This window comes from Streptomyces sp. NPDC031049, assembly GCF_055571015.1.
Genome location: NZ_JBVIGC010000005.1, coordinates 317,982 through 431,706 on the forward strand (window position 1 = coordinate 317,982; position 113,725 = coordinate 431,706).

At 73.8% G+C, this 113,725-nt stretch carries 102 protein-coding genes, 2 pseudogenes and 1 riboswitch (1 of these 105 running past the window's edge); of the genes and pseudogenes, 49 read left to right on the top strand and 55 right to left on the bottom strand.

Annotated elements, in window-relative coordinates; genetic code table 11:
* The first annotated feature begins 293 nt into the window (after window positions 1-293).
* On the top strand, window positions 294-1,055 hold the full coding sequence (locus ACZ45Q_RS11330) for an antibiotic biosynthesis monooxygenase (RefSeq protein WP_468258280.1): 762 nt from the start codon (window positions 294-296) through the stop codon (window positions 1,053-1,055).
* On the opposite strand, the gene ACZ45Q_RS11335 is transcribed toward ACZ45Q_RS11330, so the two are convergent.
* On the bottom strand, window positions 1,015-2,841 hold the full coding sequence (locus tag ACZ45Q_RS11335; protein ID WP_468258282.1) for an endonuclease/exonuclease/phosphatase family protein: 1,827 nt from the start codon (window positions 2,839-2,841) through the stop codon (window positions 1,015-1,017). The genes ACZ45Q_RS11330 and ACZ45Q_RS11335 overlap by 41 nt on opposite strands.
* A gap of 309 nt (window positions 2,842-3,150) precedes the next feature.
* On the opposite strand from ACZ45Q_RS11335, the gene ACZ45Q_RS11340 reads away from it, so the two are divergent.
* Complete coding sequence (locus tag ACZ45Q_RS11340) at window positions 3,151-4,581, top strand: hypothetical protein (protein WP_468258285.1); 1,431 nt, start codon at window positions 3,151-3,153, stop codon at window positions 4,579-4,581.
* Window positions 4,582-4,898: 317 nt separating this feature from the next.
* A complete protein-coding gene (locus ACZ45Q_RS11345; protein ID WP_468258288.1) occupies window positions 4,899-6,368 on the top strand; it encodes an alkaline phosphatase PhoX in 1,470 nt (489 codons plus the stop codon).
* Window positions 6,369-6,428: 60 nt separating this feature from the next.
* Here ACZ45Q_RS11345 and ACZ45Q_RS11350 read toward each other — a convergent pair whose 3' ends face one another.
* A complete protein-coding gene (locus ACZ45Q_RS11350; RefSeq protein ID WP_468258598.1) occupies window positions 6,429-7,649 on the bottom strand; it encodes a TerD family protein in 1,221 nt (406 codons plus the stop codon).
* Between the two features lie 133 nt (window positions 7,650-7,782).
* On the opposite strand from ACZ45Q_RS11350, the gene ACZ45Q_RS11355 reads away from it, so the two are divergent.
* On the top strand, window positions 7,783-8,526 hold the full coding sequence (locus ACZ45Q_RS11355) for an alpha/beta fold hydrolase (protein ID WP_468258290.1): 744 nt from the start codon (window positions 7,783-7,785) through the stop codon (window positions 8,524-8,526).
* Window positions 8,527-8,550: 24 nt separating this feature from the next.
* Here the strand turns inward: ACZ45Q_RS11355 and ACZ45Q_RS11360 are convergent, their stop codons facing one another.
* The 6 genes from ACZ45Q_RS11360 to ACZ45Q_RS11385 form a co-directional block, all read right to left on the bottom strand.
* Window positions 8,551-9,540 carry a zinc-dependent alcohol dehydrogenase family protein gene (locus tag ACZ45Q_RS11360; RefSeq protein WP_468258292.1) on the bottom strand — a complete coding sequence of 330 codons (990 nt, stop codon included), beginning with the start codon at window positions 9,538-9,540 and terminating at the stop codon, window positions 8,551-8,553.
* Window positions 9,537-10,382 (bottom strand): carbohydrate ABC transporter permease, encoded by an 846-nt coding sequence (locus tag ACZ45Q_RS11365; RefSeq protein WP_468258295.1) that lies wholly within the window; start codon window positions 10,380-10,382, stop codon window positions 9,537-9,539. The genes ACZ45Q_RS11360 and ACZ45Q_RS11365 overlap by 4 nt, the downstream gene beginning before the upstream one ends.
* Window positions 10,379-11,320 (bottom strand): carbohydrate ABC transporter permease, encoded by a 942-nt coding sequence (locus tag ACZ45Q_RS11370; RefSeq protein WP_468258298.1) that lies wholly within the window; start codon window positions 11,318-11,320, stop codon window positions 10,379-10,381. The genes ACZ45Q_RS11365 and ACZ45Q_RS11370 overlap by 4 nt, the downstream gene beginning before the upstream one ends.
* Window positions 11,317-12,687 carry an ABC transporter substrate-binding protein gene (locus tag ACZ45Q_RS11375; RefSeq protein ID WP_468258300.1) on the bottom strand — a complete coding sequence of 457 codons (1,371 nt, stop codon included), beginning with the start codon at window positions 12,685-12,687 and terminating at the stop codon, window positions 11,317-11,319. Before ACZ45Q_RS11375 ends, ACZ45Q_RS11370 begins: the two co-directional genes overlap by 4 nt.
* 120 nt (window positions 12,688-12,807) lie before the next feature.
* Window positions 12,808-13,578, bottom strand: a complete 771-nt coding sequence (locus ACZ45Q_RS11380) for a DeoR/GlpR family DNA-binding transcription regulator (RefSeq protein WP_468258302.1) — start codon at window positions 13,576-13,578, stop codon at window positions 12,808-12,810.
* Between the two features lie 261 nt (window positions 13,579-13,839).
* Window positions 13,840-14,649, bottom strand: coding sequence for an NAD-dependent epimerase/dehydratase family protein (locus ACZ45Q_RS11385; RefSeq protein ID WP_468258305.1), 810 nt, complete (start codon window positions 14,647-14,649; stop codon window positions 13,840-13,842).
* A 265-nt stretch (window positions 14,650-14,914) separates the two neighbouring features.
* Between ACZ45Q_RS11385 and ACZ45Q_RS11390 the strand changes: the two genes are divergently transcribed.
* Both ACZ45Q_RS11390 and ACZ45Q_RS11395 read left to right on the top strand, forming a co-directional pair.
* Window positions 14,915-15,865 carry a 5-dehydro-4-deoxyglucarate dehydratase gene (locus ACZ45Q_RS11390; protein WP_468258308.1) on the top strand — a complete coding sequence of 317 codons (951 nt, stop codon included), beginning with the start codon at window positions 14,915-14,917 and terminating at the stop codon, window positions 15,863-15,865.
* Window positions 15,862-17,025: a hypothetical protein gene (locus ACZ45Q_RS11395; protein ID WP_468258311.1), complete on the top strand. Its 1,164-nt coding sequence runs from the start codon at window positions 15,862-15,864 to the stop codon at window positions 17,023-17,025. The genes ACZ45Q_RS11390 and ACZ45Q_RS11395 overlap by 4 nt, the downstream gene beginning before the upstream one ends.
* Here ACZ45Q_RS11395 and ACZ45Q_RS11400 read toward each other — a convergent pair.
* Window positions 16,962-18,209: an MFS transporter gene (locus tag ACZ45Q_RS11400; RefSeq protein ID WP_468258313.1), complete on the bottom strand. Its 1,248-nt coding sequence runs from the start codon at window positions 18,207-18,209 to the stop codon at window positions 16,962-16,964. The genes ACZ45Q_RS11395 and ACZ45Q_RS11400 overlap by 64 nt on opposite strands.
* Window positions 18,210-18,419: 210 nt before the next feature.
* On the opposite strand from ACZ45Q_RS11400, the gene ACZ45Q_RS11405 reads away from it, so the two are divergent.
* The 15 genes and pseudogenes from ACZ45Q_RS11405 to ACZ45Q_RS11475 all read left to right on the top strand — a co-directional run bounded on the left by ACZ45Q_RS11405 (window position 18,420) and on the right by ACZ45Q_RS11475 (window position 35,205).
* A complete protein-coding gene (locus ACZ45Q_RS11405; RefSeq protein ID WP_468258316.1) occupies window positions 18,420-19,019 on the top strand; it encodes a TIGR03086 family metal-binding protein in 600 nt (199 codons plus the stop codon).
* 148 nt (window positions 19,020-19,167) lie between these two features.
* Window positions 19,168-19,845, top strand: a complete 678-nt coding sequence (locus ACZ45Q_RS11410; RefSeq protein WP_468258319.1) for a GntR family transcriptional regulator — start codon at window positions 19,168-19,170, stop codon at window positions 19,843-19,845.
* A complete protein-coding gene (locus tag ACZ45Q_RS11415; RefSeq protein ID WP_468258321.1) occupies window positions 19,842-20,750 on the top strand; it encodes a dihydrodipicolinate synthase family protein in 909 nt (302 codons plus the stop codon). The genes ACZ45Q_RS11410 and ACZ45Q_RS11415 overlap by 4 nt, the downstream gene beginning before the upstream one ends.
* Window positions 20,747-22,489 (top strand): L-arabinonate dehydratase, encoded by a 1,743-nt coding sequence (gene araD, locus ACZ45Q_RS11420; protein WP_468258324.1) that lies wholly within the window; start codon window positions 20,747-20,749, stop codon window positions 22,487-22,489. Before ACZ45Q_RS11415 ends, araD begins: the two co-directional genes overlap by 4 nt.
* Window positions 22,490-22,607: 118 nt before the next feature.
* Complete coding sequence (locus ACZ45Q_RS11425; RefSeq protein WP_468258326.1) at window positions 22,608-23,543, top strand: carbohydrate ABC transporter permease; 936 nt, start codon at window positions 22,608-22,610, stop codon at window positions 23,541-23,543.
* On the top strand, window positions 23,540-24,442 hold the full coding sequence (locus ACZ45Q_RS11430) for a carbohydrate ABC transporter permease (protein WP_468258328.1): 903 nt from the start codon (window positions 23,540-23,542) through the stop codon (window positions 24,440-24,442). Before ACZ45Q_RS11425 ends, ACZ45Q_RS11430 begins: the two co-directional genes overlap by 4 nt.
* Window positions 24,443-24,480: 38 nt before the next feature.
* Window positions 24,481-25,638, top strand: coding sequence for a Gfo/Idh/MocA family protein (locus ACZ45Q_RS11435; protein ID WP_468258331.1), 1,158 nt, complete (start codon window positions 24,481-24,483; stop codon window positions 25,636-25,638).
* A complete protein-coding gene (locus tag ACZ45Q_RS11440) occupies window positions 25,635-26,480 on the top strand; it encodes a DUF6807 domain-containing protein (protein WP_468258333.1) in 846 nt (281 codons plus the stop codon). Before ACZ45Q_RS11435 ends, ACZ45Q_RS11440 begins: the two co-directional genes overlap by 4 nt.
* Window positions 26,477-27,985, top strand: coding sequence for a glycoside hydrolase family 43 protein (locus tag ACZ45Q_RS11445; protein ID WP_468258336.1), 1,509 nt, complete (start codon window positions 26,477-26,479; stop codon window positions 27,983-27,985). The genes ACZ45Q_RS11440 and ACZ45Q_RS11445 overlap by 4 nt, the downstream gene beginning before the upstream one ends.
* 41 nt (window positions 27,986-28,026) lie before the next feature.
* A pseudogene (locus ACZ45Q_RS11450) lies at window positions 28,027-29,076 on the top strand (pectate lyase family protein); the annotation flags it as partial.
* 70 nt (window positions 29,077-29,146) lie between these two features.
* Entirely contained in the window at window positions 29,147-30,505 is a 1,359-nt protein-coding gene (locus ACZ45Q_RS11455; protein WP_468258338.1) for an ABC transporter substrate-binding protein, read from the top strand.
* Between the two features lie 97 nt (window positions 30,506-30,602).
* Complete coding sequence (locus ACZ45Q_RS11460) at window positions 30,603-31,412, top strand: rhamnogalacturonan acetylesterase (protein ID WP_468258341.1); 810 nt, start codon at window positions 30,603-30,605, stop codon at window positions 31,410-31,412.
* Window positions 31,413-31,448: 36 nt separating this feature from the next.
* Window positions 31,449-32,774: a pectate lyase family protein gene (locus tag ACZ45Q_RS11465; RefSeq protein ID WP_468258344.1), complete on the top strand. Its 1,326-nt coding sequence runs from the start codon at window positions 31,449-31,451 to the stop codon at window positions 32,772-32,774.
* 126 nt (window positions 32,775-32,900) lie between these two features.
* Window positions 32,901-34,013: a pectinesterase family protein gene (locus ACZ45Q_RS11470; protein WP_468258347.1), complete on the top strand. Its 1,113-nt coding sequence runs from the start codon at window positions 32,901-32,903 to the stop codon at window positions 34,011-34,013.
* Complete coding sequence (locus ACZ45Q_RS11475) at window positions 34,000-35,205, top strand: dienelactone hydrolase family protein (protein WP_468258349.1); 1,206 nt, start codon at window positions 34,000-34,002, stop codon at window positions 35,203-35,205. The genes ACZ45Q_RS11470 and ACZ45Q_RS11475 overlap by 14 nt, the downstream gene beginning before the upstream one ends.
* Window positions 35,206-35,207: 2 nt before the next feature.
* Here ACZ45Q_RS11475 and ACZ45Q_RS11480 read toward each other — a convergent pair.
* The 7 genes and pseudogenes from ACZ45Q_RS11480 to ACZ45Q_RS11510 form a co-directional block, all read right to left on the bottom strand.
* Window positions 35,208-35,714, bottom strand: a pseudogene (locus ACZ45Q_RS11480) (SigE family RNA polymerase sigma factor); the annotation flags it as partial.
* Between the two features lie 174 nt (window positions 35,715-35,888).
* On the bottom strand, window positions 35,889-37,343 hold the full coding sequence (locus ACZ45Q_RS11485; RefSeq protein WP_468258352.1) for a peptidoglycan D,D-transpeptidase FtsI family protein: 1,455 nt from the start codon (window positions 37,341-37,343) through the stop codon (window positions 35,889-35,891).
* A gap of 64 nt (window positions 37,344-37,407) precedes the next feature.
* On the bottom strand, window positions 37,408-38,067 hold the full coding sequence (locus ACZ45Q_RS11490; RefSeq protein ID WP_468258354.1) for a response regulator transcription factor: 660 nt from the start codon (window positions 38,065-38,067) through the stop codon (window positions 37,408-37,410).
* The gene (locus ACZ45Q_RS11495; protein WP_468258600.1) at window positions 38,064-39,449 is read right to left on the bottom strand and encodes a histidine kinase; all 1,386 of its coding nucleotides are present in this window, start codon (window positions 39,447-39,449) and stop codon (window positions 38,064-38,066) included. Before ACZ45Q_RS11495 ends, ACZ45Q_RS11490 begins: the two co-directional genes overlap by 4 nt.
* Complete coding sequence (locus tag ACZ45Q_RS11500) at window positions 39,446-40,501, bottom strand: hypothetical protein (RefSeq protein ID WP_468258357.1); 1,056 nt, start codon at window positions 40,499-40,501, stop codon at window positions 39,446-39,448. The genes ACZ45Q_RS11495 and ACZ45Q_RS11500 overlap by 4 nt, the downstream gene beginning before the upstream one ends.
* 185 nt (window positions 40,502-40,686) lie before the next feature.
* Window positions 40,687-41,157, bottom strand: a complete 471-nt coding sequence (locus ACZ45Q_RS11505) for a GNAT family N-acetyltransferase (protein WP_468258360.1) — start codon at window positions 41,155-41,157, stop codon at window positions 40,687-40,689.
* A gap of 16 nt (window positions 41,158-41,173) precedes the next feature.
* Entirely contained in the window at window positions 41,174-41,947 is a 774-nt protein-coding gene (locus ACZ45Q_RS11510) for an IclR family transcriptional regulator (protein ID WP_468258363.1), read from the bottom strand.
* A 120-nt stretch (window positions 41,948-42,067) separates the two neighbouring features.
* On the opposite strand from ACZ45Q_RS11510, the gene ACZ45Q_RS11515 reads away from it, so the two are divergent.
* Window positions 42,068-43,597, top strand: a complete 1,530-nt coding sequence (locus tag ACZ45Q_RS11515; RefSeq protein WP_468258367.1) for an aldehyde dehydrogenase (NADP(+)) — start codon at window positions 42,068-42,070, stop codon at window positions 43,595-43,597.
* Window positions 43,598-43,745: 148 nt separating this feature from the next.
* Window positions 43,746-44,795 (top strand): aminotransferase class V-fold PLP-dependent enzyme, encoded by a 1,050-nt coding sequence (locus ACZ45Q_RS11520; RefSeq protein ID WP_468258369.1) that lies wholly within the window; start codon window positions 43,746-43,748, stop codon window positions 44,793-44,795.
* Window positions 44,796-44,916: 121 nt separating this feature from the next.
* Here ACZ45Q_RS11520 and thpD read toward each other — a convergent pair whose 3' ends face one another.
* The 5 genes from thpD to ACZ45Q_RS11545 all read right to left on the bottom strand — a co-directional run bounded on the left by thpD (window position 44,917) and on the right by ACZ45Q_RS11545 (window position 49,567).
* Window positions 44,917-45,810, bottom strand: a complete 894-nt coding sequence (thpD, locus tag ACZ45Q_RS11525; protein ID WP_468258371.1) for an ectoine hydroxylase — start codon at window positions 45,808-45,810, stop codon at window positions 44,917-44,919.
* Window positions 45,811-45,816: 6 nt separating this feature from the next.
* Window positions 45,817-46,215 (bottom strand): ectoine synthase, encoded by a 399-nt coding sequence (locus tag ACZ45Q_RS11530; RefSeq protein WP_416527810.1) that lies wholly within the window; start codon window positions 46,213-46,215, stop codon window positions 45,817-45,819.
* A 65-nt stretch (window positions 46,216-46,280) separates the two neighbouring features.
* On the bottom strand, window positions 46,281-47,552 hold the full coding sequence (ectB, locus tag ACZ45Q_RS11535; protein ID WP_468258374.1) for a diaminobutyrate--2-oxoglutarate transaminase: 1,272 nt from the start codon (window positions 47,550-47,552) through the stop codon (window positions 46,281-46,283).
* An 88-nt stretch (window positions 47,553-47,640) separates the two neighbouring features.
* A complete protein-coding gene (ectA, locus tag ACZ45Q_RS11540) occupies window positions 47,641-48,141 on the bottom strand; it encodes a diaminobutyrate acetyltransferase (RefSeq protein ID WP_468258376.1) in 501 nt (166 codons plus the stop codon).
* Window positions 48,142-48,457: 316 nt separating this feature from the next.
* Window positions 48,458-49,567: a pyridoxal-phosphate-dependent aminotransferase family protein gene (locus tag ACZ45Q_RS11545; RefSeq protein WP_468258379.1), complete on the bottom strand. Its 1,110-nt coding sequence runs from the start codon at window positions 49,565-49,567 to the stop codon at window positions 48,458-48,460.
* Between the two features lie 234 nt (window positions 49,568-49,801).
* On the opposite strand from ACZ45Q_RS11545, the gene ACZ45Q_RS11550 reads away from it, so the two are divergent.
* From ACZ45Q_RS11550 to ACZ45Q_RS11560, 3 genes are all read left to right on the top strand, one after another.
* The gene (locus ACZ45Q_RS11550; RefSeq protein WP_468258381.1) at window positions 49,802-50,377 is read left to right on the top strand and encodes a hypothetical protein; all 576 of its coding nucleotides are present in this window, start codon (window positions 49,802-49,804) and stop codon (window positions 50,375-50,377) included.
* Between the two features lie 43 nt (window positions 50,378-50,420).
* Window positions 50,421-51,512, top strand: a complete 1,092-nt coding sequence (locus ACZ45Q_RS11555; RefSeq protein WP_468258383.1) for an amidohydrolase family protein — start codon at window positions 50,421-50,423, stop codon at window positions 51,510-51,512.
* Between the two features lie 186 nt (window positions 51,513-51,698).
* The gene (locus ACZ45Q_RS11560) at window positions 51,699-52,637 is read left to right on the top strand and encodes an SCO1860 family LAETG-anchored protein (RefSeq protein WP_468258386.1); all 939 of its coding nucleotides are present in this window, start codon (window positions 51,699-51,701) and stop codon (window positions 52,635-52,637) included.
* A gap of 494 nt (window positions 52,638-53,131) precedes the next feature.
* Here the strand turns inward: ACZ45Q_RS11560 and cobC are convergent, their stop codons facing one another.
* The 6 genes from cobC to cobM are packed head-to-tail and all read right to left on the bottom strand — an operon-like array spanning window position 53,132 to window position 59,440.
* The gene (gene cobC / locus ACZ45Q_RS11565) at window positions 53,132-54,220 is read right to left on the bottom strand and encodes an Rv2231c family pyridoxal phosphate-dependent protein CobC (protein WP_468258388.1); all 1,089 of its coding nucleotides are present in this window, start codon (window positions 54,218-54,220) and stop codon (window positions 53,132-53,134) included.
* Complete coding sequence (locus ACZ45Q_RS11570; protein ID WP_468258391.1) at window positions 54,198-55,106, bottom strand: sirohydrochlorin chelatase; 909 nt, start codon at window positions 55,104-55,106, stop codon at window positions 54,198-54,200. Before ACZ45Q_RS11570 ends, cobC begins: the two co-directional genes overlap by 23 nt.
* On the bottom strand, window positions 55,103-55,690 hold the full coding sequence (locus ACZ45Q_RS11575; protein WP_468258393.1) for a precorrin-8X methylmutase: 588 nt from the start codon (window positions 55,688-55,690) through the stop codon (window positions 55,103-55,105). Before ACZ45Q_RS11575 ends, ACZ45Q_RS11570 begins: the two co-directional genes overlap by 4 nt.
* Window positions 55,687-57,387: a precorrin-3B C(17)-methyltransferase gene (cobJ, locus tag ACZ45Q_RS11580; protein ID WP_468258395.1), complete on the bottom strand. Its 1,701-nt coding sequence runs from the start codon at window positions 57,385-57,387 to the stop codon at window positions 55,687-55,689. Before cobJ ends, ACZ45Q_RS11575 begins: the two co-directional genes overlap by 4 nt.
* Window positions 57,384-58,625, bottom strand: a complete 1,242-nt coding sequence (cbiE, locus tag ACZ45Q_RS11585) for a precorrin-6y C5,15-methyltransferase (decarboxylating) subunit CbiE (RefSeq protein WP_468258398.1) — start codon at window positions 58,623-58,625, stop codon at window positions 57,384-57,386. Before cbiE ends, cobJ begins: the two co-directional genes overlap by 4 nt.
* Window positions 58,622-59,440, bottom strand: a complete 819-nt coding sequence (gene cobM, locus ACZ45Q_RS11590; protein WP_468258400.1) for a precorrin-4 C(11)-methyltransferase — start codon at window positions 59,438-59,440, stop codon at window positions 58,622-58,624. The genes cbiE and cobM overlap by 4 nt, the downstream gene beginning before the upstream one ends.
* A gap of 110 nt (window positions 59,441-59,550) precedes the next feature.
* Here cobM and ACZ45Q_RS11595 point away from each other — a divergent pair, with 110 nt between their 5' ends.
* Window positions 59,551-60,279 carry a ZIP family metal transporter gene (locus ACZ45Q_RS11595; protein ID WP_468258403.1) on the top strand — a complete coding sequence of 243 codons (729 nt, stop codon included), beginning with the start codon at window positions 59,551-59,553 and terminating at the stop codon, window positions 60,277-60,279.
* Between the two features lie 125 nt (window positions 60,280-60,404).
* Here ACZ45Q_RS11595 and cobI read toward each other — a convergent pair whose 3' ends face one another.
* From cobI to ACZ45Q_RS11640, 9 genes are all read right to left on the bottom strand, one after another.
* Window positions 60,405-61,136 carry a precorrin-2 C(20)-methyltransferase gene (cobI, locus tag ACZ45Q_RS11600; RefSeq protein WP_468258405.1) on the bottom strand — a complete coding sequence of 244 codons (732 nt, stop codon included), beginning with the start codon at window positions 61,134-61,136 and terminating at the stop codon, window positions 60,405-60,407.
* Window positions 61,133-62,650: a cobyrinate a,c-diamide synthase gene (locus tag ACZ45Q_RS11605; protein WP_468258408.1), complete on the bottom strand. Its 1,518-nt coding sequence runs from the start codon at window positions 62,648-62,650 to the stop codon at window positions 61,133-61,135. The genes cobI and ACZ45Q_RS11605 overlap by 4 nt, the downstream gene beginning before the upstream one ends.
* Entirely contained in the window at window positions 62,644-63,243 is a 600-nt protein-coding gene (gene cobO, locus ACZ45Q_RS11610; RefSeq protein WP_468258411.1) for a cob(I)yrinic acid a,c-diamide adenosyltransferase, read from the bottom strand. Before cobO ends, ACZ45Q_RS11605 begins: the two co-directional genes overlap by 7 nt.
* Window positions 63,243-65,237: a putative cobaltochelatase gene (locus tag ACZ45Q_RS11615; protein ID WP_468258414.1), complete on the bottom strand. Its 1,995-nt coding sequence runs from the start codon at window positions 65,235-65,237 to the stop codon at window positions 63,243-63,245. Before ACZ45Q_RS11615 ends, cobO begins: the two co-directional genes overlap by 1 nt.
* Window positions 65,234-68,887, bottom strand: a complete 3,654-nt coding sequence (gene cobN, locus ACZ45Q_RS11620) for a cobaltochelatase subunit CobN (RefSeq protein ID WP_468258417.1) — start codon at window positions 68,885-68,887, stop codon at window positions 65,234-65,236. Before cobN ends, ACZ45Q_RS11615 begins: the two co-directional genes overlap by 4 nt.
* The gene (locus ACZ45Q_RS11625) at window positions 68,884-70,392 is read right to left on the bottom strand and encodes a cobyric acid synthase (protein WP_468258420.1); all 1,509 of its coding nucleotides are present in this window, start codon (window positions 70,390-70,392) and stop codon (window positions 68,884-68,886) included. The genes cobN and ACZ45Q_RS11625 overlap by 4 nt, the downstream gene beginning before the upstream one ends.
* On the bottom strand, window positions 70,389-71,348 hold the full coding sequence (locus tag ACZ45Q_RS11630) for a cobalamin biosynthesis protein (protein WP_468258422.1): 960 nt from the start codon (window positions 71,346-71,348) through the stop codon (window positions 70,389-70,391). The genes ACZ45Q_RS11625 and ACZ45Q_RS11630 overlap by 4 nt, the downstream gene beginning before the upstream one ends.
* A 104-nt stretch (window positions 71,349-71,452) precedes the next feature.
* A riboswitch (cobalamin riboswitch) is annotated at window positions 71,453-71,591 on the bottom strand.
* A 131-nt stretch (window positions 71,592-71,722) separates the two neighbouring features.
* Entirely contained in the window at window positions 71,723-71,944 is a 222-nt protein-coding gene (locus tag ACZ45Q_RS11635; protein WP_468258425.1) for a hypothetical protein, read from the bottom strand.
* A gap of 20 nt (window positions 71,945-71,964) precedes the next feature.
* The gene (locus ACZ45Q_RS11640) at window positions 71,965-73,209 is read right to left on the bottom strand and encodes an inorganic phosphate transporter (protein ID WP_468258428.1); all 1,245 of its coding nucleotides are present in this window, start codon (window positions 73,207-73,209) and stop codon (window positions 71,965-71,967) included.
* A gap of 625 nt (window positions 73,210-73,834) precedes the next feature.
* Between ACZ45Q_RS11640 and ACZ45Q_RS11645 the strand changes: the two genes are divergently transcribed.
* The 3 genes from ACZ45Q_RS11645 (at window position 73,835) to ACZ45Q_RS11655 (ending at window position 77,608) form a co-directional block, all read left to right on the top strand.
* On the top strand, window positions 73,835-74,449 hold the full coding sequence (locus ACZ45Q_RS11645) for a class II aldolase/adducin family protein (protein WP_468258603.1): 615 nt from the start codon (window positions 73,835-73,837) through the stop codon (window positions 74,447-74,449).
* 302 nt (window positions 74,450-74,751) lie between these two features.
* Entirely contained in the window at window positions 74,752-75,876 is a 1,125-nt protein-coding gene (locus ACZ45Q_RS11650; RefSeq protein ID WP_468258431.1) for an alpha/beta hydrolase, read from the top strand.
* Window positions 75,877-76,207: 331 nt separating this feature from the next.
* Window positions 76,208-77,608, top strand: coding sequence for a hypothetical protein (locus ACZ45Q_RS11655; RefSeq protein ID WP_468258434.1), 1,401 nt, complete (start codon window positions 76,208-76,210; stop codon window positions 77,606-77,608).
* Between the two features lie 39 nt (window positions 77,609-77,647).
* Here ACZ45Q_RS11655 and ACZ45Q_RS11660 read toward each other — a convergent pair whose 3' ends face one another.
* Complete coding sequence (locus ACZ45Q_RS11660) at window positions 77,648-78,061, bottom strand: VOC family protein (RefSeq protein ID WP_468258437.1); 414 nt, start codon at window positions 78,059-78,061, stop codon at window positions 77,648-77,650.
* Window positions 78,062-78,302: 241 nt separating this feature from the next.
* Between ACZ45Q_RS11660 and ACZ45Q_RS11665 the strand changes: the two genes are divergently transcribed.
* The 3 genes from ACZ45Q_RS11665 (at window position 78,303) to ACZ45Q_RS11675 (ending at window position 81,423) form a co-directional block, all read left to right on the top strand.
* Window positions 78,303-79,901 carry an ABC-F family ATP-binding cassette domain-containing protein gene (locus tag ACZ45Q_RS11665; RefSeq protein ID WP_468258440.1) on the top strand — a complete coding sequence of 533 codons (1,599 nt, stop codon included), beginning with the start codon at window positions 78,303-78,305 and terminating at the stop codon, window positions 79,899-79,901.
* A gap of 335 nt (window positions 79,902-80,236) precedes the next feature.
* Complete coding sequence (locus ACZ45Q_RS11670) at window positions 80,237-80,458, top strand: helix-turn-helix domain-containing protein (RefSeq protein ID WP_393216116.1); 222 nt, start codon at window positions 80,237-80,239, stop codon at window positions 80,456-80,458.
* 143 nt (window positions 80,459-80,601) lie between these two features.
* Entirely contained in the window at window positions 80,602-81,423 is an 822-nt protein-coding gene (locus tag ACZ45Q_RS11675; protein WP_468258443.1) for an enoyl-CoA hydratase/isomerase family protein, read from the top strand.
* 140 nt (window positions 81,424-81,563) lie between these two features.
* Here ACZ45Q_RS11675 and ACZ45Q_RS11680 read toward each other — a convergent pair whose 3' ends face one another.
* Window positions 81,564-82,346, bottom strand: a complete 783-nt coding sequence (locus ACZ45Q_RS11680; RefSeq protein ID WP_468258446.1) for a nucleopolyhedrovirus P10 family protein — start codon at window positions 82,344-82,346, stop codon at window positions 81,564-81,566.
* Between the two features lie 87 nt (window positions 82,347-82,433).
* Between ACZ45Q_RS11680 and ACZ45Q_RS11685 the strand changes: the two genes are divergently transcribed.
* The 5 genes from ACZ45Q_RS11685 to amaP are packed head-to-tail and all read left to right on the top strand — an operon-like array spanning window position 82,434 to window position 84,782.
* The gene (locus ACZ45Q_RS11685; protein ID WP_468258449.1) at window positions 82,434-82,916 is read left to right on the top strand and encodes an Asp23/Gls24 family envelope stress response protein; all 483 of its coding nucleotides are present in this window, start codon (window positions 82,434-82,436) and stop codon (window positions 82,914-82,916) included.
* 33 nt (window positions 82,917-82,949) lie between these two features.
* A complete protein-coding gene (locus tag ACZ45Q_RS11690) occupies window positions 82,950-83,132 on the top strand; it encodes a hypothetical protein (RefSeq protein ID WP_468258451.1) in 183 nt (60 codons plus the stop codon).
* Window positions 83,129-83,512, top strand: coding sequence for a hypothetical protein (locus ACZ45Q_RS11695; protein WP_468258453.1), 384 nt, complete (start codon window positions 83,129-83,131; stop codon window positions 83,510-83,512). The genes ACZ45Q_RS11690 and ACZ45Q_RS11695 overlap by 4 nt, the downstream gene beginning before the upstream one ends.
* Window positions 83,509-84,198, top strand: coding sequence for a DUF6286 domain-containing protein (locus ACZ45Q_RS11700; RefSeq protein ID WP_468258456.1), 690 nt, complete (start codon window positions 83,509-83,511; stop codon window positions 84,196-84,198). Before ACZ45Q_RS11695 ends, ACZ45Q_RS11700 begins: the two co-directional genes overlap by 4 nt.
* Window positions 84,195-84,782 carry an alkaline shock response membrane anchor protein AmaP gene (amaP, locus tag ACZ45Q_RS11705; RefSeq protein ID WP_468258459.1) on the top strand — a complete coding sequence of 196 codons (588 nt, stop codon included), beginning with the start codon at window positions 84,195-84,197 and terminating at the stop codon, window positions 84,780-84,782. The genes ACZ45Q_RS11700 and amaP overlap by 4 nt, the downstream gene beginning before the upstream one ends.
* Before the next feature lie 43 nt (window positions 84,783-84,825).
* Here the strand turns inward: amaP and ACZ45Q_RS11710 are convergent, their stop codons facing one another.
* The 9 genes from ACZ45Q_RS11710 to ACZ45Q_RS11750 all read right to left on the bottom strand — a co-directional run bounded on the left by ACZ45Q_RS11710 (window position 84,826) and on the right by ACZ45Q_RS11750 (window position 95,752).
* A complete protein-coding gene (locus tag ACZ45Q_RS11710; RefSeq protein WP_468258462.1) occupies window positions 84,826-85,581 on the bottom strand; it encodes an SDR family oxidoreductase in 756 nt (251 codons plus the stop codon).
* Window positions 85,582-85,585: 4 nt separating this feature from the next.
* Window positions 85,586-87,367: a glycoside hydrolase family 15 protein gene (locus ACZ45Q_RS11715; protein ID WP_468258465.1), complete on the bottom strand. Its 1,782-nt coding sequence runs from the start codon at window positions 87,365-87,367 to the stop codon at window positions 85,586-85,588.
* Between the two features lie 51 nt (window positions 87,368-87,418).
* Window positions 87,419-88,261, bottom strand: a complete 843-nt coding sequence (locus tag ACZ45Q_RS11720; protein WP_468258468.1) for an SURF1 family cytochrome oxidase biogenesis protein — start codon at window positions 88,259-88,261, stop codon at window positions 87,419-87,421.
* A gap of 47 nt (window positions 88,262-88,308) precedes the next feature.
* Complete coding sequence (locus ACZ45Q_RS11725) at window positions 88,309-88,542, bottom strand: hypothetical protein (RefSeq protein WP_078957636.1); 234 nt, start codon at window positions 88,540-88,542, stop codon at window positions 88,309-88,311.
* A 157-nt stretch (window positions 88,543-88,699) separates the two neighbouring features.
* A complete protein-coding gene (locus tag ACZ45Q_RS11730; protein ID WP_468258471.1) occupies window positions 88,700-89,686 on the bottom strand; it encodes a DEDDh family exonuclease in 987 nt (328 codons plus the stop codon).
* Window positions 89,687-89,801: 115 nt separating this feature from the next.
* On the bottom strand, window positions 89,802-90,815 hold the full coding sequence (locus ACZ45Q_RS11735; RefSeq protein ID WP_468258474.1) for a CopD family protein: 1,014 nt from the start codon (window positions 90,813-90,815) through the stop codon (window positions 89,802-89,804).
* Window positions 90,816-90,929: 114 nt separating this feature from the next.
* Window positions 90,930-92,561, bottom strand: a complete 1,632-nt coding sequence (locus ACZ45Q_RS11740) for a CoA transferase (RefSeq protein WP_468258477.1) — start codon at window positions 92,559-92,561, stop codon at window positions 90,930-90,932.
* 84 nt (window positions 92,562-92,645) lie between these two features.
* Window positions 92,646-94,163: a S8 family serine peptidase gene (locus ACZ45Q_RS11745; protein WP_468258606.1), complete on the bottom strand. Its 1,518-nt coding sequence runs from the start codon at window positions 94,161-94,163 to the stop codon at window positions 92,646-92,648.
* 59 nt (window positions 94,164-94,222) lie between these two features.
* Window positions 94,223-95,752, bottom strand: coding sequence for a S8 family peptidase (locus tag ACZ45Q_RS11750; protein WP_468258480.1), 1,530 nt, complete (start codon window positions 95,750-95,752; stop codon window positions 94,223-94,225).
* 268 nt (window positions 95,753-96,020) lie between these two features.
* On the opposite strand from ACZ45Q_RS11750, the gene ACZ45Q_RS11755 reads away from it, so the two are divergent.
* From ACZ45Q_RS11755 to moaA, 3 genes are all read left to right on the top strand, one after another.
* Window positions 96,021-96,377 carry a DUF485 domain-containing protein gene (locus ACZ45Q_RS11755; RefSeq protein WP_468258608.1) on the top strand — a complete coding sequence of 119 codons (357 nt, stop codon included), beginning with the start codon at window positions 96,021-96,023 and terminating at the stop codon, window positions 96,375-96,377.
* Entirely contained in the window at window positions 96,374-97,993 is a 1,620-nt protein-coding gene (locus ACZ45Q_RS11760) for a solute symporter family protein (RefSeq protein ID WP_468258483.1), read from the top strand. The genes ACZ45Q_RS11755 and ACZ45Q_RS11760 overlap by 4 nt, the downstream gene beginning before the upstream one ends.
* 200 nt (window positions 97,994-98,193) lie before the next feature.
* Window positions 98,194-99,183 (top strand): GTP 3',8-cyclase MoaA, encoded by a 990-nt coding sequence (gene moaA, locus ACZ45Q_RS11765; RefSeq protein ID WP_468258486.1) that lies wholly within the window; start codon window positions 98,194-98,196, stop codon window positions 99,181-99,183.
* A gap of 26 nt (window positions 99,184-99,209) precedes the next feature.
* Here the strand turns inward: moaA and ACZ45Q_RS11770 are convergent, their stop codons facing one another.
* A complete protein-coding gene (locus tag ACZ45Q_RS11770; protein ID WP_468258611.1) occupies window positions 99,210-99,431 on the bottom strand; it encodes a hypothetical protein in 222 nt (73 codons plus the stop codon).
* A 218-nt stretch (window positions 99,432-99,649) separates the two neighbouring features.
* Window positions 99,650-100,045 carry a DUF3099 domain-containing protein gene (locus tag ACZ45Q_RS11775; RefSeq protein WP_468258489.1) on the bottom strand — a complete coding sequence of 132 codons (396 nt, stop codon included), beginning with the start codon at window positions 100,043-100,045 and terminating at the stop codon, window positions 99,650-99,652.
* A gap of 261 nt (window positions 100,046-100,306) precedes the next feature.
* Here ACZ45Q_RS11775 and ACZ45Q_RS11780 point away from each other — a divergent pair, with 261 nt between their 5' ends.
* Entirely contained in the window at window positions 100,307-100,582 is a 276-nt protein-coding gene (locus ACZ45Q_RS11780; protein WP_468258493.1) for a GlsB/YeaQ/YmgE family stress response membrane protein, read from the top strand.
* Window positions 100,583-100,801: 219 nt separating this feature from the next.
* On the opposite strand, the gene tyrS is transcribed toward ACZ45Q_RS11780, so the two are convergent.
* From tyrS to ACZ45Q_RS11795, 3 genes are read right to left on the bottom strand one after another with little or no spacing between them, the layout of a single operon-like run.
* Entirely contained in the window at window positions 100,802-102,067 is a 1,266-nt protein-coding gene (gene tyrS / locus ACZ45Q_RS11785) for a tyrosine--tRNA ligase (RefSeq protein ID WP_468258496.1), read from the bottom strand.
* Between the two features lie 56 nt (window positions 102,068-102,123).
* A complete protein-coding gene (locus tag ACZ45Q_RS11790; RefSeq protein WP_468258499.1) occupies window positions 102,124-103,527 on the bottom strand; it encodes a metallopeptidase TldD-related protein in 1,404 nt (467 codons plus the stop codon).
* Window positions 103,524-105,047: a TldD/PmbA family protein gene (locus ACZ45Q_RS11795; protein WP_468258502.1), complete on the bottom strand. Its 1,524-nt coding sequence runs from the start codon at window positions 105,045-105,047 to the stop codon at window positions 103,524-103,526. The genes ACZ45Q_RS11790 and ACZ45Q_RS11795 overlap by 4 nt, the downstream gene beginning before the upstream one ends.
* A 259-nt stretch (window positions 105,048-105,306) precedes the next feature.
* On the opposite strand from ACZ45Q_RS11795, the gene fabG reads away from it, so the two are divergent.
* From fabG to ACZ45Q_RS11810, 3 genes are all read left to right on the top strand, one after another.
* Window positions 105,307-106,011: a 3-oxoacyl-[acyl-carrier-protein] reductase gene (gene fabG / locus ACZ45Q_RS11800; RefSeq protein WP_468258504.1), complete on the top strand. Its 705-nt coding sequence runs from the start codon at window positions 105,307-105,309 to the stop codon at window positions 106,009-106,011.
* Window positions 106,012-106,016: 5 nt separating this feature from the next.
* A complete protein-coding gene (gene fabI, locus ACZ45Q_RS11805; RefSeq protein ID WP_468258507.1) occupies window positions 106,017-106,784 on the top strand; it encodes an enoyl-ACP reductase FabI in 768 nt (255 codons plus the stop codon).
* A gap of 157 nt (window positions 106,785-106,941) precedes the next feature.
* Window positions 106,942-107,361: a hypothetical protein gene (locus tag ACZ45Q_RS11810; RefSeq protein ID WP_468258510.1), complete on the top strand. Its 420-nt coding sequence runs from the start codon at window positions 106,942-106,944 to the stop codon at window positions 107,359-107,361.
* On the opposite strand, the gene ACZ45Q_RS11815 is transcribed toward ACZ45Q_RS11810, so the two are convergent.
* Complete coding sequence (locus ACZ45Q_RS11815) at window positions 107,339-108,031, bottom strand: FadR/GntR family transcriptional regulator (protein WP_468258512.1); 693 nt, start codon at window positions 108,029-108,031, stop codon at window positions 107,339-107,341. The genes ACZ45Q_RS11810 and ACZ45Q_RS11815 overlap by 23 nt on opposite strands.
* Window positions 108,032-108,101: 70 nt before the next feature.
* Between ACZ45Q_RS11815 and ACZ45Q_RS11820 the strand changes: the two genes are divergently transcribed.
* The 4 genes from ACZ45Q_RS11820 (at window position 108,102) to ACZ45Q_RS11835 (ending at window position 110,779) form a co-directional block, all read left to right on the top strand.
* Complete coding sequence (locus ACZ45Q_RS11820; RefSeq protein WP_468258515.1) at window positions 108,102-109,514, top strand: CynX/NimT family MFS transporter; 1,413 nt, start codon at window positions 108,102-108,104, stop codon at window positions 109,512-109,514.
* A gap of 34 nt (window positions 109,515-109,548) precedes the next feature.
* Window positions 109,549-109,665, top strand: a complete 117-nt coding sequence (locus tag ACZ45Q_RS11825; RefSeq protein ID WP_468258518.1) for an SGM_5486 family transporter-associated protein — start codon at window positions 109,549-109,551, stop codon at window positions 109,663-109,665.
* Window positions 109,666-109,924: 259 nt separating this feature from the next.
* Window positions 109,925-110,131: a hypothetical protein gene (locus ACZ45Q_RS11830; protein ID WP_468258521.1), complete on the top strand. Its 207-nt coding sequence runs from the start codon at window positions 109,925-109,927 to the stop codon at window positions 110,129-110,131.
* 129 nt (window positions 110,132-110,260) lie between these two features.
* A complete protein-coding gene (locus ACZ45Q_RS11835) occupies window positions 110,261-110,779 on the top strand; it encodes a SixA phosphatase family protein (RefSeq protein WP_468258524.1) in 519 nt (172 codons plus the stop codon).
* A 111-nt stretch (window positions 110,780-110,890) separates the two neighbouring features.
* On the opposite strand, the gene serB is transcribed toward ACZ45Q_RS11835, so the two are convergent.
* Together serB and ACZ45Q_RS11845 are read right to left on the bottom strand one after the other, a co-directional pair.
* On the bottom strand, window positions 110,891-112,126 hold the full coding sequence (gene serB / locus ACZ45Q_RS11840) for a phosphoserine phosphatase SerB (RefSeq protein ID WP_468258527.1): 1,236 nt from the start codon (window positions 112,124-112,126) through the stop codon (window positions 110,891-110,893).
* Window positions 112,127-112,314: 188 nt separating this feature from the next.
* Window positions 112,315-113,725 carry the 3' portion of a streptophobe family protein gene (locus tag ACZ45Q_RS11845; RefSeq protein ID WP_468258530.1) on the bottom strand. It continues 476 nt past the right edge of the window, so only the last 1,411 of its 1,887 coding nucleotides appear in the window; the start codon falls outside the window, past its right edge; the stop codon is at window positions 112,315-112,317.

Sequence of the window (113,725 nt, forward strand, 5' to 3'; positions counted from 1 at the left end):
CCGGTGCGCGGTCCGTCGGCGGGAGCGCCGGCCGGGGGCGGGTCGCCCTGCCCGGGGTCGACGAGTTCGAGGCGGAGCCCGGAGAGCAGGGGTCCCTCCGCCGTGCCGGGCGCGCCCAGGGGGCTTCCGCGGGCCCCTCGGAGGCGGACTCGGTCGGCTGCCTGCCCCCGCGGGCGGCCTTCAGGGGCCCGTGGTCTCGTGGGGGCGATCTCCGCAAACCCCTTGACCTCAACCAAACTTCAGGTCCGAGGGTGGTGCGTGCACACGACGACCACCGACCCGTGGAGGCCGGCATGACCCGCCGTACCGACGCACACCCCGACCTCGTCCGCCCGGACGTCGCGGCGCCCTTCTTCAGCACCTGGGACGTCGGCACCCCCGAGCGCCAGCGGCAGACCGTCGAGGCGATCGCCCGGACCTGGGAGAGCCGCCCGTGGCCGGCCGGCGGACTGAAGAGCTACCACGTCTACACCGGGCACGACGGCAGGACGCTCATGCACCACTCCCAGTGGGCCGACGAGCAGGCCTACGAGGCCTTCGTCAAGACCCACCGCCAGGAGCGCAACGACGAGATCGACACCGCCGTGCCGGGCATCGAACGGCTGGGGCTCGACCGGTACCGGTACCACCGCGGCCACGGGCGGGCGGCCGGTGACGACCGGGCCCCGGGCCTGATCGTCACCGTGCGGATCGACTTCGAGCCGGAGGCGGCCGAGCGGCGCCCCGACTGGATCGACACCGTGCTCGAGGCGCTCGCCGACGACCGGGACAACCACCGCGACCTGATCGCCGCCCACTTCCATCTCAGCACCGACGGCGGTCACGTCCTCAACTACGCCGAATGGACGAGCGCCGAGGCCTACGACCGCGTCCTGAACGCGCCGCCGACCGCGTCCTGGGAGCGGGTCCGGGCGTTCCCCGGCATCAAGGGCACCACGCTCGGCCGTTACGACCACGCCCTCGGCCTGGTGCCCGACCGACCCGCTCCCGGTCACCCGGGACCCGCCGGCCGTGCTACGGGCGGAACCGCAGCACCTGCGGGTCGTGGTCGCTGATCTGGTCGTGGAACTCCGCGTTGATGTGCACGCTGTCGTAGGAGAAGCCCCCGCCGCGCCGGATCGACGGGCTGATCAGGATCTGGTCGAGGACCTGGCTGTTGCCCTGGTACACGTACGAGTACCGCTCGCTCCTCGGCAGTGACTTCACCGCCGACCACAGCGCGCCGCCGTCCTCCAGCAGCCGGGTCGTCGCGGAGAACTCGAAGTCGTTGATGTCGCCGAGGGCGATCACGTCCGCGTTCTTCTCGACGTCGAGTATCTCCTTGACGAAGGAGTTCACCGACTTCGCCTGGAGGTGGCGCTGCTCCTCGGAGCGGCGGGCCGGCGGCTGGTACTGGGAGGTCAGCGACTGGTCGCCGCCCTTGGAGGCGAAGTGGTTGGCGATCACGAAGACCGTCCGGCCGCGGAAGACGAACTCGCCGGCGAGCGGCTTGCGGCTGTCCTCCCACGCGGCGTCGGCCGGGTCCACGCGGCCGGGGGAGGCCGTCAGGGCCGCCTTGCCGTGGACCCGGGTCACCCCGGTGGCCGTGGTCGCGTCGCCGCCCGGACGGTCGGTGAAGGAGACCCGCTCCGGGTTGAACAGGAAGACGTTGCGGATGTTGCCGCCGGGCTGGCCGCCGTCGGTCTTGTCGGCCGGATCGATCCCGCGCCAGTCGTAGCGCGGACCGCCGGCCGCCGCGATCGCGTCGATCAGCTTGCCGACCGTCTCGTCCGCGGCCACCGTGCCGTCGTCCTTGGCGCCGCTGTTGTCCTGGATCTCCTCCAGGGACACGATGTCGGGCGAGGCCAGGTTGTCCACGATCGCGGCGGCGTGCGCGGCGAAGGTGCCGTCGGACGGGTCGAGGTTCTCCACGTTGTACGTGGCCACCGCCAGCTCGTCGCGCCGCTGGGCGCGGGTCGTCTCGCGCTCCAGGCCGCCGTCGCGCAGGGTGCCCAGCTCGTTGGCGACCAGCGTGTAACCGCCGTACTGGTTGAAGTCCAGCGGGCCGGCGGTGGTCCCGGCGAGGGTGTCGCCGACGTGCGCGTCGGGGAAGTCCGCGGCCCGGCCGAGCGACTGGATCTGGAGCCGGCCGGTGTTCTGGGAGTCGTAGGAGCCGTAGACGGTGCCGCCGCGGCGGTTGCGGTGCTCCCACGGCTTCACCGTCACCCACAGCTCGGTGTACGGGTCGGTGGCGCCGACCACGCGGGTGTTCGCGACCGCGACGTTCATGCCCTCCAGGGACTCGTAGTAGTCCAGGGCGTAGCTGCGCGGGCGCAGCGGCAGGTGGTTGATCGAGCCGCTCGCGGCCTCGTCCCCGGCGGGGGTGTAGGCGCGCGGGACCGACCAGGGGCGGATGGGCGTGGCGGCCGGGACCGGGTTGCCGCTGGAGACCACGGTCACCGTCGGGCGGGTGATCTCGGTCAGCGACTGGTTCCCGGAGGACGTGCCGCCCGGGACGTACTCGGTGACGGTGCCGGAGACGGTGACCGCGTCGCCGACGGCCACCCCCTTCGGAGTGGAACCGGTGTAGACGAAGACGCCCTCGCTGGTCGCGGGGTCGGCGTCCGGGGCCGGGTCCTGGATCCAGAAACCTCTGGAGGAGCCGTAGGTGCGCACGCCGGTGACGATTCCGGCCACGTCCGTGACCTGCTTCCCGGCGTACGGGGAGATCCGGGTCGTGCCCTGGATGTCGTGGACGCGCACGGAGTCGGCGTGCGCGGGGGAGGCGAGGACGACGCCGGACGCACAGGTGACGGCGGCGACGGTGAGCGCGGCGAGGCGCGTGGACGACTTGCTCGGCAAGGGAATCCCTCCGGGGACGTGACGAGGCGCCGGGACGAGGGCGGACGTCGACGCGACGTCCTGATGCGTGGGGCGCGAGGGGCCGCCGTGCCGTACGGGAAACTGAGTGAACACTTGTCCCCCCGCTTTCTACGCGCGTCAATCTCCTGTGTGTGCAGGTCCGTTGTCAAGGTTTCGGCCATGTACGGCGGCCGACGGGGAGATGAACCGGGCGGCATGGGTGGAAACCCGTCTAGGCTGAGCGGCTGAAGCCGTACGGCGCCCGGATGGCCGTACGGCGCTCAAGGCGTGTGCGAGGAGAATCAGCCGATGTCAGACAGCTCCACCCTGCCGCCGGTGCGGCTGCGCCCCGAAGCGGAGCTGGCCCGCGACGCCCTGTCCACCCCGCTGCTCGCCCGTGCCGCCCGGCTCGCCCGCTGGGCCGGGCCCGGCACCCGCGTCGACGCCGGCGGCGGCCTCGTGGAGGAGCAGCTGCCCGCGGCGGCCGAGGCGCTCGGCCTGACCGGCGAGGACGCCGCGGCCGGCGCGAGCGAGGCGTGGCGGGTCGCGGTGGACAGCGGCCTGGTGGAGATCGTGGACGAGGAGGAGGGCACCGTCACGGCGGGCGCGGACCTCGCCCTGCTCACCGGCGGCTCCCCGCAGGACGTGCTCGGCGTGTGGCTCGCCGCGCTGGAGACGGTCCTCGCCGACGCGAGCGTCCCCGACCTCGGCGGCCTGGTCGACGCGATCGCCGAGGGCGACGGCGAACTGGACCTGTCCTCCCTCGACTGGGACCCGGAGTCGGAGGCGGAGTTCCTCGACGGGGTGCTCGGCAACCTGTACCTGCTCACCGTCGGCGAGGACGCCCCCGGCGACAGCGCCGTGCCGCTGCCGGCGCTGGCCGCCTCCGTGCTCGTGCCCAGCGACATGGGGGAGCCCACCAACGACGTGCTGGAGCAGGTGTCCGACGCGATGATGCGGCTGGACGACCAGTTCCGGCTGCTGGAGCCGATCGGCCTCGTCGCCTACCAGCCGGTCGACGAGGCCCTGATGGCCGAGGCCGACGAGGAGCCCGGGGCGCCCGTCGACGACACCGACGTCTCCCGCTACGGCATGGTGCGGCTGACCCCGCTCGGCCTGTACGGGCTGCGGGCCCGCCTCCAGGAGGCCGGGTTCACGGCACCGGCGGTCGGCGACCTCGCCGACAAGGGCGCCGACGCGCTGCTCGACGGCACGGCCGGCTACCCGTCGGCGGCGGCCCACGCCGAGACCCGGCACTGGCTGGACGGCCGCGAGCCCCTCGCCGCCGCCCGGGACCTGCTGGCCGCGGCCCGCGGCGCGGACGCCGGTGCGCCGCTGCGGCGGCTGCGCTGTCAGCAGGCGCTGTCCCTGGTCGGCGCCGAGGCCGAGCCCGCGCTGCGGGAGGTCCTGGACGACGCCGAACTGGGCGGACTGGCCCGCGTCTGGCTCACCGAGCACGGCGCCACGGACGTCCCCGCCCCGCCCGAGGCCATGATCTTCTGGCTGACCATCGACACGGTGGCCGCACAGCTCGCCGCCGAGGGCAATTCCGAGGAGCTGCGCGCGCTCGTCGAGGGCCTGGCCCGGCAGCACAGCGGGTTCTTCGACACGGCCTGGCGCGTGGAGCATCCGGCCACCGCGGACGTCCTGGAGGCGATGGGCCGGCTGCACCCCGACAAGAAGATCGCGAAGGAGGCCCGCAAGGCGGCCTTCAAGGCCCGCTCCCAGCAAGGGAGTTGACGACGCCCGGGTGACGGGGCCGGACGGGGCGTCCGGCCGGGGGCGGTGGGATCGACGGCTCGGGGCCGGGGCGCGGTGGGACCGACGGCTGGAGGGGGGGGGCGGCTGGGCTCGTGTCCGGGGCGCGGTCGGGTGGACGGCCGGGGTGGTGACCGTGGTCGCCGGCGGTGGGGTCCGTGTGCGGGCGAGCGGATTCACGCAAGCGGGACCCGGGGCGTCGGCCGTCGTTCAACTGGTGTTCAGCGCGGGGCGGGACGGTGTCGCCGACCCCCGTGTCCGCCACCCTCCACGGCCCGCCCACCGTCACAGGAGAATCCATGTCGCTCACCCGCAGGGACTTCGCCAGACGATCCGCGCTCTCCGGCGCCGGCGTCGCACTGGCGGGCAGCGTCGGCGCCCTCGCCTCCGCGCCCCACGCACTGGCCTCCACGGACACCGAGAGCGTCGGCGAGGAGCGCGGGCACGGCGGCGGACCCGGCCATGACCACGGCGTCGGCTACGGACCCCTGCTCCCCGACCCGGACGGCATCCTCGCCCTTCCCGCCGGGTTCTCGTACCGCGTCCTGACCCACTGCGGCAGGACCCGGCTGGAGTCGGGCGAGTTCACCCCCGCCGAGCACGACGGCACCGCGGCGTTCGCCGGCCCGCGCGGCACCACCCTCCTGGTCAACAACCACGAGATGGACGGCCCCCGCTCCGAGCACGACCACCCCGTCCCGCTCGCCGAAGGCCTCGTCTACGACCCGGCCGCCCCCGGCGGCTGCACCGTCGTCGAGGTGCGCCCCGACGGCCGCGTCGCCGAGTGGGTGGGCATCGCCGGCACCGCCAACAACTGCGCGGGTGGCACGACCCCGTGGGGCACCTGGCTGACCTGCGAGGAGAACGCCGACCGGGCCGGTGAGAACGGCATGACCAAGGACCACGGCTACGTCTTCGAGGTCGACCCCGCCGACCGGCGTGCCAACCGCGACCCGAAACCGCTGAAGTTCTTCGGCCGCTTCGAGCACGAGGCCGTCGTCATCGACCCCCGGCGCGGCCACGCCTACCTCACCGAGGACGCCGACGAGCCCAACGGCCTGTTCTACCGCTGGACCCCGCCCCGCGGCTTCGCCTACGGCCACCGCCGGCTGCGCACCCTCGCCGACGACGCCGGCGTCCTCCAGGCGCCCCGCTGCTTCGACTCCGGCGGCCGGTACGTCGACGACCTCTCGCGGGCCACGCGGACCGGCACCGTCTACGGCGTCGACTGGATCGACGTGCCCGACCGGGACGCCCGGACGGTCGCCGTCCGCGAGCAGTTCGGCCCCGGCGAGGTCACCCGCGCCCGCAAGCTGGAGGGCATGTGGTGGGGCGACGGCGGCGCCTACCTCGTCTCCTCCTACGCCCGCGAGGAGGACAGCCCCGGCCGGCCGCACGACGGCCAGGTCTGGTTCTACGACCCCGGGCGCCGCACCCTCACCCTGAAGGTCCTCCTCGGCGTCAACCCCGACCCCGGCAAGGACGGCGCCTTCGACGGCCCGGACAACATCACCGTCTCCCCGTACGGCGGCCTGGTCATCGCCGAGGACGGCGACGGCGTCCAGCACCTGTTCGGCGCGACGGACTCCGGCCGCACCTACCCCATCGCCCGCAACGAACTGAACATCGGCACCGAGGAGGAGCCGGAGTACAGCGAGTTCACCGGCGTCACCTTCTCGCCCGACGGCCGCACCCTCTACGCCAACATCCAGGAACCCGGCATCCTGCTGGCCATCACCGGGCCCTGGAAGCGGCAGAAGCGGCGCTGACCGCGAGCGGCGTGCGGGGGCGCCCGGTCCCGTCCCGGCGCGCCCCCGGCCGGCCGTCCGCTACAGCGCCTGGGCGGCCGGCTTCACCATGCCGCGGACCGTGCGGGACTTGACGAAGTCGCCCATCGCGGTCATCTCCCACTCGCCGGAGAACTGGCGGATCAGCTTCGCCATCATCACTCCGGTCTGCGGCTCGGCGCTGGTGAGGTCGAAGCGGACCAGTTCCTCGCCGGTGGTGCCGTCCAGCAGGCGGCAGTAGGCCTTGGCGACCTCGGTGAACTTCTGGCCCGAGAAGGAGTTGACCGTGAAGACCAGGCCCGTGACCTCCTGCGGGAGCCGGCCCAGGTCGACCGTGATCACCTCGTCGTCGCCGCCGCCCTCACCGGTGAGGTTGTCACCGGAGTGGCGGATGGCGCCGCCGACGATCTGGAGCTTGCCGAAGTAGCAGCTGTCGATGTGGTTGCGCTGCGGGCCGTAGGCGATGACCGAGGCGTCCAGGTCGATGTCCTTGCCGCGGTAGGCAGGCTCCCAGCCGAGGCCCATCTTGACCGAGGACAGGACCGGGCGGCCGCCCTTGACCAGGGAGACCGTCTGGTTCTTCTGGAGGCTGACCCGGCCCTTGTCCAGGTTGATCTTTCCGGCGCCCGGGGCGGGGGCCGGCGGGGCGGCGGGGGGTGCCGCCTGGGAGGCGGGGGCCGTGACCGGCGGGGCCGGCTGCGGGGGAGCGGCCGGCGGCGGAGGGGCCACCGGCTGGGCTGCGGCGGCCGGCTGGGCCGGGGCGGCCGGTTCCTCCTCCACCGAGACGCCGAAGTCCGTGGCGATGCCGGCCAGGCCGTTGGCGTAGCCCTGGCCTACCGCGCGGGCCTTCCAGGCGCCGTTGCGGAGGTAGATCTCCACGATCACCAGGGCGGTCTCGGTGCCGAGCTGCGGGGGCGTGAAGGTGGACAGGACGGTGTCGTCGTCCGCGTTGCGGATGGTGGCGGTGGGTTCGATGCCCTGGAAGGTCTGGCCGGCGGCGTCCGGGCTGGCGGTGACGACGATCTTCTCGATGCCGGGCGGGACGGCGGTGGTGTCGACCGTGATCGCGTCCGGGGCCGTGCCGCCGCCCGAGCGGTAGGTCACGCCTGGGCCCGTGGGCTGGTTGTAGAAGATGAAGTCGTCGTCGGAGCGCACCTTGCCGTCGGCGGTGAGCAGCAGGCCCGATACGTCTAGCCGCACAGGGGCGGTGACGTCCACCGTCACGCGGGCGGCGGAGAGAGGGATGTTCGAGCCGGGGGTCATAGCTGTCATGCCCGATGAACGAGCGAGGGCGTTTTACCGTTCCCTTACCCGGGGGCCATTCGGGCGGCTGCGGGTCCGCGCTCGCCGGACGGGCCCGGCACGACCGCGCCGGGCGGGGGTCTATGCTCGCCGCGTGGGCGACATCGTGGTGCGGCGCGACGGCTGCGGGCCCGAGGTTCTGCTGGTGCACGGCGGGGCCGGCCCCCGGACGACCTGGGGCGCCCTGGCCCCGCTGGCGGACCGGTGGACGCTGGCCCGTGTCCACCGCCGTGGCTACCCGCCGAGCCCGCCGCCGCGGAAGGGCCAGGACTTCGAGGTGGACGCCCGGGACCTGGTCCCGCTGCTGCGCGGCCGCCCGCACGTCGTCGCCCACTCCTACGGCGCCCTCGGCGCGTTGCTCGCGGCAACCGCCGCGCCGGGCGGCGTCCGCTCGCTCACGCTGGTCGAGCCGCCGCTCCACCACCTTGTCCGCGACGATCCCGAGGTGGCGCGGCTGGGGCGCATCAGCGACGCGGTGCTCACCCACGGGCTGGACACCGACCCGGCCGAGCTGCGCGAGTTCCTCCGGCTGGCGGGCGCGCCGGTCGGCGACGGCCCGCTCCCCGCGAGCGTGGTCGCCGGCGTACGGCGCGCCCACGGTGGCCGGCCGACGGCTCAGGCGCGCCCGCGGCTCGACGCCGTCCGCGCGGCCGGGGTCCCGGTGCTCGTCGCGTCCGGGGGCCACTCGCCGGCGCTCGAGCGGATCTGCGACGCGGTGGCGGCCGCGCTCGGCGCCGAGCGGCGCGTGCGACCGGGCGCCGGCCACTTCGTGGCGGCGGCACCGGGCTTCGCCGAGGACCTGGAAGCCTTCCTCCTGGGCGCGCAGGCCGCACCCTGAGCCCGGTCCAGAGCGCTCCCCGCCCTACGGCGCCACCACGATCTTCCTGCCCACCCCCGCCGCGAACTGGGCCAGGGCCTTCGGGTAGCGGTCCAGGGGGATGCGGTCGCTGATGAAGACGTCCGGGTCCAGGACGCCCCCGGCGAAGAGTTCCGCAGCGCGCTCGTAGCTGTGCAGGACCGCCATCGAACCCGTGATGGTGATCTCCTGGTTGTAGATGCGATAGGGATCGACGGTCACGCGCGTCGCGTAGTCGGCGACCCCGAACTGGAGGAACGTGCCGGCCTTGGCGACGCGGTCCAGGCCGTCCTGGATCGCCGCGGCGTTCCCCGTCGCGTCGATGACCACGTCCCAGCCCTGCGGTCGGTCCAGTTCGTCGGCGTTCGCCGCCGCCGCGGAGACGCCGAGCGTGCGGGCCGTCTCCAGACGGGCCGGGTTGACGTCGACCACGTCCACGGTCGAGGCGCCGGTGCGCTTGGCGAGCTCCAGCATCATCAGGCCCATGGTGCCGGAGCCGTAGATCAGGACGTGGGCGCCGAGGCGGGAGCGCAGGACGTCGTAGCCGCGGACGGCGCAGGACAGGGGCTCGATCAGGGCCGCGTCCTGGGTACGGACGTGCTCGGGCAGCTTGACGCAGTTGGCCACCGGGGCGAGCGCGTACCGTGCCGCGCCGCCGGCCGTCGTCACGCCGATCGCCGCCCAGCGCTCGCACAGGTTGTTGTGGCCGGTGCGGCAGTAGCGGCATTCGTAGCAGTACAGGGAGGGGTCCACCGCCACCTGGTCGCCGACCGCGACCTCGGTGACCTGCGCGCCGACGCCGACGACCTCGCCCGCGAACTCGTGGCCCGGGACGATGGGCAGCTTCGGGGCGAACTCGCCCTGGAGGATGTGCAGGTCGGTGCCGCACAGGCCGCAGGCGGCGACCTCCACGACGACCTCGCGCGGCCCTGGCGTCGGGTCCGGGACCTCGGTGACGACGGCGCGGCCCACGGACTCGATGACGGCGGCCTTCATTTCACGGCTCCCAACGACAGGCCCTGGACCAGTTTGTCCTGGGCGGCGAACCCCGCGGCGAGCACCGGCAGGGAGATGACGAGCGACGCGGCGCACACCTTGGCCAGGAACAGACCCTGGCTGGTGATGAAGCCGGTCAGGAAGACGGGTGCGGTCTCGGCCACCACTCCCGTGAGCACCCGGGCGAACAGCAGCTCGTTCCAGCTGAAGATGAAGCAGATCAACGACGTCGCCGCGATGCCCGGCAGGGCGATCGGGGCGACCACCCGCCACAGCACGGTCGGCAGGCGGGCGCCGTCCACGCGGGCCGCCTCGATCACCGCCACCGGGACCTCGGCCAGGAAGGACTGCATCATCCAGACGGCGATCGGCAGGTTCATCGAGGTGTAGAGCAGGACCAGGAGCCAGATGTTGTCCAGCAGGTCCGTGTTCCGGGCGAACAGGTAGATCGGCAGCAGACCCGCCACGACCGGCAGCATCTTCGTCGACAGGAAGAAGAACAGGACGTCCGTCCACCGCTTCACCGGCCGGATCGACAGCGCGTACGCCGCCGGGAGGGCCAGGACGAGCACGAGTGCCGTCGACGCGGTCGAGGCCACCGCCGAGTTGATCAGGGACGGCCAGGGGCTGGCGCCGCCGTCCGCGCCGAAGAACTCGCGGTAGCCGTCCAGTGTCAGGGAGGCGGCGAAGGCCGGCGGGTTGGTCGCCGCGTCCTCCTCCGAGTGGAAGGAGGTCAGCGCCATCCAGGCGATGGGCAGGAAGAACGCGACGCCGAGCAGCCAGGCCAGCAGACCCAGGCCCACACCTCGCTTGCGGCGCACTCGTACGGCCACGGTGCTCATGCGCGGGACACCTCCTCGCGGAACAGGGACGACACCACGCGCAGCGCGAAGGTCGCGATGACGATCGAGCCGATGACGACCAGCACGCCCGCGGCCGAGGCGAGGCCGTTCTCATGGGCCTGGTAGAAGGTCTGGTACACGGTGTAGGGGAGGTTGGCGGTGCCGAGGCCGCCGGACGTGATCGTGAAGACCGCGTCGAAGTTCTGCACGATGTAGATCGAGCCCAGCAGGGCGCCGAGTTCGAGATAGCGGCGCAGGTGCGGCAGGGTGAGGTGGACGAAGATCTGCCAGTCGCTCGCGCCGTCCACCCGCGCCGCCTCGATCTGCTGCTGGTCCCGGCTCTGCAGCCCGGCCAGCAGGATGAGCATCATGAACGGCGTCCACTGCCACACCAGGGCGGCCTCGACCGCCAGCAGTGGGGTGCCCGAGATCCAGTCGGGCTGGGGGCCGCCCACGTAGTGCAGCAGACCGTTGAAGAGCCCGTACTCGGGGTTGTAGAGCACGTGCTTCCACAGCAGGGCCGCCGCCACCGGCACCACCAGGAACGGGGCGATCAGCAGGGTGCGGACCACGCCCCGGCCCTTGAACCGCCGGTCCAGCAGCAGCGCCAGCAGCAGGCCGAGGACCAGGCTGGCCAGGACCACCGCCACCGTCAGCAGGATCGTCGTCCACACCGACCGGCGCAGGTCGGGGTCGGAGAGGACCTCGCCGTAGTTGGCGAAGCCGGCGAAGCGGCGGGCGTCGGGGTAGAGCGAGTTCCAGTCGAAGAAGGAGATCACCAGCGTGGCCACGAACGGCAGCTGGGTGATCACGATCATGAAGATCAGGGCGGGCAGCAGCGGGGCGCGCGTGGCCCAGCCGCGCAGGCGGCGGGAGGCCGGGCGGGCCGGCGGGCGGACGTCGGGTGCGGCCACGGGGGCCGTGGTCGTGGCGGTCATCGTCCCTCGTACTCCTCGGAGATCTTCTCGGCGAGCCGCTGGGACTTGGCCAGGGCCGACTCGACGGACTGGCGCCCGGCGACGGCGGCGCTGATCTCCTGGGAGACCTGGGTGCCGAGGTCGGTGAACTCGGGGATGCCGACGAACTGGATGCCGGGCGCGGGGCGCGGCTGGACGCCGGGGTCGTTCGGGCGGGCGCTCTCGATGGCCTCGCGGGTCATCTCCTGGAAGGCGGCGGCCTCCTCGCGGTAGGCCGGGTTCTCGTACGTGGAGGCCCGCTTGCCGGCCGGTACGTTCGACCAGCCGATCTGCTCGCCCACCAGCTCCTCGTACTCCTTGCCCGACGCCCAGGAGACGAACTTCCAGGCCTTGTCGGGGTTGCGGGAGGCCTTCTGGATGCCCCAGGCCCAGGTGTAGAGCCAGCCGGAGGACTCGGTCCGCTCCACGGGGGCGGGGGCGTAGCCGATCTTTCCCTTGACGGGGGAGTTCGCCGACTCCAGGGACCCGGCGGCGGACGTGGCGTCGTACCACATGGCGACCTTGCCCTGGGTCATGTTGTTCAGGCACTCCGCGAAGCCCGACTGGGCGGCGCCGGACTGGCCGTGCTCGCGGACCAGGTCGACATAGAACTTCGTCGCCTTCTTCCACTCGGGGGAGTCGAGCCGGGCGTTCCAGTCCTCGTCGAACCAGGTGCCGCCGAAGGTGTTGACGACCGTCGTCAGCGGAGCCATCAGTTCGCCCCAGCCGGGCAGCCCGCGCAGGCAGATGCCGCTCATGCCGGGCTCGGCGCCGTCGACCCGCTCGGCGAGGCCGGCGACCTCGGTCCAGGTGGGGTGCTCGGGCATGGTGAGGCCCTCGCGCTCGAACACGTCCTTGCGGTACATCAGGAAGGACGACTCGCCGTAGAAGGGCTGGCCGTAGAGCTTGCCGTCGTCGCCGGTGAGGGACTCGCGCATCGGTTTCAGCACGTCCTGCTGGTCGTAGGCCGGGTCCTCGGCGACGTAGGAGTCCATCTCGTGCAGCCAGTCGTTGCGGGCGTAGATGGGTATCTCGTAGTTGGACAGGGTCGCGACGTCGTACTGGCCCGCCTGGTTGGCGAAGTCCTGGCTGATCTTGTCGCGGACGTCGTTCTCGGGCAGGACGGTGAAGTTCACCTCGATGCCGGTCTCCGCCGTGAAGTGCTCGGCGGTGAGCTTCTGCAACTCGGTCATCTGGGGGTTGTTGACCATCAGCACGTTGATGGCGTCGCCGCCGGATCCCGCCCCGCCGGCCCCGACCCAGCAGCCGGAGAGCAGCGGGGCGAGCAGCGTCCCTGCGGCGGCCGCGGCGAGCGTGGCTCGCGGCCTCCGTCGGCTCGGGGTTCGCATGGATCGCTCCTGGAGATGAGGGGGAGGGGAGACAGAGGGAGGGGGAGAGGTCGTGACTTATGGGGAAACAAGGGGTGTTCGCGGGCGTACGGGGCCCCTGGAGGGGCGGGGCCGGGGTTCTCAGACCCGGATGACCTGCGGGCCCAGCAGGGAGTAGCGGTGGGCCTCGGCGGCCGGCAGCCGGGTGCTGGTGACGATCGCCTCGAGGGCGCCGACCTCGGCGAACCGGCAGAAGCTGACGGCGCCGAACTTGGTGTGCACGCCCGCGAACACGGTGCGGCGCGCGGCCCGGATCGCCTGGGCCTTGACCTCGCTGACCGCCGGGTCGGGCGTGGTCAGACCGTGCTCGCGGGAGATGCCGTTGGCGCCGATGTAGGCGAGGTCGACGACGAAGCCGGCCAGCATCTTCGTCGTCCAGTGGTCGACGGTGGCGAGCGTGCCCGAGCGGACCCGGCCGCCGAGCAGCAGGACGCAGACGTCACCGGACTCGGCGAGCGCGCCCGCGACCGGCAGGGAGGCGGTGACCACGGTCAGCTGACGGTCCCGGGGGAGCGCCTCGGCGATGAGCTGGGGGGTGAAGCCCTCGTCGACGAAGACCGTCTCGGCGTCGCCGAGCAGGTCGGCCGCCGCGGCGGCGATCCGGCGCTTGGCGGGCACATGGCTGGTGGCGCGGAAGGCGAGCGTCGTCTCGAACCCGGCGCTCTCCACGGGGTAGGCGCCGCCGTGGGTGCGGCGGACCAGCCCGTGGTCCTCCAGGGCGCGCAGATCACGCCGTACGGTCTCCCGGGCCACGCCCAGATCGGCCGCGAGCGCGGTGACGTCGACCGATCCGGTGGCGCGCGCGAGCCGCACGATCTCCCGCTGGCGATCTTCCGCCGTCCTCGGTCCCATCGCCTGCACCTGCCTTCCGCGTGCGTGCCCGTTCGGGCCCGGCGCGGGCCCTGGGGGAATTTCTACAGCGGGGGTGCGGCACTGACCAGGTCTGTTGCCGGGGTGATGGTGCCCGTTTGGGCCCGTTCCGGTCGGCCGGTGACCGCCGCGGACCTGGGGCGCGGCGGGGCGGGGCGTTCGTTCGGGCACTGCTGGTGCCCGAACAGGGGTGCGGACGGGCCCGTTTGCTGCCCGTCCGCCGTCGTGCGGGACGAGTTTCGGTCAGTACGGCCAGATCGGCGGGTCGGTCACGAAGTGGCCGCCGAGACAGGCCTGTGCCGGGTCGTCCGGGTCCAGCTCGCCCTGTTCGGCGACGAGCTTGGCGGCGAACTCCTCGGAGTCGTCCTGCGGTTCGTAGCCGAGCGCCCGCGCGGAGCCGAGGTCCCACCACAGCCGGGTGTTGGCGGAGGAGCCGTAGACGACGGTGTGGCCGACGTTCCCGGCGGTCAGCGCGGCGTGGAAGAGGCGGGCGCCGTCGCCGGGGCTCATCCAGACCGAGAGCATGCGCACGCTGGTCGGCTCGGGGAAGCAGGAGCCGATGCGGACGGAGACGGTCTCCAGGCCGTGTTTGTCCCAGTAGAACTGGGCGAGGTCCTCGCCGAAGGACTTGGACAGGCCGTAGAAGGTGTCGGGGCGGCGCGGGGTGTCGACCGGGATGAGCGGGCCGCCGTCCCGGGGGCGGGGGGTGTAGCCGACGGCGTGGTTGGAGGAGGCGAAGACGACGCGGCCGACGCCTTCCTCGCGGGCGGCCTCGTAGAGGTGGTAGGTGCCCTCGATGTTCGCCTTGAGGATCTTCTCGAAGGGGGCTTCCAGGGAGATGCCCGCGAGGTGGATGATCGCGTCGACGCCCCGGACCGCCTCGCGCACGGCGGCCCGGTCGGCGAGGTCGGCGGTGATCGCGTCCGGTTCGCCCTCGATCGGGCGCACGTCGAACAGGCGCAGCTCGTAGCCGAAGGCGGGGAGCAGGTTCCGCATCAGGCCACCGAGACCGCCTGCGGCGCCGGTGAGCAGAACGGTGCGGGGAGCGGGCATCCTCGGGGTCTCCTTGACTCGCCGGCCGTGCGACTGTCCGGGCGCACGGCCATGTCGCCGTACCGGGCCGGTACATGTCCACGCACGCCATTCATATGCGTGGACACGCTAAGAGCAGCGTGGTGGTGCGTCAAGTGTCCTGCACGGGCGGGCCATCCGCACGTTCACCGGGGACCGGTGCGCTTGACCGGCCGACGGAGGGCGGCATAGCGTGAGGTCGTTCAGAAATGTGGACACAGATCAAGATACGGAACAGGGAGAGCCTGTGACGCCAGCCCCGTCAGCCCCTCTCGCCGCCCGGCTCACCAGCCCCAGCGGGCCGCTGTTCTTCCCCGTCACGGCCTACGGCCCCGGCGGCGGGATCGACCTCGACGTCTACCGCACCCATGTGCGCCGCGGGGTGGACGCGGGCGCCGCCGCCGTGTTCGCGTGCTGCGGCACGGGCGAGTTCCACGCGCTCGCGCCCGAGGAGTTCCAGGCGTGCGTGCGCGCGGCCGTCACCGAGACGGCCGGCCGGGTGCCCGTCGTCGCGGGCACCGGATACGGCACCGCGCTCGCCGTCCGCTACGCCGGCCTCGCCGCCGAGGCCGGGGCGGACGGGCTGCTCGCCCTGCCGCCGTACCTGGTCGTCGCCGGCCAGGAGGGACTGCTGCGGCACTACCGGCAGATCGCCGCCGCGACCCCCCTGCCGGTGATCGTCTACCAGCGGGACAACGCCGTGTTCACCCCGGAGACGGTGGTGGAACTCGCCCGCACCGACGGAATCGCCGGCCTGAAGGACGGGCTCGGCGACCTCGACCTGCTCCAGCGGATCGTCAGCGCCGTCCGCACCGGGGCACCCGGCGACTTCCTGTACTTCAACGGGCTGCCGACCGCCGAGCAGACCCAGCTCGCCTACCGCGCCCTCGGCGTCCCGCTCTACTCGTCCGCCGCGTTCTGCTTCGCCCCCGAGGTCGCCCTCGCCTTCCACCGCGCGCTGCGCGACGGTGACGACACCACCGTCCGCCGGCTGCTGGACGGCTTCTACCGGCCGTTCGTGGAACTGCGCGCCCAGGGCCGCGGCTACGCCGTCTCCCTGGTCAAGGCCGGCGTGCGGCTGCGGGGACTGGACGTCGGCGAGGTGCGCCCCCCGCTGCACGAACCGGCGGAGGACCACGTCAAGCAGCTGGCGCAGATCATCGAGCGCGGCCACGCCCTGATCGAGGAGGCCGCGTGAAGGCGTCGGCGTTCGTCTACCCCTGGGACGTCAACGGGGACCCGGAGGCGGCCGGGCGCATCGCCGCCACCGGCGTGCGGCAGGCGACGCTCGCCGCCGCCTACCACTCCACCCGGGCGCTCACCCCCCGCCACCCGCGCCACCGCGTCGTCACCGCGGAGTACGCGGCCGTCCTCTACCCGCCCGGCGCCCGCTGGGAGGGCCGGGAACCGCGCCCGTACCCGGCGGGTGACTGGGCGCCCGGCGACGCCTGGGCCGAGGCCGCCGCCGCGCTCGCCGACGCCGGCCTGGAGGTGCACACCTGGGTCGTGCTCGCGCACAACTCCCGCCTGGGTGCCGACCACCCCCGCACCTCGGTCGTCAACGCCTACGGCGACCGCTACCCCTGGGCGCCCTGCATCGCGCAGCCCGCCACGCGCGCGTACCTGGTCGACCTGGCCGCCGAGGCGGCGGTGCGACCCGGGGCGCACGGCACCGAACTGGAGTCCCTCGGCTGGTACGGACTCGCCCACCTGCACGCCCACGACAAGACCGGCGGCGTCGGATTCGGGGACGCCGGGCAGTACCTGATGTCCCTGTGCTTCTGCCCGGACTGCCGCGCGGGCTACGGCGGGCGCGGCGTGGACGCCGAGGAGCTGGCCGCCGGCGTCCGGCAGGCGCTGGAGCCGGTGTGGCGCGGGGCCCCGTCCGACGGGGGCTGGGCGGGCGTGGCGAAGCTCCTCGGCGAGACCTGGGCCGAGGCCACGCGCGCGTGGCGCGACGACACCGCCCGCACGCTCCAGGAGGAAGCCGTCGCCGCGGTCCGCGCCGCCGCGCCGGACGGCTTCCAGGTGCTGCTGCACGCCGACCCGGTGTCCTATCACTGCGGCGCCAACGCCGGTGTCGACCCGGCGCACGTCCTCTCCGTCGCGGACGGCGTCGTCGTGCCCTGCACCGGTGGCGCCGGGCTGCTCACCCCGTTCGCCGAGCAGGGCCGGGCGGGCGCCGTCCTCGCCGCCAACCTCACGATCGTCTCCGGTATGGGCGGCAGCCCCGGCACCCTCGCCGCCGACGCGGCACGCGCGCGCGACCTGGGGGCGACGGAGCTGCGGCTGTATCACGCCGGCCTGGCGTCGGACGGCGACCTGGAGGCGGTGCGGTCGGCGCTCGCCGGGGGCTGAGCCGCCGGTCCGGCGGCCGTGAGAGCGGCCGTCACCAGCAGGGCCAGGCCCGTGGCGGGGAGCAGCACCGGCAGGGCGACCGTCTCCACCAGCGCGGCACCGGCGGCCAGGCCCAGCACGTTCGGTGCGAACACCAGCGTGTGGGCCGTGGCCGTGACCCGGCCGAGGAGCGGCCCCGGCGCCTCCTGCTGGACGGCGGTCAGCGCGGCGATCAGCACCGCGGGGAGCCCCGCACCGATCGCCGCGCAGGCCGCCAGTGCCACGGCCTCCGACGGCACCGCCCGCACCGCCACCGCCACGCCCAGCAGAGCGATCCCGCACGCCGCGAACCGCCGGCCGCCCAGCCGGCGCAGCCCCGGCCCCGCCAGCAGCCCGACCGCCACCGAGCCGGCGCCCTGGACGGCGTACAGCACACCGGCGTAGGCGGGGGAGCGGCCGAGGGCGTCGACGACGGCGTAGGCCGCGGCCCCGTTGACGCCCGCGCAGAGCATCGTCACGCCGCCCGCGAGGACGAGCGGGCGCAGCCGGGGGTGGCCCCACAGGTACCGGGCGCCCTCGGCGGTGCGCGCCCGCCAGTGCGCCGTGGGGCGCTCCGGGCGGTCCTCCCGCACCCGCAGCGCCGCGTACAGTCCCGTGGCCAGCACGAAGGTGGCCGCGTCGAGCAGGGCCACGGCCGCGCCGCCGTACGCCGCGTACAGGCCGGCGCCCGCCAGCGGAGCCAGCAGCTTCATGCCCTCGTTGGCCGTCGTGCGCAGCCCGTTGAAGTCGCCGAGCAGCGCCGGGCCCACGGCGCCGGCGACGAGCGCCGACTCGGCCGCGTCGTGGACGACGCCGGCGAGGCCGTACACGAACAGCACCGCGAACAGCACCCACACGGTGTCCGCGGAGTCGACGGCGAGCAGGGTGGGCAACAGGCCCGCCATCAGCAGGTTCAGGGCGATCATCAGCGGTCTGCGGCGCACCCGGTCGGCGAGCGTGCCCAGCGCCGGTCCGGCCAGGGCCGGCGCCCACAGGGCGAGCATGCACAGCGCGGCGAGGCCGTCCGAGCCGGTGAGGTCCTTCACCCACACGCCCGCCGCCAGCCACAGCGCCGACGTGCCGAAGCCGGAGACCACCACCCCGGCGAGATACAGGCCCGCGTCGCGGTCGCGCAGGACGCGGGCCGGCGTCCATGTCGTCGTCATACCCGGTCATCGTGGTCCTGAGGGGGGTGCCGGGGGATCGGGAAGGTGCCCTAGGAACCGGGCCGTCCCCCGATGACTTCTCCGGCCGCCCTCGGTCTACCTCCCAGGAGGCCGGCGCAGCCCCCGGCCCGCCTCCCGGGAGGGCCGGGTCGCCGCCCGGTTCGGCGGCGGCGATGCCTCCCCGACCGATCCGCCCGACGAGGAGCAGTGATGACCACCGACCAGACCACCGGCACCCTCGACCTCGGACCGCAGGCGCGCGTCGTCGCCCGTCTCGCGGACCGCGTCACCGACGACCGGCTCACCGACCCCACGCCCTGCCCCGGCATGGCCGTGCGCAACCTGCTCGGCCACCTGACCGGCCTGGCCGTCGCCTTCCGCGACGCCGGGCGCAAGGAGCTGGGCGCCACCACCGACACCGACCCGGAGACGGCCGTGCCCGACATCGGGCCCCGATGGCGTGAGGAGCTGCCCGAGGCCCTCGCCGGGCTCGCCGAGGCGTGGCGTGACCCGGCTGCCTGGTCCGGCATGACCCGGGCCGGCGGGATCGACCTGCCCGGCGAGGTCGCCGGGGTCGTCGCGGCCGACGAACTGGTGATCCACGGCTGGGACCTGGCCCGCGCCACGGGTCAGGACTACACCCCCGACCCGGCCGCCCTCGAGGCGGCGTACGGGCTCCTCCTCGCGTCGGCCGCGGAACCGGAGCGGGACGGCGGCATGTTCGGCCCCGTCGTCCCCGTGCCCGACGACGCGCCCCTGCTGGACCGGGCGGTGGGGCTGAGCGGACGGGTCCCCGGCTGGACCCGGTGACTCCGGGCCCGCCGAGCCGCACGGCAGAAAGCCCTTTCAACTTCCTTTGTCAGAACCATTGACGAACCGTCGCGCCGCTCCTACGTTCATCGCGTCGTACTCCGTACGTCATATATGAGACGCGATACGCGATATCCGAGAGGCGCGCATGACCTCTGTGCCCACGCCGATCCCCTCCCGCACGCAGTACGTGCTGGAGGAGATCAAACGCCGCATCCTCACCGGTCAGCTGACGCCCGGTCAGGCTCTGGTCGAGACCGAACTCGCCGCGCAGTTCGGGGTCTCCAAGACCCCGGTGCGCGAGGCGCTCAAGACCCTGGCCGGAACCGGACTGGTCGTGATGAGCCAGTACAAGGGCGCCACGGTGCGCATGGTGGACGCGGACATGGCGCGCGAGGTCTACGACGTCCGGCTGCTCCTGGAGCCCGAGGCGCTGCGGCGCGCGGTGCGCCGCGGCGCCGCCCTGGACGCCGCCCGCGCCGCCCTGACCCGGGCCGAGGACGCCACCGACGCCGCCGAACGGTCCCTGGCCAACCGCGAGTTCCACCGCGCCCTGTACCTGCCGTGCGGCAACCCGCTGCTCGGCCGGATGCTCGACGAGGTCCGCGACCAGGCGGCCCTCGTCTCCGCCGTCGCCTGGGCCGCCGACCCCTCCTGGCAGCGGGAGGCGCACGAGCACCAGGAGATCCTGCGCCTCGCCCTCGCCGGTGACGCGGACGGCGCCGCACGCGCCCTCCACGCCCACATCGCGTCGTTCGTCGAGCGGGCCTTCCCCGAAGCGGACACCGCGGCCGGGGGAGCCGAGGAAGAGGACGGTCAGGCATGACAACGACGTTCGAGTCCCAGCGGGCGGCCCTGGCCGACGTGGTGGCCATCCCGGTGACCCCGTTCGCCGAGGACGGCTCCGTCGACCCCGCCACCTACCGGACCCTGCTGCGCCGCCTGCTCGACGGGGGCGTCACCACCCTCACCCCGAACGGCAACACCGGCGAGTTCTACGCCCTCACCCCGGCCGAGCGCCGCCTCGTCACCGAACTCACCGTCGCCGAGGCCGGGGACCGGGCGGCCGTCCTGGTCGGTGTCGGCCACGACGTGCCGACCGCCGTCGCCTCCGCACGGCATGCCCGGGAGCTGGGCGCGCAGATGGTGATGGTCCACCAGCCCGTCCACCCCTACGTCTCCCAGGAGGGCTGGGTCGACTACCACCGTGCGATCGCCGAGGCCGTCCCCGAGCTGGGCGTCGTGCCCTACCTGCGCAACCCGCGGCTGGCCGGCGCCCGCCTCGCCGAACTCGCCGACGCCTGCCCCAACGTGATCGGGGTGAAGTACGCCGTCCCGGACGCCGCGCGGTTCGCCGCCTTCGCCCGCGACGCCGGCCTGGACCGCTTCGTCTGGGTGGCCGGGCTCGCCGAGCCGTACGCCCCGTCGTACTTCTCGGCCGGCGCCACCGGCTTCACATCCGGCCTGGTCAACGTCGCCCCGGCCGTCTCGCTGAACATGATCGAGGCGCTGCGCTCCGGCGACTACCCGGCCGCCATGAAGGTCTGGGAGCAGATCCGCCGCTTCGAGGAGCTGCGCGCCGAGGACGGCTCCGCGAACAACGTCACCGTCGTCAAGGAGGCCCTGGCCGCGCTCGGGCTGTGCCGCCGGGAGGTCCGCCCGCCGAGCAAGCCGCTGCCCGAGGACGCGCGCGCCGAGGTCGCCGCCATCGCCGCGGGGTGGTCCATATGACCGAGCAGGGAAGGCGCCCCGAGGAGCTGCGCAGCCACCAGTGGTACGGCGCCGGCCTCACGGCGGGCCTGCGCTCCTTCAGCCACCGCGCCCGCACCCGCCAGCTCGGCTATCTGCCCGAGGAGCACCTCGGCAAGCCGGTCGTCGCGATCCTGAACACCTGGTCCGACATCAACCCCTGCCACGTCCACCTCCGCGACCGGGCCCAGGCCGTCAAGCGGGGCGTGTGGCAGGCGGGCGGCTTCCCGCTGGAGTTCCCGGTCTCCACGCTCAGCGAGACCTTCCAGAAGCCGACCCCCATGCTCTACCGCAACATGCTCGCCATGGAGACCGAGGAGCTGCTGCGCTCCTACCCGGTCGACGGCGCCGTGCTGATGGGCGGCTGCGACAAGTCCACGCCCGCCCTGCTGATGGGTGCCGCCTCCGCCGATCTGCCCACCGTGTTCGTGCCCGCCGGGCCCATGCTGCCGGGCCACTGGCGCGGCGAGACCCTCGGCTCCGGCACCGACATGTGGAAGTACTGGGACGACCGGCGGGCCGGCCTGATCGGGGACTGCGAGATGCAGGAGCTGGAGAGCGGCCTGGCCCGCTCGCCCGGCCACTGCATGACGATGGGCACCGCCTCCACCCTGACCGCCGCCGCCGAGGCGCTCGGCGTCACGGTGCCGGGCGCCTCCTCGATCCCGGCGGTCGACTCCGGGCACGACCGGATGGCCGCGAGGGCCGGCATGGCGATCGTCGACCTGATCCGCCGCGACCGGAAGCTGAGCGACATCCTCACCGCCGACGCCTTCGAGGACGCGGTCACCACCGTCCTCGGCCTCGGCGGCTCCACCAACGCCGTCATCCACCTGATCGCCATGGCCGGCCGGGCGGGCGTGACGCTCACCCTGGACGACTTCGACCGCATCGCCCGCACGGTGCCGGTGCTGGCCAACGTGCGGCCGGGCGGACGGACGTACCTGATGGAGGATTTCCACTTCGCCGGCGGACTGCCCGGCTTCCTCTCCCGCATCCCCGACCTGCTCCACCTGGACCGGCCCACCGCCTGCCACGACACCCTGCGCGAGCAGATCGCCGGCGCCCTGGTGCACGACGACGACGTCATCCGGCCCCGCGACAACCCGGTCGCCGCCGAGGGCGGGGTCGCGGTGCTGCGCGGCAACCTCTGCCCGGACGGCGCGGTCATCAAGCACATCGCCGCCGAACCGCACCTGCTGAAGCACACCGGGCGCGCGGTCGTCTTCGACGACTACCGGACGATGCAGCGGACCATCGACGACCCGTCCCTGGGCATCACCGCCGACAGCGTGCTGGTCCTGCGCAACGCCGGCCCCAAGGGCGGCCCGGGGATGCCGGAGTACGGCATGCTGCCCATCCCCGACCACCTCCTCAAGCAGGGCGTGCGGGACATGGTGCGGATCTCCGACGCCCGGATGAGCGGCACCAGCTACGGCACCTGCGTACTGCACGTCGCCCCCGAGTCGTACGTCGGCGGCCCGCTCGCCCTGGTCCGCACCGGGGACAGCATCACCCTCGACGTCGCCGCCCGCTCCCTGCACCTGCACGTGGACGACGCCGAGCTGGAACGCCGCCGCGCCGCCTGGACGCCGCCGCCCGTGCCCTACGGACGCGGCTACGGCGCCCTGTACTTCGACCAGATCACCCAGGCCGACACCGGCTGCGACTTCGAGTTCCTCGCCCGGCCGGGCGCGGTCCCGGACCCCTACGCGGGCTGAGGCCCCCGTCCGCTGTCCCGCGCCCCACGACGCACGTGCAGAAAGCGCTTAACCCCGTACGAGCCGCACCGAGAACGCACGACGTACGAGACACGACGTACGAGAACGGAGAACAGTCATGGCCCCAGCCGCAGCCGTGGCGAAACCGCCCGCGCCCGACCGGCCGCGCCGTGCCTCCGCCACCCCGCGCAGGCTGCCGTATCTGCTGATCGCGCCGGCGGGCCTGCTGATGCTGGGCTTCATCGCCTACCCGGTCATCAGCGTCTTCTACTACAGCCTCCAGGACTACAACCCCACCAAGCCGTGGCGGAACGGATTCGCGGGCCTGGACAACTTCGTCCGCATCTTCACCGAGGACGACCTGTTCTGGGACACGCTGGTCTTCAGCGCCAAGTGGGTCTTCGTCGAGGTGGGCCTGCAACTGCTGTTCGGGCTCGCCCTGGCCCTGATCGTCAACCAGACCTTCGTGGGCCGGGGGCTGGGCCGCGCCCTGGTCTTCTCCCCGTGGGCCGTCTCCGGCGTGCTGACCTCGGCGATCTGGGTGCTGCTCTACAACTCCCAGACCGGCATCACCCGCTACCTCGCCGACCTCGGCATCGGCTCCTACGGCACCAGCTGGCTGTCGGACCCCTCGACGGTGTTCCCGGCGGCGATCGTCGCCGACCTGTGGCGCGGCGTACCCTTCTTCGCGATCCTCATCCTGGCCGACCTCCAGTCCGTCTCCAAGGACCTGTACGAGGCCGCCGAGGTCGACGGGGCCAGCCGCCTCAAGCAGTTCTGGCACATCACGCTGCCCCACCTGAAGGACGCCATCATCCTGTCCACGCTGCTGCGCGCGGTGTGGGAGTTCAACAACGTCGACCTGCTGTACACCCTGACCGGCGGCGGCCCCGCGGGCGAGACCACCACGCTGCCGCTCTACGTCGCCCACACCAGCGTCGACGCCCACGACTTCGGCTACGCGTCCGCACTGACCACGGTCGCGTTCGTGATCCTGCTCTTCTGCTCGATCGTCTACCTGCGGCTGAGCAAGTTCGGAGGCGAGTCCAAGTGATCACCAAGGAGGCCACCAAGGCCGCCCCCGCCCCCGCCGCCGTGCCCGCCACGCCCGGCCCGCCGCCGTCGGCGAAGAAGCGCCCCGCCTGGGACGAGGTCCCCCGCTGGCAGATCTATCTGCCGCTCGGGATCTACCTGGTCTTCACCCTCATCCCCTTCTACTGGATCCTGCTCTTCTCCCTGCGCCCGTCCGGCTCCACCTCGCTGGTGCCGTGGCCGATGACCTTCGACCACTTCGAGAAGGTCTGGACGGAGCGGAGCTTCGGCACCTACTTCGGCAACAGCGTGCTCGTCGGCCTCGCCACCCTGGTGATGACCACGATCGTCGCCCTGGCCGGCGGCTACGCGCTCGCCCGGTTCGACTTCAGGATCAAGCGGGCGTTCATGCTGGCCCTGCTGTGCTCCCAGTTCGTGCCGGGCGCGCTGCTGCTGGTGCCGCTGTTCGAGATCTTCGCCGAACTCCAGCTGATCAACTCGCTGGGCAGCGTCATCCTCGCCGAGACCGTCTTCCAGCTGCCGCTGTCCATGATCCTGATCAGCAACTTCATCAAGAACGTGCCCTACTCCCTGGAGGAGGCCGCCTGGGTCGACGGCTGCGGCCGGTTCCGGGCCTTCCGGATCGTGGTCCTGCCGCTGCTGCGGCCCGGCCTGATCGCCGTCGGCTCCTTCGCCTTCGTGCACTCCTGGAACCACTTCCTGTTCGCCCTGATGTTCCTCAACAACCAGAGCAAGCAGACCATCCCGGTCGGTCTCAACAGCCTGATGAGCGCCGACAGCGTCGACCTCGGCGCGCTGGCCGCCGGCGGCATCATCGCGGCCGTCCCCGTGGTGATCGTCTTCGCCTTCATCCAGAAGTGGCTGATCACGGGCTTCAGCGCGGGGGCGGTCAAGGGATGACCGGCGCGAGGACCCACAGGAAGGAGACCCCGGCCGCCATGAGCGCACCCCTGCCCGTCGTCCTCGCGGGCGCCCGCGGCCACGGCCGCTGGCACCTCGCCAACATCAGCGGGCTCCAGGACCGGGGCCTGGTCCGGCTGGCCGGCATCTGCGAACTCACCCCGCTGACCGAGGAGGAGTACGGCGGCCCCCTCCCGGAGCAGTCCGCCGACTTCGACGCCCTGCTGGACGCCACCGGCGCCCGGATCGCCGTGGTGTGCACACCGATCCCGACCCACACCGACCTGGCGCTCACCGCCGCCCGCCGGGGCGTGCACCTGCTGCTGGAGAAGCCCCCCGCACCGTCCTACGCCGAGTTCCGGCGGATGGCCGACGGGGTCGCCGAGGCCGGCGTCGCCTGCCAGATCGGCTTCCAGTCGCTGGGCTCGCACGCCGTGCCGGCGATCCGCGCACTGGTCGCCGAGGGCGCGATCGGCGAGGTCGTCGGGATCGGCGGGGCCGGAGCCTGGGTGCGCGACGAGGCCTACTTCCGCCGGGCGCCGTGGGCGGGCCGGCGGCGGCTGGACGGCGCCGACGTGGTCGACGGGGCGCTCACCAACCCCCTCGCCCACGCCGTCGCCACCGCGCTCGCCCTCGGCGGCAGCACCCGCGCCGAGGACGTCACCGGCATCGAGACCGAGCTGTGCCACGCCAACGACATCGAGGCCGACGACACCTCCTGCGTCCGCGTCGCCACCGCCCAGGGGCACCGGGTCACCGTCGCCGCGACCCTGTGCGCCGAGCGGCCCGCCGAACCGTACGTCCTGGTGCACGGCACCAGCGGCCGGATCACCTTCTGGTACAAGCAGGACCGCGTCCTGCTCCAGCGCGCCGGCCACGGCCCCGAGGAGTACGACCACGGCCGCACCGACCTGCTGGAGAACCTGGTCGCCCACCTCACCGCCGGCGAGGCGCTGCTCGTCCCGCCCGAGGAGACCGGCGCCTTCATGACCGTCGTGGAGGCGATCCGGCGGGCCCCCGATCCCGAGCCGCTGCCCGCCGCGGCCTGGCACCGGATCGACGCCGAGAACCGGCGCGTGGTGCCCGGCGTCGACGGCCTCGTCGCTGCCGCCGCCGACACCCTGTCCCTCTACTCCGAGCTGGGCGCCCCCTGGGCCCCGGCACCCGCCGCCCGGCGGGAGGTGAGCACCCGATGACCACCACCGACTCCCCGGTGCTGCGCGTGGCGGGCCGCCCCGTCGCCCGCTGCGTCACCCGTCCCGAACTGCCCGCCCGGCTCTCCCCGCGCCCCTACCTGCACCCCGTCACCACCCTGGGCGGCACGGCGGTCACCGAGCTGAGCCCGGCCGACCACGCACACCACCTCGGCGTCGGTGTCGCCGTTCCCGACGTCGAGGGGCACAACTTCTGGGGCGGACGCACCTTCGTCCGCGACCGGGGGCCGACCGAGCTGGACAACCACGGCGCCCAGCGGCACACCGCGTTCGCGCTGCGCGACCCGGACGGCTTCGTCGAGGAACTGCGCTGGGTCGCCGCCGGCACCGAACTGCTGCGCGAGCGCCGCACGGTCGCCGCCACCGGGCTCACCGGCACCGCCTGGGCCCTGGACCTCACCTTCTCCCTCACCAACATCACCGCCGGCCCGCTCACCATCGGCAGTCCCGCCACCAACGGGCGGCCCGGCGCGGCCTACGGCGGCTTCTTCTGGCGGGCCCGCAAGGAGGAGGCGGCCCCGCAGGTCTTCACCGCGGACGGCACCGGCGAGGCGGAGGTCCACGGCCGGGGCGCCGACTGGCTGGCGCTGGTGGGCTCCACCTGGTCGCTGGTGTTCACCGGCGCCACCGAACGGACCCGGCGGGACCCGTGGTTCGTCCGTGCCGAGGAGTACCCGGGCGTCGGTTCCTCCCTCGCCCACGACACGCGGCTGACGGTCGCGCCCGGCGACACCCTCGTCCGCCGGATCGTCACGGTCGTCGCCGACGGCCTCCTGGACCGGGACGGCGCCGCCGCCCTCGCACGCAAGGCGGTGAGCCCGTGAGCACCGGCACCTACCGCAACCCCGTCCTGAACGCCGACTGGTCCGACCCGGACGTCGTCCGCGTCGGCGACGACTTCTACCTGACCGCCTCCAGCTTCGGGCGCGTCCCGGGCCTGCCGCTGCTGCACTCCCGCGACCTGGTCGACTGGACCCTGATCGGGCACGCCCTCCAGCGGCTCGAACCGGCCGAGGCCTTCGCCGTGCCCCGGCACGACTGCGGGGTGTGGGCGCCGTCCCTGCGCCACCACGACGGCCGCTTCTGGATCTTCTGGGGCGACCCCGACCACGGCATCCACCAGGTCAACGCCCCCGATGTGCGGGGCCCCTGGAGCCGCCCGCACCTGCTCAAGGCGGGCAAGGGCCTGATCGACCCCTGCCCCCTGTGGGACGAGGAGACCGGCGAGGCCTACCTGGTGCACGCCTGGGCGAAGTCCCGCTCCGGCGTCAAGAACCGCCTCACCGGCCACCGCATGCACCCCGACGGCACCGCGCTCCTCGACGAGGGCACGGTGATCGTCGACGCCGACCGCATCCCCGGCTGGTTCACCCTGGAGGGCCCCAAGCTCTACCGGCACGACGGCTGGTTCTGGATCCTCGCCCCCGCCGGCGGCGTGGAGACCGGCTGGCAGGGCGCCTTCCGCGCCCGCGACTTCTTCGGGCCCTACGAGGAGAGGGTCGTCCTGGAGCAGAAGGACACCGCCGTCAACGGACCGCACCAGGGCGGCTGGGTGCGCACGGCGTCCGGCGAGGACTGGTTCCTGCACTTCCAGCACCGCGGGCCCTACGGCCGCGTCGTCCACCTCCAGCCCATGACCTGGGACGCCGACGGCTGGCCGGTGCTGGGCGACGACGGCGCGCCCGTGACCGAGCACCGCCGTCCCGCCCTGCCGCCCCAGCCGCCCGCCGCGCCCGCCACCGACGACGACTTCCCCGGCGGACGGTTCGGCCGCCAGTGGCAGTGGACCGCCAACCCCGGCGACGGCTGGGCCGTCCGGCACTCCGGCGACGGACTGCGCCTGGCCTGCGTCCGCTCCGCCGACGCCCACGACCTGCGCCGGGTGCCGAACGTCCTCACCCAGCGGCTGCCCGGCGAGCCGTCGGCCGTCGAGGTGGAACTGCGCCTGGACGCCGAGGAGCCCGGCGCGCGGGCCGGGCTCGCCGTCCTCGGGGACGCCTACCGCTGGATCGGGCTCCAGCGCGGCACGGACGGGACCGTGCACCTGGTGCACCGGTTCGCGGAGACGGTGGCGGAGCGCGAACGGGACGCCGGCCACCCGGTGCCCGCGCCCGGCGGACGGGTCCGGCTGCGGGTCGAGCTGGGGAGCGGGGCGCGCTGCCGCTTCTTCTACGACCTCGGTGACGGGCCGCGCCCGACCGGCCAGGTCTTCGCCGCCACCCCCTGGCGCTGGGTCGGCGCCCTGCTCGGGCTGTTCGCACTGGCGCCGGACGGCGCGGGCGGCGCCGGGACGGCCGGCTTCACCCGCTTCCGGATCACCACCCTCTGACCACCGACCCCCGTACGCCCGTGGGGAGCTTGGGAGCCGCAATGACGCACTTCCGCAGCAAGCGTCTGCCGGGATCCGGCAGAACCCTGGCCGCCGTCCTCGGCCTGGCCGTCGCCCTGGCCCTCGGCACGGTCGGGGAGGCACAGGCCGCCCCGGCCGCCGAGCGGTCCGCCGGGCAGGGGCACCGCCTCGCCGGCCGGCCGCACGGCTTCGCCTCGCTGGCCGGCGGCACCACCGGCGGCGCGGGCGGCCGGGTCGTCACCGTCACCGACCAGGCCTCGCTGGAGAGGTACGCGGCGGCCGAGGAGCCGTACGTCATCCGGGTGGCCGGCTCGATCGCCGTCCAGCCCTTCGGGTCCGAGATCGTGGTGGGCTCCGACAAGACGATCATCGGCGTCGGCGGCACCGGCGAGATCGTCCACGGCGGGCTGCACCTGAAGCCCGGCACGCACAACGTGATCATCCGCAATCTGACGATCCGCGACAGCTACGTCGAGGGCGACCGGGACGGCAAGACCAACGACTTCGACGCGATCCAGATGGACTCCGCGCACCACGTCTGGATCGACCACAACCACTTCACGCGCATGGGCGACGGTCTGCTCGACATCCGCAAGAACAGCCGCTACATCACCGTCTCCTACAACCGGTTCACCGACCACAACAAGGCGCTGGGCATCGGCTGGACGGACGACGTCGAGACCGAGATCACGATCGACCACAACTGGTTCGCCGGCACCAAGCAGCGCAACCCCTCCGCGGACAACTGCGCCCGCGCCCACCTGTACAACAACCTCCTCTCGGCGCAGCCGGCCGACGGCGACCCCGTGTGGACCTACGGCAACTGGGCGCGCGGCGAGACCGAGATGGTCATCGAGAACAGCTATTACGACGGGGTCCAGCACCCCTACCAGGCGGACGCCACCGCCGAACTGGTGCAGCGCGGTTCGGTCCTGAAGGACACGACCGGCCGCCACGACACCTGGGGCACCGCTTTCGACCCGCGGGACTTCTACGACTACCGGCTCGACCCGGCGGCGGCCGTGCCGGCGCTGGTCGACCGCTTCTCCGGGCCGCAGCAGCGCCTCGGACTCCACTGACCCCCCCCACGCGAGCAGCACTCCACCCGTTCCACCGGATCCAGAAGAAGAGAGCCGACCAATGAAGATCAGCATGCGTACCAGAAGGACAGGCGGGCGCCGGACACCGGCCGTCGTCGCCCTGGGGGCCGTGCTCGCGCTGACCGCCACCGCCTGCGGTGACGACGGCAGCGGGGCGGGCGGCGCGGGCGCCGAGGGCAGCGGCACGGGCAAGATCGTCTTCTGGGACAACAACGGCGGTGTCCGCACCGAGATCTGGAAGGAGATCATCGCCGACTTCGAGAAGGCCAACCCGGACATCGACGTCGAGTACGTCGGGATCGCCGCCACCGAGTACCAGTCCAAGGTGGACACCGCCATCCAGGCCGGCGGGCTCCCCGACGTCGGCGGTGTGGGCGCCGCGATGCTGGCCGGGTTCTCCGCGCAGGGCGCGCTGGAGCCGCTGGACGACCGGCTCGCCGGGTCCTCCCTGAACGGCAAGCTCAACAAGGACATGCTCGAGTCCCTGAAGGCCGCGGGCGGCGGCGACGGCACCCTGTACTCGGTGCCGACCTCCGCCAACAACGGTGTCCTGTACTACCGCACCGACCTGTTCGAGAAGGCCGGGCTGGACGCGCCGACGAGCTGGGACACGTTCTACGAGGCCGCCGAGAAGCTCACGAACGCCTCGAAGAACGAGTTCGGCTACACCATCCGCGGCGGTTCGGGCTCCATCGCGCAGGCCCTCGACGCGATGTACGGGCAGTCCGGCATCACCTCCTTCTGGGGCGCCGACGGCAAGAAGACCACCGTCAACGACCCGAAGAACGTCGAGGCACTGGAGAAGTACGCCGGTCTGTACAAGAAGGTCACTCCCGCGGCCGACGTGAACAACGACTTCACCAAGATGGTCGCGCAGTGGGACACCGGCACGATCGGGATGCTCAACCACAACCTGGGTTCCTACCAGGACCACGTGAAGGCGCTCGGCACGGACAAGTTCCGCGGCATACCGCAGCCGGTGGGCCCCGGCGGCAAGCGGGTCCAGGTGTCCAACCCGGTCGACGGACTGGGCATGTTCAAGAGCTCCAAGAACAAGGAGGCGGCCTGGAAGTTCATCGAGTTCGCCACCTCGCACGAGTCCAACTCGAAGTTCAACGAGTCGGCGGGGCAGGTGCCGTCGAACCTGGACGCCGCGAAGGACGACTGGATCGCCGAGGCGGAGCCGACGAAGCTGGCGGCGGACGCGCTGAGCGACGGGTCGACCACGATCGTGCAGCTGCCGTACTACCTGCCGGACTGGAACACCCTGTCCAAGTCGGAGAGCGAGCCGGCGTTCCAGAAGGTGCTGCTCGGGGACATGACCGCGAAGGCGTTCCTCGACGACCTGGCCGAGAAGCTGAACGAGGCGCAGGCCGAGTGGACGGAGCAGATGGGCTAGCCGTGCTCCGGTTCCGCCACGGGGCGGTCCGTGGTCCGCGGACCGTCGGCCGCCCCGGGCCGGTCCTCGTCCGTCCCCAGTCGAAAGGCAGATCGGCGTGACACTCACGCGCAGACAGGTCGCTTCGGCCGCCGTGGCCTCCGTCCCCCTGGCCCTCGCGGCGAACGGCACCGCCCGGGCCGCCGGCCGGCGCACCCGCACCCTCTACCTCGCCGGTGACTCCACCGCCGCCCAGAAGTACGCCGACGCCGCTCCCGAGACCGGGTGGGGCATGGCGTTGCCGTTCTTCCTCCGCAAGGACCTCCCGGTCGCCAACCACGCGGTGAACGGGCGGAGTTCGAAGAGCTTCGTCGACGAAGGACGGCTGGAGGCGATCCTGCGGGAGATCCGGGCCGGCGACCTCCTGATCGTCCAGTTCGCACACAACGACGAGAAGAAGAACGACCCCAGCCGCTACACCGAGCCCTGGACGACGTACCAGGAGCACCTGCGGCTGTACGTCGGGGGAGCCCGGGCCCGGGGCGCCCGGCCGGTGCTCGCCACGCCCGTCGAGCGGCGGCGGTTCGACGCCGGCGGGCAGGCCCTGCCGAGCCACGGGGAGTACCCGGCGGCGATGCGGGCGCTCGCCGCCGAGGAGGGCGTCGCGCTGCTGGACGTGCAGGCCCTGTCCCTCGCGCTGTGGCAGCGGCTCGGCCCGGAGGAGACGAAGGCTTACTTCAACTGGACCGGCACCGAGCAGGACAACACGCACTTCAACCCGCCGGGCGCGATCGAGGTGGCCCGGCTGGTCGCGCGTGAGCTGCTGCGGACGCGGGTGCTGGCGCACCGGGACGTGCGCCGGCTGGACGAGGAGATCCCCGGGTCCTGGATCGGCTGGCCCGCCCCGGGTGCAGCGTCACCCGCGTAACCACCCCACTCGACCTCGCAGAAGGAGAGCCGCACCATGAACAGACCAGTCTGGCATGGGCATGCCATGAAGAGAACGGCCGCCCTGGCCGGCTGCACCGCCCTCGTGCTGTCCCTCACCGGTACCGCCGCCCAGGCCCGCGACCGGCACGGCGACCCCGCCCGGCAGACCCTGCCGGCCGGTGACGGCTGGGCCTCGGCCGGCGCCGGCACCACCGGCGGGGCCGGCGCCGACCGGGAGCACGTGTACACCGTCCGCACCTGGCCCGAGTTCCGGGCCGCCCTCGCCGCCGGGGGCGGCGCGCCCAGGATCATCAAGGTCAAGGGCATGATCGACGCCGTCGCCGACGGCTGCGACGCCTTCGCCGTGCCCGGGTACGACTTCGACGCCTACCTGGAGAAGTACTCCCCGGAGAACTGGGGCCGGGAGACCGACCTGAGCGCCGAGCCCGACGACAGCCCCGAGGGGCTGCGCCGCGCCTCCGCCGCGCGGCAGGACGCGGCCATCAAGGTGAACGTGCCCTCCGACACCACCATCATCGGCGTCGGCCGGGGCGCCGGGCTGAAGGGCGCCAGCCTCCAGATCAAGGGCGTGGACAACGTCATCGTCCGCAACCTGACCTTCGAGAGCCCGGTGGACTGCTTCCCGCAGTGGGACCCGACGGACGGCAGCAAGGGCAACTGGAACTCCGAGTACGACAGCGCCGTGGTGTACGGCTCCACGCACGTCTGGCTCGACCACAACACCTTCACCGACGGCGCCCACCCGGACAGCGCCGCGCCCACCTACTTCGGCATGCTGTACCAGCAGCACGACGGGCAACTGGACATCGTGCGCGGAGCCGACCACGTCACCGCCTCGTGGAACGTCTTCACCGAGCACGACAAGACGATCCTGATCGGCAACAGCGACAGCGAGTCCGCCGCCGCCACCGACCGCGGGCGCCTGAAGGTGACCTTCCACCACAACCTGTTCAAGAACCTCGTCGAACGCGCCCCCCGGGTCCGCTTCGGCCAGGTCGACGTCTACAACAACCACTTCGTGGCCGGCGAGAAGTACTCCTACAGCTTCGGCATCGGCAAGGAGTCCCGGCTCGTCGCCGAGCACAACGCCTTCACGCTGCCCCGGGGGACCAGCCCCGCCAAGGTCCTCAAGCGGTGGAACGACTCGCCGCTCACCGCCGCCCACAACCGGGTCGACGGCCGCGCCGTCGATCTGATCGCCGCGCACAACGCGGAGAACCCGGACACGCCCCTGGCCTCCGGCGCGGGCTGGACGCCCACCCTGCGCACCGCCGTCCACCCGGCCCGGGCCGTCCCGCTGATCGTCGCCCACGGCGCGGGCGCCGGCCGGCTGCGCTGACGCGGCCCTCGAACCGGGCCGGGGCGCCCGCACCGCCCCGGCCCACCCCGCACCCGCGCACCCGCGCACCCGCGCACCCGCGCACCCGCACCCTGCACCCCGCACCCCTCCCCAAGGAGCACCCGCATGCACCGACCCGACCTCACCCGCCGGGGACTCCTCCTGGCGACCGCCGGCGCGGGCGCCGCCCTGGCCCTCACCGCGCCCGCCGCGGCCGCCGGCACCGGCCCGCGCCCGTTCGGCCCCCACGGCTCACCGGCCGCCCGCCGCACCCCGAAGACCCTCTACGTGGACCCGCACGGCCGCGGCGACTTCACCTCCGTCCAGGCCGCCGTCACCGCCGCCGGCAGCGGCTGGACGCTGGTGATCGCGCCGGGCACCTACCGGGAGACGGTCGCCGTCGACACCGGCCGCACGGACATGACCTGGATCGGCGCCGGCGAGGACCCGCGGGACGTCGTCGTCGTGTACGACAACGCGGCCGGCACCCCGAAACCGGGCGGCGGCACCTACGGCACCAGCGGCTCGGCCACCACCACGGTGCGCGCCGACGGCTTCACCGCCCACCGGATCACCTTCGCCAACGACTGGCTGCGCGCCGACCACCCCGGCGTCAGCGGCACCCAGGCCGTCGCGATCAAGGTCATGGGCGACCGCTCCGCCTTCCACCACTGCCGCTTCCTCGGCCACCAGGACACCCTGTACGCCGACAGCCGCGACCGCGGCCTCTTCGCCCGCCAGTACTACGCCCACTGCTACGTCGAGGGCGACGTCGACTTCGTCTTCGGCCGGGCCACGGCCGTCTACGAGCACTGCCACTTCCGCACCCTGACCCGCACCGACCTGTCCGGGCCCCCGTACGGCTTCGTGTTCGCGCCGTCCACCGCCGGCGACAACCCGCGCGGCTACCTCGTCGTCCGGAGCCGCGTCACCAGCGAGGCCCCCGACGGCCACTACAAGCTGGCCCGCCCCTGGGTGCCCAGCTCCGACACCACCGCCCGCCCCATGCTCACCGTGCGCGAGACCCACCTGAGCCGGGGCATCGACGCCGTCGCGCCGTACGCGAACATGCGCGACGCGCACCCGTGGCAGGAGCAGCGCTTCCGGGAGTACCGCAACACCGGGCCCGGCGCCGCCGTCACCGTCCCGGACAACCGCCCCCAGCTGACCCGAGCCGAGGCCGCCGCGCACACCAGGGAGGCCCACCTCGGCGACTGGCGGCCGTATGACCGCCGGTGAGCTGCCCGCGTTCCACCAGGCGCTCAAGGACGAGCTGACCTTCCCACTGGCCTGGGGCACCGCCCCGGTCCGTGACTTCGCCGCCTGGCGGCGGGCGGCCCGCGCCAAGGTCGAGGAACTGCTGCTCGTCGACCGGCAGGACGCCACACCGTACGCGCCCGAGTTCGGCGCCCGCGCGGAGGGGGACGGCTACACCCGGGAGCTGGTGACCGTCTCCCTCACCCGGTACGCGCGGGTCCGCGGCGCCCTGCTCACCCCGCACGGCGCCGGGCCCTTCCCGGCGGTGCTGCTCCTGCACGACCACGGCTCCCGCTTCGACATCGGCAAGGAGAAGCTGGTCCGCCCCTGGTACGACCGCGCCCGGCTGGCCGCCGCCGAGGAGTGGGCGGCGCGCCACTACGGCGGGCGCTTCCTCGGCGACGAACTCGCCCGGCGCGGCCATGCCGTGCTCTGCCTCGACGCCCTCGGCTGGGGCGACCGGGGGCCGCTCGCCTACGCGGACCAGCAGGCCCTGGCGAGCACCCTCTTCCACCTGGGCGTCTCCCTCGCCGGACTGCTGGCCCGCGAGGACGAGCGGGCCGCCGCCTTCCTCGCCGGCCTGGACCGGGTGGACGCCCGGCGGGTCACCGCCCTCGGCTTCTCCCTGGGCGGCTACCGGGCCTGGCAGACCGCCGCCCTCAGCGACCACGTCGCCGCCGCGGCGAGCGTGTGCTGGATGACGGGCCTGAAGGAGCTGCTGGTGCCCGGCAACAACGTGCTGCGCGGGCAGTCGGCGTTCCACATGCTGCACCCCGGGCTCTCCCGCCACCTCGACCTCCCGGACGTGGCGGGCATCGCCGCGCCGCGGCCGATGCTGTTCCTCGGCGGTGACCGGGACCCGCTGTTCACCACCGCGGGCGTGGAAGCCGCCTACGCGAAGCTGCGCGCCGTCTGGCGCTCGGTGGGCGCCGGCGACCGGCTGCGCACGGAGCTGTGGCCGGACACCGGGCACGCGTTCACGGTGCCGATGCAGGAGTCGGTCCTCGGCTGGCTGGAGTCGCCCGGCGGCCGTGCGGAGCCGCCAGGGGAACGCCCTCGCCGGTCGTCACCGGCGGGGGCGTCCGACGGCCGGCCGAGTGGGGGCTCGGACGGCACGCACCGGGACGGGGGGCGGGCCGGCGGACCGGGGTGCCCGGGGCTCACTCGCAGGTGACGCGCCGCCTGTGCGCCGAGCAACCGCTGCAACTCGGCCATCCCCTTGGACGTCTGGCTCTTCACCGTGCCCACCGAGACCCCCAGGGCGAGCGCCGTGTCCTTCTCGGACAGGTCGAAGGCGTGCCGCAGCACCACACAGGCCCGCTTGCGGAACGGCAGCCGGCGCAGCGCCTCCTGCACGTCCACCACGCCCGCGACGTCCGGGTTCTCGGTCCGCTCCTCGCGCTGCGCCCAGAACAGGGCGATCCGTCTGCGCTCGCGCACGGTGGTGCGCACCCGGGTGCGGGCGAGGTTGGCGACGACCCCCCGCGCGTACGCCACCGGATGGTCCGCCGCGCGCACCCGGTCCCAGCGGTGCCACAGGGCGAGCAGGGCGTCCGCCGCGAGGTCGTCGGCCGTGTCCGGCTCGCCCGTCAGCAGCTGGGCGAGCCGGGCCAGTCCGGCGTAGTGGCGCTCGAAGAAGGCGTGGAACTCCGCGGAGGCGGCGTCGTCGACGACTGTGCCCACGGGCGGACTCTCCTCGCAGCGGACTCCCCGGCGTCGAACAGCTATGCGCCGGGCGGGAATCCGGACTGTAGCAGCGTCGGGTGCACTGATCGTGCGGTGTGCCGAACGCCGTATGGCCGGCCGACCCTTCGAACCCTTCGAGCCCTCCGGGACCGTGCGGCCCCGCCGGGGCGTCTACTCCTTGAGCGCCGCCTCCATCATCGCCTTGGCCACCGGCGCCGCCAGGCCGTTGCCGCTGACCTCGGAGCGGGCGGCGTCGGACTGCTCGATGATGACCGCCACGGCCACCTCCCGGTCCGACGAGTCCGACTTGGCGTACGAGGTGAACCAGGCGTACGGCGTCTTGCTGTTGTTCTCGCCGTGCTGCGCGGTGCCCGTCTTGCCGCCCACGGTGGCACCGGCGATCTGCGCGTTCGACCCCGTGCCGTCCTCGACGACCGTCCGCATCGCCGACTGGAGCTGCTCGGCGGTGGAGGAGCTGACGACCCGCTTCTCGTCCGGGTCGGAGTGGTCCTCCAGGACGTCGCCGCCGCTGTCCGTGATCTGCGAGACCATGTGCGGCGAGGCCAGCTTGCCGTCGTTGGCGATCGCCGCGGACACCATCGCCATCTGCAACGGGGTCGCCGTCACGTCGAACTGGCCGATGCCCGTCAGGGCCGTCGACGGCCGGTTCATGTCCTTCGGGTACACGCTGGTGTAGGCCCGCACCGGCACGTCCTGCGTCTCGTCGTTGAACCCGAACTCCTCGGCCATCGCCCGCACCTTGTCCTGGCCGAGGTCGACGGCCATCTTGGCGAAGACGTTGTTGCAGGAGTACTGGAGCGCGGTGCGGATCGTGGCGTTCTCGCAGGGGGCGTTCGGGTTCTCGTTGGGCAGGACCGTCACGGTGTCCGGCAGCGTGTACGGGTCCGGGCTGTCGGTCTTGACGTCCACCGAGTCGTACAGCCCGTCCTCCAGTGCCGCCGCGGCGACGACCAGCTTGAACGTGGAGCCCGGCGGCAGCGGCTGGCGCAGCGCGCGGTTGGTCAGCGGCTTGTCCTCGTCCTTGGTCAGCCGCTGCCAGGCCTCACCGGCGGTGGCGGCGTCCGTCAGCGACCCGGGGTCGTACGACGGGCTCGACACCACCCCGAGGATCCGGCCCGTCCTCGGGTCGATCGCGACGGCCGCGCCCTTGATGTCGCCCAGCGCCTCGAACCCGGCCTTCTGCACCGCCGGGTCGATGGTGGTGACGACGTTGCCCGGGTCGGCCCGCTGGTTGGTGAGGGTGTCCATCACGGTCCTCAGCCGCGGATCGGTGCCGTTGAGCACGTCCTGGTAGATGCCCTCCAGCTGGGTCGGTGCGTAGGCCTGCGAGGCGTAGCCCGTCACCGCCGCGTACAGCTCGCCGTTCTTGTACGTGCGCTTGTACGCCAGGTCACCCCCTTCCGTGCGCGCCGAGCCGGTCACCGACTCACCGGCCACAATGATGTTGCCCAGCGGCTCCGCGTACGTCTCTATCGCGTTGCGCCGGTTGTCCTTGTCGTCCGCCAGCGCCCGGCCCTCGTAGAACTGCACCCAGGTCGCCCTCACCAGGAGGGCGAACACCAGGAGCAGCGTGAAGACCGAGGCTCGCCTGATCGTCTTGTTCATCCCGATGACTGGACGAACGGACGGCGGCGAATCGTTCCCTTCCCTCCGCATCCAGGCGGTTTTCTCATGTTCCGTTCATGAAGCCGGCCTCGTGGGCCCGGATCACCGCCTGGGTGCGGTCCCGGCTGCCGGTCTTCGCCAGCACCGACGCCACATGCGTCTTCACGGTGGCCGGGCCGACCCCCATCCGGCCCGCGATCTCCGCGTTGGTCAGGCCCGTCGCCATCAGCCGCAGCACCTCGCCCTCGCGCCCGGTGAGCCGCGCCACCCACCGCGGCGGCGCCGGGTACGCGCGCGCGTGCTCGGCCGCCAGGTTCCGCACCGCCGACGGGAACAGCAGGGTGTCGGTGCGCGCCACCAGCCGTACGGCCTGGACGAGGGTGTCGGCGTCGGCGCGCTTGAGCAGGAACCCGGCGGCGCCGGCGCGCAGGGCGTCGTAGACGTAGGAGTCGTTCTCGAAGGTGGTCACGACGACGACGCGGGGCGGTTCGGCGAGCGTGGCGAGGATCTGCTCGGTGGCGCGGATGCCGTCGACGCCGGGCATGCGCACGTCCATCAGCACGACGTCGGGGCGGGTCTCGCGGACCACGGACACCGCCTCGGCACCGGTGGCCGCCTCGCCGGCGACCTCCAGGTCGGGTTCGGCGGCGAGGATGGCGCGCAGGGCGGTGCGCACCATGCGCTCGTCGTCGGCGAGGACGACCCTGATCGGCGTGCGGGTCATGCGGGTCCTTTCCTGCGGGGGGCCTCGGCGGTGCCCCGGTCGGGCCGGCCGGCGGGGCGGCCGGCCGGGCCGTCGGCGGGTGGAGCGGCCGTCCCCGCGGCGGGGTGGCCGGCCGGGCCCGGGGCGGGTTCGCGGGCGGGGCCCGCCAGTGGCAGGCGGGCGTGCAGCCGCCAGGTGCCCGCCTCGGGGCCGGCCCGGGCCGCGCCGCCCAGCAGCCGGGCGCGGTCGGCGATGCCGCGCAGTCCGTGGCCGCCGCCGGGCCGGGAACCGGGGGCGGCACCGAGGGGGTTGGCCACGGTGATCTCCAGACGGGTGTCCGTGGCCTCGATCCGCAGGGAGACGGCGACCCGCTCGCCGCCGTGCCGCAGGGCGTTGCTCAGCCCCTCCTGCACGATGCGGTACGCCTCCCGGGAGACCAGCGGCGAAAGCGCCGCGGGGTCGGCGGCGACGGTCGCCGTCACCCGCGCCCCGGCCGCGCGGGTACGGCGCAGCAGGCCGTCGAGGTCGGCGGCGAGGGTGGGCGCCGGCGCCGTCCCCGGGGCGTCGCCGTCCCGCAGCACGCCCAGCACGGCGTCCAGTTCGCCGACCGTGCGCCGGGTGGTGTCCTCGATCGCGGCGAGGGCCTCGCGGACGAACTCCGGGTCGGTGTCGAGCAGCCGCCGAGCCGCGCTCGCCTGGAGCGTGACCGCGCTCAGCGCGTGCCCGACGGAGTCGTGCAGCTCGCGCGCGAGCCCGTTGCGCACGGCCAGGTCGGCGGCGCGCGCCTCGGCCGCCGCCAGCCGGTCCGCGGGGGACGGCCCCAGCAGCACCGGCGCCCAGCGGGCCAGCAGCGCCCCGCACCCGGCGGCGCACCCGGCGAGCGCGAGGAGCATGCCGGCCCCGGCGACCGGGGCCAGCGCGAGCGCCCAGGCCTGGCCGAGGAACTCCGGCAGACCGAGCCGGCCGCCGCCCAGCCCCGCGACGACCGGCAGCACGATCAGCACGACGGCGAACGGCGGCACGGCCAGCGACATCCCCGCGACGATGCCGCCGACGCCCAGGTGCAGCGTGTACCAGGCCGCCGTCCGCCCCCGCTCGCCCGGGGTCCGGGCGGGCCCGTACGCCAGCCGGTCCGCGTCGACGCCGCACAGCCACCGCACGGCCGCCGCCTCCAGGGGGCGGGTCAGCGGGAACAGCGAGGTGAGGGCCGCGAGCGGCAGCCCGGCGGCGAAGGCGGCCAGTTGCAGCGGGAACGAGCCGAAGACGACCCGTTCCTCGGCCAGCGGCCCGATGACGACCTCGCCGACCAGGACGTACGGCATGGCGAGCGCGCCGCCCAGGATCAGATGGACCCAGCGCAGCCGCGCCCGCCGGCCCAGCAGCAGGCGGGCGAGGGCCGTCACGACCGCCCCGCCGCGGCGGCCCGGGCCGACCGCTCCGCCAGCCAGTGCGCGCACACCGATGCGATCAGCGAGCCGACGATCATCTGGCCAGCGTAGGTGAGGTTCATCAGCTGTGTCGGCCGGTCCGCCGGATCGTCCACGGCCGGGACGGAGGCGAGCAGCATCCAGCCGCCCCAGCAGGCCACGGCGGCGGACCCCACCCACATCAGGCCGAGCGGCACGGACGCGGGCAGCCTTCGGCCGCGGCGGAAGACCAGCAGGACCGCGCCGACGGCCGCCATGGCGAGGAAACCGGCGTACAGGGCCTCCAGGACGTGGAAGTCGCTGGTGCGGCCCGCGGCCAGGCCCTCGGCGAGCCCCGCCGTCCCGCCGCAGGCCCAGAACAGACGGACGGTGAGCGGGAACACCGCCAGGAACGCCGCGGCTCCGGCGAGCGCCCGCTGCGCCGGGCCCGTGGCACCGGACGGCAGCTCCCCCGGCCTGCCCCGCCACAGGTGCCCCCAGCGGTCACGGGCGTACAGCGCGAACAGCGCGCCGAGCGCGAGACCCTGCGCGATGAACCCGCCGTACACGAGCCCGAAGACCCACTCCTCGAGGAACGCCTCGCGCCTGGGGTCGGACGCCGTGGCGACGTCACCGGTGACCAGCCGCGCGAGGAGCTGGAGCGGGAACCCGGCCATGATCGGGGCCAGCAGCCCGGTGGCGGCCCACACCGGGAACGCCAGCAGCCAGGCCGGCACCCGCAGTCCCCAGGGCCGGGTCAGCACCAGCGCCAGCACGATCACGCCGCTGTCCAGCAGCACGGACAGCCCGTTGGCGACGGCCATCTCCACCCGGTGGTCCAGCAGCGAACTCCCCTCGGGGATCCCGATGCGGCTCCCGGCGATCCAGGCGGTCTTGAGCCCGAGGTACGGCAGGCAGGCGACGATCGCGATCGCCCGCAGCAGCCGCCGGGCCCGGGAGGGGCGGGCCGGGGCGGCACCGGGAGGAGCGGATGGGGCCGAAGAGGCCGGGGACGCCGGAGAGGCGGGAGAGGTGAGTGGCCGTGTCATGGCTCCACGCTCCCGTGCCGGGCGCCCCGGCCGCCTCCTGCGCCGCGACGATCCGGCTCCGCCGCGCGGGGGAGGCGGGCCTCGGCACACAGGAGGGCACCCGGTGCGGACGGCCGGCGGCCGTGCGCTGCGGGACACCACCGGGTCCGGCGCTCCGGACCGGGCGGCCCGTGTCCGGGCTGCGGTCAGTCCGCCAGCACCAGCACGAACTCCTCGATCTCCCGGCCCCGCGCCTGCGCGTAGCCGCCGGCCCGCGCGGTGACCCGGAAGCCGCACTTCTCCAGCACCCGCAGCGAACCGGCGTTGTCCGTCGCCGCCCGCGCGTACAGCGGGCGCTCCGGCACCTCGGCGAGCAGCGCCCGCAGCGCGGCCGTCGCCACGCCCCGCCCCCAGTAGGCGCGGTCCACCCAGTAGGTGACCTCGCGTTCGCCCGGCTCCCCGTACACGGCCGCACTGCCGACCACGTCGCCGTCGGCGAGGATCGCCCGGACCACGTCGCCCGACGCCCGTATCCGCCGCCAGTGGGCGTCGAAGGCGTCCCGGTCGGCCGGGTCCTTCGGGGTGAAGGCGGCCATGTGCAGGGACTCGGGGTCGTTCATCTGCCGGAAGAACACCGGCAGATCGCTGTCGTGGACCGGGCGCAGGGCGATGTTCATGCCGCGGAGCCTAGGTTCAGAGCCTGCGCGTGGCCAGGGTCAGCCGGTCCCGCGCGTCGAACAGGGCGTCCTTGACCATCTGTTCGTGCGCCGGGGTCAGCCGGGCCACCGGCACCGAGCAGCTGATCGCGTCCCGCGCGGGGGTGCGGTAGGGGATCGCGACGCCGAAGCAGCGCAGGCCCAGCGTGTTCTCCTCCCGGTCCACGGCGAAGCCCTGCTCCCGGACCTGGTGCAGCTCCTCGATGAGCCTCTCCCGGTCGGTGATGGTGTTCTCGGTCAGCGCCGGAAGGGTCTGCGGCAGCATCTTGCGGACCTGCTCGTCGGAGTACGTGCTCAGCAGCGCCTTGCCCAGGGAGGTCGAGTGGGCGGGCAGCCGGCGGCCGACCCGGGTGAACGGCCGCAGGTAGTGCTGGGACTGACGGGTGGCGAGGTAGACGACGTTGGTGCCGTCCAGCCGGGCGAGGTGGATGGTCTCGGTGGTGTCGTCCGACAGCCGGTCCAGCGTCGGCCGGGCCGCGGCGACCACTTCGTCGCCGTCGATGTACGACGTGCCGACCAGCAGCGCCCGTACGCCGATGCCGTACCGGGTGCCGGTCGCGTCCGTCTCCACCCAGCCCAGCTCGACCAGGGTGCGCAGCAGCATGTACAGGCTGGACTTGGGGTAGCCGACGGCCTCCTGGACCGATGCCAGGGAGTGCATGCCGGGGCTGCCGGCGAAGTACTCCAGCAGTTCCACGGTCCGCACCGCGGACTTGACCTGCGCCCCGCCGCCTGCCTCGCCTGCCGACATCGCCCTCGACCCCTTCGTTCGACGGGTAGCTGGAGTTATAGTCTCCACGTTCATCATCAGAAACAGCGTTCAGTATATCGAACGAGCCTGGATGCGCCCCAGATAGTGGAGGGACCCGCGGTGGCAGCAGCACCAGTCTGGAGTGTCGACCCCCGAACCGGGAAGCAGCGGGAACAGGTTGCGGTGGAGGCCACAGCCCAGGAGGTGGACGCCGCCGTCCGGGCCGCGCACGCGGCGCGCGAGGCGCTCGCCGACCGCACCGTACGCGCCGCGTTCCTGCGCACCGCCGCCGACGAGCTCGATCAGGCGAAGGACGGCCTGGTCGAGGTCGCCGACGCCGAGACGGCGCTCGGCCCGGTCCGCCTCACCGGCGAACTCGCCCGCACCTGCTACCAGCTGAGGGCGTTCGCGGACATCGTCGACGAGGGCGCCTTCCTCGACGTCGTCATCGACCACCCCGACGACACCGCGACCCCACCCATCCCGGACCTGCGCCGCTACAAGGTGCCCCTCGGCGTCGTCGCCGTCTACTCCGCCTCCAACTTCCCCTTCGCCTTCTCCGTCCCCGGCGGCGACACCGCCAGCGCCCTCGCGGCCGGCTGCCCGGTGGTGGTCAAGGCCCACCCCGACCACCCGGCGCTGTCCGAGCTGGTCGCGTCGGTGCTGCGGCGGGCCGCCGCCCGCCACGGCATCCCGGACGGCGTCCTCGGACTCGTCCACGGTTTCGAGGCGGGCATCGAGCTGATCGGGCACCCGCTGGTCGCGGCGGCCGGGTTCACCGGTTCGGTGCGCGGCGGCCGGGCGCTGTTCGACGCGGCGGCGGCCCGCGAGGTCCCGATCCCCTTCCACGGCGAGCTGGGGTCCCTCAACCCCGTCGTGGTCACCGAGGCGGCGGCGGACGAGCGGGCGGAGGCCATCGGCACCGGGCTGGCCGGCTCGATGACGCTCGGCGTCGGCCAGTTCTGCGTCAAGCCGGGCCTGGTGCTGGTGCCGTCCGGGACGGCGGGCGACGGCCTGGTCGAATCCCTCACCAAGGCCGTCAGCGACACCGAGGCCGGCGTCCTGCTGGACCACCGCATGCGGGACAACTTCGTCGCCGGGGTGGCCGAGCGTGCGGCGCTGCCCGACGTGGACAGCCCGGTCACGCCGGGCGCGGGCGGCGAGCACACCGTCAGCGCCGGGTTCCTGACGGTGCCGGCCGCGCGGCTGGCCGCGGAGGGCGAGCACGACCTGCTGCTGGAGGAGTGCTTCGGGCCGGTCACCGTCGTCGCCCGCTATCAGGACGAGACCGAGGTGCGGGGCGTGCTGGCACGGCTGCCCGGAAACCTGACGGCGACGGTCCACCTGTCGGCCGAGGAGGCCGCGGGCCGGGGGCGCGGCGCCGAACTGCTGGCCGAGCTGACGCCGCTCGCCGGGCGCGTGCTGGTGAACGGCTGGCCGACCGGGGTGGCCGTGGCGCCGGCCCAGCACCACGGCGGGCCGTACCCGGCGACGACGTCGACGTCCACCTCGGTGGGCGGGACGGCGATCGAGCGGTGGCTGCGGCCGGTGGTGTACCAGGGGACGCCGCAGGCGCTGCTGCCGGCCGAACTGCGGGACGACAACCCGCTGGGACTGCCGCGGCGGGTCGACGGACGCCTGGAGCGGTAGCTCTCCGCGGGCGCGCCGCCCGGGTGCCCGGGGCCGGACACAGGGACGGCCCCGGGCAGCCGAAGGGCGCACATATAAGCGTTCCTTGGAGAAGCCTCGCAGAAATAGGCAATGGACGGGGAGGTCGGTCGGGCCTCACAGTGGGGGCATGGAGAGCTTCGAGAATCTCGTCCGTGCCGAGTTCGACCCGGAGAACACCTACCTGAACACCGCCAGCACCGGCCTGCTGCCCGCCCGTACGGTCGCCGCGATGCGGGACGCGGTGGCGTCCTGCGCGACCGGGCGGCCGGCCGACATGTTCGCCGACGTGGAGGCGTGCCGGGCGGCGTTCGCCCGGATCGCCGGGGTCCCGGCCTCCCGGGTCGCCGCCGGGGCCTCGGTCGCCACCTACAGCGGGCTCGTCGCCGCGTCGCTGCCCCAGGGTGCCGAAGTCCTCACCGCGGAGGGGGACTTCAGCTCGCTCGTCAACCCCTTCCACATGCGCGGCGACCTGAAGGTGCGCAGCGTGCCGCTGGAGCGGCTGGCCGAGTCGGCCGGCCCGGACACGGCGCTCGTCGCCGTCAGCTCCGTGCAGTCCGCCGACGGCCGGATCGCCGACCTGGCCGCGCTGCGGGACGCGGCCCGGGCGCACGGGGCGCGGACGCTGATCGACGTCTCGCAGTCCGCGGGGTGGCTGCCGGTGCCCGCCGACGACGTCGACTACCTCGTGGCCGTCGCCTACAAGTGGACGCTCTGCCCCCGGGGCGTCGCCTTCCTGGTCGTCCCGGCGGACCTGGGCGGTCTGACCCCGCTGTTCGCCGGCTGGGCGGCGGGGGAGCGCCCCTGGGACAGCACATACGGGCGGGTCGAGGAACTCGCCCGCTCCGCGCGGCGGTTCGACGAGAGCCCCGCGGTGCTCTCCTACGCGGGCGGCCGGCACTCGCTGGCGCTGATCGAGGAGCTGGGGGTGGACGCCGTGCGCGCCCACGACCTCGCGCTGGCCGACCGGTTCCGCGCGGGGCTGCGCTCGCTGGGCCACGAGCCGGTGCCCGCGCCGGGTTCCGCCATCGTGTCCGTGGCCGGACTCGGCCACCGGCAGGGCGAGGTGAGCCGGGCGGGCGTCGAGGTCTCCGACCGCGCGGGCAACCTGCGGGCGGCGTTCCACCTCTACAACACCGCCGCCGACGTCGACCGCCTGCTGGACGTGCTGTCCGCCTGACCGCGCTCCGCGGCCGACGGCCGCTCGGCCGGCGCTCCCCGGCCGGCCGGCGGGACGACGCGACCGGGCCGGTGCCTCCCGTCCCACACGACGAGGCACCGGCCCGGTGGTCAGAGCGCGGTCACCTCACCGGGGTGAAGTCCCGCGCGCCGATGAACTCCGGACGCCGGATCGGCGCCGCGAAGGGCTCCACCGCCGTGTTCTCCACGCTGTTGAACACGATGAAGACGTTGCTGCGCGGGAACGGCGTGATGTTGTCACCGGACCCGTGCATGCAGTTGCAGTCGAACCAGGTCGCCGAGCCGGCCTTGCCCGTGAACAGCTTGATGCCGTGCTCGGAGGCCATCTTGGTCAGCGCCTCGTCCGAGGGCGTACCCGCGTCCTGCATCTGCAACGACTTCTTGTAGTTGTCCTTCGGCGTGGCACCGGCGCACCCGAGGAACGTCTTGTGCGACCCCGGCATGATCATCAGACCGCCGTTGGTGTCGTAGTTCTCGGTCAGGGCGATCGAGACGGACACCGTGCGCATCCGGGGCAGGCCGTCCTCGGCGTGCCAGGTCTCGAAGTCCGAGTGCCAGTAGAAGCCGCTGGCGCCGAACCCCGGCTTGACGTTGATCCGCGACTGGTGGACGTAGACGTCCGAGCCGAGGATCTGCCGGGCCCGGCCGACGACCCGCTCGTCGCGCACCAGATTCGCGAAGACCTCGCTGATCTTGTGCACCTCGAAGACGGACCGGATCTCCTTCGACTTCGGCTCGACGATCGAGCGCTCGTCGGCTCGGATCTCCGGATCGGTCACGAGCCGGTTCAGCTCGTCGCGGTAGACGGCGACCTCGTCATCGGTGATCAGCTGATCGATGGCGAGGAAGCCGTCGCGCTCGAAGGACTGGAGGTCGCCGGGCGCGATCGGCCCGGGCGCGTCGGGCGCGCCCCAGACGACCGGGTCCTGCCGGGGAACGGACACCTCGGTGGTGCCACGGCTGGGATAGAGATCGGTGACGGTCGTCGCGGTCACAGTGACTCACACCTCCTCGGTGAGCAGCGGGTAAACGCCGTTCTCGTCGTGGTCCTCCCGTCCGGTCACGGGCGGGTTGAAGACACAGATGCAGCGGAAGTCCTCCTTCACGCGCAGCGTGTGCCTCTCGTGCCCGTCCAGGAGGTACATGGTGCCGGGCGTGATGGTGTACGTCTGCCCGGTTTCGCGGTCGGTCAGCTCGGCCTCGCCCTCCACACAGACGACGGCCTCGATGTGGTTGGCGTACCACATCGACGTCTCCGTACCCGCGTACAGGATCGTCTCGTGCAGGGAGAAGCCGACCTTCTCCTTGGCGAGGACGATCCGCTTGCTCTCCCACGTGCCGGACGCGGATTTCACGTGCCGGTCGGTGCCTTCGATGTCCTTGAACGAACGGACGATCACGGTGTTGCGATGCCTCCTAGGTGGGTGGTGCGTGAGTCCGGCGGACGGGACGCCCGCCGGACGGGTCAGGCGGTCTCGCGTACGGCGCGGGCGAGGGTCTTCATGCCCTCGTCCAGCTCGTCGGGCGTGACGGTGAGCGCCGGGAGCAGCTTGGCGACCTCGCTCTCGGGGCCCGAGGTCTCGACCAGCAGGCCGAGCTCGAAGGCGCGCTTGGCGACCTTGCCCGCGCGCTCCTTGTCGTGGAACTCCATGCCCCAGACCAGGCCGCGGCCGCGGTACTCCTTCACGTCGGCGAGGTTCTCCTCGGTGATGGAGATCAGGTGCTGCTCGACCTGCTCACCGCGCGTGCGGGTCTGCTTCTCCATCGCCGACCCGTCGGCCCAGTAGGCCTCCAGGGCGGCGGTCGCCGTGACGAACGCCGGGTTGTTGCCGCGGAAGGTGCCGTTGTGCTCGCCCGGCTCCCAGACGTCCAGCTCGGGCTTGAACAGGGTCAGCGCCATCGGCAGGCCGTAGCCGCTGATCGACTTGGAGACGGTGACGATGTCCGGTGTGATGCCCGCCTCCTCGAAGGAGAAGAACGCGCCGGTACGGCCGCAGCCCATCTGGATGTCGTCGACGATCAGCAGCATGTCCTGCCGCTCGCACAGGTCGGCCAGGGCGCGCAGCCACTCGGCGCGGGCCACGTTGATGCCGCCCTCGCCCTGCACCGTCTCGACGATCACGGCGGCCGGCTTGTTCAGGCCGGAGCCCTGGTCCTCCAGCAGCCGCTCGAACCAGAGGAAGTCCTCGACCGTGCCGTCGAAGTAGTTGTCGAACGGCATCGGCGTGCCGTGCACCAGCGGGATGCCGGCGCCGGCCCGCTTGAAGGCGTTGCCGGTGACGGCGAGCGAGCCCAGCGACATGCCGTGGAAGGCGTTGGTGAAGGACACGACCGACTCGCGGCCCTTGACCTTGCGGGCCAGCTTCAGCGCGGACTCCACGGCGTTGGTGCCCGTCGGGCCCGGGAACATGACCTTGTAGGGCAGGTCACGCGGGCGCAGGACCAGGTTCTGGAAGGTCTCCAGGAAGCGGCGCTTGGCGGTGGTCGACATGTCGAGCCCGTGCGTGACGCCGTCCCGCTCCAGGTAGTCGATCAGTGCCCGTTTCAGCACGGGGTTGTTGTGCCCGTAGTTGAGTGAGCCCGCTCCGGCGAAGAAGTCGAGGTACTCGTGGCCGTCCTCGTCGTACATGCGGCTGCCGTGCGCACGGTCGAAGACGGTGGGCCAGCCGCGGCAGTAGCTGCGTACCTCGGACTCCAGGGTCTCGAAGACACTCAGGTCGGGCTGGGTGATGGTCACGACGAATCGCTCCTCGATGCGTGAGGTGTGATGACAGGGGAGGTCGGTCGGAAGTCTGGGGCGGCCTGCGCGGCGCCGGCGGAGCCGGCTACAGCGGGCCGATGCGGTAGAGCACCTCGGGGTCGTGCGGTCCGTCGGGGAACACACCGGTGTCGAACAGCACCTCGCGCTCCAGCCGGGCGCCGCGGCGCTCGGCGAACGCGGTGAACAGCCGCTCGGACGCGGTGTTGCCCGGGCTGATGGTGGTCTCGAGGTGGGTCAGCCCGCGGTCCGCCACGGTCCGCACGACCAGGCCCTCCAGCAGCGAGGCGGCGAGTCCCCGTCCGCGGTACGCCTCGTCCACCGCCACCTGCCACACGAGCAGGGTCTCCGGACGGTCCGGCCGTACGTAGCCGGTGATGAAGCCGACCGGCTCCCCGCGCTCGTCGCGGACGACGGCCGACGTGGCGGCGAAGTCACGGCACCACAGCAGATAGCTGTAGGACGAGTTCAGGTCGAGGACCTTGGAATCCCTGGCTATCCGCCACAGCGCGGCGCCGTCCGCCACTCTCGGACGATCGATTTGCAGGTCTGCTTGTGCGGCAGTCATGCAAATTGAATTTACCGAGAGAAATTCAAAATTGCATCGCCGAGAGGGGTTACGGATGAGCGGCCCATGTGTTATCACGCGGGCGCGTGGGTCCGCGCGAGGCGTCGGCGGTATGGGCGTTTTGCCCCGGAAATATGGGGCGAAACGGGCGTGCTGTGGAACGGGTCACAATCATGTAACCCGTGTGAAGCCCGTCCGAAATGACTGGCTTGGGGTCTGCCGAATCTCTGTGTTTAGCTTCGGAGAAAGCGGGCAGAAGAATACGGGAAGCTGCTCCGAATGAATTCCAGGAATGTGCTTGTCGGAGGTTCGGGAATTACTTCGAATTCAGCCAGGCGTTCTCGACGGCCCGACGGGCGGCTTCCGGATCGGCCGGCAGGCCCCTCTCCGTCAGGGCGGCACCGAGCGCCGCCAGACACCCGTGCACGGCCCCGGGGGTCGCCTGCGGCCCGTAGTGGTTCACGCGGATCATCTCCTTGGCCAGCGCGCCGCCGCCCGCGGCCAGCGGCAGCGCGGGGTCGGACGCCAGCGCCCGGGCCACCAGCTCCGAGGCGTCGGTTCCGGCCGGCGCCCGCAGCGTCGTCGCGACCGGCGCGGCCTCCCGGGCGTCGTGCACATACGGCTCCAGGCCCCCGCCCAGCGCGAGCGCCCCGGCCCGGGTTGCCGCGGCGGCCGACGCGTGCCGTGCCGTGACCGCGTCCAGGCCCGCCGCCTCGATCCGCTCGACGCACGCCTCCAGGGCGAGCATCTCCAGCTGCGCCGGGGCGTGCAGCAGCGCCGTCCGCCCGCCGTCGATCCAGCGCTCCTTCCAGTCCAGCAGCGACAGGTAGGACCGGCGGGGCGCGCCCGGGTTCGCCGCCATCCGGGCCCACGCCCGCTCGCTGACCGACACCGCGGACACACCGGCGGGGCCGCCCATCGCCTTCTGGGCCCCGATCACGCACAGGTCCACGCCCCACGCGTCCGGCAGCAGCGGCTCGGCGCCCACGGAGGCGACGGCGTCCAGGTAGAACAGCGCGCCGTGCGCCGCGACCACCTCGCCGATCTCCGCCACCGGATTGGTGTTGCCGGTCGCCGCCTCCGCGTGCACCAGCGACACGAAGTCGGTCTCCGGGTGCTCCTCCAGCGCCTCACGGACCCGCTGGGCCGTCGCGGCGGTGTGGAACGGCACGGACAGGTCGTGCACCGTCGCGCCGCAGTCCCGCAGCCAGTTCCCGAACGTCTGGCCGTACGGCCCGGTGATCACGTTCAGCGCCACGGTGTCCGGCCCGGCCGTCGCCCGGATCGCCGCCTCCAGCGGCAGCAGCGCCTCGCCCTGCATGATCACGACGTCCTGGCGGGTGCCGAGCAGCCGCGCCACCCGGTGCTCGATCGAGGCGAAGCGGTCGGCGCTCAGCGGGGCGAGGTCCAGGAAGGGGTGGGTCACGGCGGAGCTCTTTTCGATCACGGACGGTCGGTCGGGACGGGCGGTGGGCCGGGGAGGGGCGGTCGGGAGTGGTCGGTCGAGGGCCGGTCGGTCAGGACCGGTCGTTCACGGGCAGTCGTTCACGGCGGTCGATCACGGACGGATGTACGGAGCGTATGCAGTCGAGAGTAACCGCGGCTCCTCGCCCCACTCGCGCCGGAGTCCTTCCGTTGCGACACCCCCACGCCCGGAATCGTGGCCTCCGCCGCAGCGGCGGTGATCGCCTGCTGGTGGACTGAGCCCGTGTACGCCCTCCTGGCCCTCGCTCTGGCCGCCGCGGTGACGGCCGTGGTCCTCGCCCGCCGCGGCGCCCCCTACCGCGTGCCCGAGGCTCCCCCGGCCGCACCAGGGCCCGCCCGGGCCTCCGCCCCCCGCCCCGGCGCCCGGCTCCGCACCCTGGCCATCGTCACCGGATCGGCGGCCGTACTCCTCTACGCCTGGGGCGCGCTGTGCCTGGGGCTGGCGGTGCTGGACGCGGAGGACGGCGGTACGGACTCGGTGCCGCTGCGCCCCTGCCGTACGGCGGAGAACCCCGAGCGGGCGCTGCGGGTCGTCGACTACTCGGTCTCCTACCTGCCCCTGCGCTTCGGCTGCGAGACCACCGACGGCGACGACTACGCCTCCTCCTACGTCCCCGGCTACGTCAACCCCGGCGTCACCGCCCTCGGGCTCACCGCCGCCGCGAGCGCGGCGGGGGCCGGGTACGCCACGGCACGGCGGGCCCGGACCGCGGCCCGCTGCGCCGCCGGGCCGGACCGGACCGCGTCCTGAGCCGCCTCCGACGGTGCCCGGGCCACCGTCTAAGGTGCGGAGCATGAGCGATCGCGCGGTGCTGCACGTGAAGGGTCGGGTGCTCGTCGGGCCGGAGGAGATCCGCGACGAGCTGTGGGTCGTCGACGGCCGGATCACCTACGATCGCCCCGCCGGGGCCGGCGACATACGCACGGTGGAGGGCTGGGCGCTGCCCGGTCTGGTCGACGCCCACTGCCATGTGGGTCTCGACCAGCACGGCGCGGTCCCGGCGGACGTCGCCGAGAAGCAGGCACTGACCGACCGGGACGCCGGCACGCTGCTGATCCGCGACGCGGGCTCCCCCTCCGACACCCGCTGGATCGACGACCGCGAGGACCTGCCGAAGATCATCCGGGCCGGCCGGCACATCGCCCGTACCCGCCGCTACATCCGCAACTACGCCTGGGAGATCGAGCCCGGCGACCTCGTCGCCCTCGTCGCCCAGGAGGCCCGGCGCGGCGACGGCTGGGTCAAGCTGGTCGGCGACTGGATCGACCGCGACCTCGGCGACCTGGCGGCCTGCTGGCCCCGCGGCGCGGTCGAGGCCGCCATCGCCGAGGCCCACCGGCTCGGCGCCCGCGTCACCGCGCACTGCTTCGCCGAGGACTCCCTGCGCGACCTGGTCGAGGCCGGCATCGACTGCGTCGAACACGCCACCGGACTCACCGACGACACGATCCCGCTGTTCGCCGAGCGGGGCGTCGCCATCGTCCCCACCCTGGTCAACATCGCGACCTTCCCCAGGCTCGCCGACGGCGGCGAGGCCCGGTTCCCGCGTTGGTCGGAGCACATGCGCCGGCTGCACGCCCGCCGCTACGACACCGTGCGCAACGCCTACGACGCCGGCATCCCGGTTTACGTCGGCACCGACGCGGGCGGTTCCCTGCCGCACGGCCTGGCGGCGGCGGAGGTCGCCGAGCTGGTCACGGCCGGCATCCCGCCCGTGCGGGCGCTGGCCGCGACGACCTGGGCCGCACGGGAGTGGCTCGGCCGGCCCGGCCTGACCGAGGGGGCTCCGGCGGACCTGGTGGTGTACGAGACGGACCCGCGCGCGGACGTGCGCGTGCTCGGTGCTCCGCGCCGGGTGGTGCTCAACGGACGGGTCGTCGGATAGCCGACGCGGGTGACGGCGGGGAACGTCCGTGCCGGGAGATTCGAAAAGCTGGACGGAAACCCCACGATGGAGTGAAGTGACCGCGGATCGCTGACGGTGCGTGGTGGGCGGAGACATCCTTTCGGGGTCCCGAGCACATCGCTCATACGTGTCCCGCACGCATGTCTCCCTGGGGGTCCCACCACCGTGAACGGCAACACCTTCCGCATGCCCGCACACCGCCTGGTCACCGTCGCGGCGGCCACGGCCCTGGCCGCCGGTCCCGCGGCGCTGGCCGGCGCGGGCACCGCGCACGCCACCGAGGAGAAGGGGCGCGCGGGCGCCGTCGTGCTGCGCACCGGACTGGACGTCGGTCTGCTCGACAGGACCGTGCAGGTCCCGCTCGAGGTCTCGCTCAACGAGGTGCAGGCACCCGGCAGCGCCCGGAAGACCGCGCTGACCGCCACCCTCGACGGCGTGGACGGCGGCAAGCCCTTCAGCGTGCTCCGCGCGGACGTCGCGGACGCCAGGGCGACGGTGACCGGCACCAAGGCCGAGGGCAGCACCGAACTGGCCCACGCCAGGGTCCACGTGCCCGGACTGCCGCTGCTGTCCCTCATCGAGGTCGAGAAGGTCACGTCCCGCGCCACCTGCGAGGCCGGGAAGCAGCCGGTCGCCGACGCCGACCTGCCCGGCACGGTCACGGTCCTCGGCAAGAAGGTCACGCTGACCACCGGCGGCCCGACGGAGGTGAAGGTGCCGGGCGTGGGCGAGGTCCGGCTCGACCTGTCGAAGACGCACACCACCTCCCGCACGGCCGCCGCCACCGCCCTCGAACTGACGGTGTCCGTCGACCCGCTGGAACTGAACGTGGCCGAGATCGACGGCACGGTCACACTGGCGGAGGCGACCTGCGAGACCCCGCCGGCCGGGAAGACCCCCGCGCAGCCGCCCGCCGACGCCGGACAGCCGCCCGCCGGCCCCGGGGAGCCGGCGGCCGGTGTCAAGCCCCAGGGCGCGTCCGCCCAGGCCGGCCTGGCCGAGACCGGCGGCAGCTCCGCGACCCCGTACGTGGCCGCCGGCGCGGTCGCCCTGCTCGCGGCGGGCGGCGGCGCCGTCGTCGCGGCCCGCCGCAGGAGGCTCTGACCCCGCCCGCGCCCGCCCGGCACGAACCGGGCGACGGCACCGGGGATCGGGCACCGGGCCCGGGGGCCGGTCCGCCCCGGCGAGCGGTCCCCGGGCCGGGGGAACCGGTCCGCCCCGGCGAGTGGTCCCGGGCCGGGGGACCTGTCCGCCCCGGCGCTTCGCCGGGGGCCGGGCGGTCCGTCCGCGGGCCCTCGCGTCAGGCGCGGCCGGACCGCGTACGGGGGTGGCCGCCCCGGCGGCCGTGCGGGACCGGCGGACCGAGGAGAGCCCCGGTCGGGGGCGGCGGCCGGTGCACCGGGTGGTGGGCCTTGGCCGGGCGGTCCCGGGACCGGCGGGCCGGGGGGAGCCCCGGTCGGGGGCGGCGGCCGGTGCACCGGGTGGTGGGCCTTGGCCGGGCGGACCCGGAAGCCGGCCCACCCGCCAGGGCCCCGGCCGGGTGGGCGGGCCGTCGTGAGGCCGGGGCCGGGGCGCCGGGCCCGGACGGGCCCGTGGTGTCACGCCGGAGGCGCGGGTGCCAGCGCCCGTTCCAGCGCGCGCAGGAAGCCGTCCGTCGTGTCGCGGTCGCGTACCGCCAGCCGCAGCCAGTCCTCGCCCAGCCCGGGGAACGTGTCCCCCCGGCGCACCGCGTACCCGAGGGCGCGCAGGCGCCGGCGTACCGCGGCGGCGTCCGGCAGGCGGATCAGGACGAACGGGCCCTCGGCCGGTTCCGTGACCCGCACCCCGGCCGGGGCCAGCTTCCGCAGGCCCGCGACGAGATGGGCGCGGTCGGCGGCGATGCGGTGGGCGGCGTGCCCGGCCTCCGCGAGCGCCCGCGGGGTCACGCACGCCTCGGCCGCCGTCAGCGCGGGCGTGGACACCGGCCACAGCGGCTGGGCCCGCTCCAGCTCCGCGATCGTCTCCGGCACCGCCAGGACGTAGCCGATGCGCAGCCCGGCCAGGCCCCAGGTCTTGGTCAGGCTGCGCAGCACCACGAGCCCCGGCACGCCGGTGTGCCCGGCCAGGGCCTCCCGCTCACCCGGCACGGCGTCCATGAACGCCTCGTCCACCACCAGCGTCCGTCCGGGCCGGGCCAGGGCGCGCAGCGTGGCCGCCGGGTGCAGCACCGACGTCGGGTTGGTCGGGTTGCCGATCACCACCAGATCGGCGTCCTCGGGCACCGCCGCCGGGTCGAGCCGGAAGCCGTCCTCGGCCCGCAGCAGCACGCGCTCCACGGTGTGCCCCGCGTCCCGCAGCGCCGCCTCCGGCTCGGTGAACTGGGGATGCACGACGACCGGCCGGCTCACCTTCAGCGCCCGCGCCAGCAGCACGAACGCCTCGGCCGCGCCCGCCGTCAGCAGCACCCGGTCCGCCGGCAGCCCGTGCCGCGCCGCCACCGCCGCCCGCGCGGCCCGGCCGTCCGGGTAGGCCGCCAGGGAGCCGAGCGAGCCGGCGATGTGCTCGCGCAGCCACGGCGGCGGCGTGTCCGCGCGGACGTTCACCGCCAGGTCCACCAGCGCCGAGCCGTCGTCCCGGACCTCCACGTCCCCGTGGTGCCGCAGGTCGGGCCCGGCCGCCCGGCCGTCAGTGGGCGTGGGAGTGGACATGACCGTGTCCGTGATGGTGGTGGTGGCCGTCGTCGTCGGGGTGGAAGTGCGGCTGCTGCGGCAGCCCCACCTTGTCCTCGAAGCCCGGCAGCGCGATCCGGTACACACAGGAGTCGCAGTTCATCCGCAGATCACCCTTCACGGCCTCCTCGTACCGCTCCCACACCAGGTCCAGCAGCTCCTGCTCGGGCCCGATGACGTCCGCCGAGCGCACCTCGGCCTCCGGGTGCGCCGCGGCCCACTCCTCGGTCTGCGCGCGCACCCGGTCCGGGAGGATGCCGGTGAACAGGAAGTACGGCAGCAGGACGATGCGCCGCGCGCCCAGCTTCAGACACCTCTCCAGGCCGCCCGGCACGTCCGGCTTGGCCAGCGACACGAACGCCGTCTCCACGCCCGCGTAGCCGCGCCCCTCCCACAGCAGCCGCGCCGCCTTGAACACCTCCGCGTTGGCGTCCGGGTCCGTCGAGCCGCGCCCGACCAGCAGCACCGTCACCTCCGAGCGGTCCCAGGAGGGGTCCACCGCCTCCTCCAGCCGCCGCTGAAGCACGCTCAGCAGCGCCGGGTGCGGGCCCAGCGGACGGCCGTAGGTGTACGAGATGCCGGGGTGGCGTTCCTTCTCGCGGGCCAGCGCCGCCGGGATGTCGCCCTTGGCGTGCCCGGCGGACACCAGCATCAGCGGGACGGCCGCGAACCGGGTGACGCCCCGCTCCACCAGCTCGGTGACCGCCTCGCCCAGCGGCGGCGGGGACAGTTCGATGAAACCGCCGGCGACCGGCAGCTGCGGGTGGCGGCGGCCCAGCTCCCGTACGAAGTCGCGGAACGCCTCGGCTCCGGCGTCGTCCCGGGTGCCGTGTCCGGCGATGAGCAGGGCGGGCGGCGTGGTCACAGGTTCTCCTCGGCAGAAACGGTGTGGTACAGCAGGGCGTTGAGCGCGGCGGCGGCCACCGCCGACCCGCCCTTCTCGGACACGTTGCTCACGGCGGGCAGCCCGCTCGCGCGCAACGCGGCCTTCGACTCGGCCGCCCCGACGAAACCGACGGGCAGCCCGATGACGAGCGCCGGGTCGGCGCCCAGGGTCAGCAGTTCCTCCAGCGCGGTGGGCGCGCAGCCGATCACCCACAGCGCACCCGGGCCGACCTGTTCGTACGCCAGTCGCATCGCGTGCGCCGAACGCGTCAGCCCGGGTCCGGCGACGGCGTCCTTGAGCCGGCACACGGTCTCGCGGCGCGTGATCCCGGCCGCGACCATCTCGACGTCGGCCACGACCGGCGCCCCGGCGTGCAGCGCCGCATGGGCCCGCACCAGGTCGCCCTCGTCCATGACGAGGTCGGTGGCGTACTCCAGGTCGGCGGCGGAGTGGATGACGCGCTCCACCACCGCCCGGGTCAGCGGCGGGAAGTGCGAGGTGTCCAGCCGGGCGCGCAGCCGCCGGAAGGACTCCTGCTCGATGGGGTGGACGACGCGGTTCACTTCGCCTCCTCGGGGTGCGCCTGCCAGCGGTAGCCGCGCGGGGTCACCATCCGGCCCGCGATCTCGCGGGTGGCGGTGTTGCCCACCGTCACGACGGTCATCATGTCGACGGTGGCCGGATCGAGGCCCGCCAGCGTGGTCAGCCGGCTGGACTCGTCGGCGCGCGAGGCGTTGCGGACCACACCGACCGGCGTCGCCGGGTCCCGGTGCCCGGCCAGCACCGCCAGGGCCTTGGGCAACTGCCAGTCGCGGCCCCGGCTGCGCGGGTTGTAGAAGGTCACGACGAGGTCGGCCTCGGCCGCCGCCCGCACCCGCCGCTCGATGACCTCCCACGGGGTGTGCAGGTCGGACAGGCTGATGGAGACGTGGTCGTGGCCGAGCGGCGCCCCCAGGATCGCGCCGGCCGCCAGCGCCGCCGTCACCCCGGGCACCCCGACCACGTCGATGTCGTCGGACGCCTCGGCGAGCGCGGGGGAGGCCATGGCGTACACGCCCGCGTCCCCGCTGCCGATCAGCGCCACGGCGTGCCCGCGCCGGGCCTCCTCGACGGCCGTGCGGGCCCGCTCCTCCTCGGCGCCCAGCCCCGACTCCAGGACCCGGGTGCCGGGCCGCAGCAGGTCGCGGATCTGGTCGACGTACTGGTCGAGCCCGACCAGCACGGACGCCCGGCGCAGCTCCGCCGTCGCGCGCGGGGTGAGCAGGTCGCGGGCGCCGGGCCCGAGCCCGACCACCGCGAGCCGTCCGCGCCCCGGCCGCCGCACGACGGCGCAGGTCGCCATGGCGGGCCGGCCGTCCGCCCGCTCGGACTTCCGCTTGGGCACCAGCAGTTCACCCCCGCCCGCCAGCGCCGCCGCCTCGGCCACGGACGGGGTGCCGACGGCGGCCAGCGGCGCGTCGGAGGGGTTCGGCACGGTGACCGCCGCCAGCCGCTCGGCCGAATACGTCACCACCGGCACGCCGAGCCGCTCGGCCGCCGCGAGCACACCGGGCTCCTCGGCCTTGGCGTCCACGGTGGCCAGCTCGGCGACGCAGGCGGCGGACAGACCGGCGTCCCGCAGCGCCGCCTCGACCAGGCCGAGCACCTCCTCGGCCGGGGCGCCCCGGGAGGCGCCCACCCCCACCACGAGCGAGGGCGGACGCAGCACGACCTCCCGCTCCGCGGGCTCGGCCAGACGGTCCGTCAGCCGGATCGTGTACGGGCCCTCGGCGGCCAGCGGCAGCGGCGGCAGCGGCCAGGACACCTCGGCCGCCAGCGCCACCGGCTCCCCGTCCAGAAGCGCCCGCGACACCCCGGCGACATCGCCCTCGACGGGCAGCCCGAGGGTGTCCAGACCGGGCAGCCCGGCCGCGTCGGTCGCCGTGGTGACCACCGGCTCGGCGCCGAGCACGTCGCCCACCGCGCGGGCCAGGTCGTTGGCCCCGCCGCCGTGCCCGCCGAGCAGCGCCACGGCGAACCGCCCGCCCTCGTCGACGCACACCACACCGGGGTCGGTCCGCTTGTCCGCGAGCAGCGGCGCGACCAGCCGGACCACGGCCCCGGTCGCCAGGAAGCACACGAGCCGGTCGCACTCGGCGAACGCGGTCCGCACCGCGACCGCGACGGGACCGTCGTACACGCGCGTGCGGTCCGGCCACGCCGCGGCCAGCCGGTCCCGCGCCGCCGCCCCCGCCGCGGTGGCGGAAATCAGGCCGATCACAGGGAAACTCCTTCGGTACGGGCGTGAGGCCTCACGCCCCACAGCAGGAACACCGGATTGGTCGCCGCCAGCCGGGTCACGTCCCCGGGCAGCGGCGCCAGCCGGGAGGACTGGAGCAGCACGCCGTCGCACTCCCACCCGGCGCCGAGCAGTGCCTCGCGGGCGGCCGGGACCCGGTCGAGCGCCGCCAGCGCCACGACCACGGCCCGCCGCGCACGCCGGGCGCACGCCGTGACGACCTCGGGCAGCTCGCGCCCCCCGCCGCCGACGAACACGGCGTCGGGCTCGTCGAGTCCGGCCAGCGCGGCGGGCGCCGCGCCGTGCACCACCCGCACGTCCACGCCGTGCGCGGCGGCGTTGGCGCGCACCCGCGCCACACCGTCGGGCGACTTCTCGACCGCGGTGACGGCGGCGCCCAGCCGCGCGCACTCCACGGCCACCGACCCCGACCCGGCGCCGACGTCCCACACCAGGTCGCCCGGCCGGGGCCCGAGCCGGGCCAGTGCCAGCGCCCGCACCTCGAACTTGGTGATCATCGAGTCGCGGTGGGTGAACGCGGCCTCGTCCAGCGCCCATCCGGCGGGCCCGTCCGCCGGGCCCGCGACCGTGCGCACCGGCCCCAGGGCCCGCGCCTCGTCCAGGCAGAGCACGACGCTCACCGCGGGCCCCCAGTCGCGGGCGGCGGCCTCGGCGGGCGTCACCCGCTCCACCCGCTCCCCGGCGGACCCCAGCGCGGACGCCACGACCAGGACCCGCTCGTCGGACCCGAGGGCGGCCCCCAGCTCCGCGGGCCCCGCGCCCGGCCCCGTCAGCACGGCGACCTTGGGATGCGACCGGCACAGGTTCACCGCCGTCCGCAGGTCCCGCCCGTGCGCGCTGGCCACCACGGCGTCGTCCCAGGGCAGCCCGGCCCGCGCGAACGCGGCGGCGACGGAGGAGACACCCGGCCGGACGTCCAGCCGCCCGGGCCCGAACCGCTCCGCCAGCACCCGCACGATCCCGAAGAACCCGGGATCGCCGGAGGCCAGCACCACCACCGGCCGCCCCTCGGCCACGTACGTCCCGACGGCGTCGAGCGCGGGCGCCAACGGCCCCAGCACCACCGTCTCGGCGCCGTCCGGCAGCCGCACGGCGTCCAGGTGCCGCCGGCCGCCGACCACCAGCTGAGCACCGGCGAGGACGTCCTCGGCGGGCGGCGCCCCCGTGCCCGTACCGACGACCGTGATCCGTGGGCTCATGTGCTCGCACCCCGTTCGCGCAGCGCCCGCCGGGCCTCGGGGTCGGCCCTGCGGTAGCCGTGGAAGTGGCCCGGGTGGTACAGGTGCGAGCGGGTGCCGTGCGCGTCCAGGGCCGGGCCGACCAGGAACAGGGTGTGCTTCCAGAGCTTGTGCTCCTTGACCGTCTCCTCCAGCGTGCCGATCGTGCACTTCACGACCAGCTCCTCCGGCCAGGTCGCCTGGTAGGCCACGACGACCGGCGTGGAGGTCGGGTAGCCGCCCTCCAGCAGTTCCCGCACCAGCTGCCCGCTGCGGGCCGCGGACAGGAACACCGCCATGGTCGTGCCGTGCCGGGCGAACTCCCGGACCTCCTCGCCCGGCGGCATCGGCGTCTTGCCGCCGCCCAGCCGGGTCAGCACCACGGACTGCGCGACCTCCGGGATGGTCAGCTCCCGCTGCGCCAGCGCGGCGACGGCGGAGAAGGAGGAGACGCCGGGGACGACCTCCGTGGCGATGCCGATCTCCGCGCACCGGTCGAGCTGCTCCTGGGTGCCGCCCCACAGCGCCGGGTCACCGGAGTGGATGCGCGCGACCCTCAGCCCCTCGTCCTGGGCCCGGCGGTAGACGGCGACCACGTCCTCCAGCGACATGGCCGCCGAGTCCAGGATCTGCGCGTCCTCACGCGCGTGCCGCAACACCTCCGCCTGGACCAGGCTCGCCGCCCAGATCACGACGTCGGCCTCGGCGATGGCGCGCGCGGCGCGGAACGTCAGCAGATCGGCGGCGCCGGGGCCGGCACCGACGAAGGTCACCTTGCCGGCGGGGGCGTCGGCCATGGGAATCGGTCCTCTCTCACAGAACATGCGTGCGGGTAGGCGGGTGGGGTCCGGGTGGTGACGGGCTGTCACGCGTGCGCGTGCCGGGGCGCATCGGATACGAAGGGCACATGGCGGTCTTCGTCGCGCTCGGCGCGTTCCTGATGACGCTGGCCGGCGGCTGGACGGCACACCGCGTGACCGACCGCCGCCATCTGGTGCTGGGCCTGGCCGGCGGGCTGATGCTCGGCGTCGTCGGCCTTGAGCTGCTGCCGGAGTCCCTGGAGGCGGCCGGCACCGAGGTGTACGGCGTGCCGGCGGCCCTGCTGCTCTTCGTCGGCGGCTTCCTGCTCGCCCATCTGGTGGAACGTCTGCTCGCCCACCGGCAGGCCGCTCACGGCGCGGGGGAGGGCGACGGACGCACCCCCGAGGTGGGCCTCACGGCCGCCGCGGCGATGGTCGGGCACAGCGCCATGGACGGCGTGGCCATCGGCGCCGCCTTCCAGGTGGGCGGCGGCATGGGCGCCGCCGTCGCGGTCGCCGTGATCGCCCACGACTTCGCCGACGGCTTCAACACCTACACACTGGCGAGCGTGTACGGCAACGCCCGCCGCCGCGCGCTGACGATGCTGGGCGCGGACGCGGTGGCCCCGGTGGCGGGCGCGGCCTCCACCCTCTTGGTGACGATCCCCGAGCCGCTGCTCGGCGGCTATCTGGGCCTGTTCGGCGGGGCGCTGCTGTACCTCTCGGCGGCCGAGATCCTGCCCGAGGCCCACCACGCCCACCCGGCCCGCTCCACGCTGCTGTGCACGGTCGCCGGGGTGCTGTTCATCTGGCTGGTGGTGGGCGCCGCGCACTGACGCCGGCCCGCACGCGGACCGCCGCCCGCACGCGGACCCCTGTCCGTACGCGAGCCCCTGCCCGTACGCGAACCCCTGCCCGTACGCCGGCCTCCGCCCGCGTCCCGGCCGCCGCCCCGGACGGCTCACAGCTTCCCGCCCCGGCCGCCGTCGCGCCGCGCGGGCGCGATGAGCGTCGACAGATACGGCAGCGGCCCGCCGTCCAGCTCGGCGGCCGACCGGATCGACTCCTCCGGCAGCCCCAGCGCCGACCCCCACACCGCGTCGTCCAGCCGCCCGGTCTCCCGCAGCGCCTCGGCGACCTCGGCGGCCTGCCGCCCGAACTTGTAGGCGACGACGGTCCCCGGCCCGTTCAGCGCATCCTTCAGCACGGCCGCGCCGGCGGTCACCGGAACCAGCGTCAACGGCTCGGTCCCCTCCGTCAGCACCGCCCCCGACCGCGCCGCGAGGTCCTGCATGGCGGTGACGCCCGGCACGGTCTCCACGACCGTCCCCGGCACCGACTCGGCGACGGTCTGCGCCAGATACGTGAACGTCGAGTACACGTTGGGGTCGCCGATCGTGGCGAAGGCGACCCGGCCGTGCGTCCGCAACAGCCCGGCCACCCGCTCACCGGCCGCGTCCCACGCCGCCTCGCGGCGCGCCCGGTCGGTGCGCTCGTTGAGGGCGAACACCACCCGGACGACCTTCTCGGCGGGCACGTAGTGCAGCACGGTCGCCTCGGCCCGCCCCCGCTCACCGGTGTCCATGACGGGCACGACGACGACCGCGGCGGCCCGCAGCGCGTTGACCCCCTTGACGGTGACCAGCTCGGGGTCCCCAGGGCCGACCCCCACTCCGACCAGCCTGCTGCTCATGACGTCCGGCACCTCTCCACGAACCGACGGGCGACACCGGGCTCCGCCGCCCAGTGCGTGTGCAGATAGCTCGCGTGCACACCGCGCTGTACAAAACCCTCGACCCGGCGCTCGGGCGTCCGCATCCCCCACGCGGGCGCGGCCCCCGCCCCCGGCTCCACGACCGTCCGGTGGAACTCGTGCCCCCGCATCCGCGTCCCCGCCCCGGCCAGCACGCTGTCGCTCACGGCCACGGCGTCCCGGTACCCGAGGGTGAGCCGCTCCGACATCCGCGCCGAGGCGTCCAGCACCCCGCACATCGGCAGCCCGTCCAGCTCCCGGCACAGATACAGCAGCCCGGCGCACTCCGCGGCGACCGGAGCACCGGCGAGCGCCAACTCCCGCACGGCCTTGCGCAGGGGCTCGTTGGCGGACAGCTCGGCGGCGTACACCTCGGGAAACCCGCCCCCGATCACCAGCCCGCCCGTCCCCTCGGGCAGCTCCTCGTCCCGCAACGGATCGAACACGACGACCTCGGCCCCGGCGGCCGCGAGCAACTCGGCATGCTCGGCGTACGAGAACGTGAACGCGGCCCCACCGGCAAGGGCGACGCGCACACGCCGCCCGGGAGCAGCCGGCCCGCCCGGTGCTTGTGAACGGGCCCGCTCGGTCCGACCCAGCCCGTCCGGCGTTCGCGGACGAGGCCGTTCAGGCCGAAGCGGGGGTCCGGGGGCGGCAACCCCCGGGGTCGGTACGGGAAGGGGCGGCGGGGGCGAAGAAGCCGAGGAAACCAGAGCCGCACCCGCATCCCACGCCGCACAGCCCAACGCCCCCGCACTCCGCGCGAGCCCGACCAACGCCTCCAGATCACACCCCGCGGCGACCCGCGCCCCCATCGCCGCGACCGCATCCACCGCCGCCGCCCCCCGCTCGGCGACCGGCACCAGCCCCAGATGCCGCGACGGCGTCTCCACGGGAGCGGCCCGCCGCAGCACCCCCAGCACCGGCACCCCGACGGCATCCACCGCCTCCCGCAGCATCGCCTCGTGCCGGTCGGACGCCACCTTGTTCAGGATCACGCCCCCGACCCGCACCTCCGGGTCCCAGGAGACGAACCCGTGCACCAGCGCCGCCACCGACCGCGCCTGCGACGACGCGTCGACGACCAGCACCACCGGCGCCCGCAGCAGCTTCGCCACCTGCGCGGTGGACGCCAGCTCGCCTTCCCCCGCGGCCCCGTCGAACAGCCCCATCACGCCCTCGACGACGGCGATGTCACAGCCGCGCGCCCCGTGCAGGAACAGGGGAGCCACCAGCTCCGGCCCGCACAGGTACGCGTCGAGGTTCCGCCCCACCCGCCCGGTGGCGAGCGCGTGGTACCCGGGGTCGATGTAGTCGGGCCCGGCCTTGTGCGGGGACACGGCGAACCCGCGCCGCGCGAGGGCCGCCATCAACCCCGTGGCGACGGTGGTCTTGCCGCTGCCCGAGGAGGGCGCGGCGACGACCAGCCGGGGCACGGACGAGGACGTCACCACTCGATGCCCCTCTGCCCCTTCTGCCCGGCGTCCATGGGGTGCTTGACCTTGGACATGTCGGTCACCAGGTCGGCGGAGTCCACCAGCTTCTGAGGGGCGTTGCGCCCGGTGATCACCACGTGCTGGGTGCCGGGCCGGTTCCGCAGGACGTCGACGACCTCGTCCGTGTCGACCCACCCCCAGTGCATCGGGTACGCGAACTCGTCCAGCACGTACAGCTTGTACGTCTCGTTCGCCAGGTCCCGCTTGACCTGCTCCCAGCCCTCGCGGGCCTTCTCCTCGTTGTCCAGCTGCGCGTCGCGCTGGACCCAGGACCAGCCCTCGCCCATCTTGTGCCAGGCGACGGTGCCCCCCTCCCCGGAGGCGCCGAGCACCCGGAGGGCGTTCTCCTCGCCGACCTTCCACTTCGCCGACTTCACGAACTGGAACACCCCGATGGGCCACCCCTGGTTCCAGGCGCGCAGCGCCAGCCCGAACGCGGCGGTCGACTTGCCCTTGCCGACGCCCGTGTGCACGACGACCAGCGGCCGGTTCCTCCGCTGACGTGTCGTCAGTCCGTCGTCGGGAACGACACTCGGCTGCCCCTGCGGCATTACGCGGCCCTCCTGCTCGCCTGTACGTCCTTCACCAGCCCGGCGATCGAGTCGGCCCGCAGCTCGTCCAGCGTCACGGCCGTGCCGCCCAGCTCACCCGCGAGCTGCCCGGCGAGCCCCAGCCGCACGGGCCCCGACTCGCAGTCCACGACCACGGAGGCGACGCCGTCGGCCGCGAACAGCCGGGCCGCACGCCCGGCCAGCGCGACCGGCTCCGGGCCGCCGGTGGCGCGCCCGTCCGTCACCACCACGACCAGCGGCCGGCGGGCCGGATCCCGCAGCCGCTCCACCCGCAGCACGTCGTGCGCGCGCAGCAGCCCGGCGGCGAGCGGCGTGCGCCCCCCGGTGGGCAGCGACTCCAGCCGGGCCGCCGCCGCGTCCACCGACGACGTCGGCGGCAGCGCGACGTCCGCGCCCGTGCCCCGGAAGGTCACCAGACCGACCTTGTCCCGCCGCTGGTAGGCGTCGAGCAGCAGCGACAGCACGGCGCCCTTCACGGCGCTCATCCGCTGCCGGGCCGCCATCGACCCGGAGGCGTCCACGACGAACAGCACGAGGTTGCCCTCGCGTCCCTCACGGGTGGCCTGCCGCAGGTCGTCCCGGCGGACGACCAGACCCGGCCCGGACCGCCCGCGCGCCCGCTGGTGCGGCGCCGCGGCCCGCACGGTCGCCGCCAGGTGCAGCTTGGTGAGCGCGCCCCGCGGGCGCCTGGCCCCCGTGGTCCGGCCGTGCTCGGTCCGCGCCCGCGAACGCCGCCCGGCGACGCCCTCGCCGATCCCGGGCACGCTCAGCACCTTCGCCCTGAACGGCTCGGCGGACCGTACGGCCGACTGCTCGCCGCCCCCGGACGGCTGCGGCTGCCCGCCCTCCCCGGCCTCGGGTCGGGCGCCGGCGTCACCGGCCTCGGGACCCTCGCCGGGGTCCGGCTGCCCGCCGCCCCCGCCGGGCCCGTCCGGGCCCGGGTCCGGGTCGTCGTCCTGCGAGCCGCCGGACTCCTCCAGCGTCTCGTCCAGCTTGTCCTCGTCCAGTCCGGGCGCGTCGAACGGATTGCGCCGCCGCCGGTGCGGGAGGGCGAGCAGGGCCGCCTGCCGCACGTCCTCCGCGAGGACGTCCGTCCGCCCGGCCCACGCCGCCAGCGCCGTCGCCGTGCGCGCCATCACGATGTCGGCGCGCATGCCGTCCACCTCGAAGGCGGCGCAGGTCGCCGCGATCTGCCGCAGCGCCCCGTCGCCCAGCCGCACCGACGGCAGCAGCGCGCGCGCCGCCACGATCCGCGCCCGTACGGCGGCCTCCTCCTGAGCCCAGCGGGCGGCGAAACCGGCCGGATCGTCGTCGTAGGCCAGCCGGCGCCGCACGACCTCCACCCGCTGATCGGGCTCGCGGGAGGCCGCGACCTCCACGGTCAGCCCGAACCGGTCGAGGAGCTGCGGCCGCAGCTCGCCCTCCTCCGGGTTCATGGTGCCCACCAGCAGGAACCGCGCGGCGTGCCGCACCGACACGCCCTCGCGCTCCACGTACGACGCGCCCATCGCCGCCGCGTCCAGCAGCAGGTCGACCAGGTGGTCGTGGAGGAGGTTGACCTCGTCGACGTAGAGGATGCCGCGGTGCGCCTCGGCGAGCAGGCCCGGCTCGAAGGCCTTCACGCCCTCCGCCAGCGCCCGCTCGATGTCCAGTGCGCCCACCAGGCGGTCCTCGGAGGCACCGACGGGCAGTTCGACCATCCGCGCGGGCCGCTGCGCACCGGCACCCGGCTCGTGCGGCCCGTCCGGGCACCCCGCGTCGGGTGCCTGCGGGTCGCAGGAGAACCGGCAGCCGGGCACCACGGCGACCTCGGGCAGCAGCGCCGACAGCGCCCGCACGGCCGTGGACTTGGCGGTGCCCTTCTCGCCGCGCACCAGCACACCGCCGACCGCCGGGGACACGGCGTTCAGCAGCAGCGCCAGGCGCAGATCGTCCTGGCCCACGACGGCCGTGAACGGAAACGGGGTGGTCACTTGTCGTCGCCCTCCAAGTCGCCCTCCAGCTCCAGATAGGTGGCGCGCAGCCGTTCCAGCGTCTCGGCGTCCGGTTCGGCCCACAGACCGCGGTCGGCGGCCTCCAGCAGCCGTTCGGTGATGCCGCGCAGCGCCCACGGGTTGGACTTCTTCATGAAGTCCCGGTTCTCCGGGGCGAAGACGTACTCCGCGCTGAGCTTCTCGTACATCCAGTCGTCCACGACCCCGGCGGTGGCGTCGTAGCCGAAGAGGTAGTCCACGGTGGCCGCCATCTCGAAGGCGCCCTTGTAGCCGTGCCGCCGCATCGCGGCCATCCAGCGCGGGTTGACCACCCGGGCCCGGAAGACGCGGTGCGTCTCCTCGCCCAGCGTGCGGGTCTTCACCTGGTCGGGGACGGCGGAGTCGCCGACGTACGCCTCGGGGCTCGCGCCGGTCAGGTGCCGGACCATGGCGACCATGCCGCCGTGGTACTGGAAGTAGTCGTCGGCGTCCACGAGGTCGTGCTCGCGGGTGTCGACGTTCTTCGCCGCGACCGCGATCCGCCGGAACGCCGTCTCCATGTCGCCGCGCGCCGCCCGCCCGTCCAGCCCGCGGCCGTAGGCGTAGCCGCCCCACACCGCGTACACCTCGGCCAGGTCCGCGTCCGACCGCCAGTTCCGGGCGTCGATCAGCGGCAGCAGACCGGCGCCGTACGCGCCCGGCTTGGAGCCGAAGATCCGCGCCGTGGCCCGGCGCCGGTCGCCGTGCTCCGCCGCGTCCCGCTCCACGTGCGCCCGCACGAAGTTGGCCTCGTCCGGCTCGTCCAGCTCCGCCACCGCCCGCACCGCGTCGTCGATCAACCCGACGACGTGCGGGAACGCGTCCCGGAAGAAACCGGAGATGCGGACCGTGACGTCGATGCGCGGCCGGCCCAGCTCGGCCGGGGGCACGATCTCGAAGCCGGTCACCCGGCGCGAGGCGTCGTCCCACACCGGGCGGCACCCCAGCAGCGCCAGGATCTCGGCGATGTCGTCGCCCTGGGTGCGCATGGCGGAGGTGCCCCACACCGTCAGCCCGACCGACTTCGGGTACTCGCCCGTGTCGGCCAGGTACCGCTGGACCAGGGAGTCCGCCAGCGACTGCCCGACCTCCCAGCTCAGCCGGGAGGGGATGGCCTTGGGGTCGACGGAGTAGAAGTTCCGGCCGGTCGGCAGCACGTTCACCAGACCGCGCGTCGGCGAGCCCGACGGCCCGGCCGGGACGTAACCGCCGTCCAGGGCCCGCAGGATGTGGCCGATCTCGTCCGTGGTCCGGGCCAGCCGGGGCACGACCTCCGTGCACGCGAACTCCAGCACGGCCACGGCGTCGGGCAGTTCACCGCCGAGCACCTCCCGCACCAGCGGCGCGCTCTGCTCCACCGCCCAGCCGCGCTCCTCCATGCCCTCCGCGAGCCGCCGGCACACCTGCTCCAGCAGGTCGATGGCGTCGGCGGCGCTGCGCGCGGGCCCCGCCACCAGGTCGGTCAGCTCCACCGGCACCTTCACCGGCGCCCCGGGCTCGGCCAGCAACTCCTTCTCCACCAGCCCGAAGTGCGCCGCCAGCGCGGCCCTGAGCCCCGGCAGGGCGTCGGCCCTGCCGCCCCAGATCTGCGCGGCGCGCAGCACGGCGAGCACCAGGTTGACGCGCGGCCCGCCCACCGGGCCGCCGCCCAGGACGTGCAGGCCGTCACGGATCTGCACGTCCTTGATCTCGCACAGATAGCCGTCGATGTGCATGACGAACTCGTCGAACTCGTCGTCGTCGGGCTGCTCGTCCACATGCAGGTCGTGGTGGAGCTCGGCCGCCTTGACCAGCGTCCAGATCTGCGCGCGCACCGCGGGCGCCTTGGCCGGGTCCAGGTCGGAGACGAGCGCGTACTCGTCGAGGAGCTGCTCCAGCTTGGCGAGGTCGCCGTAGGTGTCGGCCCGCGCCATCGGCGGAACGAGGTGGTCGACGACCGTGGCGTGCCCGCGCCGCTTGGCCTGGGTGCCCTCGCCGGGGTCGTTGACGATGAACGGGTACACCAGCGGCAGATCGCCGAGCACGGCGTCCGGCGCGCACCCGGCGCTCAGCCCCAGCCCCTTGCCGGGCAGCCACTCCATCGTGCCGTGCTTGCCCATGTGCACGATCGCGTCGGCGCCGAAGCTGTTCTCCAGCCAGCGGTAGGCCGCCAGATAGTGGTGGGACGGCGGCATGTCGGGGTCGTGGTAGATCGCGATGGGGTTCTCGCCGAACCCGCGCGGCGGCTGGATCATCACGACGACGTTGCCGAACCGGAGGGAGGCCAGCACGATGTCGTCGCCGTCGACGTAGAGGCCGCCCGGCGGCTCGCCCCACGCCTCGGTCACCGCCTCCCGCAGCTCCGGGTCCAGCTTCTCGAACCACGCCCGGTAGTCCGCCAACGGCACCCGCGCCGGCGCGGCGGCCAGCTGCTCCTCGGTCAGCCACTCCACATCGTGCCCGCCGGCCTCGATCAGCCGGTGGATCAGCTCGTCGCCGTTGTCGGGGTACCCGTCGACGGCGTACCCGGCGTCCCGCAGCGCGTCCAGCACCCGCACCGCCGAGGCGGGCGTGTCCAGGCCCACCGCGTTGCCCACGCGGGAGTGCTTGGTCGGATACGCCGTGAAGACCAGCGCCAGCCTCTTGTCGGCGTTCGCCTTGTGCTTCAGCGCCGCGTGCCGTACGGCGATCCCCGCCACCCGCGCGGCCCGCTCGGGGTCGGCGACGTACACCGGCACGTCGTCGGGGCCCTGCTCCTTGAAGGAGAACGGCACCGTGACCAGCCGGCCGTCGAACTCCGGGATGGCGACCTGCATCGCCGCGTCCATGGGGGACAGGGCGGCGTCCGACTCCTCCCACGCCGCGCGCGAGGAGGTCAGACAGAGCCCCTGCAGCACGGGGACGTCCAGCTCCGCCAGGGCCCCGACGTCCCAGGCCTCCTCGTCGCCGCCCGCCGACGCCTGCGAGGCGTGCGCGCCGCCGGCCGCGAGGACCGTGGCGACCAGGGCGTCGGCCCGGCCCAGGATCTCGTACAGCCCCGCGTCGGCGCCGCGCAGCGAACCGCAGTACACGGGCAGCGCGTTGGCGCCGTGCGCCTCGATCGCGTCGCACAGCGTGTCCACGAAGGCGGTGTTGCCGCTCAGCTCGTGCGCGCGGTAGAAGAGCACGCCCACCGTGGGGCGGCCTTCCTGGAGGGTCCGCGCCCCGCGCACGCCGTACTCCGGCATCTTCCGCGGCTCGTCGAAGCCCTCGCCGGTCAGCAGCACGGTGTCCGACAGGAACCGGGCCAGCTGCGTGAGGTTGTCCGGGCCGCCCTCGACCAGATAGCGCAGCGCCTCCGCCACGACCCCGGCCGGCACCGAGGACTCGGCCATCAGCTCCGCGTCGGGCACGGCCTCGCCGCCCAGCAGCACGGTCGGCACACCGGACGCCTTCAGCGCGGCGAGCCCGTCCTCCCAGGCGCGTTTGCCGCCCAGCAGCCGTACGACGGCGACGTCGGCGCCCTCGACCAGGCCCGGCAGCTCCTCCCGGACGTCCACCCGGTTCGGGTTGCCGATCCGGTACGCGGCGTCGGAGGCTCGTGCCGCCAGCAGATCCGTGTCGGCGGTCGACAACAACAACACTGTGCTCATGCGGGCGCTCCCGGTGGGATGAAGGGCAGTCCTTGCGGCGCGCCGGACTCGATGAGCCGCCACAGCGCGTCCGTGTCCGCGTGCTGTTCGATCAGGTCGCCGAGCCGGTCGAGCTGCTCCTCGCGCAGCGCGGCGAACGAGGTGTCGGGGGCCGGCACGAAGCGGCGGCCCGCGGCGGCGGCCACCTCGCGAAGGAACGCCCGCCGGAAGCCGTCCGACTCCAGCGAGCCGTGCCAGTGGGTGCCCCAGGTCTGGCCGACCCGGCAGCCGTCCAGGAAGGCCTCGCCGCCGGTGACCTCGGCGACGCCGTGGTGGATCTCGTAGCCCTCGACCCGCTCGCCGAGGGCCTCGCCCACCGGCCGGGTAAGGGTCTTCTCGCGGGCGAACCGCACCCGCACGGGCAGCACGCCGAGCCCGTCGACATGGCCCCGGCGGCTCTCGACGTCGTCCTCGATGTGCTCGCCGAGGAGCTGGAAGCCGCCGCAGACACCGAGCACGGGCCGCTGTTCGGCGGCCCTGCGGACGAGGGCGTCCGCGAGTCCCCGCTCCCGCAGCCACTCCAGCGCCCGGACCGTCCCGCGCGTCCCCGGCACGACCACCAGGTCGGCGTCGGCCAGTTCCTCCGGGCGGTCCACGAACCGCACCACCACGCCCGGTTCCGCGGCCAGCGCGTCCACGTCCGTGAAGTTGGACATCAGCGGGACGGCGCACACGGCGACCCGCAGCACGTCCTCGCCGACCGGCGGGGCCACGACCGACTCCCGGACCGCGCCGCGCAGCGACACCCGGAGCCCGTCCTCCTCGTCGATTCCCAGGCCGTGCCGGAACGGCAGCACGCCGTAGGTGCGCCGGCCGGTCAGGCCGCGCAGCATGTCCAGGCCGGGTTCGAGCAGCGAGACGTCCCCGCGGAACTTGTTCACCAGGAAACCGGCGACCAGCTCCTGGTCCTCGGGCGCCAGCAGCGCCACCGTCCCGAAGAAGGACGCGAACACGCCCCCGCGGTCGATGTCCCCCACGACCAGCACGGGCAGTCCGGCACCCCGGGCGATCCCCATGTTCACGATGTCGGTCCGGCGCAGGTTGATCTCCGCCGGAGACCCCGCCCCCTCGCAGATCACCGCGTCGTACGTGCCCCGCAGTTCGGCGAGGCAGTCCAGCACCGTGCCGAGCAACTGCCGCTGCCGGCCGCCGTGGTAGCCGCGCGCGCTCAGCTCCCCGACCGGCCTGCCCAGCAGCACGACCTGGCTGCTCTGCTCACCGCCCGGCTTGAGCAGCACCGGGTTCATCAGCGCGGTCGGCTCCACCCGGCAGGCCTGGGCCTGCATGGCCTGCGCCCGGCCGATCTCGGCTCCCTCGCGGGTGACGAAGGAGTTCAGCGACATGTTCTGCGCCTTGAAGGGCGCCACCTTCACGCCCTGCCGCACCAGCCAGCGGCAGATCCCCGCCGTGACGACGCTCTTGCCCGCGTCCGAGGTGGTGCCGGCGACCAGCAGACCACCGTTCATGACGTCCGTCCCTTCCTCACGACCCGGCCCGCCAGCAGCCGCGCGCCCGCGCACACGCCGAGCGCCAGCCAGCCCACGCGCCGGGAGAGCCGTACCGCCCGGTCGATGTCGCCGGCCCGCACGGGCCGGCCCGCCGCCGCGTTGAGCACGGGCCGGTGCTCCACCCGGCCCCCGTAGGCGAGCGTTCCGCCCAGCCGGACACCCAGGGCGCCGGCGAACGCGGCCTCCACCGGGCCGGCGTTGGGGCTCGGGTGCCGCGCGGCGTCGGCCCGCCAGGCCCGGACGGCGCCGCGCGCGTCGCCGCCGGCCACGGTGGCCAGGGCGGCGGTGAGCCGGGCGCCCGGCCAGCCGGCCAGGTCGTCGAGGCGGGCGGAGGCCCAGCCGTAGCGCCGGTAGCGGGGGGACTTGTGGCCGACCATCGCGTCGAGGGTGTTCACGGCCCGGAAGCCGAGCAGGCCGGGCACCCCGCCGAGGGCGCCCCACACCAGGGCGCCGACCACCGCGTCGGAGGTGTTCTCGGCGACGGACTCCACGACCGCGCGGGCGATCCCGTCGGCGTCCAGTGCCTGCGGGTCGCGGCCGCACAGGTGCGGCAGCCGGGCGCGGGCCGCCTCGACGTCCCCGGACCGCAGCGCGCCGGCGACGGCGGCGGCCTCCCGGGCGAGCGAGGTCCCGCCGACCACGGCCCAGGTGGCGACGCCGGTCAGCGCGACGGAGGCGGTGGGGGAGGTGCGGACGGCCCGTGCGGCGACGGACCCGAGGGCGACGGCGCCACCGGCGCACACGGCGGTGTGCAGCGCACCCCGGCCCCGGTGGTCGCGCCACAGCACCCGTTCCACGGCGCCCGCGGCCCGCCCGAACACGGCGACCGGGTGCCCGCGGCGCGGATCGCCGAGGAGCAGGTCGCCGAGCAGGCCGGCGGCGGCGCCGTACGCGAAGACGCGTTCGGCCCGCATCGGCTCAGCCGAGCGTGGGGGAGGGCGAGGTGTCGGGGGTGGTCCTCGGTCGGCGGCAGCCGTGCATGGCGGTATGTCCTCACTCAGGGTGTCCGCGCCCTGGTTCGACGAAACCGGCGGTGAGAGTTCCTGGCTCCCGGGGGACGAGCCCTCGGTGACAGTGGCGGGACCGCGCCGGATTCGCACCGGCTTCCTCTCCTGCCGCCGTATTGGCTCGGGCAGTCCACCACGGCCCGCGAACACCCGTCAACTTGCTGTTGACCTGCGAGGGGGGAGTGTGCGGAGCCCCACACCCGGCGGGCGTGCGCGGGCACGCGAAAGGGGTGCGGGACGGTGCTCTCCGTTCCGCACCCCTCTCGGTGCCGTGCCGTGGGTCAGGCGACGATCAGATAGATGCCGTACGCCACCGCAGCCGCGCACGCGGCGAAGCAGGCGTAGGCGCCGGTCACCGCGAGGGCCGCGCCGCCGCCCCGGGCCTCGGCCCGCTCCTTGCGGGACAGGCCGGCGATGCCGAGGACGAACAGGCCCACCAGGGCCACGGTGGTCACGAGGCTGACCCCGAAGACGGAGCCGAGGGCTGCCCAGTCGATGCTCATGCTGCTCTACTCTCTGCGGGTCAGACGGTGGTGGCCGACGGGGTCTTGGCGTCGGCGGCGTCGGTCTGGGACGGGACGGTGGTCCCGAGCTCCTCGGCGGCGGCCGTGGGCGGCGGGGTGACGGCGGCCATCGCCTGGGTCACCACGCCGGGCTCGGCCGGCTCGACGTCGTTGACGTTGGTGTGGTCGACCACCTCGCGCCGGGAGATCTTCCAGATCGCGGCGCTGGAGGCGACGAGGAAGACCGCGACGAGCGCCGTGCCCCAGTCGCCGAGGCTGGTGACCCACTCCGCGAGGGCGGCGACCAGGGCCGCGGCCGGCAGGGTCAGACCCCAGGCGACGAACATCCGGGTGGCCGTGGACCAGCGGACCACACCGCCCTTGCGGCCGAGGCCCGCACCCATGACCGCACCGGAGACCGAGTGCGTGGTGGAGAGGGAGAAGCCGAGGTGGGAGGAGGCCAGGATGACCGTGGCCGCGCTGGTCTGGGCGGCGAAGCCCTGCTGCGGCTGGAGGTCGGTCAGACCCTTGCCCATGGTGCGGATGATGCGCCAGCCGCCGAGGTAGGTGCCGAGGGCGATGGCGATGCCCGCGGAGAGGATGACCCACATGGGCGGGTCGGAGTCGGGGGCGAGCGCGCCGCCGGTGACCAGGGCGAGGGTGATGACACCCATCGTCTTCTGGGCGTCGTTGGTGCCGTGGGCCAGCGAGACCAGGCCCGCGGAGGCGATCTGGCCGGCGCGGTAGCCCTTCTGGGCGGCCTGGGTGTCCGCGGTCTTCTTGCCCAGCTTGTACGTCAGCCGTGCGCCGAGCATCGCCGCGATCCCCGCGACCAGCGGGGCGGCGATCGCCGGGATCAGTACCTTGGTGACGAGCACGTCACCGTTGACCGCGCCGATGCCGGCCGAGGCGACGGCGGCACCGATGAGGCCGCCCATGAGGGCGTGCGAGGAACTGGACGGGAGTCCGACCAGCCAGGTCAGCAGGTTCCAGAGGATCGCGCCGACCAGCGCGGCGAAGATGACCTCGGGACGGATGCCGGTCTCGTCGACGAGACCTTTGGAGATGGTGTTGGCGACTTCCACCGAGAGGAAGGCGCCGACCAGATTGAGGACGGCGGACATGGCCACCGCGACCTTGGGCCTCATCGCGCCCGTGGAAATGGTCGTGGCCATCGCGTTCGCGGTGTCGTGGAAACCGTTCGTGAAATCGAACGCGAGTGCGGTTACCACCACAATCGCGAGGATCAGCGAGAAGCTTTCCATTTACCCAGGCAATCGTTCGAGGTCATTGGCGCGTCGAACGTAGGTAACGTGGGTGAACGGAAGATGAACTGGGCGGGGCGCCACGGTGTCCGGAAGCGGTGTCGCCGCTACCGCCCGCGCCCTCCCCGGCCCGTGGGGCCGCAGGGAACCGCCAGATTCCGCCCGTTACCGACGGTCAGCCCGCTCGTGCACGTGATCTCAGCCGATCGAGGGACCCGCCGAAGAGATCCTGGTCACTCTGCGGAGTGAGGGAGTGGCGGGCGATGCACGGAGAGTGGCCGGCGGCGGCCCGCCTGGCAGGATTCCCACCACGACACCGATCGACGGCGGCAACGGGGACGAGGGGCGCACGGCGCCCGAGAGGGAGGTGCCGACGGTGACGAACCGGCTGGACGAACCGGAGGACCACGCGAACCGGGTGCGGGACACGGCTCCGGAAGGGCAGGCGGCTCCGGAAGGGTGCGCGGATCTGGGAGGGGGCGCGGAACCGGAAGGGCACACGGAACGGGAACGGCGCGCGGAACGAGAACGGCGCGCGGAACCGGCTGGGCGCGCGGGTCCGGAAGGGCACGCGGATCGGGTACGGGAGACGGCGTCCGCGGAGGAGGCGCGGGCCTGGCAGGCGCTGGTCGCGACGGCCCGGCGGACGGTCGCCGACGGCCTGGTGGTCGGCACGTCCGGCAACGTGTCCGTGCGGGTCGGGGACACGGTCCTGGTCACCCCGTCCGGGGTGCCCTACGACCGGCTCACGCCGGACGACGTGACCGGTGTCGGCCTCGACGGGCGGCAGGTCCTCGGAACGCTGGTCCCCACCAGCGAACTGCCCATGCACCTCGCCGTGTACCGCAGCACCGACGCCCGCGCCGTCGTCCACACCCACGCCGTGCACGCGACGGCCGTCTCGACGCTCGTGACGGAGCTCCCGCTCGTCCACTACATGGCCGCCGCGCTCGGCGGCCCCGTCCGCGTCGCCCCGTACGCCACCTACGGCACCGACGAGCTGGCCGAGAACATGCTCCGCGCGCTCGCCGGCCGCTCCGGCTGCCTGCTCCAGAACCACGGCACGATCACCTACGGCGCCGACCTCGACCAGGCCTACGACCGCACCGCCCAGCTCGAGTGGATGTGCCGCCTGTGGCTGACGGCCACGTCGGTACCGGGCCTGACCCCGTCCCTGCTCACAGAACCGCAACTGGCCGAGGTCACCACCCGCCTCCAGAACTACGGCCAACACCCCTAGGCCCCCCAAAGGGGCGCGGGGAACTGCGCGATCAACCCCCACCCCTCCCGCACCCGCCCCACAATCCCGCACCCACCCACCTCCCGTGCGACCGTCCTGGCCCGCACTCATCGACGCCGACCCACCGATCCGCCCCAAAGGGGCGCGGGGAACTGCGCGATCAACCCCCACCCCTCCCGCACCCGCCCCACAAACCCGCACCCACCCACCCCTCACGCGACCGCCCCCGCCCCCAGCCGCTCCGTCACCCCGCCCACCCGGCCCACTGGCCGCTGAGAGGATCAACCAGGACACTGGACGACGTGCGCACTGTCACCGCGACGGCCGCAGCCGTCACCGCAGCCCTGGCGGCCGGCGCAGCGAGCATCGCCGCCGGCCGCCTCGCCAGCGACGCGGCGCTCAAGGCGCCCCCCGGCCGCCCCCTGCCGACCGAGCCCCGGCTCACCGTGCACGGCACCGCCGCCGGACAGATCACCCTCACCCGGGACCTGGCCGCCCTGCGGCCCGGCAGGTACGGGCTCGCCGGCGACGGCACCCACGCGGTCGTCGGCCCCGTCCTGCCCACCGCCTCGCACTCCGCGGACACCGTCGTACGCCGCCTGGAGGCGGTCACCCACGGCACCCTGCGTCCCGGCGACAAGGCCTGGCTCACCCCGAACCTGTACGTCGGCAACCCCGGCACCGCCCTCGACCTGGACCACACCGACGTCGAGATCCCCGGCGAACTCGGCCCCCTCCCGGCCTGGTTCACGCCCGGCGCCCGCGGCGCCTGGGTCATCGCCGTGCACGGCCTGGCCGGCACCCGCGAGCACGCCATGAACCTCATGGGCCTGCTCAGCCGTCTGCACTTCCCGGTCCTCGCCCTCGCCTACCGCGGCGACGTCGGCGCCCCCCGGTCGCCCGACGGTCTCCACCACTTCGGCGAGACGGAGTGGCGCGACCTGGACGCCGCCATCCGCTACGCCCTGGGCCACGGCGCCCGCCACGTCGTCCTGCTCGGCTGGTCCACCGGCGCCACCATGGCCCTGCGCGCCGCCGCGCGCTCCGGCGTGCGCGACAGCATCTCCGGGCTGGTCCTGGACTCGCCGGTGCTCGACTGGGAAGCGACCCTGCGCAGCCTGGCCGCGGCCCGCCACACCCCGGGCGCCCTGCTGCCGCTCGCCGTCCGCGCCGCCCAGGGCCGCACCGGCCTGCCCACCGACCGCTCCGCCGCTGCGGAGCCCGCCGGTCCCGGCGTCCCCACCCTCGTCTTCCACGGGCCCGGCGACACGGTGGCACCCTGGCGGTACTCCCGCCGCTTCGCCGCCGCCCACCCCCGCCTGGTCGCGCTCCACACGGTCGAGCACGCCACACACGCGGCCATGTGGAACGCCGCACCGGACACCTACGAGGAGAAACTCCGCCGCTTCCTCACCCCCCTCATGTGAACGCCCGATGTGAACCCACCGCCCACGAGGGCCCCCGCCACACCCACCGCTCACGAGGGCCCCCGGGCAGCCCCGCGTCCCCGGCACCCCCGCACTCGCGGCCGGCCCCCGCGGCCCCTGCCCCCGACAGCGCTCCCAGCCCCGCCGCCGGCACCCCCGCACCCGCCCCCGCGCCCCCCGCACCCCCGTCGACGCGGTCGTTCCGTTTATTGCTGCACCACTGGCCCGTTCCCGCCCCCCACGGCTCTCCGAGCCCCCGCCAGGGCCGTCACCGTCGTGCCTCGCGACATTCCGTTTGGGTTTTCGGACCGTCAGCCGGAAGACTGCTCCCGTGACGTCCCGTATCCCGCGCGACTCCAGGCTCAGACTCGTCCGCCCACGACCCCTGGCCGCCGCCCCCAGAGCGATGAACCAGCGGCGCCCGCGCCGCCACGCGCCGCGCCCGCCGGAGGGCACCCCGGCCCGCTCGGAGCTGGCCGGAATGGCGCGCTCCCGGCTGGCCGGCGCGGTCCGGGTCGCCCGCTGGGCGGATGCCGCCCTAGGCCCCGGCAGCGGCGCCGGCACCTCCGACGGCAAGGCGACACTCTCCGCCGCGACGGCCGAACGGGCCGCCCGCGAACTGGGCCTGACCGCCGCTCAGGTCCGCGCCGACTGGGACACCGCACGCCTCGCCGGGCTGGTCGAGGTGCACGGCGACAGCGCCCGGCCCGGCTGGCGGCTGCGCGCCTGGGACCGCGACGACAGCGCCGTGCTGCGCGGCTGGGTCGCCCTCTTCGACGCCTGGTCGCTCGCCCACCCCGAGCCCGACGGCCACGAGCCCGCCGCCGTCGCCGAGGTCGTCTCGGCCATGCCCCAGGTGCTCTCCTTCCTCCAGCTCTCCGCCGGGCCCGTCCCCGTGGCCCAGCTCCTCGACCTGCTGCGCCAGCGCGTCACCGAGCTGCGCACCGAGCGCTGCGAGGTCCCCTACGGCACCGGCCCCGGCCTGCCCGCGGAGCCGCCCTGCGACGACGCGGCCCTCGCGCCGCTGCTCGACTGGGCCCTGCACGCCCTGGCCGCCGTCGGCGCCCTCACCTGCGGCGACAAACACGCCACGCTCACTCCGCTGGGCAGCTGGGCGGTCTGGGTCAAGCTGGAGCAGATCTGCGTCGCCGCGCAGAGCCCCGCCGGGAACATCGAGCGGTCGGCCGAGGACATGCTGCGCGGCTGCGCCCAGCTCCGCCCGAACGCGGCCCGCGCCGAGTACCGGGCCTGGCTCGCCGCCCGCCCCGTCGGCAGCGCCGTCACCGAGCTCCTCGCCGCCGCCCGCGGCGAGGACGCCCTGCTGCGCGGACTGGCCTTCGAGGCGCTGCGGGTCGTCGGCGCCCCCGCCGAACCCGACGTCCGGGCCGTGCTCGACGAGCCGACGCTCAGGCCCTACGCCCTGCTGTGGCTGGCCGAGCACGACGGCGCCGACCCGGAGGACGCCCACGAGGTCCTCACCCGCCGGGAGGCCACCTGGCTCTGGGTCGACACCGCTGCGGCCGTCGCCGACCACGGTGAGGCGCCCATGCTCGTCCGCCACCTGGAGTCGGCCGTGCAGCCGACCGTCCCGGCGCTGCTCGACGAGGTGCGCGCCGTGGGCCACCCGCGCACCGTGCAGGTCCTGGTGGCGCTCGCCGCCGCGCACCCGGACCCCGCCCTCGCCAAGGCCGTGCGCCGGGCGGCCTTCCAGGTGCACACCGGCGGCAGCTGAACCGGCGGGGGCCGGGCGGGACGCCCGCCCGGCCCGGAATCAGGCGGGGATCTCGGGGGCGTAGGTGCCGAAGCTCCAGATGTTGCCCTCGAGATCGCGGGCCATGTAGTCCCGCGAGCCGTAGTCCTGGTCCGTCGGGGGCATGAGGATCTCCACGCCGTGCTCCACGGCCCGCCGGTGATGGGCGTCGACGTCGTCCACCACCACGTACACCCCCGTCGGGCCGGCGCCCTTCATCAGCTCGTCGAAGCGGCTTCCGGTGCCCTTCGAGCCGAGCATCACCGCGCCGTTGCCCAGCGCCAGCTCGGCGTGGGCCACCTTGCCGTCCTCCCCCTCGTACACCGCGATCTCCGAGAAGCCGAAGGCCTCCGTGAGCTGCCGGATCGCCCGCTTCGCGTCCGTGTACAGCACCGTCGGGTACATGCTCGGGCGGGCGCCGTCCGTGCTTGCCATGCCGATCACTCCTTTGTGAACCGGTCCCTTGCGAGTCGCTCCGGAAAGTCCGGAATCAAGCCTGTCGCCAGTCTTGCACCGGCCACTGACAACGGCCCGCGAGGAAGCCGCGGGACGCCACGCGGAAAAGCGCTTGCACACCCCCGTTAGACTGGCCCCCATGGCCATTCTCCTCGCGCATTAGACAGCGGGTCCGTCCTCAGCCGCCCGTCCCGCCACCCACCCGCCCTGGAGTCTGTCCGTGATCTCCGCCTCCGGTATCGAGCTGCGCGCCGGTGCCCGCGTCCTCATCGAAAGCGCCACCTTCCGCGTCACGAAGGGCGACCGCATCGGCCTCGTCGGCCGCAACGGCGCAGGCAAGACCACCCTCACCAAATGCCTGGCCGGCGAGGGCATCCCCGCCGCGGGCACCATCACCCGCTCCGGAGAGGTCGGCTACCTCCCGCAGGACCCCCGCACCGGCGACCTCGACATCCTCGCCCGCGACCGCATCCTCTCCGCGCGCGGCCTGGACGTCCTGATCCGCAAGATGCGGGAGAACGAACAGCGCATCGCCACCGGCAAGGGCAGCACCCGCGAGAAGGCGCTCAAGCAGTACGAGCGCCAGGAGACGGAGTTCCTCACCAAGGGCGGGTACGCCGCCGAGGCCGAGGCCGCCACCATCGCCGCCGCGCTCAACCTGCCCGACCGGGTGCTCGGCCAGCCCCTGCACACGCTCTCCGGCGGTCAGCGCCGCCGTATCGAGCTGGCCCGCATCCTGTTCTCGGACGCCGACACCCTCCTGCTGGACGAGCCGACCAACCACCTCGACGCCGACTCGATCATCTGGCTGCGCGACTATCTCAAGACCTACCGCGGCGGCTTCATCGTGATCTCCCACGACGTCGACCTCGTCGAGACGGTCGTCAACAAGGTGTTCTACCTGGACGCCAACCGCGCCCAGATCGACGTCTACAACATGGGCTGGAAGCTCTACCAGCAGCAGCGCGAGGCCGACGAGAAGCGCCGCAAGCGCGAGCGCGCCAACGCCGAGAAGAAGGCCGCCGCGCTCAACGCCCAGGCCGACAAGATGCGCGCCAAGGCCACCAAGACGGTCGCCGCGCAGAACATGGCCCGCCGGGCCGACAAGCTGCTGTCCGGCCTGGAGGCGGTGCGCCAGTCCGACAAGGTCGCCAAGCTGCGCTTCCCCGAGCCCGCGCCCTGCGGCAAGACCCCGCTGATGGCCGAGGGCCTGTCGAAGTCGTACGGCTCGCTGGAGATCTTCACCGACGTCGACCTGGCCATCGACAAGGGCTCCCGGGTCGTCATCCTCGGCCTCAACGGCGCGGGCAAGACCACCCTGCTCCGGCTCCTGGCGGGCGTCGAGCAGCCCGACACCGGCGCCGTGGTCCCCGGTCACGGCCTCAAGCTCGGCTACTACGCCCAGGAGCACGAGACCCTCGACCCCGACCGCACGGTGCTGGAGAACATGCGCTCCGCCGCGCCCGACATGGACCTGGTCGAGGTCCGCAAGGTGCTCGGCTCGTTCCTGTTCTCCGGCGACGACGTCGACAAGCCCGCCGGTGTCCTCTCCGGCGGCGAGAAGACCCGCCTCGCCCTGGCCACCCTGGTGGTCTCCTCGGCCAACGTGCTGCTGCTCGACGAGCCCACCAACAACCTCGACCCGGCCAGCCGCGAGGAGATCCTCGGCGCGCTGCGCACCTACAAGGGCGCGGTCGTCCTGGTCACCCACGACGAGGGCGCCGTCGACGCGCTCCAGCCGGAGCGGATCATTCTGCTCCCGGACGGCATCGAGGACCTCTGGGGCTCCGACTACGCGGACCTCGTCGCCCTGGCTTGATCGAATGAGTGATCCACTGGTTATGGATCATTCGGCCGATCCGTGATCCACCATCTGTGTGAGATCTCCTCGTACCGAGGTGTGTCCTACACGGATTTCGCGGCCGAGCCCTCCCGCGCGGAGGGCTCGGCCGCGCCGCCTTTCTGACCTGGAACTTCGCGAAGGAACCCGTTCGGCGGTACGCACACGATCCATCGGAATTCCCGATTCCGTATGTGGGCACCCGCTCCTGTCGTCACAACCTTGTCCCATCGACCTTGCCGAATGGGTGGCCATGTCGGCCCGGAGGGGTGATCATGAGGAGACCAGAGCGCACTTCCCATGAGGAGGCACGGGTGGCCGAGACTCTGAAGAAGGGCAGCCGGGTGACCGGCGCCGCGCGCGACAAGCTCGCGGCAGACCTGAAGAAGAAGTACGACGCCGGTGCGAGCATCCGGGCGTTGGCCGAGGAGACCGGCCGCTCGTATGGCTTTGTGCACCGCATGCTCAGCGAGTCGGGCGTCACGCTCCGAGGGCGTGGCGGGGCGACCCGGGGCAAGAAGGCTCCATCGACCTGACCCTCCGGGTGGCCCCTCGGCTCCGATGGTGGCCACCCGGTCGACCCACCGGCCGACCGGGTGGTTACTGTGCAGTCACTTAGGGATGCCGTACGGATGTCCGTACGGCACACAGGACTGCCGCACCCCATCGGAGGCGCCCCATGGCCACGCCCGCCCAGGACCACGGTTGTGAAGGACCCGGAAGCCCCGTACTCGACAAGGACGGCGTGCGGCTCACCGTCGACGACGCGATCGCCACGGTGACGCTGGCCAACCCGGCCAAGCGCAACGCGCAGAGCCCCGCCCTGTGGCGGGCGCTCACCGAGGTCGGCCGGCTGCTGCCGGGCTCCGTCCGGGTCGTGGTGCTGCGGGCCGAGGGCAAGTCCTTCTCGGCCGGGCTCGACCGGCAGGCGTTCACGCCCGAGGGCTTCGACGGGGAGCCGTCGTTCCTGGACCTCGCGCGTGGCGGGGACGCCGAGCTCGACGCGACCATCGCCGAATACCAGGAGGCGTTCACCTGGTGGCGGCGCAGCGACATCCTGTCCATCGCCGCCGTGCAGGGGCACGCCATCGGGGCGGGCTTCCAGCTCGCTCTCGCCTGCGACCTGCGTGTCGTCGCCGACGACGCGCAGTTCGCCATGCGGGAGACCAGCCTCGGTCTCGTCCCCGACCTGACGGGCACCCATCCGCTCGTCGGGCTGGTGGGGTACGCCCGCGCGCTGGAGATCTGCGTGACCGGGCGGTTCGTCCAGGCCGACGAGGCCGTGAGCACGGGCCTGGCCAGTCTCGCCGTGCCCGCCGACCAGCTCGACGGCGCGGTGCGCGACCTCGCCTCGGCGGTGCTGGCGGCGCCGCGTGACGCCGTGATCGAGACCAAGGCGCTGCTCCAGGGTGCCCTGGAGCGCGACTACGAGGCCCAGCGCACCGCGGAGCGCGCCGCCCAGGCCCGTCGCCTGCGCGATCTGGCCGGGCTCGGCGAGTAGCGCGCGGCGGACCCGGTCTCCTGGACCTGACCTGACCTGACCTGACCTGACCTGACCGGACCGGACCGGAGAGGCCCGCGCCGCGCCGTCGCGGTGCGGGCCGTCCCGGCACGGCGCCCCGGCGGGCAGCGCCGTCCGCGTCAGGTCTCCGCTCCGTCGACCGCGGTGACCAGCACGGCCACCGACGGGTGGTCCTGGAGGGCGTCCCGCACCGCGGCGCGCACACCGCGGGCCACGTCCACCGCGCGGTGTTGCGTGGACACCGCGCACTCCACCCGGACGTGCCGTCGCGGCAGCGCCGTGCCGTCGGACCGGTCCTCCACGGTGACCGGACGGCCGAGCCTGCCCGTCAGCCGGGTCACGCCGGGCACCGCCAGCGCCGCGTCCGCCGCCCGGCCGGCGTCGCCGTCCCCCCGCTCCCGCGCCGCACCGTCCGCCGCCGTGCCCTCATCCGCCGGGCTCTCCCGTGCCGGACCCTCCTGGGCCGGACCTTCTTCCGCCGGGCTCTCCCTCGCCGGACGCTCCGGGTCAAGCAGTGCCGTCACCCGTAGATCCACGTCGGTGACCGCCAGGCCGAGCCGGGCCGCCGCCGCGTCCGCCAGCGCGGCGCGCAGGCGCGCGGTCGACGTCGGCAGCGGCTCCGACGCCGTCGCCGCGACCTCGGCCGTCACCCGCAGCGGCCCCGGCGGCAGGGCGCTCGGCGGCGCAGGCACCACCGGGTCGTGCGCCTCCCGCGGATCCGCGGGCGCGATCCGCAGACCGTCCACCCGTGCGCCCGCCACTCCGCTCACCGCGGCCATCAGCACCTCCCGCGCCGCCCGCTCGGCGATCCATGCGCCGTCCCGCGGCCCGCCCAGCGGCAGAAATCGTCCGAGCCCCAACTGTTCCCGTACAGCCCGTGTCCACCGGTCAGCCGTCGTCATTCCTCCAGCCTGCCGCATCCCCGGCGCGCCACCGCGCAACCCCGCTTAACGTGGTCGAAGGACGACGACCGAAAGGGGCGTACGCCGATGAGCGAGACGACGGAACGGGGCCGGTCCGGGCCGGAGACGACCGAAGGCTCCGGGGCCAAGGGACAGAGCCCGAGGCGCGGCGGGGGCGACCCCGGCACCCGGGGACGCACCACCATCGCCGACGGGGTGGTGGAGAAGATCACCGGAATGGCGGCACGCGACGTCGACGGTGTGCACGCCATGGGCAGCGGGCTCTCCCGCACCTTCGGCGCCGTGCGCGACCGCGTCCCCGGCGGCGCCAAGTCGGTGACGCGCGGGGTGAAGGCGGAGGTCGGTGAGAAGCAGACCGCCCTCGACCTGGAGATCGTCGTCGAGTACGGCGTGTCGATCTCCGACGTCGCCCGGAACGTGCGGGAGAACGTGATCGCGGCGGTCGAGCGGATGACCGGCCTGGAGGTGGTCGAGGTCAACATCGCGGTGAGCGACGTGAAGCTGCCCGACGAAGAGGACGAGGAGGAGCCGGAACCCAGGATCAAGTGACCCGACGTTGACCCGATGTGAGGAGTGCGCAGCATGAACATGGCCGTGGTCGGCATGATCGCCGGAATGGCCCTGGGCTTCGCCGGGTATTTCGGCGGATTCGGCGCCTTCCTGCTGGTGGCGGCGCTGGGCGCCGTCGGTTTCGTCGTCGGCCGGTTCCTCGAGGGGGACCTGGAACTCGGCGACTTCTTCCGCAGCCGCGACAGCCGGCGGTGACCGGGGTGAGCAGCGCGGCCGGTGACCTCCGCGCGTCCGCGGGCGTCGTGCCGCCGGGCGAGCGCGGTGCGACCCGGATCGCCGACCGGGTCGTCGCCAAGGTGGCGGCCCAGGCGGCGCGCGAGGCGGCGGGGCGGCTGCCACCGGACGCCGCGCGGCCCCACGCGACCGTTTCCGTGCACCACGACGCCGCCCGCGTCCGCGTCCACCTGGAACTCGACTACCCCTGCGACATCGGCGCCCGCTGCGCGCAGGTCCGTCACCGGGTCGTCCAGCGGGTACGCGCGTTGGTGGGCATGGCGGTGCCGGAGGTCGCCGTCCAGGTGGAGCGGCTGCACCCGGTGGCCGAGCACGGCGCCGCCCAGGGGAGGATCGAATGAGCGAACCCCACGAAGAGACCGCAGACACCGGCAGCACCCGACGGCTGCCGGTACTGGAGAAGGAGAGCGGCACACCGGGCACGCCCCCGCCCGTCCTGGACGGCGGCGCGGACACGGCCGGTGACGGCCAGGGCGGCGGCGGGCCCACCGGGCGGTTCTGGTCGCGTCGCCGGGTCCCCGCGGGCGTGGTCGCCCTGCTGCTCCTGGTCGCCGCCGGCGCCTTCCTCTACGACATCGTCGCCGTGCGCGCCGACCACCGGGCGCTGGCCTGGCGCAGGGGCCTGGCCCGGCAGCTCGCCGAGCGCCCCCTGGACGACACCTGGGTGCTGGTCGGCGCGGGCGTCGCCGCGGCCCTCGGCCTCTGGCTGCTCCTGCTGGCCGTCACCCCCGGCCTGCGGAACCTGCTGCCGATGCGCCACACCCACCAGGACGTACGCGCAGGGCTGCACCGCGACGCCGCCGCCACCGTGCTGCGCGACCGGGCCATGGAGGTCTCCGGGGTGCAGTCGGCACGGGTCCGGATGCGCCGCCGCAAGGCCCGGGTCCGCGCCGTGTCGCACTTCCGTGAACTGGACGACGTACGCACCGACCTGGACACCGCGCTGGCCGACGCGGTGACGGGCCTGGGCCTGGCCCGGCCGCCCGCCCTGTCGGTGCGGGTGACCCGGCCCGGACGGAAGGGGTGAGGACGGTGCTGCGAACCGTCAACCGCGTGCTGCTCGGCATCGTGGGCCTGGTGCTGCTGGCCCTCGGCGGCTCGGTGCTCGCCATCGGCCTCGGCGCCCCCGCGCCGTCCTGGTGGATCCACCACGGACGCGACGACGTACTGCTCAGCGACGCCGAGCGGACCCGGTGGCGGGACGCCGGCTGGTGGTGGCCGGTGGTGATCGCCGCGCTCGCCGTCCTGCTGCTGCTCGCCCTGTGGTGGCTGGTCTCGGTGCTGCGCCGCCGCCGGCTCGCCGAGGTCCTGGTGGACACCGGCGACGGTGAGAGCGCCGCACTGCGGGGGCGGGCGCTGGAGAGTGCGTTCGCCGAGGAGGCAGGCCGCATCGACGGCGTCGAGCACGCCGCCGTCCGGCTCACCGGGCGGCGCCTGGCCCCCCGGGCCCGGGTCCGGCTCCGGCTCGCACCGCACGTCGACCCCGGCACGGCCCTGGACGGCCTCGCCGGGCACGCCCTGGCCCACGCCCGCGGCGCGACCGGCCTGCCCGCCCTGCCCACGGAGGCCCGCCTCACCGGTGCCCGCCACCGGGCGGAACGGGTCACCTGACCCCGCCCCGCCCGGCCGGTGCGGGTGTGCGAACCGGTCGGCGTCAGAAGCCGTGGCGCACGCCGCCGTCCACCGGGAGCATCACGCCCGTCAGGTAGGACGCCGCCGGGGACAGCAGGAACGCCGCCGCGCGGCCGAACTCCTCCGGTGTCCCGTACCGGCGCAGGGGAATCCGTGACTCGTTCTGCACCCGCGTCGCCTCCGGGTCGGCCGACAGGCCGTCCAGCTCGCGCACCCGGTCCGTGTCGATGCGGCCCGGCAGCACGCCGACGACCCGGATGCCGCGCGGGCCCAGCTCGTCCGCGAGGGACTTGGCGAAGCCGGCCAGACCGGGGCGCAGCCCGTTGGAGATGGTCAGGCCCGGGATCGGCTCGTACACCGAGCCCGACAGCACGAAGCCGACGACACCGCCCTCCTCCAGCTCGGCCGCCGCCGCCCGCGCGAGCCGCACCGCACCGAGGAAGACCGACTCGAACGCCGCCTGCCACTGCTCGTCGGTGTTGTCGGCGACGAACCCCGGCGGCGGCCCGCCGACGCTCACCAGGACGCCGTCGAAGCGCCCGAACCGCTCCCGCGCGGTGGCGATCAGCCGGTCCGCGGCCCCCGGGTCGGCGTTGTCGGCGGCCACACCCACCGCGTCCGGTCCCAGTGCCGCGGCGGCCTCGACGGCGCTCCGCTCGTCCCGGCCGGTCACGACCACCTTGGCGCCGTCGGCGACCAGCTCGCGCGCGGCGGCGTTGCCCAGGCCCCGGGTGGCCCCGGTGACGACGTATACCCGGTCCTTCAGTCCAAGATCCATGGCCCTATCCTGCCGCGTCCTCCCCGAAGAGGGCGAGGGCGGTGTGCACCAGGCCGATGTGGCTGAAGGCCTGCGGGAAGTTGCCCAGCTGACGGCCGGCCACCGGGTCGTACTCCTCGGACAGCAGCCCCACGTCGTTGGCGAGCCCCAGCAGCCGCTCGAACAGCTCCCGGGCCTCCTTGGTCCGGCCGGTCATGTGCAGCGCCTCCGCGAGCCAGAAGGAGCACACCACGAACGTGCCCTCGTGGCCCGGCAGGCCGTCGACACCGTCCCGGGTGCTGTAGCGGTGCACCAGGCCGCCGCTGCTCAGCTCGCGGGCGACCGCGTCGATGGTGCCGACGACCCGCGGATCGTCCGGCGGCAGAAAGCCGACGCGCGGGATGAACAGCAGCGCCGCGTCCAGCTCCCGGGAGCCGTAGTACTGGGTGAAGGTGTTGCGCGCCGGATCGTAGCCCTTCTCGCACACCTCGCGGTGGATCTCCTCGCGCAGGGCCCGCCAGCCCTCCAGGTCGCCGTCCAGCCCCGGATTCTCCTCCAGGGTGCGCACGGCACGGTCGGCGGCCACCCAGCACATCACCTTGGAGTGCACGAACTGGCGGCGTCCGCCGCGCACCTCCCACAGCCCCTCGTCCGGCTCCCGCCACGCGGTGCGCAGGAAGTCCATCAGGGCGCACTGGAGCTCCCACATCTGGGGCTTGGACGGCATGCCCGCCTTGCGGGCCACCGAGATCGTGTCCATCACCTGGCCGTACACGTCCAGCTGGAGCTGGTTCACGGCGTCGTTGCCGATGCGTACGGGGCGGGAGCCGTCGAACCCGGACAGCCACGGCAGCTCAAGCTCCGGCAGCCGGCGCTCGCCCGCCACGCCGTACATGATCTGTAGATCCTCCGGGCTGCCCGCGACCGCGCGCAGCAGCCAGTCGCGCCAGGCCTCCGCCTCGGACAGATAGCCGGCCGCCAGCAGGGCGCCCAGGGTGAGGGTGGAGTCGCGCAGCCAGCAGTAGCGGTAGTCCCAGTTGCGCACGCCGCCCGGCTGCTCGGGCAGCGAGGTGGTGGCGGCGGCCACGATGCCGCCGGTCGGCTTGTAGGTGAGCGCCTTCAGGGTGATCAGGGAGCGGACGACGGCGTCCCGGTACGGGCCGTCGTAGCGGCAGTGGCCGGCCCAGGCCCGCCAGTCGGTGACGCTGTGGTGCAGCGCCTCGTACGGGTCGACGGGCAGGGGAGGGGGCTCGTGCGAGGGGTGCCAGGTCAGTACGAACGCGACCTTCTCGCCCTCCGCCACGGTGAACCGCGAGTGCGTCCCGTAGTTCTCGCCCCAGGTGCGCACCTCGGGCACGCTGCGCAGCCACGCCGAGTCCGGTCCGGCGACCGCCACGCGCAGGCCGTCGGTCCGGCGCATCCAGGGGACGATCGAGCCGTAGTCGAAGCGCAGCTTCAGCAGGCTGTGCACGGTGACCTCACCGCGCAGCCCCTCCACGATCCGGACGATGTCCGGGGCGCGGTCGCGTTGCGGCATGAAGTCGGTGACCCGGACCGCGCCGTCCTCGGTCTCCCAGTCGGTGTCCAGGACGAGGGTGTCGCGGCGGTAGGCCCGCCGGGTACAGCGGTCCGCGCCCTCGGGGGCGATGCGCCAGTGTCCGTTGTCCTCGTCGCCCAGCAGTTTGGCGAAGCAGGCGGCGGAGTCGAAGCGGGGCAGGCACATCCAGTCCACGGAACCGTCCGTGCCGACCAGCGCCGCGGTCTGCTCGTCGCCGATGATCGCGTAGTCCTCGATTCGGGGGTGCACGGGGTTCCGTCTTCCCGACCGGGGGCGGCGCAACCGCCGCGGTCGGGGGAGTTACCCCGTCTGCTGCCCCGTCCGGGCCGCCGCGGGTTCCGCCGTGGGGTCGGCGGTCTCGTGCCCGGCCGTCTCTCCGGCCGTCCGCGTGGCCTGCTCCGCCCGTTCCCGGGCCTCGCGGCGGGCCAGGAAGAACCAGCCGACCGGCACGGCCGCCGCGAACAGCCACCACTGGACGGCGTACGCGTAGTTCAGCGCCGCGTTCTCGTCGCCGGGCCTGCCGATCGGCTCCGGGGTGCCGCCCTCGGGTTCGGGCGCCGTCAGCACGACGTAGCCGCCGAGCACCTCGGCACCCAGCCGCCGGGCCTCCTGCTCGCTGTCGATCAGCATGATCTGCCGCTCGGGCAGGCCCTCCAGTTCCTTGATGCCGCTGGCGGCGGTCGTCTCGTCGGGCATCAGCCGCCCGGTGACGGTGATCTCACCGCGGGGCGGCGCGGGGATCTCGGGGAAGGCGGTCTGCCCGGCGTCGCTCACGGGGACCCAGCCCCGGTTGACCAGCAGCACCTTGCCGTCGTTCAGGACGAACGGGGTCAGCACGTGGTAGCCGACCTTGTCGTGGGCGTTGGTGCGGCGGCGGACGACGACCTCGTCACCGGTGTCGAAGCGGCCCGTGGCGGTCACCGTGCGGTACCGCTCCTCACGGGTGACGGAGTGGCCCGGCGAGGTCAGCCGCTGCACGGGCACCGGCTCGGCGGCCAGCGCGTCGGCGACCAGCTGGTTGCGGGCGGCGCGCTGCTCGTAGCGGTCCATCTGCCAGAAGCCCAGCCAGATCATCGTGGGGACGAGGATCAGGGCGACCAGCGTGAGGGTCACCCACTGCCGGGACAACAGGAAGCGGTACACCCCACGACGGTACAACTCGGTCGTGGGGTGTCCGCACGGGGGTGCGGTCAGACGCGGTCGACGATCCCCGCCTTTCCCTCGGCGCGGGCGCAGTGGGCGCCGCAGTACCAGTGGCCCTCGACCTCGACGCCCTGCCCGATGATCTGCACGCGGCAGTGCTCGCAGATCGGGGCCATGCGGTGGATCGCACAGGAGAAGCAGTCGAAGACGTGCACCGCGCCCTGCGCGTGCACCTCGAAGGTCATGCCGTAGTTGTTGCCGCAGACTTCACATGTCGCCATGCGCCACAGGGTGAGCCGTCGCCGCGCCGCGGGCGAGCGGGCGGCGGGCGAGTCGCCCGGCAATCACCCGTCCGCCCGGCAGGCACCGCGCCCGCCGGCGTTCACCCGTCCGCGCGGCGCCACCCGCCCCGCACGGGGCGTCCGGGCCTCCGCGCGGTCAGCCGTCGGCGGGCTCCACGTCGGCCAGCAGCTGTCCGAACGCCGCCTCGTCCACCACCGGTGTCCCGTACTGCCGGGCCTTGACCACCTTGGACGTGCCCGAGTCGGGGTCGTTGGTGACCAGCAGGCTGGTCAGCCGGGACAGGCTGGTCGCCACGTGCAGCCCGGCGTCGGTGGCGCGGTCCTCCAGCAGCTCCCGGTCGACCGAGGTGTCACCCGAGAAGGCGACCCGCATGCCCTGCTTGAGGCGTTTGCCCTCTTCGTAGCGGCCCGGGTTGGGATAGGGGCATGCGGGCCTTCTGCGGGAGGGGCGCCAGCCGCCGGCCCGGTAGCCGCCGTGCCCCGCCTGGCGGCCGATGCGCGGAGCGGGGCGGTCCGACCACTCGGTGAGCGGGCGGCACTCGTGCAGGGGCAGCCGGAGCCCGCCGGCCGCCGCCGCGTGCAGGCTCGGCCGGAACGCCTCGGCCAGCACGCGCGCGTCGTCCAGCGCGTGGTGCGCGCGCTGCTGGACGACGCCGAAGTGCGCGGCGAGGGACTCCAGCTTGTGGTTGGGCAGCGGCAGCGCCAGCTCCTTGGAGAGCGCGATGGTGCACAGGCGGTGGCGCACCGGGGCCTCGCGCTCCGCCCGCGCGTACTCACGGGCGATCATCTGCCAGTCGAAGACGGCGTTGTGCGCGACCAGCACCCGGCCGTCGAGCCGGGCCGCGAACTCCTCGGCCACCTCCCGGAAGAGGGGCGCGCCCTCGAGCAGCTCGCTCGTCAGACCGTGTATCCACACCGGGCCCGGGTCCCGCTCCGGATTGACCAGCGTGTACCAGTGGTCCTCGACCTCGCCGCGCGCGTCCAGCCGGTAGACGGCCGCGGAGATGATGCGGTCGTCGCGGGCCAGGCCGGTGGTCTCCACGTCAACGACCGCGTATCCCTGCGGATACGCGGCCGGCCACGTTGTGGGGGAGGACGCTGCGGTCGTCTGGTCTTCGAGCATGGTCACTGAGGATACGGGCCACGACTGACAGTCCGGTCCCGCAGGGCCCGCCCGGACCGGTCCCCCCGTCAAGTTCCGGCCGCCACGGGGGTCTTGCCGCCGGGGCTCGCGGGCGTCACCAGCGGATGGGCACCGGAAGCGCCGTCAGCAGCCCCGACACCGCGACGACCACGCCCAGTACGGCGACCTCCGCGCGCGCGGGGGAACAGGCGGACAGCGGGTCCGCCGCGCGGCTCAGCCGGACACGCGCCCACAGGGCGAGGGCCGCGACGGCCGCGACCAGAATTACCTTGGCGAGCAGCACCCGCCCGTACGCCGTGGCCGTCAGCTGGTCCACGATGGTGTCCGCCGGCATCCGGCGCAGCGAACTGCACACGCCCGTGGCGGTGATGGCGGCGAGCAGCACGGCCGCCACGCGCGCGTAGAGGCTCAGCAGGGCGGGGCCCGCCTCGGCGCCGTGCCAGTGCCGCAGCGTCCGCAGCGCGTACAGCAGGCCGCCCACCCACAGCGAGGCGCACGTCAGGTGCACGAGCGTCAGTCCGGAACCGATCAGCGGGCTGTACTCGGTCGGGGGGTGGGCGCGCAGGGCCTCGGCGACCACCACGGCGGCCAGCGGCCAGACTTGGGTGACCGGCCGGCGGGAGACGGCGCACAGGCCGGCCACGAGGAACGCGTTGACCTCCAGCAGCGCCAGCTTGCCGTCGCGCGAGGCGTACAGGCCGCCGGCGTCGATCTCGGCGAGGCTGTCCGGCACCAGGTTGCCCGTCGCCACGACCGAGGCGAGGGCGAGCGCGGCGACGAAGCCGGCGACCGCCGCGTACGGTGACCAACTCCGGGGCCGCTCCGGCGGGGCACCGGGCAGCGCGCGGGCCAGCCGGTCGACGAACAGCTCCCCGACCGGTACGGCCAGCGCCGCGAACAGCACCGTGCGCAGCAGGGATATGCCGCCGGTGCCGGGAGCCGCGGCCTCCCCGGTGCCGTGCAGCGCGGGGGACGGGCCGAGCAGGGGTATCAGCGCCCCGAGCGCCACCAGCACCAGCACGGCCACGGCCCGTCCGGAACCGCCGGAGGGGGGCCGCGCGTGCCGGCCGGTGCCGGCCGCCCGGGACGTGGGTCTTATCAAGGTCACCTCAAGATCTTCACCAGCTCCCCCAGACCGGGGCAAGTCAAGGAAAACGACTGGCGGTACGGCATTCCGTCCACGGCGGCGGATTCGGCCGCCCCACCGGGGGCGGCGCCCGGCTCACGCCCAGCGGGCTGCGTCCGACCCGCACGGGCCCGGTGGCCGCGCCCAGTCCTGCGGGCCGCCGGCGAAGGACACCGGGGGCAGGGCGTAGCGCAGCCGCCCGAGACGGGAGTCCCGCTCGGCGAGCCACTCCCACGCCCCCTGGGCGCCCCCACCGCCACCGCCGCCGGCACCGGCGCCCGCACCGATCCCGGCACCGGCGACCCCACCGACAGCGGCATCGACACCGGTGCCCGCGCCCGTGCCGGCGTTGGCGTCGGCGTCGGCGTCGGCACCGACATCCCGGTCGGCAGGGGCCCCGGCCTCGACACGGGCACCGGCAACGGCCCCGGGCTCGGCACGGGCACCGGCAACGGCCCCGGGCTCGGCACGGGCACCGGCAACGGCCCCGGGCTCGGCACGGGCACCGGCGCCCGCACGCGCGCCCGCCGTGTCCGTCCGCAGCCCGCCGGTGAGCCACGCCGCCGTGCGTGCCAGCGCGACCCGGACGTACCGGCCGCCGCCCTCCGCCGCCCGGTCGGTCAGCGCCCGCAGCACGCCCGCCGCCAGCAGATACCCGCTGCCGTGGTCCAGAGCCTGCGCCGGCAGCGCGCCCGGCCGCCGCGGGCCGCCCTCCACGACGGCGATCCCGGTGGCCGCCTGCACCAGGCTGTCGAAGCCGCGCCGCCGCGCCCACGGCCCGGACGGCCCCCACGCCGACAGCTGCGCCACGACCAGTCCGGGCCGGCGCTCCGCCAGCGCCTCGGGTGACAGGCCGAACCGGTCGAGCGCGCCCGGTCGGTAGCCGGTGACGACGACGTCCGCCGCCGCGAGCAGCTCCTCGAACACGGACCGGTCGGCCGCGAGGTCCAGCAGCGCCGAGCGCTTGCCGAAGCCGGTGTCGGCGTGCTGGTCGGGCAGCTCCGGCAGGTGCGGGGCGTCGATGCGCAGGACGTCCGCACCGAGCAGCGCGAGCGTGCGGGTGGCGACCGGGCCCGCGATGACCCGGGTCAGGTCCAGGACCCGTACGCCGGCGGCCGGCAGCAGGGGAGCGGAGGGCGCCGGCGGGAGCGCACGCGCGCGTGCGGGGCCGAGCCGGCCGCGTTCGACCAGGGGTCCGGCCGCCACCGCGGTCCCCTGTTCGTGCGCCGCCCATTCCTCGGGCGAGCGCACGGCCACCGCCAGCCCTCCGGCCGCGTACACGGCCTCCTCGGCCTGTGCGGCGGGCCGTTCGGCGAGCGCGGACCCGACCGCGGAGACGTCGTCCGGCACCCCCAGGGCCGTCAGCAGCCGTTCACGGTGGTGCGGATAGTTCGCGTGCGTCCGCACCCAGCCGTCCGCCGTCGGCCAGAACCGCGAGAGCGGCGCGAAGGTCTGCGGGGCCCGCCCGTCCACCAGCAGGTGCCGCTCACCGGTGAACGCCGTCGCGACGGCCGCGTCGTCCACCCGCACCGCGGGCACCTCGCCGGTCCCGGAGCGCCGCGCCGCCAGCTCGGCGGCGGCCAGCGCGCAGGCGCCGACCGTGGCCCGTGCCAGCTCCCGTACGGGCAGCCGCGCCGGAAGCACGCTCTCCCGGGCCACCGTGGTGACCCGGGAGAGCAGGGAAGGATCGCCGCCCAGGGCGGACCATGCGGACTCGATGCCGGTCATGACTGCACTATGCAGTATTGATCGAGTCAATGCCGGAGGGTCGACCCGTCAGGAGACGGCCGCCCCCCTCCACGGAACCATCGCCTAGCGCGTGACCGCGTCCAGGGCGTCCGCCATGCCCCAGCCGTAGAAGCCGTTGCGGTTCTTCGGGCCCTCGCACACCGCGTCCACCTTGCCGTCGCCGTCGATGTCGTACGGCTTGGTGCACGGCGTGGCGTCGGCCTCGGCGTACAGCAGGGCCTTGACCATGGCCGGCGGAGCGTACGGGTGCGTCGACTTGATGAGCGCGGCGACGCCCGCGACGTGCGGCGACGCCATCGACGTACCGGCCATGTAGCCCCAGCGGCCGCCGGGCAGCGTGCCCAGGATCAGACCGCTGGTCGCGGGCGGCTCCGGACGCTGGTACGCCGTCGCGTCGCCGCCCGGGGCCGCGATGTCGACGACGCCCCGGCCGTAGTTGGAGAAGGACGACTTCAGGCCCTTGGCGCCGGTCGCCGCGACCGTGACGACGCCCGGCAGCTGGGTCGGGATGTCCAGGCACTCGGAGGGGTCGATCACCCGGTCCGAGGGCGTGGAGTCGTTGGGGGAGACCGGGTCGGTGATCTCGTCGGCCGCGAGGTCGTAGTTCTCGTTGCCGGCCGCGGCGACGTTGACCGCGCCCTTCTTCTCCGCGTACCGCGAGGCCCGCGTGACGGCCTCGACCAGGGCCTTCTGGTCGGGGTCGTTCTTGCAGTTGAAGTACCACGGGTCGGTGTAATAGCTGTTGTTGGTCACGTCGACGCCGTGCTCGGCCGCCCACATGACCCCGCACACCACGGCCTCGGTGTAGAAGAAGCCGTCCGGGTTGGACACCTTGATGCCGGAGACCTTCACGCCGGGCGCGACACCCGTCATGCCGACGCCGTTCTTCGCGGCGGCGATCTCACCGGCGACGTGCGTGCCGTGCGGGCTCTCCCCGGCCCCCGGCCGCCAGGCGCCCTCGCTGGTGTCCGGCTTGCCGGAGACGCAGTTGACGGAGGCCTCGCGGTCGAAGTTCGGCGCGATGTCGGGGTGGGTGTCGTCGACGCCGGTGTCGATGACCGCGACGGTCACGTCACTGCTGCCGAGCGACCTCTCGTGCGCCTTGTCCGCCTTGATGGCCGGCAGGTCCCACTGAAGGGGCTGGAGCGGGTCCTGCCCCGCGGCGGCCTCGACGGCCGCGATCTCCTGCGCGTCCAGCACCTTGGGCGCGCCCATGTCCGTCGTGGCGGCCGACGGCAGCGGAGCGGTGCGGGTGGCACCGGCGGAGTCCACGCCCCGCACCGTGCGGATCTTCTTCGCGAAGCCGGGGTCGGCCGAGTGGACCACCACGACGCCGATCCGGTCGTACGACGTCACGATCGTGCCGCCGGCCTCGGATATCGCCCGCTTCACCCGGGCCGAGGGACCGTGCCCGGGGCGGACGTTGACGACGTAGCTGAGCGACGTCTCCTCGGCCGTGGCGCCGGAGGGTGCCGGGGCCGCGGCGGCCGGGGCCCCCGGCAGCAGTGCGAGGGCCGTCGCCGCGGCCAGACCGGCCGGGAGCACCAGGGCGCGGCGGGACCGCGGGCGGGACGGGGTCATGGACGGGGTCTCCCGTTCGTTCGAGGCGTTCGAGGTGGGCAGGGACCGGGCCATCGCGGTCACTTCACCGCCTTCAGCGCGTTGACGATGCCGGCGCCGTAGAAGCCGTTGCGGTACGTGCCGCCCTCGCACACCGCGTCCTGGGTGCCGTCGCCGTCCTGGTCGTAGGAGGCCGGGCAGGCCTGCTCGTCCGCCTGGACCTTCAGCAGCGCCTGGAGCGCGGCCGGGCGCAGCCAGGGGTAGCGGGACTTCAGCAGCGCGGCGACGCCCGCGGCGTGCGGCGAGGCCATCGAGGTGCCCTGGAGGAAGGCGTACTCGTTGTTGGGCATGGTGGACAGGATCCGGCCGTTCTTCGACGGGGTGTCCGGAATCTGGTACTTGCGGTCGCCGCCCGGCGCCGCCACGTCGACGACGCCCCTGCCGTACGTGGAGTAGTACGACTTCTCGTTCTTCACGCCCGTGGCGCTGACCGTGACCACGCCGGGCAGCTGGGTCGGCAGGTCGAGGCACTCGCTCGGGTCGATGGTCCGCGTCACCGGCGTGGAGTCGTCCGGGCTGGAGTCGTCGACGATCGCGTCGGAGGCCAGGTCGTGGTTGGAGTTGCCGGCCGAGGCCACGTGCAGGGTGCCCTTGCGCTGGGCGTAGAGCTGGGCCCGGTTGACCGCGTCGACGATCGCCCGCTGGTCGGGGTCGTCCATGCAGTTGTACAGCCACGGATCGATGTAGTAGCTGTTGTTCGTGATCTCCACGCCGTTGTCGGCGGCGAACACGAACGCGCAGACGACGTTCTCCGGGTAGAACAGGCCGTTGTGCTGGTCGCTCACCTTGATGCTGGAGACCTTCACGCCCGGCGCGACCCCGGCGACCCCGACGCCGTTGCGGGCGGCGGCGATCTCACCGGCCACATGGGTGCCGTGGTAGTCGTCGGCGGTGTACGGCCGCCAGGCGCCCTCACTGGTGTCCGCCTTGCCGCCGACGCAGTTGGCCGACTGGGACGCCGAGAAGTTCGGGGCGAGATCGGGGTGGGTGTCGTCGACGCCCGTGTCGATCACGGCGACCGTGACCTTGTCGCTGCCCGGGTTGATCTTCGCCGCCTCGTCGGCGCCTATCGCGCGCAGGTCCCACTGGTCCGCCTCGAGCGGCTCCATGTCCGCTGTGGCCGCCTCGGCGGCCCGGGCGGCCTGCTCGTCGGTGAGGAACTCCGCCGCACCCGCGTCCGTGGTCCCGGCGGCGACCAGCGGAGCGGTGCGCGTCGCCCCCGCCGACTGCACGCCGCGCACCGCACGCATCTGCGCCCCGAACCCGGGGTTGTCCGAGTGGGCGACGATCACGCCGATCCGGTCGTAGCTGACCACCACACTGCCGCCGGACGCGGCTATCGCCTTCTTCACCGACGCGAGCGTGCGGCGGTCCGTCTTGGTGTTGACGACGTACGCCAGCTCCGGCGCGTCGGCGGCCTCGGCCGCCGGCTGGGTGCGCGGGGCGGCCGAGGCGGACGCCTGAAGCCCGAACGCCCCGAGCGACACGCTCAGCGACAGGGCGAGCGGCACCGTGAGGGCGAGCCTGCGTCTGGGAGGCAGATGAGCCATGGGGTCTCCACATCATCCGGTGAACGAGACCGGCCCGAGACACAGGTGGTCCTCGGGCAGGTACATGACGGGTGGTGCAGGGTGAAGCTATCCCCCTCAGCCGCTGGCCAGCAATGACTTGCAGATCGCGACTTGGGAAAGTGCGGCCGATGTTGAACCGGTGCCCGCGAACCGCCGTGTCGTTGGACAGGGAGCACGAGCACGACCGGCCCCCTGCTGAGAAAGACCGAGGTAACAAGCCGTCATGTCCGTCGTACGAGGAGACTCCGTGGCCGCCGACGCACCGCCCCCCTCGAAGGAGCAACACCGACTCCCGTCCACCGAGGAGTTCACCGAGGTGCAGCAGAGCGCCGAGTTCGGTGAACTGCGCCGCTCCTTCCGCTCCTTCGCCTTCCCGCTGACGATCGCCTTCGTCGCCTGGTACCTGCTGTACGTGCTGCTGTCCAACTACGCGGGCGGCTTCATGGGCGCGAAGCTCTTCGGCAACATCAACGTCGCCTTCGTCTTCGGCATCGCCCAGTTCGTCACCACGTTCCTCATCGCCTGGTGGTACTCGCGGCACGCCGCCGCGAAGCTCGACCCCAAGGCCGAGGCCATCAAGTCCCGGATGGAGGGCGGCGCGTGAACCTCGCCATCACTGTCGCGGCCAACGAGGCCAGCCAGCACCGGCCGCTGATCATCTCCCTGTTCACGGCGTTCGTCATCGCCACCCTGTTCATCACCGTCTGGGCGGGGCGGCAGACCAAGGACGCCGCCGACTTCTACGCCGGCGGACGGTCGTTCAGCGCCTTCCAGAACGGCCTCGCCGTCTCCGGCGACTACATGTCCGCCGCGTCCTTCCTCGGCATCGCCGGCGCCATCGCCCTCTTCGGCTACGACGGCTTCCTGTACTCCATCGGCTTCCTGGTCGCCTGGCTGGTGGCGCTGCTCCTGGTCGCCGAGCCGCTGAGGAACTCCGGCCGCTACACCATGGGCGACGTCCTCGCCTACCGCATGCGCCAGCGTCCGGTCCGCACCGCCGCCGGCACCTCCACGATCGTGGTGTCGATCTTCTACCTGCTGGCCCAGATGGCCGGCGCCGGCGTCCTGGTGTCGCTGCTGCTCGGCATCACCTCCGACGCCGGCAAGATCCTCATCGTCGCCCTCGTCGGCGTCCTGATGATCGTCTACGTGTCCATCGGCGGCATGAAGGGCACCACCTGGGTGCAGATGGTCAAGGCCGTGCTGCTCATCGGCGGCACCATCCTGATCACCTTCCTGGTGCTGCTGAAGTTCAACTTCAACATCTCCGACCTGCTGGGCAAGGCCGCCGAGAACAGCGGCAAGGGCGCCGCCTTCCTGGAGCCCGGCCTCCAGTACGGCGGCAGCGGCACCTCCAAGCTGGACTTCATCTCCCTCGGCATCGCCCTCGTCCTGGGCACCGCCGGACTGCCGCACATCCTGATCCGCTTCTACACGGTGCCCAACGCCAAGGCCGCCCGTAAGTCCGTGAACTGGGCCATCGGCATCATCGGCGCCTTCTACCTGATGACCATCGCCCTCGGCTTCGGCGCCGCCGCGCTGATCTCACAGGACGAGATCATCGCCTCCAACCCGTCCGGCAACACCGCGGCACCACTGCTCGCCCTGCACCTGGGCGGCGTCGACTCGGCCTGGGGCGCGATCCTGCTCGCCACCATCTCGGCGGTGGCCTTCGCGACGATCCTCGCCGTCGTCGCCGGACTCACCCTGGCCTCGTCCTCGTCGTTCGCCCACGACATCTACGCGAACGTCATCAAGAAGGGCCAGGCCACCGAGAAGCAGGAGGTCCGGGCGGCCCGCCTGGCCACCATCGGCATCGGCGCCGTCTCCATCCTGCTCGGCGCCCTCGCCCGCGACCTGAACGTCGCCGGCCTCGTCGCACTGGCCTTCGCCGTCGCCGCCTCCGCCAACCTGCCGACCATCCTCTACAGCCTGTTCTGGAAGCGGTTCACCACCCAGGGCGCGCTGTGGTCGATCTACGGCGGCCTGATCGTCGCCGTCGGCCTGGTGCTCTTCTCGCCCGTGGTCTCCGGCGACCCCAAGGCGATGTTCCCCGACGTCGACTTCGCCTGGTTCCCGCTGAAGAACCCCGGCCTGATCTCCATCCCGTTCGGCTTCCTCATGGGCTGGCTCGGCACGGTCCTGTCCAAGGAGGAGCCCGACACCGGCAAGTACGCCGAGCTGGAGGTCCGTTCCCTGACCGGCACCGGCGCCCACTAGGGACGCCTGACGGCGCCGGCGCCCACTAGGGACGACCGGCCGTGCGCGGCCGTGTCGTAGGAACCTCCAGGTCCCTGCGGCACGGCCGCGTTCCACGTCGTGGGATCGGGTCTGTGGCGTTGTCGGTGCGGTCACGTAGGCTCGCAGGTGTCGGAGAAGAAGCGCTCCGGGCACGATCCGCTGCGAGGGAGGGGGCCCACGTGCTCATCGACACCTACGGCCGCGTGGCCACCGACCTGAGGGTCTCGCTGACCGACCGCTGCAACCTGCGGTGCACGTACTGCATGCCCGAGGAGGGCTTGCAGTGGCTGGCCAAGCCCGACCTCCTCACCGACGACGAGATCGTCCGCCTCATCGGCATCGCGGTCACCTCGCTCGGTATCGAGGAGGTCCGCTTCACCGGGGGCGAGCCGCTGCTCCGCCCCGGGCTGGTCGGCATCGTCGAGCGCGTCGCCGCCCTCGAGCCGCGCCCCCAGATGTCCCTCACCACCAACGGCATCGGCCTCGAGCGCACGGCGCAGGCCCTGAAGGCCGCGGGCCTGGACCGGGTCAACGTCTCGCTGGACACCCTGCGCCCCGACGTCTTCAAGACCCTGACCCGCCGCGACCGCCACAAGGACGTCCTCCAGGGCCTGCACGCCGCTCGCGAGGCCGGACTGACCCCGGTCAAGGTCAACTCCGTCCTGATGCCGGGGCTCAACGACGACGAGGCCCCCGACCTGCTGGCCTGGGCCGTCGAGCACGACTACGAGCTGCGGTTCATCGAGCAGATGCCGCTCGACGCCCAGCACGGCTGGAAGCGCGACGGCATGATCACCGCCGGCGACATCCTCGCCTCGCTGCGCACCCGCTTCGAGCTGACCGCCGAGGGCTCCGAGAAGCGCGGCTCGGCCCCGGCGGAGCGCTGGCTGGTCGACGGCGGCCCGCACGTCGTCGGTGTCATCGCCTCCGTCACCCGCCCGTTCTGCTCGGCCTGCGACCGCACCCGCCTGACGGCCGACGGCCAGGTCCGCACGTGTCTGTTCGCCACCGAGGAGACCGACCTGCGCGCCGCCCTGCGCTCCGGCGCTCCGGACGAGGAGATCGCCGGCCTCTGGAAGCGGGCCATGTGGGGCAAGAAGGCCGGCGCCGGGCTGGACGACCCGTCGTTCGTGCAGCCGGACCGGCCGATGTCCGCGATCGGCGGCTGAGAGCAGCTCCCGGACCGGCGCGCCCCTCAGGCGTTCCGCGCCTGCCACTCCTCGAAGGGCACCACGTCCTTCAGGAAGCCCCGCACCCCCAGGAACGTGGACAGGTGCTCCCGGTGCTCCTCGCAGGCGAGCCACGTCTTGCGCCGCTCGGGGGTGTGCACCTTCGGGTTGTTCCACGCCAGCACCCACACGGCGGCGGCGCGGCAGCCCTTGGCGGAACAGATCGGCGTATCGGGATCAGGGACCATCACAGGCCGACCCTAACCCGTTCGGCCCAGCAAAAGGCGACGCCGAGCAGCCACGGGGGGAGCTGCCCGGCGTCGGTCCGTCGCTCCGACGGGGGATGCGGAGCGCGTACGAAGTATGTCACGGGTAACCACTCGCCCGGCACCGGAACAGCATGATTGATCTGAGCTTTTCCTGAGCTTGGCGCGGACGTGACCCGGCCCGTCCGCCGCCGCCCAGCTCACGGCCGGTCGGCGGCCTCGCCGCGCGCGCCCGCCTTCGGCCGGGACGCGGCGTCCTCCGCACCGGGTTCCGCAAAGCCGTCCCGCGGCGGTCCGTCGGCCAGCATCGGCCGGGTCGGCGCGGTGACGAACGTGTCCGGCAGCGACGGCGCGTTCTCCCGTCCGGCGTTGGCGATCACCACCGCGATGTAGGGGAGCACCGCCCCGAGCACCAGGGCCACGATCGCGACATGCCGCTCCACGTTCCACAGCGAGGCCGCGAGGATCACCGACACCGTACGGATCGACATCGAGATGACATAGCGGCGCTGCCGCCCGCGGACGTCCTCCTGGAGGCTCGTCCTGGCTCCGGTGATCCGGAACACCTCGGCGCCGCCGCTGCTCCGCTTCCGCATCACATTCCACCATCCGCCCGCATCGGACCTCCCCGCCCCGTCCCGCGTCCGTGGCCGCTCGGGGACAGCCGGTCCCGGACAGCTCCACGTTACGCCGCCGCTGCGCCGCCCACGAGACCGGGGCGCCCGTCGCCTGCGCGAACCTTTCGCGCCGCACCGCGGGGGCCGGGTCCACCGGACGGCGGTACTCGGCATGCGCCGTTCGCGGTAGGCGCCGAGACTGGCGGTAATGCTCACGTAGACCCGTACGAGGAGGCAGCCATGGGCTGGTTGTGGGCGATCATCGTCGGATTCGTGCTCGGTCTGATCGCCAAGGCGATCATCCCGGGCAAGCAGCACAGCCCACTGTGGCTGACCACCATCTTCGGCATGCTCGGTGCCATCGCGGGCAACGCGATCGCCCGCGCGGCAGGCGTCGACGCGACCTCCGGCATCGACTGGTGGCGTCACATCTTCCAGCTCGCCGCGGCGATCGTCATCGTCGCCGTCGGTGACGCGCTCTACATGAAGGTGCGCGGCAACAAGCGCAGAGCGTGAGCCCGGCGCACGACGGCCGGGCCCCCACACGACGCAGAGGGCGGTCCCGCGAACCGGGACCGCCCTCTCGTGCCGACCGGGAACCACCCCGTCGTGCCGGCCGGGAAGCGCCCCGTCGTCCCCGGGGGAACCACCCTCCCGTGCCGACCGGGAACCGCCGCGTCGCGCCGGGCGGGAACCGCCCCGCCCGTGCGTCCGCTCGGCGGGTGGCGGCCGCTGTCAGCCGGTGACCTCGACCGCGGCCAGGTTCTTCTTGCCGCGGCGCAGCACCAGCCAGCGCCCGTGCAGCAGGTCCTCCGTGGCGGGGACGGCGTCCTCGCCGGCGACCTTGACGTTGTTCACGTAGGCGCCGCCCTCCTTCACCGTGCGGCGGGCGGCCGACTTGCTGGCGACCAGGCCGACCTCGGCGAGCAGGTCCACCACCGGGGCCGGCTCGGCGACCCGGATGTGCGGCACCTCCGAGAGCGCGGCGGCCAGCGTCCGCTCGTCCAGCTCCGCCAGTTCGCCCTGCCCGAAGAGGGCCCTGGACGCGGCGATCACGGCGGCCGTCTGCTCGGCGCCGTGCACCAGCGTCGTCAGCTCCTCGGCCAGCGCCCGCTGCGCCGCCCGGGCCTGCGGACGCTCCCGCGTCTGCTGCTCCAGCTCCTCCAGCTCCTCGCGGGACCTGAAGGACAGGATGCGCATGTACGTCGAGATGTCCCGGTCGTCCGCGTTCAGCCAGAACTGGTAGAACGCGTACGGCGTGGTCATCTCCGGGTCGAGCCAGACCGCGCCGCCCTCGGTCTTGCCGAACTTGGTGCCGTCCGCCTTGGTCATCAGCGGCGTCGCCAGCGCGTGCACCTCGGCGTCCGGCTCCAGCCTGTGGATCAGGTCGAGACCCGCCGTGAGGTTGCCCCACTGGTCGCTGCCGCCCTGCTGGAGCGTGCAGCCGTAGCGCCGGTACAGCTCCAGGAAGTCCATGCCCTGGAGCAGCTGGTAGCTGAACTCCGTGTAGCTGATGCCCTCGGCGGACTCCAGACGGCGCGCGACCGAGTCCTTCGTCAGCATCTTGTTGACGCGGAAGTGCTTGCCGATGTCCCGCAGGAACTCGATGGCCGACATGCCGGCCGTCCAGTCCAGGTTGTTCACCATCGTCGCGGCGTTGTCGCCCTCGAAGGAGAGGAACGGCTCGATCTGCGCGCGCAGCCGCGTCACCCAGTTCGCGACCGTCTCCGGGTCGTTCAGCGTGCGCTCGGCCGTGGGGCGGGGGTCGCCGATCTGGCCCGTCGCGCCGCCGACCAGCGCCAGCGGGCGCAGGCCCGCCTGCTGGAGCCGGCGCATGGTGAGCACCTGGACCAGGTGGCCGACGTGCAGGCTGGCCGCGGTCGGGTCGAAGCCGCAATAGAACGTGACGGGACCGTCCGCGAGCGCCTTGCGCAATGCGTCCTCGTCAGTGGACAGGGCGATCACGCCGCGCCACTTCAGCTCGTCGACGATGTCCGTCACGGTTCTCGTGTCTCCTCGATGATCTTCGGGCAGTCGGGTGACAGCCGACTACGAGGTTATACGCCCCGGCTGACAGAGCTCATATGGAAATCGGGGACGCGCAGCGCGGGCATCGCGGCCCGGGTGAACCAGTCGCTCCACTCACGCGGCAGCGTCCGCTCCGTCCGGCCCGCCTCGGTGGCCCGGCCCAGCAGGGAGACCGGCGACTCGTTGAACCGGAAGTTGTTCACCTCACCGGTCACCTCGCCGTTCTCCACCAGGTAGACGCCGTCCCGCGTCAGCCCGGTCAGCAGCAGCGTCGCCGGGTCGACCTCGCGGATGTACCACAGGCAGGTCAGCAGCAGCCCGCGCCCGGTGCCGGCCACCATCTCCTCGAGCGAGCGGTCACCGCCCCCGTCCAGGATCAGATTGCCGATCTGCGGGGCCACCGGCAGCCCCGTCAGCGCCGCGCTGTGCCGGGTGGTGGCCAGCTGCGCCAGCTCACCGGCCCGGATCCAGTCGGTGGCCCGCACCGGCAGGCCGTTGTCGAACACCGACTGGTCGTCCCCGGAGGAGTGCGCCACCACGAACGGCGCCGTCTGAAGACCCGGCTCGTCCGGGTCGCTGCGCAGCGTCAGCGGCAGCTCGCTCAGCCGCTCGCCCACGCGCGTGCCGCCGCCGGGCCGCGAGAACACCGTCCGCCCCTCGGCCGCGTCCCGGCCCGAGGACGACCACATCTGGTAGATCAGCAGGTCCGCGACCGCGGTCGGCGGCAGCAGCGTCTCGTACCGGCCGGCGGGCAGCTCCACGCGCCGCTCGGCCCAGCCCAGGCGGACGGCCAGTTCGGCGTCGAGCGCCGCCGGGTCGACGTCCTTGAAGTCCCGGGTCGACCGGCCCGTCCAGGCCGACCGGGTGCGGTCCGGCGACTTGGCGTTCACCTCCAGCGTCCCGGTGGGCAGGTCGCAGCGCAGCCGCAGCCCGGTGGAGGTGCCCAGGTAGGTCGACACCATCTCGTGGTTGGCGAAGCCGTACAGCTCGCGCCCGCCCGCACGCGCGCGTGCGAAGGCCTCACCGAGGGCCGGCGCGAAGTCGCCGAACACCGCGGACGACGTCTCGGCGGGCGCGTCGGTGAAGTCGGGGGACTCGGGCACGCCGGTGACCAGCGGCTGCGCGTCCTCGGCGGGGCCCGCCCCGCGCGCCGCGGCCTCGGCGGCGCGCACCAGCGGCTCCAGCTCGTCCCCGGTGACCGCGGACCGCGACACGACCCCCGAGGCCGTGCCCTCCCGGCCGTCGACCGTGGCCACGACGGTGAGCGTGCGCCCGCGCGTGACGCCGTTGGTGGTGAGCGCGTTGCCCGCCCAGCGCAGATTGGCGGTGGAGTGCTCGTCGGCGATGACCACGCAGCCGTCCGCCCGGGACAGCTCCAGCGCCCGCTCGACGATCTCGTGCGGCTGGTGCGCCTTGGTGGAGTGAGCGCTCATCGACCGGCCTCCTGGGTGGTGTTGAGGATGTTGACTCCCTTGAACAGGGCGGACGGGCAGCCGTGCGAGACGGCCGCGACCTGGCCGGGCTGGGCCTTGCCGCAGTTGAAGGCACCGCCCAGGACATAGGTCTGCGGACCGCCGACGGCCGCCATGGACCCCCAGAAGTCGGTGGTCGTCGCCTGGTAGGCGACGTCCCGCAGCTGCCCGGCGAGCCGCCCGTTCTCGATGCGGTAGAACCGCTGCCCGGTGAACTGGAAGTTGTAGCGCTGCATGTCGATCGACCAGGACCGGTCGCCGACGACGTAGATCCCGCGGTCCACGCCCCCGATCAGGTCCTCGGTCGACAGTCCGCCGGGGTCGGGCCGGAGCGAGACGTTGGCCATGCGCTGCACCGGCACGTGGGCGGGGGAGTCGGCGTAGGCGCACCCGTTGGACCGCTCGAAGCCGGTCAGCCGCGCGATGCGCCGGTCGAGCTGGTAGCCGACCAGCGTGCCGTCCTTCACCAGGTCCCAGGACTGCCCCGCGACGCCCTCGTCGTCGTAGCCGATGGTGGCCAGGCCGTGCTCGGCGGTGCGGTCGCCGGTGACGTTCATCAGCTCCGAGCCGTAGCGCAGCTTGCCGAGCTGGTCGAAGGTGGCGAAGGAGGTGCCGGCGTAGGCGGCCTCGTAGCCGAGGGCGCGGTCCAGCTCGGTGGCGTGGCCGATGGACTCGTGGATGGTCAGCCACAGGTTCGACGGGTCGACGACCAGGTCGTACAGCCCCGGCTCGACGCTCGGCGCCCGCATCTTCTCCGCGAGCAGCGCGGGGATCTCGGCCAGCTCGCGGTCCCAGTCCCAGCCGGTGCCCGTCAGATACTCCCAGCCGCGTCCGGCGGGCGGCGCCAGAGTGCGCATCGAGTCGAACGCGCCGCTGGCATCGTCCACCGAGACCGCGGTCAGCACGGGGTGCAGCCGCACCCGCTGCTGGGTGGTGACGGTCCCCGCGGTGTCCGCGTAGAACTTGTTCTCGTGGACGGTGAGCAGCGAGGCGTCCACGTGGTCGACCCCGTCGGCCGCCAGCAGCCGCGCGCTCCACTCGGCCAGCAGCGCCGACTTCTCCTCGTCGGGCACCGTGAACGGATCGATCTCGTACGACGAGATCCACGTCTTGTCGGCGTGCACCGGCTCGTCGGCCAGCTCGACCCTCTCGTCCGACCCGGCCGCCTCGATCACCCGCGCGGACAGCTTCGCCATCGCCACCGCCTGCGCGGCGACCTTGGCGGCGGCATCCAGGGTCATGTCCACGCCGGAGGCGAAGCCCCACGTACCTCCGTGCACGACGCGCACCGCGTACCCGAGGTCGGTGGTGTCGGAGGACCCGGCGGGCCTGGCGTCCCGCAGCCGCCAGGAGGCGCTGCGCACCCGCTCCAGCCGGAAGTCCGCGTGCTCGGCGCCGAGCGCACGCGCGCGTGCGAGGGCGGCGTCGGCGAGGGGGCGTAGGGGGAGGGCCGTGAAGGCCTCGTCGATGCTATGAGACACCGGCATCTCTTTCTGTCGACGTGGACGGAGGTCGTGTGGTCCGTGGTCGCTCCGATCATGTCGCCCATCCCGTCCGCGGACCACAGGTTTCCGACCCGTGTGTGCCCCGTTCTGTAGGGACCCGACAGTCCCTCCCGTAAGCCACTGTGGGCGCCCGAATGTCCCCCGCCGGTTCGCGACCGATAGGTTTTCGAGGGAAGCCGCCTGCTCTCCACCGGGCCGGGCGGTTGAGTCAGACCGCTATCGAAAGGGTGATCCGTTGAGCCGCTCGGTTCTCGTCACCGGAGGCAACCGGGGCATCGGCCTCGCCATCGCCCGCGCTTTCGCCGACGCCGGCGACAAGGTCGCGATCACGTACCGCTCGGGGGAGCCGCCCGCCGGCTTCCTGGCCGTCAAGTGCGACATCACCGACGCCGAGCAGGTGGAGCAGGCCTACAAGGAGATCGAGGAGGCGCACGGCCCCGTCGAGGTCCTGATCGCCAACGCCGGCGTGACCAGGGACCAGCTCCTGATGCGGATGTCCGAGGAGGACTTCACCTCCGTCCTCGAGACCAACCTCACCGGCACCTTCCGCGTCGTCAAGCGCGCCAACCGCGGCATGCTGCGCGCCAAGAAGGGCCGCGTCGTGCTCATCTCGTCGGTCGTCGGCCTGCTCGGCTCGGCGGGCCAGGCGAACTACGCCGCCTCCAAGGCCGGCCTGGTCGGCTTCGCGCGCTCCCTCGCCCGTGAGCTGGGCTCGCGCAACATCACCTTCAACGTCGTCGCGCCCGGCTTCGTCGACACCGACATGACCAAGGCGCTCACCGACGAGCAGCGGTCGAACATCATGTCGCAGGTGCCGCTGGGCCGGTACGCGCAGCCGGAGGAGATCGCCGCGACGGTGCGGTTCCTCGCCTCGGACGACGCCTCGTACATCACTGGAGCCGTCATCCCCGTTGACGGCGGACTGGGAATGGGTCACTGATCACCATGAGCGGAATTCTCGAGGGCAAGCGCGTCCTGATCACCGGCGTGCTGACGGAGTCCTCCATCGCCTTCCACGCCGCCAAGCTGGCCCAGGAGCAGGGCGCCGAGGTCATCCTCACCGCGTTCCCCCGGCCCACGCTGACCGAGCGCATCGCCAAGAAGCTGCCGAAGCCCACCAAGGTCATCGAGCTGGACGTCACCAACGACGAGCACCTCGGCCGGCTCGCCGACGTGGTCGGCGAGGAGCTGGGCGGCCTCGACGGCGTCGTGCACTCCATCGGCTTCGCCCCGCAGGACGCGCTCGGCGGCAACTTCCTGAACACGCCGTTCGAGTCCGTCGCCACGGCCATGCACGTCTCGGCGTTCTCCCTGAAGTCGCTGACCATGGCCTGCCTGCCGCTGATGCAGAACGGCGGCTCGGTCGTCGGCCTCACCTTCGACGCGCAGTTCGCCTGGCCGCAGTACGACTGGATGGGGCCGGCCAAGGCCGCCCTGGAGGCCACCAACCGCTACATGGCCCGCGACCTGGGCAAGCAGAACATCCGCTGCAACCTCGTCTCGGCGGGCCCGCTCGGCTCCATGGCCGCCAAGTCCATCCCGGGCTTCAGCGACCTGGCCGCGGTGTGGGACACCCGCTCCCCGCTGGAATGGGACCTGAAGGACCCGGAGCCTGCCGGCCGCGGCGTCGTCGCCCTGCTGAGCGACTGGTTCCCGAAGACCACGGGCGAGATCGTCCACGTCGACGGCGGCCTGCACGCCATCGGCGCCTGAGCGCACCCGTCGAGGGGCCCGCGTCCACGGGGCGCGGGCCCCTTCGCGTGTCACTCGTTCGGCCCAGCCGGCCGGGCGGGCGCGGCCTCAACGGCGCACTGTGGAGTACGAGTTCCCCCACGCGCTTCCCTCCCCAGCCGGCCGAGGAGGTCCCCTTGTGCGCTCCCACCGCCGCCTGGTCCCGACGACCGTCGCCGTCGTCTGCCTGCTCGCCCTGCCGTACCCGGTGACGTCCCACGCGCGCGTGCCCGCCGGGACGCCCCACGCGCGCGTGTCCGCCGACGCGGGGGAGCGGGGCGGAGAGCGCTCGCACGTGGCCGCCGGGGACCCCTCGCCCGCGCCGTCGTACGCCGCCGAGTGCCGGGTGCGCGTCGAGGGCTCACGCGTGACCGCGTACTGCCACAATCCCTATCCCGCGACCGACCGGGTGAGCCTGCACGTCGAGTGCGCCCGATGGTGGGACGTGGACACCGACAGCGCCCCGGTCCCGGCGGCCCCGGCGCTCACGGTGCGCCTGGACGGACGCTGCTGGAAAGAGGTGGACCGGGCCTGGGTCACGCACCGGACGGAGGACTGAACCGCCCCGGCCGGCACTGGAAGGGATAGCCCGCCGCCTCCGACCGCGCCGTCTCGGCGTCGCCCGCGCGGATCGCGTCGACCAGCCGCGTGTGGTCCATGTGCGTCTCGGGCGTCAGCTCCTCGCCCACGTCCTCCCGCAGCCAGTCCCGCATCACCTCGCCCAGGTCCGCGTAGAGCGCGGTCAGCACGTCGTTGTGGGAGGCAGCCGCCACGGCCAGGTGGAAGGTCGCGTCCGCCGTCACGAACGCCTCCGTGTCGCCGGACTCCCAGGCCTCCTCGCGGCGCAGCAGCAGCGCGTCGAGCTGCTTGAGGTCCTTCTCGGTGCGCCGCTCGGCGGCCAGCCGGGCGGCGGCCGACTCCAGAGCGGACCGCAGCTCGGCGATGTGCCGGGGATCGGCGTCGGCGAAACGGCGGTGCATCACACCGGCCAGCTCACTGGTCGCCACGACGTACGTGCCGGAGCCCTGGCGGATGTCCAGCAGGCCGTTGTGGGCCAGGGCGCGCACCGCCTCGCGGACGGTGTTGCGGGCGACCCCGAGCTGCTCGACGAGTTCGGGTTCGGTCGGGATACGGGAGCCGACCGGCCACTCGCCCGAGGCGATCTGCTGGCGCAGGGCGGCGATGACCTGCTCGGACAGGGCCGAGCGGCGGGGATGGCTCAAGGGCATGGCTCACCTTCGCACACGGCTCGCGGCGGCCGGCAGCCACCGAGTGGACACCCAATCATCCCATGATTCTATGATGGGCCTCATGGCTACTGAGGAGACCCGCACCGTGCAACCGACGACCGTCAGCGGCTCGGCCGTGCCCGAGGCGCGCGGAGCGGCGGGCGCCGAGGGGGCGGGAGCCGCGGAGCCGGGCGCCGACGAGGCCGACGTGCCCGGCGCCGGCGCCTCCCACGCGACGGAACGGGCGGCCACGCGCGCGTGGCCGGCCTGGCGCACCAGGCTGCTCGTCGTCGGCATCGTCCTGGCCGCCCTGAACCTCCGCCCCGCCATCACCAGCCTCGGCGCCCTCCTCGAGGAGGTCCGCGACGGGCTCGGCATGAGCGGCAGCGTGGCGGGCCTGCTCACCTCCGTGCCGCCGCTCTGCTTCGCCGTCTTCGGCGTCACCGCCCCGCGGCTCGCCCGCCGCTTCGGGCCCGGCGCCGTGGTGTGCGCCGGCATGGCCGCGATCACGGCTGGCCTGCTGATCCGCCCGTATGCCGGCAGCACCCCGGCCTTCCTGGCCGCGAGCGCCCTCGCGCTCATGGGCATCGCCGTCAGCAACGTGCTCATGCCGGTCATCGTCAAGCGCTGGTTCCCCGACCGGGTCGGGTCCATGACCGGCCTGTACTCGATGGCGCTGGCCTTCGGCACGTCGGTCGCCGCCGCGGCGACGGTGCCGCTGACCGACGCGCTGGGCGGCGGCTGGCAGCCCGGCCTGGCCGTGTGGGCCGTGGTGGCCGCGGCGGCCGTCCTGCCGTGGCTGCCCTTCGTACGGGAGCGGAAGGCCGCCTCCGGCCCGGGGGCGGGCGCCGCCCGGCGGGCCGGTACGGAGCGGCAGTCGTCCGGTGAGCGGTCCGCGCTGCGCATCACCCGCAGCCGTACCGCCTGGGCGCTCGCCGTCTTCTTCGGCCTCCAGGCCACCGCCGCCTACATCACGATGGGCTGGATGGCGCAGATCTTCCGTGACGCCGGCGTGCCCGCCGGCACCGCCGGGCTGCTGCTGGCCGTCACCATGGTGATGGGCGTGCCGCTGGCCTTCGTCATTCCCCGGGTGGCCACACGGCTGCCCCACCAGGGCCCCATCGTGCTCGTCCTCGGCGCCTGCGGCCTCGCCGGTTACGCCGGCCTCTACTTCGCGCCGGCCGGCGGCGCCTGGGCCTGGGCCCTGCTGCTCGGCGTCTCCAACTGCGCCTTCCCGCTGGCCCTGACCATGGTCGGGATGCGGGCCCGCACCGGCGCCGGGGTCGCCCAGCTGTCCGCCTTCGCACAGAGCACCGGCTACCTCATCTCCATCCCCGGCCCGCTCCTGGTGGGCGTGCTCTACCAGCACAGCGGCGGCTGGGGCCTGCCGATCGCGCTGATGAGCGCCCTGATGGTGCCGCAGATGCTGGTCGGCGTCCTGGCCGGACGCGACCGCACGGTGGAGGAGGAGGCGGCCCGCTGAGCGGCGCCCGGACGGAGGGTGCGAGACTTGCCCCATGCCAGTCCTCGACCCGAACCCCCAGAACGGCCAGAAGAAGATGCTGCTCGTCTTCGGCTCCTTCCTGGCCATCTTCGTGATCATCGGCATCATCGCGACCATCGTCGCCCCCTGATCACCGGCATCCCCGGCAGCACCGGCAGCACCGGCGTCACGGGCATCGGCGGCGACGGTCGCCGTGCCCGAGCCCGTCCCTTTCGTCGGCGGGGTGGGGTTAACCCCCTGATCCCCTAGGGGGCGCGGGTCAGGGTCGAGTGGGTGGGTCTCCGGATGGGCCGCCGGCCCCGGATTCCGTAGCTTCGAGTGGTGACCGCTCCAGGCGGTCACGGCGTGGCACACGGACCAGGGACGCCCGAGGACCAGCGGAGGCACTCATGCCGGCACCGACACAGACCCGGCCCCGCCCGGCCACCCGGGGCGGCACCGAGATCCGGCTCCCCTGGTGGGCCCTCGCCCTTCCGGCGCTCGCCTTCGTCACGCTGCTGGCCCTGATCCTCAACCCGTCGGAGGCCCACGCGACCGGCGGGGACCCGATGGTCGCCCAGGTCCTGGAACGGCTGTGGCAGCTTCTCACGCGGTGATGACCCGGGCGCCCGCGCCGGTGCCCGGGGCGCACGGTCGCGGCGGACGCCCCGGCCGCGCCTCGCGGCGGAGAATCCGCATGTCAACTCCCTGCGCCCCATGGCCTGTTTCATGCGAAGCTGGGGTGCATGAGCGTCGCAGAACCCCGCAGGATTGTCCTCTTCCGGCATGCGAAAGCCGACTGGCCACAGGTGTCCGACCACGAGCGGCCGCTCGCCGATCGGGGCCGCAAGGACGCCGCAGAGGCCGGACGCCGGCTGGCCGACACCGGAATCCTCTTCGACCAGGCCCTGTGCTCCACCGCGACCCGCACCCGCGAGACCTGGAAGCTCGCCGTCCATGAGTTCCCGGAGCGGCCGAAAACCGTCTACGAGGAGCGGATCTACGAGGCCTCGCCCGGCGAGCTGATCGCCCTGCTCAACGAGACCCCCGACGACCTGCGGAACGTTCTGCTGATCGGCCACAACCCCGGCGTGCACGGACTGGCCGAGATCCTGGCCGGTTCGGCCGAGGGCGAGGCGCGCGAACGGATGGAGCGCCGCGGCTTCCCGGCCGCCGCCTTCGCGGTCCTGACCTTCACCGGCCCCTGGAAGACGCTGGAGCCCGGCGTCGCCACGCTGGCCGACTACTGGGCGCCGGCCGACTGAGCACCGCCCGACTCCATCCCGTACGACAGGGGCCCGGCACCGGGACGGTGCCGGGCCCTTTGCCGGGCCGGGCTCCGTCCCATGGGCGCGCGCCGCTGACAGGGCCGGGTCTCAGGCTCCCTCGGCGAGGTGCTGGTCGAGGGTGTCCGCCGCCTCGACCTCCTCGCGGGTGACCCCCAACAGATAGAGCACGGTGTCCAGGAACGGCACGTTCACCGCCGTGTGGGCCGCCTCACGCACCACCGGCTTGGCGTTGAAGGCGACGCCGAGTCCCGCCGAGTTCAGCATGTCCAGATCATTGGCGCCGTCCCCGATCGCCACGGTCTGCGACAGCGGCACGCCCGCCTCGGCGGCGAACCGGCGCAGCAACCGCGCCTTGCCCGCCCGGTCCACGATCTCGCCGGTGACCCGGCCGGTCAGCTTCCCGTCGACGATCTCCAGCGTGTTGGCCTGCGCGAAGTCCAGACCCAGCCGTTCCTTGAGATCGTCGGTGACCTGGGTGAAGCCGCCCGAGACGACCCCCACCTGGTAGCCGAGCCGCTTCAGCGTGCGGATCAGGGTGCGCGCTCCCGGGGTCAGCCGTACCTCGCTGCGCACCTTGTCCACCACGGAGGCGTCCAGCCCCTCCAGCAGCGCCACGCGCGCGTGCAGGGACTGCTCGAAGTCCAGTTCCCCGCGCATCGCCGCCGCCGTCACCTCGGCGACCTGGTCCTCGCAGCCCGCGTGCGCGGCGAAGAGTTCGATCACCTCGTCCTGGATGAGCGTGGAGTCCACGTCCATGACGACCAGCCGCTGCGCCCTGCGGTGCAGCCCGGCGGCCACGACGGCGATGTCGACACCCAGTGCCGCCGCGTCCGTCACCAGCGCGGTGCGCAACGGCTCGGTCTCCACGCCGGAAACCGCGAACTCCACGGCCGTCACCGGGTACTTGGCCAGCCGGAAGATGCGGTCGATGTTGCCGCCGGCCTTGGTGATCCGGGCGGCGATCGCGGCGGTCGCCTCCGAGGTGAGCGGGTGACCGAGGACGGTGACCAGGGAGCGGCCGAGGCCGCGCGGTCGGTTGTCGCCGGTCCCGGAGATGATCTCCGCCTGGAGCTTCAACGACTCCGCCCAGCTGTGCACGGTCGCCCGCAGGTCTCCCTCCAGACCCTGCGGCGGCACGGTCACGAGCGCGCACAGCACTATCCGGCCACGCGTGACGACCTGCTCGATGTCGACCACGTCGACGGAGTATGCGGCGAGAGTGTCGAAGAGTCCTGCCGTGATGCCCGGCCGGTCCTTGCCGAAGATCTTGACGAGGAGCGTGGGGACGTCGGTGGGAACGTCAGAGGTCTGCGAAGCGCTCATGGTGGTCCCACGGTATCCGGCACCCGGTGCCTCGCGCCCCCTGGGTCCGCCCTGCGGACAGGGAACAGTGGGTGTCGTGCCGGTGGCGCGGGCCTTACGCGCACCGGGCCCGGGCGCCGGGAGCCGGGAGCGCCGGGGTGTCGGGTGTGCCGGTGGTGCCGGAGGTTCCAGAGGTGCCGGGGTGCTCGTCACCGGCCGCCCCTCGGCCGCCGCGGTGGCGCCGGTGGCGGGGGAGGCGGTGGCGGCGGCCCCTCACCCCAGCGGAGGGGGCCCCGCCGCCGGGAGCCCCCACCGGACCCGGCCGGTCCGTCGGAGCGCGGCGCACGGCTGGACTCCGGAGGCTGCCCCGGCCCACAGGGCGGCACCACGGGCCCGCCCACGGTGGGTGCCCCGTACACGTCCGCACCGCCGGACGCGTCCGGACGGCCGGACACGCCCCCACCGCCGGACGCGTCCGCACCGCCGTGCGCACCCGTAACGCCGTGCGCGCCCTCGGGCCCCCGGAGATAGGGATTGGTGCCGGGATCGGGCGCCCGATACGGCGTGCCCTGCGCGTACGGCCCCGGGTCCCCGGCGACGCCCACGTCCCCCACCGCCCCGGCAGCCCGTGCCAGTGGCGCCGCCCGCCGGCCCGCGGCCCCGGCCGCCAGGGCGAGCAGTGCCCCGGCGGCGCCCGCCCCCGCACCCCACGCCGCACCCAGCAGCACCGCCATCCCCAAGTCCCCCTCGAGCAGCACACCGGCACCGAACGCGTCCACCCCGAGCACGGACAGCGACGCGTCCACCGACACCCGCGTCAGCCAGACCACCAGCGGCACCGCCACTGCGGCCACCACCCCCAACCGCACGGCACAACGCCCCGCGAACCGGACCCCGCTCACCCCGGCCGTCCGCCCCGCCGAGCCCGCCCCGCTCACCCCGGCCGTCCGCCCCGCGAACCCCACGGACCCCTCCGGCGCAGGCACCGGCGTGCGCGCCGCCGTCAGCACCCCCGCCAGCAGCATCAGCAGCGCCGTCGCGACGCCCAGCAGCCACACCCTGCCGTCCAGCTCCGCCAGGCGCGCCAGCGTGACCGGCTCCTGCGACCGCACGCTCAGCATCTCGTCCAGCGGATCGGGCAGCAGCCCAGCGAACTCGCCGGTCGCCCGGCCCTCCCACGGCACGAACAGACCGACCGGCACACCGAGCCACACCCCGTTCGGTGCCCCCAGCAGCGCCGCCCCCACGATCCGGCGGGGACGGTCGTCGCCGACCGCCGCCCAGGCCGCCGCCGCGAGCCCGGCCGCCACCGCCACCATCAGCACCGCCACCACGGCGGACACGGCCGGCCGCACCACCCGGTGCAGCGCCTCCCAGCCGCGCGGCAGGGAAGTGCGGCGCGAGGCCAGCAGCGCGATCAGCAGGACGCCCGTCGACCAGGCGAGCCCGCCGAGCAGCGTGGGAGCGGGGTCCACCGTGAACCCCACCGCCGCCTCGGCCGCCACCAGGTCACCGATCCGGTCGGGCAGCAGTCCCCCGATGTCCCCGACGTCCCCGAGCCCCGGGATCTCGAGGCCCCCGCTCCCGTCACCGCTTCCGCCCGGCAGGTCGTCCAGGCCC

Bases quoted from the DNA above. Each gene is read 5' to 3' on its own strand.
- ACZ45Q_RS11330 (WP_468258280.1), top strand. From the start codon at position 294: ATGACCCGCCGTACCGACGCACACCCCGACCTCGTCCGCCCGGACGTC.
- ACZ45Q_RS11340 (WP_468258285.1), top strand. From the start codon at position 3,151: ATGTCAGACAGCTCCACCCTGCCGCCGGTGCGGCTGCGCCCCGAAGCG.
- ACZ45Q_RS11345 (WP_468258288.1), top strand. From the start codon at position 4,899: ATGTCGCTCACCCGCAGGGACTTCGCCAGACGATCCGCGCTCTCCGGC.
- ACZ45Q_RS11350 (WP_468258598.1), bottom strand. From the start codon at position 7,649: ATGACCCCCGGCTCGAACATCCCTCTCTCCGCCGCCCGCGTGACGGTG.
- ACZ45Q_RS11360 (WP_468258292.1), bottom strand. From the start codon at position 9,540: ATGAAGGCCGCCGTCATCGAGTCCGTGGGCCGCGCCGTCGTCACCGAG.
- ACZ45Q_RS11365 (WP_468258295.1), bottom strand. From the start codon at position 10,382: ATGAGCACCGTGGCCGTACGAGTGCGCCGCAAGCGAGGTGTGGGCCTG.
- ACZ45Q_RS11370 (WP_468258298.1), bottom strand. From the start codon at position 11,320: ATGACCGCCACGACCACGGCCCCCGTGGCCGCACCCGACGTCCGCCCG.
- ACZ45Q_RS11375 (WP_468258300.1), bottom strand. From the start codon at position 12,687: ATGCGAACCCCGAGCCGACGGAGGCCGCGAGCCACGCTCGCCGCGGCC.
- ACZ45Q_RS11380 (WP_468258302.1), bottom strand. From the start codon at position 13,578: ATGGGACCGAGGACGGCGGAAGATCGCCAGCGGGAGATCGTGCGGCTC.
- ACZ45Q_RS11385 (WP_468258305.1), bottom strand. From the start codon at position 14,649: ATGCCCGCTCCCCGCACCGTTCTGCTCACCGGCGCCGCAGGCGGTCTC.
- ACZ45Q_RS11400 (WP_468258313.1), bottom strand. From the start codon at position 18,209: ATGACGACGACATGGACGCCGGCCCGCGTCCTGCGCGACCGCGACGCG.
- ACZ45Q_RS11405 (WP_468258316.1), top strand. From the start codon at position 18,420: ATGACCACCGACCAGACCACCGGCACCCTCGACCTCGGACCGCAGGCG.
- ACZ45Q_RS11410 (WP_468258319.1), top strand. From the start codon at position 19,168: ATGACCTCTGTGCCCACGCCGATCCCCTCCCGCACGCAGTACGTGCTG.
- ACZ45Q_RS11415 (WP_468258321.1), top strand. From the start codon at position 19,842: ATGACAACGACGTTCGAGTCCCAGCGGGCGGCCCTGGCCGACGTGGTG.
- araD (WP_468258324.1), top strand. From the start codon at position 20,747: ATGACCGAGCAGGGAAGGCGCCCCGAGGAGCTGCGCAGCCACCAGTGG.
- ACZ45Q_RS11425 (WP_468258326.1), top strand. From the start codon at position 22,608: ATGGCCCCAGCCGCAGCCGTGGCGAAACCGCCCGCGCCCGACCGGCCG.
- ACZ45Q_RS11435 (WP_468258331.1), top strand. From the start codon at position 24,481: ATGAGCGCACCCCTGCCCGTCGTCCTCGCGGGCGCCCGCGGCCACGGC.
- ACZ45Q_RS11440 (WP_468258333.1), top strand. From the start codon at position 25,635: ATGACCACCACCGACTCCCCGGTGCTGCGCGTGGCGGGCCGCCCCGTC.
- ACZ45Q_RS11455 (WP_468258338.1), top strand. From the start codon at position 29,147: ATGAAGATCAGCATGCGTACCAGAAGGACAGGCGGGCGCCGGACACCG.
- ACZ45Q_RS11465 (WP_468258344.1), top strand. From the start codon at position 31,449: ATGAACAGACCAGTCTGGCATGGGCATGCCATGAAGAGAACGGCCGCC.
- ACZ45Q_RS11470 (WP_468258347.1), top strand. From the start codon at position 32,901: ATGCACCGACCCGACCTCACCCGCCGGGGACTCCTCCTGGCGACCGCC.
- ACZ45Q_RS11475 (WP_468258349.1), top strand. From the start codon at position 34,000: ATGACCGCCGGTGAGCTGCCCGCGTTCCACCAGGCGCTCAAGGACGAG.
- ACZ45Q_RS11485 (WP_468258352.1), bottom strand. From the start codon at position 37,343: ATGAACAAGACGATCAGGCGAGCCTCGGTCTTCACGCTGCTCCTGGTG.
- ACZ45Q_RS11490 (WP_468258354.1), bottom strand. From the start codon at position 38,067: ATGACCCGCACGCCGATCAGGGTCGTCCTCGCCGACGACGAGCGCATG.
- ACZ45Q_RS11500 (WP_468258357.1), bottom strand. From the start codon at position 40,501: ATGACACGGCCACTCACCTCTCCCGCCTCTCCGGCGTCCCCGGCCTCT.
- ACZ45Q_RS11505 (WP_468258360.1), bottom strand. From the start codon at position 41,157: ATGAACATCGCCCTGCGCCCGGTCCACGACAGCGATCTGCCGGTGTTC.
- ACZ45Q_RS11510 (WP_468258363.1), bottom strand. From the start codon at position 41,947: ATGTCGGCAGGCGAGGCAGGCGGCGGGGCGCAGGTCAAGTCCGCGGTG.
- ACZ45Q_RS11520 (WP_468258369.1), top strand. From the start codon at position 43,746: ATGGAGAGCTTCGAGAATCTCGTCCGTGCCGAGTTCGACCCGGAGAAC.
- ectA (WP_468258376.1), bottom strand. From the start codon at position 48,141: ATGACTGCCGCACAAGCAGACCTGCAAATCGATCGTCCGAGAGTGGCG.
- ACZ45Q_RS11555 (WP_468258383.1), top strand. From the start codon at position 50,421: ATGAGCGATCGCGCGGTGCTGCACGTGAAGGGTCGGGTGCTCGTCGGG.
- cobC (WP_468258388.1), bottom strand. From the start codon at position 54,220: ATGTCCACTCCCACGCCCACTGACGGCCGGGCGGCCGGGCCCGACCTG.
- cbiE (WP_468258398.1), bottom strand. From the start codon at position 58,625: ATGAGCCCACGGATCACGGTCGTCGGTACGGGCACGGGGGCGCCGCCC.
- cobM (WP_468258400.1), bottom strand. From the start codon at position 59,440: ATGGCCGACGCCCCCGCCGGCAAGGTGACCTTCGTCGGTGCCGGCCCC.
- ACZ45Q_RS11595 (WP_468258403.1), top strand. From the start codon at position 59,551: ATGGCGGTCTTCGTCGCGCTCGGCGCGTTCCTGATGACGCTGGCCGGC.
- cobI (WP_468258405.1), bottom strand. From the start codon at position 61,136: ATGAGCAGCAGGCTGGTCGGAGTGGGGGTCGGCCCTGGGGACCCCGAG.
- cobO (WP_468258411.1), bottom strand. From the start codon at position 63,243: ATGCCGCAGGGGCAGCCGAGTGTCGTTCCCGACGACGGACTGACGACA.
- cobN (WP_468258417.1), bottom strand. From the start codon at position 68,887: ATGAGCACAGTGTTGTTGTTGTCGACCGCCGACACGGATCTGCTGGCG.
- ACZ45Q_RS11625 (WP_468258420.1), bottom strand. From the start codon at position 70,392: ATGAACGGTGGTCTGCTGGTCGCCGGCACCACCTCGGACGCGGGCAAG.
- ACZ45Q_RS11630 (WP_468258422.1), bottom strand. From the start codon at position 71,348: ATGCGGGCCGAACGCGTCTTCGCGTACGGCGCCGCCGCCGGCCTGCTC.
- ACZ45Q_RS11635 (WP_468258425.1), bottom strand. From the start codon at position 71,944: ATGAGCATCGACTGGGCAGCCCTCGGCTCCGTCTTCGGGGTCAGCCTC.
- ACZ45Q_RS11640 (WP_468258428.1), bottom strand. From the start codon at position 73,209: ATGGAAAGCTTCTCGCTGATCCTCGCGATTGTGGTGGTAACCGCACTC.
- ACZ45Q_RS11660 (WP_468258437.1), bottom strand. From the start codon at position 78,061: ATGGCAAGCACGGACGGCGCCCGCCCGAGCATGTACCCGACGGTGCTG.
- ACZ45Q_RS11675 (WP_468258443.1), top strand. From the start codon at position 80,602: ATGGCCACGCCCGCCCAGGACCACGGTTGTGAAGGACCCGGAAGCCCC.
- ACZ45Q_RS11680 (WP_468258446.1), bottom strand. From the start codon at position 82,346: ATGACGACGGCTGACCGGTGGACACGGGCTGTACGGGAACAGTTGGGG.
- ACZ45Q_RS11685 (WP_468258449.1), top strand. From the start codon at position 82,434: ATGAGCGAGACGACGGAACGGGGCCGGTCCGGGCCGGAGACGACCGAA.
- ACZ45Q_RS11690 (WP_468258451.1), top strand. From the start codon at position 82,950: ATGAACATGGCCGTGGTCGGCATGATCGCCGGAATGGCCCTGGGCTTC.
- ACZ45Q_RS11700 (WP_468258456.1), top strand. From the start codon at position 83,509: ATGAGCGAACCCCACGAAGAGACCGCAGACACCGGCAGCACCCGACGG.
- ACZ45Q_RS11710 (WP_468258462.1), bottom strand. From the start codon at position 85,581: ATGGATCTTGGACTGAAGGACCGGGTATACGTCGTCACCGGGGCCACC.
- ACZ45Q_RS11725 (WP_078957636.1), bottom strand. From the start codon at position 88,542: ATGGCGACATGTGAAGTCTGCGGCAACAACTACGGCATGACCTTCGAG.
- ACZ45Q_RS11730 (WP_468258471.1), bottom strand. From the start codon at position 89,686: ATGCTCGAAGACCAGACGACCGCAGCGTCCTCCCCCACAACGTGGCCG.
- ACZ45Q_RS11740 (WP_468258477.1), bottom strand. From the start codon at position 92,561: ATGACCGGCATCGAGTCCGCATGGTCCGCCCTGGGCGGCGATCCTTCC.
- ACZ45Q_RS11745 (WP_468258606.1), bottom strand. From the start codon at position 94,163: ATGACCCCGTCCCGCCCGCGGTCCCGCCGCGCCCTGGTGCTCCCGGCC.
- ACZ45Q_RS11750 (WP_468258480.1), bottom strand. From the start codon at position 95,752: ATGGCTCATCTGCCTCCCAGACGCAGGCTCGCCCTCACGGTGCCGCTC.
- ACZ45Q_RS11770 (WP_468258611.1), bottom strand. From the start codon at position 99,431: ATGGTCCCTGATCCCGATACGCCGATCTGTTCCGCCAAGGGCTGCCGC.
- ACZ45Q_RS11775 (WP_468258489.1), bottom strand. From the start codon at position 100,045: ATGCGGAAGCGGAGCAGCGGCGGCGCCGAGGTGTTCCGGATCACCGGA.
- ACZ45Q_RS11780 (WP_468258493.1), top strand. From the start codon at position 100,307: ATGGGCTGGTTGTGGGCGATCATCGTCGGATTCGTGCTCGGTCTGATC.
- ACZ45Q_RS11790 (WP_468258499.1), bottom strand. From the start codon at position 103,527: ATGAGCGCTCACTCCACCAAGGCGCACCAGCCGCACGAGATCGTCGAG.
- fabI (WP_468258507.1), top strand. From the start codon at position 106,017: ATGAGCGGAATTCTCGAGGGCAAGCGCGTCCTGATCACCGGCGTGCTG.
- ACZ45Q_RS11815 (WP_468258512.1), bottom strand. From the start codon at position 108,031: ATGCCCTTGAGCCATCCCCGCCGCTCGGCCCTGTCCGAGCAGGTCATC.
- ACZ45Q_RS11820 (WP_468258515.1), top strand. From the start codon at position 108,102: ATGATGGGCCTCATGGCTACTGAGGAGACCCGCACCGTGCAACCGACG.
- ACZ45Q_RS11825 (WP_468258518.1), top strand. From the start codon at position 109,549: ATGCCAGTCCTCGACCCGAACCCCCAGAACGGCCAGAAGAAGATGCTG.
- ACZ45Q_RS11830 (WP_468258521.1), top strand. From the start codon at position 109,925: ATGCCGGCACCGACACAGACCCGGCCCCGCCCGGCCACCCGGGGCGGC.
- ACZ45Q_RS11835 (WP_468258524.1), top strand. From the start codon at position 110,261: ATGAGCGTCGCAGAACCCCGCAGGATTGTCCTCTTCCGGCATGCGAAA.
- serB (WP_468258527.1), bottom strand. From the start codon at position 112,126: ATGAGCGCTTCGCAGACCTCTGACGTTCCCACCGACGTCCCCACGCTC.